Below are 80,994 nucleotides of genomic sequence, written 5' to 3'. Positions count from 1 at the left end.
CCCACCAGCCGGTAGCGGCTGTAGAGGTTGCGCTCGATCCAGTCTTCGGGGCAATTCTTGCCGTAGATGCGCAGGGTTTCCGGGTTCTGCGCTTCTTCGCGGTACAGCTCGGCACCTTTGCGCAGGACGGTGGACAGACCCTTGACGACCGGACTGTGCGGGTCGTCTTCGGTTTCGCATTTGGCGTGGTGCTTGCGGTGGATGGCGGTCCACTCGCGGGTGTTCTGCGCTGTGGTCAGCCACAGCCAGAAACGGAAGAAATGCTTAAGGCCGGCATTCAGCTCCAGGGAGCGATGGGCCGAGTAGCGGTGCAAGTAGACCGTGACGGCAACGATCGTCACGTGGGTCATCACCAGGGTGACGGCGACCAGTGACCAGGCCGACAAGCCAAGAAAACCTTCGTACCACATAGGCTATAGGGCCCTCGATAAAGAAAAAACAGCCGTTGCATTATCACCAAGCACACAGATAAAACCAGTCGCCCTTTCAGATAAGAGATGGCTGGATGTTTCTTGACCTATAATCCCGACATTTTTGTAGGGACATGGACGGCCGAATGTCTGCCACATACCGCGATGCTTTGCGTGCAGCGCTGCTTTACCTGGTCCTTGCCGTTGTCTGGCTGCAAGGCACTGGCTATTTATTGAACAGTTTCTTCGATAACTCTGACGAACTGCTGCGCTGGCAACTGATCAACGGCTACGTGTTCGTAGCGCTCAGCGCCGGGTTGATCTTCCTGGCCCGGGCGCGCTTGTTCGAATGCCTGGGCATCGGTGCCCGATTGCGTGAGCGCCAGGCGGATCGCGAACGCCTGCGTCAGGCCGCTGCGGTATTCGATTGCACCCGCGAGGGCGTGCTGGTCACGGACCGGCAGGGGCTGATCGTGCACGTCAATCGCGCCTTCATGGAAATCACCGGTTATCAGCGCGAAGAAGTGATCGGCCAGCAGCCCAGCCTGTTCAAGTCCGGGCACCATCCGCCGGGGTTCTATCAGGCGATGTTCGCCACCTTGCAGGCGAAGGACGAGTGGAGCGGCGAGATCTGGAACCGCCGCAAAAGCGGCGAGATATACCCGCAATGGCAAACGATCCGGGTGATCCGCGACGAAGACGGTCGGCTCAGCCACTACGTCGCGGTGTTTTCCGACATCAGCGCGATCAAGGATTCCGAACACGAGCTCAAGCACCTGGCCCACCACGATCCGCTGACTGACCTGCCCAACCGCCTGCTGTTCAGCGACCGCGCCGAACAGGCGCTGGCATCGGCGCAGACCCACAAGCGCGGTTGCGCGCTGCTGATGATCGATCTGGACCACTTCAAACTGATCAACGACAGCCTCGGCCACAACATCGGTGACCGTTTGCTCAAGGCGGTCGCCGCGCGGTTGCAGGCGCTGTTCGGGCCGGGCATCACCCTGGCGCGGCTGGGCGGCGACGAGTTCGCGGTCCTGCTGGAAAGTTGTCCACAGCCGGCGCAGGCGGCGGCACTGGCTCAGCGCATTCTCGATGCGCTCAAGGAGCCGTTCTGCCTCGACGGCCATGAACTGTTCATCAACGCCAGCCTCGGCATCAGCCTGTTTCCCAGCGATGCGTTGAGTGCCGAACAGCTGTTGCGCAACGCCGATGCGGCGCTGTTCAAGGCCAAGAGCAGCGGCCGCAACGGCTACGCGCTGTACACTGAAGAACTCACGGCCCACGCCCAGCAGCGGGTCGAAATCGCCTTCGAGTTGCGCCGCGCACTGGAGCAGCAGGAGCTGCGTGTCTACTACCAACCGGTGCACGACCTGAAAACCAGTCGCTTGATCGGCGTCGAAGCGCTGGTGCGCTGGGAGCATCCGCAGCGGGGGCTGGTGTCGCCGGCGGAGTTCATCCCGATTGCCGAGCGCACCGGGCTGATCTCGGAAATCGACGCCTGGGTCATGCAGCAGGCCTGCCGGCAGATGTGCCAATGGCAGCAGGCCGGGGTGGTGCTGTCGTTTGTCGCGGTGAACGTGTCGTCACGGTTGTTCGCCCGTCGCGAGTTGTACGAGCAGGTTGCGCAGGTGCTGCACGAGACCGGCCTGGATCCGGCCTATCTGGAACTGGAGGTCACCGAAAGCGCGGTGATGGACGATCCGGAAGTCGCGCTGGAACAGATGCACCGTCTGCGCGAGCTGGGCATTCGTCTGGCCATCGATGACTTCGGCACCGGATATTCGTCGTTGCTGCGACTCAAGCGCCTGCCGGTGCAGAAGCTCAAGATCGATCAGGGTTTCGTCGCCGGCCTGCCGTGGGACGAGGACGATGCGGCGATCGTCCGGGTGATCATCGCCCTGGCCCGCAGCATGGGCATGCAGGTGCATGCCGAGGGTATTGAGCAGGCCGAGCAGGCGGCGTTCCTGCTTGAGCAGGCCTGTGATCTGGGGCAGGGCTACTGGTTCGGGCGGCCGGTGCCCGAAGCTCAAATCGACTGGACCCGAGCGCCGGCAATCGGCTGACGGACGTGCACAGCGGGTTTGCGATAGGGCAAATCCGCCGCAAACCCTTGCTGCATCACATAATGTTTTCCAGTTATATAAACATTCTTAAATAGTCTTTTTAAGAATATCCAAAGCTCTCTTATATTGCTCCCACGCCGAACGCAGTGCCGCCCACTGCCAGGCATATCCCATACAAAGGAGCAGCACCATGAGCGCATCCCTGCGTAGCGTTGACGGTCAGGACGAAAGCACCATCTTGCGCGAAATCCAGAGCGCCTTGCGCGACCTGCGTTTCGGCGCGGTGGAAATCACTGTGCATAACGCCCAGGTGGTCCAGATCGAACGCAAAGAGAAATTCCGTCTGCAGCAACCGGGTAACAAACCGGCCTGATTCGTAGTCTGCGGCAGCTCCTGCGGGGAGCTGTTGGCAGAAGCTGCCACAGGCTGCGGTCGTTGAATGAGCAACCCGATTCTAGCAATCCATAAGAAAAAGCCACCACCAAGAATTCCAGGAGCTTTCACCATGTCGTCGATTCGCCGTTACGCTTTGGCCGCCCTGGCCAGTGCTGTGTTTGCCGGTTCCGCGGTTGCCAAGGATTACGAACTGCTCAACGTGTCGTATGACCCGACGCGCGAGCTGTATCAGGATTACAACGCCGAGTTCGTTAAGTACTGGCAGTCGGAGCACGCCGGCGACACCGTGAAAATCCAGCAATCCCACGGCGGTTCGGGCAAGCAGGGCCGTGCGGTGATCGACGGTCTGCGCGCCGACGTCGTAACCCTGGCCCTGGCCGGCGACATCGACGAAATCGCCAAGCTCGGCAAGACCCTGCCGGCTGACTGGCAGAAGCGTCTGCCGGAAGCCAGCACTCCCTACACCTCGACCATCGTGTTCCTGGTGCGCAAGGGCAACCCGAAAGGCATCAAGGACTGGGGCGACCTGGTCAAGAACGACGTCTCGGTGATCACTCCGAACCCGAAAACCTCCGGCGGTGCGCGCTGGAACTTCCTCGCGGCGTGGGCCTACGGCCTGAAAGCCAACGGTGGCAACGAAGCCAAGGCCAAGGAATACGTACAGACCCTGTTCAAGCACGTTCCGGTCCTGGACACCGGCGCCCGTGGCTCGACCATCACCTTCGTCAACAACGGTCAGGGTGACGTGTTGCTGGCCTGGGAAAACGAAGCCTTCCTGGCGCTGAAAGAAGACGGCGGCAAGGACAAGTTCGACATCGTCGTGCCTTCGCTGTCGATCCTCGCCGAACCACCGGTGGCCGTGGTCGACAAGAACGCCGAGAAGAAGGGCAACGAGCAGATCGCCGAAGCCTACCTCAAGCACCTGTATAGCCCGGCCGGTCAGGAAATCGCGGCGAAGAACTTCTACCGCCCGCGTGACAAGGACGTGGCAGCCAAGTACGCCCAGCAGTTCCCGAAACTGGAACTGGTGACCATCGACAAGGACTTCGGCGGCTGGAAAACCGCACAGCCGAAATTCTTCAACGACGGTGGCGTGTTCGACCAGATCTATCAGGCGCAGTAAGTTTCAATAGCCTAAAACGAGCCCCGGATTTATGTTCGGGGCTTTGCGCGTTCTCAAACCAAGGACTTTTATGTCGCGTCGTATCTCCCCCGTCATACCCGGCTTCGGGCTGACGCTGGGCTACACCTTGGTGTACCTCAGCCTGATTGTGCTAATCCCGCTGGCGGCGATGTTCGTCCACGCCGCCCAACTCACCTGGGACCAGTTCTGGACGATCATCTCCGCGCCCCGCGTTCTCGCCGCATTGAAGCTGAGCTTCGGCACCGCACTGTGCGCCGCGATCATCAACGGCATCATCGGCACGTTGCTGGCCTGGGTGCTGGTGCGCTACACGTTCCCGGGACGCAAGGTGATCGACGCGATGATCGATCTGCCGTTCGCCCTGCCGACCGCCGTGGCCGGTATTGCGCTGACGGCGCTGTACACGCCGACCGGACTGGTCGGGCAGTTCGCCGCCGACCTCGGTTTCAAGATCGCCTACACCCCGCTCGGGATTACCCTGGCGCTGACCTTCGTGACCTTGCCGTTCGTGGTGCGCACGGTGCAGCCGGTGCTGGCCGACATCCCGCGTGAAGTCGAAGAAGCGGCCGCGTGCCTCGGTGCCAAACCGTTGCAGGTGTTCCGTCACATCCTGCTGCCGGCGCTGTTGCCGGCCTGGCTGACCGGTTTTGCCCTGGCGTTTGCCCGTGGCGTCGGTGAGTACGGTTCGGTGATTTTCATCGCCGGCAACATGCCGATGAAAACCGAGATCCTGCCGCTGCTGATCATGGTCAAGCTCGACCAGTACGATTACACCGGCGCTACCTCCATCGGCGTGTTGATGCTGGTGGTTTCCTTCGTCCTGTTGCTGCTGATCAACTTGCTGCAGCGCCGCATCGAAACCCCATAAGGAGGCGCGAACCATGTCCCAATCGTCTATTGCGGCCGCTTCCTCGGCCAACGCCGCCCGCCGTGGCAGTGCCACTTCGCGGCGGATCCTGATCGGCCTCGGCTGGCTGATTTTCTTCCTGTTTCTGGTGCTGCCGCTGTTCATCGTGGTGTCGCAGGGTTTGAAGAACGGCCTTGGCGCGTTCTTCACCGCGATCTTTGAACCGGATGCCTTGTCGGCCCTGAAACTCACCGTGATTGCGGTGCTGATTTCGGTGCCGCTGAATCTGGTGTTCGGTGTTAGCGCCGCGTGGTGCGTGAGCAAATACTCGTTCCGCGGCAAGAGTATGCTGGTGACGCTGATCGACCTGCCGTTCTCGGTGTCGCCGGTGATCGCGGGTCTGGTCTACGTGTTGATGTTCGGCGCCCAGGGCCTGTTCGGGCCGTGGCTGCAGGATCACGATATCCAGATCGTCTTCGCTCTGCCGGGCATCGTACTGGCGACGATCTTCGTCACCGTGCCGTTCGTGGCCCGTGAGCTGATCCCGCTGATGCAGGAGCAAGGCACTCAGGAAGAGGAAGCCGCGCGTCTGCTCGGTGCCAATGGCTGGCAGATGTTCTGGCACGTGACCGTCCCCAACATCAAATGGGGCCTGATCTATGGCGTGGTGCTGTGTACCGCGCGGGCCATGGGTGAGTTCGGTGCGGTGTCGGTGGTTTCCGGGCACATTCGCGGGGTGACCAACACCTTGCCGCTGCACGTCGAGATCCTCTACAACGAATACAACCACGTGGCCGCGTTCGCCGTGGCGAGCCTGTTGCTGATCCTGGCGCTCTTCATCCTGCTGCTCAAGCAGTGGAGCGAAAACCGTATCAACCGCCTGCGCGCCAGCGCCGCGGAGGAATAATTCATGTCGATCGAAGTGCGTAACGTCAGCAAGAATTTCAATGCGTTCAAGGCGCTGGACAACATCAGCCTGGACATCCACAGCGGTGAACTGGTGGCGCTGCTCGGCCCGTCCGGCTGCGGCAAGACCACCCTGCTGCGCATTATTGCCGGTCTGGAAACCCCGGATAACGGCAACATCGTGTTCCACGGCGAGGACGTTTCCGGCCACGACGTGCGGGATCGCAACGTCGGTTTCGTGTTCCAGCACTACGCTTTGTTCCGCCACATGACGGTGTTCGACAACGTCGCGTTCGGCCTGCGCATGAAGCCGAAAAACCAGCGCCCGACTGAAAGCCAGATCGCGACCAAGGTTCACGAGCTGCTGAACATGGTGCAACTGGACTGGCTGTCGGATCGTTATCCGGAGCAACTGTCCGGCGGCCAGCGTCAGCGTATCGCCCTGGCCCGCGCCTTGGCGGTAGAGCCGAAAGTGCTGCTGCTCGACGAGCCGTTCGGCGCCCTCGACGCCAAGGTGCGTAAGGAGCTGCGCCGCTGGCTGGCGCGCCTGCACGAAGACATCAACCTGACCTCGGTGTTCGTGACCCACGACCAGGAAGAGGCGATGGAAGTGGCCGACCGCATCGTGGTGATGAACAAGGGTGTGATCGAGCAGATCGGTTCACCGGGCGACGTCTACGAAAACCCGGCCAGCGATTTCGTCTATCACTTCCTCGGCGATTCGAACCGTCTGCATCTGGGCGATGACAACCACGTGTTGTTCCGCCCGCACGAAGTGTCGCTGTCGCGGCATGAGCTGGAGGATCACCACGCCGCTGAAGTTCGCGATATCCGGCCGCTGGGCGCGACCACGCGGGTGACGTTAAAAGTTGAAGGCCAGACGGATCTGATCGAGGCGGAAGTGGTGAAAGACCACGACAGCCTGACCGGGTTGGCGAAGGGTGAGACGTTGTTCTTCAAGCCGAAGGTCTGGCAGAAAGTCGCCAACCTTTAAAGCAAAAGCATCGCCAGCAGGCTGGCTCCCACAGTGAATTTGTGGGAGCCAGCCTACTGGCGATTGCGGTCTAGACAGCCGCGCGATTCGGATTCACCCGCACCACACCCGCCCGCGCCTCGATCTGCTCTTTCAGCTCATGCCGCATCCCGAGCATGAACGCCAGTTCGGCCACCACAAACAGCGGCCCGACAATCAACCCGCTCAAGTCATCGACGAACGCCGGTTTGCGCCCTTCATAGTGGTGCCCGACAAACTGGATCGCCCAACCAATCACAAACATCGCCAGACCTGCACTCAGCCAGACCATGGTGCTCTGCTGCGCCAGGACGTGCCCGGCCCAGACCGACAACCCCATCAACACGGTCATCAGAACCCCGAGCTTCAGTTCCAGACGCAGGTAAAACCACGCCGAAGCAAGGGCGGCAATCACCGCCGGGGAAATCCACAATCCGCCCACCGCCCATTCCGGCCGCGACAACAGCACGGCCACCGCCACCACAATCAGCGGAATCCCGATAAAGTGGCTGGCGATGTTGCGCGGGTCACGGTGGTAAGCGGCGTATTGACTCAAATGATCGACGAGGCTTTTCATTGTTGTTCCTCCTGTAGGGTGATCGAATCATGCCCCGGGTTCACGGCTCGCTCTGTCAGGCAGGCGACAATCTTTAGGAGAACGCATGGATAAGGTCTGGCGCGAGCGCCTGTTGACCGGGCAATGGTTCAGTCATCTGCCTTCGTCCTTTCAGGATAGTCTGCTGGCGGCGGCCCGGGAGCGGCGGCTGGCGGCGGGGCAGCGGCTGTTTCAGCGCGGCGACGCGCCGTGCGGGCTGTACGCGGTGCTCGATGGTGCGGTGCGCATCGGCGCGGTCAGCGAGCAGGGCAAGGAGGCGTTGCTGAGCCTGGTGGAAGCGCCGCACTGGTTCGGCGAAATCTGCCTGTTCGACGGCCAGCCCCGCACCCATGACGCTTACGCGGTCGGGCCTTGCACCCTGCTGAACATTCCCCAGGCCACGCTGCTTAAACTGCTCGACGAACATCCCGTCTACTGGCGACATCTGGCCTTGCTGATGAGCCACAAACTGCGCCTGACCTTCATCAATCTCGAACAGCTGAGCCTGCTGCCGGCCCCGGCGCGTCTGGCTCATCGCCTGCTGATGATCGCCGAAGGCTACGGCGAACTGGATCCGCCACGCCGGGTGCTGCAACTGCCCCAGGAACAGCTGGCGTCGATGCTGTCGCTGTCGCGGCAGACCACCAACCAGATCCTCAAGGAGTTGCAGGGGCAGGGGATTATCGGCTTGAGTTATGGCGAGATCGAAATCCTCGACGCCGCGCGGTTGCGCGCACTGGCGACCCTCTGATCTCCACCTGCCAGTGGCTTACGAACCGCGATAAGTGGAGAAGCCATACGGGCTCAGCAGCAACGGAATGTGATAGTGCTGATCCGTCTGCTTCACTTTAAAGATCACCGGAATCTCCGGAAAAAACGTCTCGTGCTTGGTCTTCTCGAAGTACTCGCCGGTCTTGAATACCACCCGATATTCACCCGCCTCGAACGGTTTGTTCGCCGGGAACAGCTCGGCGATCCGCCCCTGTTCATTGGTGGTGCCCTGCGCCAGCGGCTGCCAGTCCTGGCCGACATGGCGTTCCAGCGTCACGTTTATGCCCGGCGATGGCAGGCCGTTTTCCAGATTGAGTACGTGCACGCTCAGCGGGTTGCCGGCGGCCAGCGCCAGGCTCGAAAAAGCGCTCAGGCCGAGCGCGGCGAAAGTCATGCGCAGTGGGGTCATGGTGATGCTCCTGGGTTCAAATACGGTTGATGGACAGGCCGACGATGTCGGCAGCCTTGATCGCGCAGTTTTCGTCCTGCTCGCCGCCACCGGAACCGGCCACGCCCATGGCGCCAACCAGTTCCTTGCCAGCGAACAGCGGGATGCCGCCGCCGAGTAACAGCAATTCATCGAGGGTGTTGAGGTTGGCGGTTTCCGGGTTGCTGCGGGCGCGCTCGGCGAACAACCGGGTCGGGGTCTTCGTCGATAGCGCGGTGTAGGCCTTGCGTTGGCTGGCGGCGGTGTTGTGCGGGCCAATACCGTCGCCGCGCAAGGTCACCAACAGGTTGCCGCCTCGGTCGAGCACCGACACCGTGCCGGTGCAGTTTTCCAGCGCTGTGTCGGCCAGCAGCCGTGCGGTTTTCAGATCGAGATCGGCGTGACGGGGCAGGTCGGGCGCAGCAAACGCAGCGCTGCTTAGGCCGATTGTCAGGCTGGCAATCAAGTATTTGACGGTCATGGGTAGGCTCCAAAAGCGAAGGCCACCACCTTATCCGCCGGTCCCCGTCGAAACCTCGTCAGTCGGATTACAAGTTTGTAATGGGCAACGGCGCCGAAGGGGCCTAGCCTGTGCCTCTGATCAATCGAGGTGTGCCATGCGTTTGCTGGTCGTAGAAGATGAAGCCAAAACCGCGAATTTCCTCGCCAAAGGGCTGGGCGAGTCGGGTTTCGCCGTGGACGTGGCGCTGAATGGCCTCGACGGGCGTTATTTCATCGAGCAGCAGGCATATGACCTGATTATCCTCGACGTGATGTTGCCGGGCCTCAACGGCTGGCAACTGCTGCAGCTGATCCGTCAGCGCGGCGCCACGCCGGTGCTGTTCCTGACAGCGAAGGACGCTATCGAAGACCGCGTGCGTGGCCTCGAACTGGGGGCCGATGACTATTTGCTCAAGCCGTTCGCCTTCGCCGAATTGCTGGCGCGGGTGCGCACGTTGTTGCGGCGCGGGCCGATGCGCGAAGCCGAGTCATACAGCATCGCCGATCTGGAGATCGACGTGCTGCGCCGTCGGGTCAGCCGTGGCGGTCAGCGCATCGCTCTGACCAACAAGGAATTCGCCCTGCTGCATTTGCTCGCCAGCCGACAGGGTGAAGTGCTGTCGCGCACGCTGATTGCTTCGCAGGTGTGGAACCTGAATTTCGACAGCGACACCAACATGGTCGAAGTCGCGGTGCGTCGGCTGCGTTCGAAAGTCGATGATCCGTACATGCCCAAACTGATCCACACCGTGCGCGGGGTCGGCTATCAACTCGAAGCGCCCGACGATGCGCGCTAGATCCATAGCCTGGCGCCTGGCCCTGGCGTTCGCCGCCGTCTGTGCGTTGGTGCTCAGCGCGATCGGCGTGTTCCTGTATCGCTCGCTGGCCTCGGAAATCGCCTGGCGCGACGACATGGCGTTGCTCGGTCGTCTGGAGCAGGTGCGCGCGCTGCTCGCCGACAGCGACAGCCTCGACGCCTTGCAGGCGCGGCCACGGCTGTACCAGAACATGCTCGGCAACCTCGACAGTCTGCTGCTGGTGCAACGCGCTGACGGCTCGAATGTGATCACGATCAACCCTCGCCAACGCGCTCTGCCGTCCGTGCAGGCCATCCCCCGGGATCAACCGCCGCAACGTAGCGATGTGCTGACCTGGCAGGCGGCGGACGGTGTCGAGCTGGCCCTGTTGTCAGGTCAGGCCCAAGGGCCGAACGGCGAATCGTTGACCGTGATCGCCGGCAAGGTCTTGAGCGAGCGCGAGCAGATGCTCGGCAGCTATCGCCTGCGCTTGTATCTGGCCGTCGGACTTGGTGCCGTACTCGCTTTCACGTTGGGTCTGATGCTGTTGCGCCGAGGTTTGCTGCCTCTGCGCAAACTGAGTGAAGCGCTGCGCGGCATCGACCTGCGCAGCCTCGACCAACGCGTCCCCACCGCCGGCACGCCAGCGGAATTACTGGAACCGGTGCTCGCGTTGAACGGCATGCTCGTGCGGCTGGACGACGGCTTCCAGCGCCTCTCACAGTTTTCCGCCGACCTTGCCCACGAAATCCGCACGCCCCTGCACACCTTGCTCGCGAGCAACGGCCAGGCACTGAACTATCCGCGCAGCAGCACCGAGTATCAGGAAGTGCTGGCCTCGAACATGGAAGAGTTCGAACGGCTCAAGCGCATGGCCGAAAACCTGATGTTTCTCGCCCGCGCAGAGCAGGCTGAGCGGGCGCTCGATCTGCGCACGCTGGAACTGCACGAAATCGGCGAAGAGCTGTGCGACTACTTCGAGGCCCTGGCCGATGACCGGGAAATCCGCCTCGAAAACACGCTCAGCGGAGAATTGCTGGCGGATCAGCAACTGCTGCAACGCGCCTTGGGCAACCTGTTGGCCAACGCCGTACGCCATGCTGACGCCGGTTCAGTCATCAGCCTGTGCCGTCGCGATGAGCCAGGCATGTGCTGGCTGCAAGTCCACAACCTCGGCCCGACTATCGCGGATGAACATCTGGGCAAACTGTTCGACCGCTTCTACCGCGTCGACCCGTCCCGCGCGGAACCGGGAGATTCCGGCGGATTGGGACTGGCGATCGTGCAGTCGATCATGCAGTTGCATGGTGGGCGGGTGCGGGTGAGTAGTGAAGTTAAGGGAACAGTTTTTGAGCTTGGTTTCCCTCTTGAGGCACCGAGGAGGGTGAATTCTCATGATTGATTTGATTCGGGGTTTGGAAATCACCGTCGCTGATAGCTCCGTAGGGACACTCGTTCGTGGGCAGTCCGGCATGGAGAGCGTGTTCAGATACTGTGAGGGCGTGAACGCTGAGAATGCTGTTTCGCTAACGATGTCAGCTCGGATGGAAAACTACGGCTGGGAGCGAGGTGTTCATCCGATTTTCGAGATGAATTTGCCAGAAGGGGCATTGCGCGATGAATTGATTCGACGCTTCGGCGAAGCAGTTCGTGACTTCGATGCTTTTGCGTTGCTGGCAATAGTGGGTTCAAGTCAGCTAGGACGGCTGGCAGTAGCCTGCGAATCGGTCACAGGTCATCAGCCCGAAACGTTATTGTCCGATCTTTTGATACATGACGGCGTTCATGGCTTGTTTGACGATCTGTTGCACAAACATGGCCAGTATTCCGGTGTTTCAGGCGTGCAGCCTAAGGTGCTGGTACGCGATGGTGTGACAGCCGCTCTTTACCCGACTCACCGAGGCTCCACACATCTGGTCAAAGCCTTCCGTCCCGAAGAGTTTCCCGAGCTGGCGACCAACGAGTACTTCTGTATGCGCGCCGCAGCGCTTAGCGGTCTCGAAGTACCGAAGTTTGAATTGAGCGAACAGGGCAAGTTTTTAGTGGTTGAGCGTTTCGACCTCAGTGAGCATGGCTATCTGGGTTTCGAGGACTTTTGCGTACTCAACGGCTGGCCTTCCAGAGCCAAATACGATGGTTCTTACGAAGGCGCTGCCCGACAGATCAAGGCCTTTGTTTCGCCTGCGCTGTTGAGTCAGGCGCTGGAGGTTTTTTTCAAGATCGTGGCGCTGTCCGCGGGACTGAAAAACGGCGATGCGCACCTGAAGAACTTCGGTGTGCTGTATGACCATTGCGGCGCGCAGGCCTCGATCCGGCTGGCCCCGGCTTACGACATCATCACCACATCGGTTTACATCAGGAACGACAGCCTGGCCTTGCTGTTGGGCGGGTCGAAGGCATGGCCCAAGCACAAGGCGCTCATCCGCTTCGGTCGTACGGCATGCAATCTCACTGAAGGTCGCTGCAATGAACTACTGCAGCAGGTTGTTCATGGCATGCAGAAGGCGATGGAGGAAATGCTAGAGCATTGCCGAACCCATCAGTCATTCGCCGAGGTGGGTACGGCAATGATCGAGCAGTGGGAGTCCGGGATTGAACGCAGTCTGACCAAGGGTTGAATGCCCCATGTGCGCTCAGCGCAACTGATCCCGAAACTGCCCCGGCGTCATCCCCGTCCAGCGTTTGAACGCGCGACTGAAGCTGCTGGTGTCGGCAAATCCCAACAGATAACTCACCTCGCTCAGCGAGCATTGCGGATCGCGCAGGTGCAGCAGCGCGAGGTTCTCGCGGCTTTCATTCAGCAGGGTGTCGAAGCGACAACCCTCGTCCGCCAGATGCCGCTGCAGGCTGCGCAGGCTCAGGTGCAGGGCCTGGGCGATGCGTTCGGCGCTGGGTTCGCCTTCGGGCAGTTGTTCTTCGATGGCGTCGCGCACCTTGCGCTCCCAGGTCAGCGGCTTGAGTTGGGCGAGGGTGCGCTTGAGCACCGCTTCGTTGTGCTCGGCCAGTTCCGGGTTGGCGTCGTCGAGGTGACTGTCGAAGTCGGTGAGGGCGAATTCGATCCGGTCTTCTTCGGCGGAAAAATGCACCGGCGAGCGGAACACCTTGTGCCATTGATGCGCATCGGCCGGTTCCGGGCGACGCAGGTACACCGCCAGTGGTGCGTAGTCGCGGCCCAGGCGATTGCGGCAGGTGCGTACGTAGATCGCGGCGAAGGCGTCGATGGCTTCGAAGGCCGGAGCGGGGTTGTCGGTCGGGATTTTCAGGCGAAACCGATAGCGGTCTTCGGTGCGGGTCAGCTCCAGTTCCAGCGCGTCGCTGACCACCTGGTGATAACGCACGATCCGCTCGAACACTTCCCGCAGGCTGCCGCTGGCCACCAACGCATAGCCCAACGCGTGAAATGTCGTAGGGCTGACGAACCGCGACACTCGCAAACCAATCGCCGGATCGCCGCTGACCTGCACCGCGATTTCCCACAGGCGGGTGGTGGCGGACAACGGATAGCGGGCGTTCGGGTCGTCCATCAGTTGCGGATCGAGCCCGGCCTGCTGGCACAGGGCAGTGCTGTCCAGCCCCAGCGCGTCGAGTTGCTTGCGCAGGGCACGGGTCCAGCTGGCGAGAGAAGTCGGTTCCTTCATGCTGATTGGCGCTTCCGGTCAACAGGTTGGCGTTCTCGGCTACCGCGTTCGGAACCCGCGCGGGGCAGGATGCGAACATCAATAACCAGAGGATGGAAGCATGGACCGTACTTCTGCAAGTCCCCAGCGACACAATGCTGCCCAGCGATCAGCGCATATTCGCGAAGTGGTGCTGGCCAAGGGCGTCGAGCTGCGCGAGCGCTACCCGATTCTCAAGCATCAGGACACCCTCGGCGCGGGGATTCTGGCGTTTGCCCTTGCCGGGATGATCGGTTCGGCGGCGCTCTACATCAACGGGTACATGGCGTGGTGGGCGTGCCTGCTGCTCAACGCGTTTTTCGCCTCGCTGACCCATGAGCTCGAACACGACCTGATTCACAGCATGTATTTCCGCAAACAGCGGGTGCCGCACAACCTGATGATGGGCCTGGTGTGGCTGGCGCGGCCGAGCACGATCAACCCGTGGATCCGTCGTCATCTGCACCTCAATCATCACAAGGTGTCCGGCACTGAAACCGACATGGAAGAACGGGCGATCACCAACGGCGAGCCGTGGGGTTTCGCGCGGTTGCTGATGGTCGGCGACAACGTGATGTCAGCGTTCATCCGCATGCTGCGGGCCAAGACCTGGGCGCATAAATTCAGCATCATCAAACGCACTTTGAAGGTCTACGCACCGCTGGCGCTGGTGCATTGGGGGGCTTGGTATGTGTTTCTCGGGTTCCATGCCACCAATGGAATCACTTACTTGATGGGCTCGCCGATTGAATGGTCAGCGACCACGTTGTCGGTGATGCAAGTGATCGACATCGCCGCCGTGGTGATCATTGGCCCGAATGTATTGCGCACCTTCTGCCTGCACTTCATCAGTTCGAACATGCATTACTACGGGGATGTGGAGCCGGGTAATGTGCTTCAGCAGTGTCAGGTGCTGAATCCTTGGTGGCTGTGGCCGTTGCAGGCGTTCTGCTTCAACTTCGGCAGCAGTCACGGGATTCATCATTTTGTGGTGAAGGAGCCGTTTTATATTCGCCAGCTGACGGTGCCGGTGGCGCACAAGGTGATGCGGGAGATGGGGGTTCGGTTTAATGATTTCGGGACGTTTGGGCGGGCGAACCGGTTTGTTCGCAAGGAAGAAGTCCTGCAGAAAAAAGTGCAGACGGCTCAGGCTTGAAGGTATCCGAAGCTATCGCCGGCTAACCGGCGATAGCCCTGCATCAGCCACCCCTCAATCCGGCTGAAACGGCGATTCACTCAAAATCACGCCGGTCTCCTCCACATACCGCTGCCAATGCTCGATCAGCGCCTCAAGCTTCTGCGGCTGACTCGACGCCAGGTCATGAATCTCCCCCGGATCACTGCCCAGATCGTAAAGCTGCCAGGTCGCCGGCCCCACCGGCCCAGGGATCCACACCGCCTTCCACTGACCCTGCCGAATCGCCCGGCGTCCGAACAACTCCCAACCGGTGACGGTGTGTTCGTCATGCACCTGCGCTGTTTCGCCGGACAAGAACCCCAGCCACGATTTGCCACGCAACGGCGCCACCGGTTTGCCGTGCCACTGCTTGCCCGGGTGGCGCACGCCAGCCAGATCGAGGATGGTCGGCGTGATGTCCATCACCGTACCGAAACCGTGGCTGATCTGCCCCTTCAGCGGCAGCTGCGGATAATGCAGCAGTGCCGGAACGCGAATTCCGCCCTCGGTGGTGAAGGCCTTGAACAAGCGTGACGGCGCGGTCGCCACCTGCGCCCAGTTCGGCCCATACCAGACGTAGGAGTTGGCGCGGCCGATGTTGTCGAGGCTGTTGTCGTAATGCTGGCTCAGGTAGGTCACCAGCTCCGGACCGAATTTCGGGAAGGCTTCCAGCAGCGCGCCTTCGGCACCGTTGTCGGACATGAACAGGATGAAAGTGTTGTCGAGCTGGCCCTGCTGGCGCAGGTAATCGACGACGCGGCCGATGTTCCAGTCCATGCGCTCGACCATCGCGGCGTAGACCTCCATCGCCCGGGCGGAAATGCGTTTTTGTTCATCGCTCAGCGCGTCCCATTGCGCGGTCAGCTGGATCAGCGGATGCGGCTCGACATCCGGCTCGATCAGCCCCAGCGACTTGAGTTTTTCCAGACGCTCGAGGCGCAGCACTTCCGGCCCCGTGTCGTAGCGACCACGGTATTTTTCGACGATGTCGGCGGGCGCCTGCAACGGCCAGTGCGGCGCGGAAAACGGCAGGTAAGCGAAGAACGGCCGGCTCTGATCGCGCTCCTTGAGGTACTGCAAGAGCTTGTCGCCGAAGGCGTCGGAGGAATAGAAATCCTTGGGCAATTCGTCGATGAACGTGTCGTCCTCGATGTACAGCGCCGGGGTGGATTTCAGCAGGCCGGGCGTGTGTTCATCGTAGGTTGGTTCGAATCCGTAGTGGTTGGCCGCGCCGGGCAGCAGCGAGAACGAACGCTCGAAACCTCGGGCGTGGGGCGCCAGTTCGGCGGTCAGGCCCAGGTGCCATTTGCCGCTCATCAACGTCTGGTAACCGGCCTCGCGCAACAACTCCGGCAACGCGACGACACGGTCGTTGAGATAGCCTTCGTAACCCGGTTTGCCGATCAGCTCCGGGGTCAGGGTTTCGGCCATGGTGCCGATGCCGGCGATGTGGTGATCGGTGCCGGTAAGCAGCATCGAGCGGGTCGGCGAGCAGGTCGGTGCGGTGTGAAAATCGGTCAGGCGCAAGCCATTGTTGGCCAGGGCATCAAGGTTCGGCGTGGCGATTTCGCCGCCGAAGGCTCCAATGTCGGAGAAGCCGAGGTCATCGGCCAGAATCACCAGAAAGTTGGGACGTTGCGGCATCAACAGGCTCCTGTTCAGCAGGCAATGAACGACAGCGGCAGATCGCGGATCTGCACCGGTGCGCTCGGTTGGTAATGGTCGTCACTGGTCAGTTCGTGCAGCAGTTCTTCGCGCAACTGATGGAAGTCGAAACTGCTGCGCTGGCGCGGATGGGGCAGGGCGATGTCCACCACCTGTTTGATCCGGCCGGGGCGCGGTTCCATGACCACCACGCGGTCGGCGAGGAAGATCGCTTCCTCGACATCGTGGGTGACCAGAATCGTGGTGATCTTTGCCCGCTCGCGAATCGCCAGCAGCTCGTCCTGCATCTGCTGGCGAGTCAGCGCGTCGAGGGCACCGAAGGGTTCGTCGAGCAACAGGATCCGTGGGCTCGCCACCAGTCCGCGAGCAATCGCCACGCGCTGGGCCATGCCGCCGGAGAGTTGATGCGGGTAGGCGCGGGTGAAGTCGCGCAGGCCCACCAGCTCGATGAAATCGTTGATGCGTTGCTGCTTTTCAGCGGCGCTCAGCGGCTCGTTCACCAGGCCCAGGCCGATGTTGTCGGCCACCGTCAGCCACGGGAACAAACGGTGTTCCTGAAACACGATGCCGCGCTCGCCGCCGATGCCGCTGACGGCTTTGCCATCGACTGTGATCTGCCCGCGAAACTGCGTATCGAGGCCCACCAGCAAGCGCAGCAAGGTGGATTTGCCGCAACCGCTGGAGCCGACGATGGCGACGAATTCGCCCTCGGCGATGTCGAGGTTGAATTCGCGAATCGCCTCCAGTTCGAAACCGTCGACGTCGAAGGATTTGCCTACATGGTTGAAGCTGACAATCGGTGCGTTCATGCGTGTCTCCAGCGGGTGGCGCGGATTTCCAGGCGTTGGCCAATGAGGTTGAGCAGGGCGCCGGTGAGGCCGACCAGCAGCATCCCGGCCATGATCAGGTCCATGCGCAGCAGTTGTTGGGCGCCGATCATCTGGCTGCCGATGCCGCCGTTGGACGGCATGAAATATTCGGCGCCGATGGTGCCGAGCCAGGCGTAGATCAGGCTCAGGCGCAGGCCGGCGAAAATCCCCGGCGCGGCGCCCGGCAATACCAGTCGCCGCAGACGCTGGCCGAGGCTCAGGCGAAGGACCTGAGCGGCTTCGTTGAGTTGTGGCGAGAGGTTGGCGACGCTGCGTTGAGTCGCGACGAACAACGGAAAGAATGCGGCGAGGGCGACGAACACCCACTTCGCCAGTTCGCCCAGACCGAACCAGGCGGTGAGCAGCGGCACCCAGGCGAAAATCGCGATCTGGCGCAGGGCGGCGAGGGTCGGGCCGAGCAAGCGTTCGCTGGTGCGCGACAGACCCAGCAACAAACCCAGCACGAGGCCGAGACCGCCGCCAATCAAAAGGCCGCCTAGTGTGCGGCCCAGGCTCAGGGCCATGCCCGAGATCAACGTGCCGTCGAGCAATCCGTTTTTCGTCGCCTCAAGCACCACCCACGGGCTGACCAGAATGTTGGCATCGATCCATTGCTGATCGACCGCCAGTTGCCACAATGCAAACAGCGCCAGCGGCAGCAGCCATGGCTGTACGCGCTGCCAGCCTTCATAACGCGGGCCGCGACGAATTTCCGCCGTGGCCGGGTGAGGCCAGTGCACCAGTTTTTTGTCCAGCAGGCCGATGCCGCGATCCATCGCAACGCCGATCAGGCCGATCACCACGATGCACACGAAGACGATGTCGAGCATGAACAACTGACGCGCCCAGACCATCAGGTAACCGATGCCTTCGCTGGAGGCCAGCAGCTCGACGGCGAGCAACGAAGTCCAGCCAGCGGCCAGTGCCAGACGCACGCCGGCCATGAACGCTGGCAGCGCGGCGGGCAGCACCAGTCGGCGGATCAACAGGCGTGGCGGCAGACGTAAAACCGCGGCGGCTTCACGCAGTTTGGGTTGCGCATCGCGTACGCCGACCAGGGTGTGCAGGGTGACCGGCACCACGATGGCCTTGATCAGCACCACCAGTTTCAGCACTTCGCCGATGCCGAAAAAAACCATGAACAACGGAATCCACGCCAGCGTCGGCACCTGGGCCAGGCCGGCGAACGTCGGGAAGATCAGGCGTTCGAGACGACGGCTGAAACCCAGCGCCGCACCGAGTACCGCGCCGGCGGTAACGCCTGCCAGCAGGCCCCAGAACAGCCGTTGCAGGCTGATCCACAAATGACTCCACAACTCGCCCTGGGACAGCTCGATGGCGCTGTTCCACACCAGCGATGGCGCCGGCAGTATCTGTTCGCTCATCCATTGATTGCGCGCCGCCAGCCACCACAGGGCGAACAGTCCGAGCGGTAATATCCAGGGTAAAACGCGGTGGCTCAGGCTCGGCCAGGTGCGCCGGCTTTTCAACGGCGGTGCGGCCAGTGGCAGGCTGAGCAGGGATTCACGGGCCATGGTGACCTCCGTTGTCGGGTTGGATCGAGTCAGCGGAATTAGCTAAAAACCAATTGTTATAAGCGAGTTGGAAAATAATCATTTTGGAGATAAGCAGCGCCATTTAAGGCCTCCAGCCTTACGCGCATCCAATGCATTCGAAGAATATTTTCGATGCTCTCCATGCATACGGCTCTGCATGTCCCGACTTTGCTGGCTTAGCTTGAAAAGCTATAAAAATGTGCTTTTTAAGTATTTAAGCGCTGATGCGGATTGCGCCTACTTTCGGCTCCTCAATGCCCGCCGTGATCAGGAGCCGCACCCATGAACCTTCCCTTCAAACGTGTCATCAGTCTGTTTGCCGCGCCGGCGCTGGCGGGTCTGCTGGCGTTCAGCGTCCACGCCGACGAGCTCAAGGAAATCAGGATCGCTGTACCTGATCTGAGTGCGGGTACTCAACACAGTGGCGGGGGCATCGTGGACGTGCTGCGCGATCAGCAGATCTTCGAAAAGGCCTTCGCCGAGCAAGGCATCAAGATTCAGTGGAGTTTCTTCAAGGGCGCCGGGCCTGTGATCAACGAGGCGTTCGCCAACGGCCAAGTGGACCTGGCCTATCTCGGCGATCTGGCGGCCATCATCGGCAAGTCCAACGGTCTGGATACGCGCCTGCTCAGCGCCAGCGCCCGGGGCGTGAAGCAATACCTGGGCGTGGTTCCCGGCTCGGGCATCAAGACGTTGCAGGATCTCAAAGGCAAGCGCGTGGCGATCTTCCGCGGCACCGCGACCCAGTTGTCGTTCGATGCGGCGCTGGCCAGCGTGGGCCTGAGCGAGAAGGACGTGAAGGTGATCAACCTCGATTTCAACGCAGCGGTTGCGGCGCTGGCGGCGAAGCAGATCGATGCGTCGTGGGGCAGCTCCGGGCTGACTGCATTGCAGGCCAAAGGCCTGGCCGAGTTGCCGCTTAACACCAAAGACCTCGGTGGCGCCGGCAGCGTGCAGTCGGTGCTGGTGGGCACTGGCAAATTTGTCGACGGGCATCCGGAAGCCGTGGCGAAGCTGCTCAAGGCGCAGCAACAGGCGGTGGAGTGGCTGACGCAGGACAGCAACAAGGACGCTTACGTGCAGCTTGTGTCGGGACTGGCTAGTTATCCGCCAGTGATCCTGACCCAGGATCTGAAGGATCAGAACCTGAGTGAAGTATTCCCTTCGACACTGGACCCGCTGTTCCTCGAAAACCTGCAGGGCAAGGTGGATCTGGCGGCGCAGCAGAAGCTGATCCGCAAGCCGTTCAAGGTGAACGAGTGGGTGGCGCCCGAGCTGGCGGCCGCGAAGCTCTGAGTCATGTGGTCATTCCCGCGCAGAGCGTGGGAATGACCCTCAAACCGCGACGCTGATCTCCTGTTTATCCACCGCTACCAAAGTCTCGATCATCGCCCGCGCCGCTGGCGACAGCCGGTATCCCGTGCGGCTCACAATCCCGCACCGTGCATTCATGCTCTCCAGGTTCTGCGGCAGATTGCGCCAGTGCAGCAGCGCCAGCGAGCCTTGGGCGATGTCCTCGACAAACGCCTCTTCAGTGCCGACGCCAATCGCGTTGGATTGCAGCACCACTTTCACCAGCGCCGGAAAATGCTCGGTCTCGATGGTCGGTGAGAAATCGATCCGTCCGCTGAGATTCGCCAGCAGTTTGCGGATGCCCGGCGGGATCAACGTTGTCGCCAGCGGGTAGTCGAACATGTCGTTGGTCGACAGGCTTTCCTTGGCCAGCAGCGGATGCCCCGGCCGGCAGAAAAACACCCCGCGCTTGGGCGTCAGCGGCTGGGTCTGGAAGTTCGGGTCGGACTCGAAATGGCGGATGTCGGCGATGAAGAATTCGATCTCTTCGCGGCTCAGGGCGCGGCTGAGTTTTTCCCAGTTATCCACCTGAAAACAGGTGCGCACTTTCGGGTGCGCATTGATGAATTGCGCCACCGCGTCCGGCACCAGTTTCACCGCCGGCGCCGGGCCGCAACCGAAGTGCAGTTCGCCGGCGTCGAGCTTGGTCATCTGCGTCACTTCGGCGCTGAGTAATGCGGCGCCCTGCACCAGCGTCAGGGCGTGTTGCAGCACCACCTGGCCTTCGGGTGTCGGGCGCAGATCCTTGTTGCCGCGATCCACCAGCACGCAGCCGAACTCCTGCTCCAGCCCCTGAATACTGCGGCTGAACGCCGGTTGAGTGATGCCCATGGCGTCAGCCGCACGGACAAAACTGCGGTGTTCGTTGAGGGCGATGAAGTAGCGCAACTGGCGAAGATCCATATGCTTTTCCGGCATCCTAAAAATAGCTCGAAGGCATTTGCGACGAGGTTGCTTGAGGTTTTAAATGCAAGCTCTTATTCCGTCAACGAAGCATGCGAATATCTATTAGATGTAAATGGAATATAGATAGAGCGTTGTTTCGCTGCCGTCCAACCGCAAGCAGTCGATGAGGGTCTACCCATGAGCAATGCCGCACTCGCTGTAAAACCCGCTGTCCACGCGCTGGACATTCATCCGGTGGCCGGCCGTATCGGCGCCGAAATCCGTGGCGTGCACCTGTCCGGTGAGCTGGATGCCGCGACGGTTGAAGCCATTCAACAGGCGCTGATCCAGTACAAGGTCGTGTTCTTCCGCGAGCAGACCCAGCTCGACGATCAACGTCAGGAAGCCTTCGCGCACCTGCTCGGCGAGCCCGTAGCGCACCCGACCGTACCGTCCCGCGAGGGCACCCGTTACCTGCTGGAACTGGACGGCGCCGAAGGGCAGCGCGCCAACTCCTGGCACACCGACGTGACCTTCGTCGATGCCTACCCGAAAGCCTCGATCCTGCGCTCGGTGGTGGCTCCGGCGTTCGGTGGCGACACGCTGTGGGCGAACACCGCGACCGCGTACAACGAACTGCCGACTGAATTGCGTGAGCTGGCAGACAAACTGGTGGCCGTGCACAGCAACGAGTACGACTACGCCGCCGTGAAGCCGGACGTGTCGGCGGAGAAGCTTGAGCGTTATCGCAAGATCTTCACCTCGACCGTCTACGAGACCGAGCATCCGGTGGTGCGCGTGCACCCGATCAGCGGCGAAAAAAGCTTGCTGCTGGGGCATTTCGTCAAGCGCATCAAGGGCTATTCCCAGGCCGATTCGGCGCACCTGTTCGGCTTGCTGCAGAGCCATGTGATTCGCCAGGAGAACGTCGTGCGCTGGCGCTGGAAGGCCGGTGACGTGGCGATCTGGGATAACCGCTCGACGCAGCATTATGCGATTGATGATTACGGCACTCAGGATCGGGTGGTGCGTCGGGTGACGCTCAAAGGGGAAGTGCCGGTCGGGGCGAATGGGCAGCGTAGTCAGACCATCAAAGGCGCAGAAATCGTCGGTGTCTGACTGATCGTTCCCACGTCGAGGCGTCGAACCGTCTGCGTGGGAATGCCTCAATGGACGCTCTGCGTCCGCTTTGGGACGCGGAGCGTCCCGGGCTGCGTTCCCACGCAGAGCGTGGGAACGATCAACAACAATCTCAATCACCAGACGCCAATCTGAACGAGCTTCTCGGTCTCCGGCTCCCCATAACGAAACCGCTGCCCACGCAAATCAATCTCCTGATGACTGATGGTCGTGCGCCGCTTCAACCCGCGCACCCACTCGAACAGATACCCCGCATGCTCCTCGCGCACTGCCGCATACGCCGGATCAGCGCCCAGATCCTGCAGCTCCTGCGGGTCATTCAACAGATCGAAAAGCTGCGGCCGGAAGCCGTCGTACGCCAGGTATTTCCAGCGCTCGCTGCGCACCATGGTCATGCGGCAGCGGTCGATCGGCTGGCCCAGTCGCTCACGTGCCGGGGCCTGGAAGGCATAGTCGTATTCGCTGATCGCATAGCGGCGCCAGTCAGGACTTTCACCGTGCAGCAGCGGAATCAGCGAGCGACCCTCCAGTCGATGCTCGGCGCCCCTCACACCCAGCGCTTCGAGAAAGGTCGGCACGCCGTCGATGGTTTCCGCCAGGCGTTCGTCCACCGTGCCCCGCGTGACATCCGCCGCCGCACGCGGGTCGCGCACGATCAGGGGGACGCCCACCGCCTGCTCCAGCAAAAACTCCTTCTCGCCCAGCCAGTGATCGCCCAGAAAGTCGCCGTGATCGCTGGTGAACACGATCAGCGTGTCCTCCCAGCGACCGTTGCTTTGCAGGAAATCGAACAGCCGCCCCAACTGATCATCGACCTGTTTGACCAGGCCCATGTACGTCGGGATTACGTTCAGTCGTACCGGATCTTTGGAGAAATTCAGGCTTTCCTCATGCTGGCGAAAGGCCTGATAGACCGGGTGGTCGCTTGGAGAGGCATTACGTACCGGTTCGAGAATCGATTTCGTACTGTACAAGGTGTGGTATGGCGCCGGTACGATGTAGGGCCAGTGGGGTTTGATATAGGACAGGTGTAAAAACCACGGTTTTTCACCTTGCTCACCGATGAAGTCGATGGCTCGATTTGTAGTGTAGACAGTCTCTGAATGTTGCTCGGGAATTCGCGCTGGCAAATGGGCATTGCGCATTTTCCAGCCGCTGAGGATTTCGCCGTTGTCGCCTTCGGCCGCGTTGGCCCAGTCGTGCCAGGGGTTACGCCCTTCGAAACCCTGTTCCCGCAGGTAATGGGTGTAAGGCGCGGATTCGCGTTTGTCATCGAACAGTGGATCGTCCGGGAAGATGCCGTCGTGTCGAAAGTACGGCTCGAAGCCGACTTCGTTGAGCACTTCGGCCTGGGCGCTTTCGGGGTTGATCGCCAACCGCTGCAAGGCATCCACGTTGGCCGTGGCGTGGGTCTTGCCGACCAGCGCAGTACGAATGCCGTGGGGCCGCAGGTAATCGCCGATGGTCAGTTCTTCCAGCGGCAGCGGCACCGCGTTCCACGCTACTTGATGGCTGCTGACATAGCGCCCGGTGTAGGCCGACATCCGCGACGGCCCGCAGATCGTGCCCTGTGTATAGGCGCGGCTGAAACGCACGCCGGCGGCGGCCAGGCGATCGATGTTCGGGGTGTGCAGGTGTGGGTGGCCGTAGCAGGACAGGTAATCGCGGCGCAGCTGATCGCACATGATGTACAGCACGTTGCGCACGGGGTTTTGCGGGTTGGACATGGGATTCACCAGTCAGAAAGACAGGCGAGGTTTTTCGCTTTCGGCGAGGGTGTTCGGCAAGTGCATTCGGGGAATGCTTGCGATGCATGAAACGCATGGGCTCAGACGGCGAGGTTCGCCAGTGAACACACCTCTTCTTCCACCGCATCGATCGCCTTGATCTGCTCGATCATCGCCTCGGCCAACGGTGACAAGCGATACCCGGCGCGGCTGACAATTCCGTAACGGGTGTAAAGCTCCTCTAGATCATCCGCCAACCCTTCGACCTTCAAGCACACCAGTTCACCCCGGGCCTGATGCAGTGCATCCGAATAGGCGCCGACGATGCCGATCGCATCCGAACGCAACACCACGCCGAGCAGGCTGGCGCTGTTCTCGCACTCCACGTTCGGAACGAAATCCGGGCGACCACTGAGGTCGACGATGACCTTGCGCAGATTCGGCGGCCGAATGCTGACGGCCAGTGGATAACCCATCAATTGCTCGGCCGTGACCCGATCCGATGCGGCCAGCGGATGCCCGGCGCGGCAACAGAAATGCCATTTGCGCGGTCGCAAGCGGTGGGTCAGATAGTCCGGGTCCGCCTCGAAGTGGCGGGTGTCGGCAACGAAGAATTCGAACTCTTCGCTCAGCAGCCGTTTGCTCAGGCTTTGCCAGTCATCGACCTGGTAATGCACCCGCGCTTTCGGGTATCGGCCGATGAAGCTGCCGATCGCTCGCGGGATCAATCCTGCCGCTGGCGCCGGGCCGCAACCGAAGCGCAATTCCCCTGCCTCAAGCCCGTTGAACTGGCTGATCTCGTTGGCCATCTGCTGCGCACCGCTGACCAGTCGCCGCGCGTGTTCAAGCAGCACCTGGCCCTGTTTGGTCGGCGGCAATTCCTTGCGTCCGCGATCCACCAACTGGCAACCGACGCTGTGCTCCAGCGCCTGAATACTGCGGCTGAACGCCGACTGCGACAGGTTCACCGCCTGCGCGCCGGCGACGAAGCTGCGTTGTTCGGCGAGGGCGATGAAGTGTCTGAGTTGGCGCAAGTCGATATGCATTTTTCACATAAAAAATATCCGGGAAATGCATTGGATATGCATTAGGTCGACTCCTTATAAAGGCAATCTCTTATGCAGTAAATCTTTGTAAAAACATAAATAAATAACTTAAAAGAATATGCGGCACGGAAGATGTCTGCGTGTTTTTTGACCAGGAGCAGCCCCATGAGTCCGTTGAACCTCGCTTCACCGCCGCCGCCACGACGGCTCAAAAGTCTGCCTCTGGCCCTGTTGCTGGCGGGGAGTGCCAGCTGGACCCACGGCTACGCTGCGGAAACGGAAACTCCTGTGCCGGCACCGGCCGGCAAGACCGCGACCGCCACTTCGCAACTGGAAACCGTGACCGTCACCACCCGCCGTCGCGAAGAAAGTTCTCAGGACGTGCCGACGCCAATGAGCGTGGTCAGCGGCCAGACTCTGGAGACGCAACGGGTCTACCGGATTCAGGATCTGCAGCAACTGGTGCCCAGCGTCAACGTCGCCTACATGCATGCGCGCCAGTCCAGCGTGTCGATCCGGGGCCTGGGCAACAACCCGGCCAGCGATGGTCTCGAAGGCAGCGTCGGCCTGTACATCGACAACGTTTACCTGGGGCGCCCGGGGATGGCGGTGTTCGACCTGATGGACATAGAACAACTCGAAGTCCTGCGCGGGCCGCAAGGGACGTTGTTCGGCAAGAACACCACCGCCGGCGTGATCAACATCAGCACCCGCGCGCCGAGTTTCACCCCGGAACGCAGCATCGAAACCTCGGTCGGCGAGGACGGTTATTTCCAGACCAAGGGCACGATTTCCGGGCCGCTCAACGATGTGCTGGCCGGGCGTTTGTCGGCCTATCGCACCCGCAGCGACGGCGACATCAAGAACGAATTCAACGGCCATGATCTGAACGGCGGTTCCCGCGACGGCTTCCGTGCGCAGTTGCTGTTCAAGCCCAACGAAAACTTCAATCTGCGCTGGATCGGTGACTACAACGAAGAGGATTCCAGCGCCGGCACCCGCGTGCTGTACAACACCGGGCCGACCATCAACGGCGTCAATCTCTACTCGGCCCGCGCCGCCGCTGCCGGTGCGACGCTGGTCAACGGCTCGCACCGCAAGGTCAATCTGGACAATGACCAGCACGTCACCGTGCATCAGGGCGGCACGTCGGTGGAGGCCAACTGGACCCTGCCGAGCGACTTCACCCTGACCTCGGTCAGCTCCTACCGCTTCTGGAATTTCACCCCGCGCAACGATGATGGCCTCAATGTGCCGGCGACCTACAACGCCGGGGTGTCGGTGGAGGACAAACAGTATTCCCAGGAATTTCGCCTCGCATCGCCAAAAGGCGAGTTCTTCGATTACGTCCTCGGCGCCTACTATTTCGGCTCGGACCTGGACAACAAATCCTTCGCCTATTACGGCCCGCAGGCAGATATCTGGAACGGCACGCCACGGGGTGCGCTGGCCAACGTCAACAGTGTCGGCCGTGGCCATATCAAGACGGACAGTTTTGCACTGTTCGCCCAAGGCACCTGGCACCTGACTCCGCGTCTGGATTTCACCGCCGGGGTGCGTGGCACCTATGAAGAGAAGAACGCCTGGGTCAATCGTGATGCGCCGGTCGGTGGTGCTGCTGTCACGGGTGCCGCCGCTACCGCGCGACGCGGCCGGACTGGCGCCTACGATTCCGGCGACCTGAACCAGTACAGTTCCAGCCCATCCGGATTGCTCAACCTCAGCTATCGCTTCACCGATGATCTGCTCGGCTACGCCACCTTGTCTCACGGCGAAAAATCCGGCGGGGTCAACCTTGTGGTCGGCTCGGCCCCGACCGCTGGCGCAGACTCGTTGCTGATCGGCACCGAGCGCGCCAACAACGCCGAACTCGGCTTCAAGAGCACGCTGTGGGATCGGCGTTTGCAGCTCAACGCCAACGTGTTCTGGACTCAGGTCAACGCTTACCAGACCAACGCCTACGACGACGTCAACCGGGTGCAATACCTGACCAACGCCGGTTCAGTGCGCTCGCGCGGGGTCGAGTTCGAAACGACGGTTATCCCGTTGCGTGGCCTGACGCTGAACTTCAACGGCTCCTACAACGACGTCAGCTATCTCTCGTACAAGGACGCGCCGTGCCCGCCGGAAGTCAGCCAGGCACCGGGTGCTCCGGCCTCTTGCGACCTCAGCGGTCATCAGGTGGTCGGCGCCTCGAAATGGATCGGCAACGCCAACGGCAAGTACGAATGGAATCTGGATAACGGCCTGCAACCTTACGTCACCGGCAGCTACGCGTTCCGCTCCAAAGCGGTGGGCACGGTCGAAGATTCCGACTACGGCCAGATCCCGAGTTACGCGGTGGTCAATCTCTCCACCGGCCTGCGCGGCGATTTCAATCAGGGTCAGTGGGACGTCTCGCTGTGGCTGAAAAACGCCTTCGACAAAACCTACTACACGACCCTGTGGGCCGGCGGCAACGGCGGCTATGAAGGCCTGCTCGGTACGCCGCGCACCCTCGGCGTCACCGGTCGCTACGACTTCTGATCGATCCTTCAAGGAGCTGCATCATGTTGCGCATCAAAACCGCTTTACCGGTGTTGTTGTCCGGCGCAGTGCTTAGTGCCGGGGCGCTCGCCGCGCCCAGCGTCTACCCCACCGGCGTTACCCGTTACGACCCGGTCAAGGCCTTCAATCAATATGTGATCTTCAGCGGTGCCGACAAGCAGACGCACCTGATCGACATGAACGGCAACGAGGTCAAGAACTGGCCGCAGTCTGGTTTCCCGTCGGCGATCATCGACCCGCAACTGGTCGGGGGCGAGCGCGGTCATGTGTTGCTGCAACTGAGCGACAAGGATCCGGGCAAGCTCGGTTCCGCCGGCAATGGCCTGGGCAATCAGAGTGTCGGCGAGCTGGACTGGAACGGCAAAGTCGTCTGGCAGTGGGGCGACAAGGCGCCCGGTGGTGCGGCGCAACAGCATCACGATCAGCGTCGCCTGAGCAACGGCAACACCGTGGTGCTGGCGAACAAGGTGCACAAGGTCAAAGGCTTCAAGGTGCCCGAGGTGATCGACGATGCAATCTACGAAGTCAGCCCCTCCGGCGAGGTGAAATGGCAGTGGCTGGCGTCGGATCACTTGAACGAATTCGGCTTCACCACCGAGCAGTTGAAGCTGGTTCGCGCCAGTGAAAATCCCGATTACCTGCACATCAACAACCTTAGCCTGGTCGGGCCGAACAAGTGGTTCGATGCCGGCGACAAGCGCTTCAATCCGGACAACCTGCTGATCGATTCGCGCAACGCCAACTTCATCGCGATCATCGACAAGCACAGCGGCAAAGTGGTCTGGCGCCTGGGGCCGAATCTGCCGTTGGCCAATCCGAAAACCGCGCAGAAAATCCCGCGCCCGGTGGACCAGTTCGTCGGCCAGCATGACGCGCACATTATCCCGGCCGGACTGCCCGGCGCGGGCAATCTGCTGGTGTTCGACAACCAGGGTTCGGCGGGTTACCCGAACGTTACGCTGGGGCTGATTTCCGGTTCGCGGGTGCTGGAGATCGACCCGGCGAAAAATGAAATCGTCTGGCAGTACAGCGCCGCCAATTCGAAGCAGCCGGGGTGGGCGTTCTACAGCTCGTTCATCAGCAGCGCGCGGCGTCTGCCCAACGGCAATACGCTGATTGATGAGGGCATGAACGGGCGGTTTTTCCAGGTGACAGCCAGCGGTGAAAACGTCTGGGAATACGTCAGCCCTTATCTGGGCAAGGCACCGGGCAGCGACGCGATCAGCAACTGGGTCTATCGGGCCCTTCCTGTGAGTTATGACTGGGTGCCGGCAGGTACGCCGCGTTCGGAGACGGCAGTGATTGCGCCGGCCATTGGTGTGCAACAAACCAACGCCAGTCGTTAGTTATTAAGAGTCTTCCGAATCGAAATAAGTTATGAGCGACATGAATAGTGCATATAGCAATTTCGTTGAAAAGTCGCGTGGACAATAAATGAATGTCCAACCATCCTGAGTGTCGTGAGTTTCCAGGAGGAAACTTGCTCTCATCGGAAGACACTTATCCAACGATAAAGGAAATCTCGTTATGTCGAGCATTAATGGCAACTATGTAAACGCTAACGCTGGCGCCAAACTGACGATCACCGATGGCAACGACTCCAACGGCACCTTCAGCGGCAAGTTCAGCCAGAACGGCGTGAACTACGACATCGCGTACGGTCACTATCACTTTCAGAACAGCACCGGGCAGCCTACGATCATTACTTTCGCGGCTCTGAATGACGGCACCGGCTATCAGTCCTGGACGCTGTTCTCGCCGGATCACAACTACTCGAAAGTTCGCGCGGTGGGTTCGCGTACCAACTTTGACGGTGATGTAGTCGGTCTGGCCGGGGAGTTTGTGAAGCAATAAGAAATTCTGTAAATCGAAGGCCGATGCATTAAACATGCATCGGCCTTTTTATTTGCCTTTTGAAAAGTTCGTCAACTATCACCTTGGCATTAGTTGTCACTGAATCCCGGGTCACCGATAACCCGATGCCTTGGATGAATACTTTTTATGCCGGGAAAGCATGTCGATTCCGGCGAATCGCTGGAAGCCTTGCAGGCCGTGGCTTTGGCGGAAATGACTGTTTCATATATTCCATAAACGTCTATTCATAACATGAAAGATTACTTTCGGAGATAAGCGTCTAGCTCAATGATTGACCCATCGATCACGCCGTGGGGGATTCAACAAGCGGCGAATCGGCTACGCGAAAAAACGCAAAGAGACCGCAGGGAGTAAATCAATGGGCAATGTCCAGACCGCCGCCAGTGCACAGGAGGTGCTGTGGCGCCAGGCGCCGAGCGGCGAGTTGGTCGATCTCGGCCGGCCCCATCGCGTGCCGTTGGGGCAGCTGCGTTTGCAGCGCGCGCCCAAGGGCATTCTGAGCCGCCGCGAAACGATTCTGCTCGGCGTTCTGGCGCTGGTGGTGCATGGCGCGGTGATCTACTGGATCACCCAGCATCCGACACCGGCGCTGCCGATCGTGCCGCCGGAAATTCCACCGATGACCATCGAGTTTTCGCGCCCGGCGCCACCGGCACCACCTGTGGTTGTACCGCCACCACCGGCACCGGTGGTCGAGCCTCCGCCACCGGTGGAGGACGAACTGGCAACCAAGCCACCACCGAAACCGAAGCCGATTCCCAAACCGAAACCGGTCGCCAAACCTGTACCGAAACCAGCGCCAAAAGCGGTCGAGCAACCACCGGCTCCGCCACAACCGGCCGCTCCGGTCGCCGCGCCAGCGCCACCTGCACCACCGGCGCCTGCTCCGGTGACGCCGGCCTCGGCCAACGCGGCGTACCTGAAGAACCCGGCGCCGGAGTATCCGTCGCTGGCCCAGCGTCGCGGTTGGGAAGGCACGGTGTTGCTGCGGGTGCATGTGTTGGCCAGCGGCAAACCGGGCGAGATCCAGATTCAGAAAAGCAGTGGTCGGCAACAGCTCGACGACGCGGCGCTGGACGCCGTGAAGCGCTGGAGCTTCGTGCCGGCCAAGCAGGGTGATGTCGCCCAGGACGGCTGGGTCAGCGTACCCATCGATTTCAAGATTCATTAAACCGAAACCAATTTCGCGCTAAACGTTTACACGAGGGAACACATCATGACGTTACTGGCATCTCCACTGGAATCCATCGAAAGCGCGGTGATCTGGCTGCTGGTGGTCTTCTCTGTCGCCACCTGGGGCCTGGCATTGCTCAAGGCGCTGCAGTTCGGCCGGTTGAAGGCGCAGGACCGCAAATTTCACAAGCGCTTCTGGGCGGCGTCGAGTCTGGACTCCGCCGCCGAGTTGAGCGAAACCCAGCCCGGCGCGGCAGCGCGGGTGGCACAGGCCGGTTATGCGGCGATCCAGGTGGGCGAGGCGCCGCAGGCCAATGACCTGAGCCAGGCGATCAACCATCAGGATCGCCTCGAACGTGCCTTGCGTCAGCAGATCGTCCGCGAGCGCCGTTCGCTGGAAACCGGTCTGGCAGTGGTCGCGAGTATTGGCAGCACCTCGCCGTTTATTGGTCTGTTCGGTACGGTGTGGGGGATCATGGAAGCGTTGAAAGGCATCAGCGCGGCAGGCTCGGCGAGCCTGGAAACGGTCGCAGGGCCCATCGGTGCAGCGCTGGTCGCCACCGGTGTGGGGATCGCGGTCGCGGTGCCGGCGGTGCTGGTTTACAACTACTTTTTGCGTCGTCTGAAACTGACGGCGGCGGATCTGGACGACTTTGCCCACGACTTCTACAGCCTGGCGCAAAAGAGCTCGTTCCGCGTGTTGATCCACCCGACCGCGCACAAGGCTGCGGCTCAGGGCAACGCAACAAAAGTGAAGGAGGCGTCCTGATATGGCCTTCTCCACGCAAGACAGCGACGAGGTGCTGAGCGAGATCAACGTGACGCCGCTGGTGGACGTGATGCTGGTGCTGCTGGTGGTGTTCATCGTCACCGCGCCACTGCTGACCAACGCGATACCGATCAACCTGCCGAAGACCGAAGCGGTGGCGCCGGTCGAGCAGAAAGACCCGTTGGTGGTAAGTATCGACGGTGCTGGAAAACTGTTTATCAACAAGGACGAAATCCAGCCGGATCTGCTGGAGTTCAACCTCAAATCGGCCAAGGCCAAGGACCCGGAAGTGCGCGTGCAATTGCAGGCCGACGACGGGGTGAATTACGGCGAAGTGGCGCGAGCCATGGCTTCGATTGAGCGGGCAGGCATCACCAAGCTGTCGGTGATCACTGCACGATAAGGGTTTCACGTTTTTCCGGGGCCGTCTCCTTGGCAGGGTGCGGCCCCTTTTTTTGCCCAATACTTAATATTCTTTTCAGGTCTTAATAAATAGCTTCTTATTCCTTAACGAATATAAATCCCGTCCCTATACTCGTTCAGGAACAGACACGACGCAGGAGAGCTCCCCCATGCGCAACGAATCAATCCGTTATCTGATTGTGCCGGGCTGGCAAGGATCGCCAGAAGATCATTGGCAAACCCACTGGCAAAACAGCCTGCCCAACAGCGCGCGGGTGGAGCAGGCCGACTGGCTGACGCCGCGTCGTGAAGACTGGGTCGCGGCGCTGGCCGAGGCGATTGCCGCCGACAGCTCGCCGGTGATTCTGATCGCGCACAGCCTGGGCTGCATCACCGTGGCTCATTGGGCGGCCACCGCGCCACTGCATCATTTGCGTCAGGTGCGCGGGGCGCTGCTGGTCGCACCGGCGGATGTCGAGCGTCCGGCGTGCGTGCCGGCACTGCGTAATTTCGCACCGATCCCGACCGATCTGCTGCCCTTCCCGAGCCAAGTCGTCAGCTCCGACAACGACGCCGCCGTCAGTGCGCCGCGTGCGCTGGAACTGGCGCGCAACTGGGGCGCCGAGGCGGGTATTCTCGCAGGCGCTGGCCATATCAACGTGAAGTCCGGGCATCAACGCTGGGAGCAGGGATTCGCTTATCTGTATCGCCTGCAAAACCGCATGGAACACCACGCCCGGCGCCGTGCCTGAACACTTTTATTTTTTCAACGCCCCCGTCTCCCGGCGATTTGGGGCGGGAGTCTGCCATGAGTTTTGAAACCTTCGGTCAGCCGTTGCTGACCTTTCCCGATGCGGAAAAAAGTCCCCTGAGCATTCGCGCCAAGGCGCTGGTGTTTGTCGATCCACGCTCGCGCCAGTTGCGCGAGGAAATGGCCCAGCTCGCACCGCGCTCGATCTCCGTGTTGATTCGCGGCGAGACCGGTACCGGCAAGGAATTGCTCGCCCGCCACATCCACCGTGCCAGTGATCGCAGCGGGTTGTTTGTCTCGGTCAATTGCGGGGCGATCAGCCCGACCTACGCCGATGCCGAATTGTTCGGCTACGCCGCCGGCAGCTACAGCGGCTCGGCCAGCAGTCGCGCCGGCTGGTTCGGCTCGGCCAACGGCGGCACCTTGTACCTGGACGAGATCGGCGACCTGCCGCTGCCGATCCAGATCAAGTTGCTTTCCGCCCTGGAAAACCACGAAGTCACCCGTGTCGGTGCACATCAGCCGAGCCCCGTGGACGTGCGCCTGGTCGCTGCGACCAGCATCGATCTGGCGCAAGCGGTGGCGGCGGGGAAATTCCACGAGCGGCTTTATCACTATCTCAGCGAGGGGCATCTGGAACTGCCGGCATTGCGCGCACGGATCGGCGACATTCTGTCGTTGGCCGAGTACTTCCTCGGCATCTACAGCCAGCGCCTGGATCTGCCGGTGCCGCTGATCAGCGAAGCGGCGCAGCAGGTGCTCGAACAGCACAGCTGGCCGGGCAACACCCGGGAGCTGGAAAACGTCATTCATTTTGCGCTGCTGGTGAGCACCGGCGACGAAATCCAGCCGGAGCACCTGAACCTGCCCGAGGTGTCTGGGCCGCAGGTTCAGATCGAACGTCAGGTGGCGAGCGTGAGCCTCAACGGCACCGTCGACGAACGTAAGGCATTGAAAGAATTGCTGTTGAGCCTGAGCGAGGCGTTGTAACCATTTTGTTCAACATGAACAAAATGGAATATGAAGCTGAATAAACGTTATTGTCCGGGAATAAAAAATCCCGGTATTGTCCGCTTCACGCCAGCAGTAGCACATCGCTGGCACACGTATTAATGCCGTCGTCGATGACGACCGATTTTCGATAAGGACACTGCATGAAAAAGGTTCTGTTGTTTACCGCATTGGCGGCTGCTCTGACTGCTTCCCTGGCCCAGGCCGGCGAGAAACTGGTGGTTGCTGCGACGCCGGTGCCGCACGCCGAAATCCTCGAGCTGATCAAGCCGACCCTCGCCAAAGAAGGCGTGGATCTGGAAATCAAGGTCTTCACCGACTACGTACAGCCGAACGTACAGGTGGGCGAGAAGCGTCTGGACGCCAACTACTTCCAGACCCTGCCGTACCTGAACAGCTTCAACCAGGGCAAATACAAGGACGACAAGGCCAAGTACCTGGTGACCGTGCAAGGCGTTCACGTTGAACCGTTCGGTGGCTACTCGAGCAAGTACAAGACCCTGGCCGAACTGCCGGACGGCGCCACCATCGCCATTCCGAACGAAGGCAGCAACAGCGGTCGCGCACTGATCCTGCTGCAGAAGGCCGGCCTGATCGAACTGAAAGATCCGAAGAACGCCCTGGCCACGCCGAAAGACATCGCCAAGAACCCGCACAACTTCAAGTTCAAGGAACTGGAGTCGGCCCTGCTGCCGCGCGTTCTGAAAGAAGTCGATCTGGACATGATCAACACCAACTACGCGCTGGAAGCCAAGTTGAACCCGACCAAGGACGCCCTGGTGATCGAAGGTGCTGATTCGCCTTACGTGAACTTCCTGGTTGCCCGTGAAGACAACAAGAACAGCGACGCCATCAAGAAACTGGCCGCTGCCCTGACCAGCCCTGAAGTCAAAGCGTTCATCGAGAAGAAGTACAACGGCGCGGTACTGCCGGCGTTCTGATCCGACGCAACAGCAACCCCCTTCAAGGTTGAAAAAAACGCCGATGACCAGTGATGGTCATCGGCGTTTTTTCTTGCGTGTGGATAACTCAGGCAGCACTGGTTTTCAGCGCCCTGCGCAAGGCCACCAGCCATTTCACGAAATCCTGCGGGTCCGGTCGCTGCGGCACTTTTACGTCCATGTTCTCTTCCTTGTTATGGGGTTGGCCGGGGGAGTCTGGCCAAAAGCTGTTCGTCCTTGGAGGGCTTTTACGAAAAAAAGATCCGTCCTACAGCGAAAGGAAAAATAGCCTTCTTATTCTGTAGGAGCAAACCCGCAGGATAGTTTTTTGCGTGATATCAATATGCTTTAACGGTATTTAAATTCTTTTTCTTATACCTTTAAAGTCGGTGCCTGCCGGACAGTTACCCGCTGTCCATGGACTGCACCACCGTCGCTTACCGAGCGGCGTCAGGATGTTTCATGACCTTCGATTACGCATTTATCCTCAGCACCCTGCCGGCGTTTCTCAAGGCCGTGGGCGTGACGCTGCAGGTCGGTTTGATCGCCATTGGCACCTCGCTGCTGGTGGCGTTGCTCAATGCGACGATTCTGGTGTTCCGCACGCCTTACCTGCAAAAACTGGTCGGGCTGTATGTGGAGCTGGCGCGCAACACGCCGCTGCTGATCCAGTTGTTCTTCGTCTACTTCGCGCTGCCGGCGCTGGGGATCAAGGTTTCCGGTTTCACTGCGGCGATCATCACCATGACTTTTCTCGGCGGCGCCTACCTCACTGAAGTGCTGCGCGCCGGCGTCGATGCGGTGCCTCAGGCGCAACTGGAATCCGGTCGCTCCATCGGCTTGTCCCACGGCCAGTTGCTGCGCTACGTGATCCTGCCGCAAGCCGGAATCCTCAGCCTGCCGTCGCTGTTCGCCAACTTCATTTTCCTGCTCAAGGAGACCACCGTGGTCTCGGCCGTGGCGGTGCCGGAGATTCTCTACACCACCAAAAGCTACATCGCGCTCTACTACAAAACCTACGAAATGCTCGCCGTGCTGACGCTGATCTGCGTGCTGCTGTTCCTGCCGCTGTCGCTGCTGTTGAGCCGTCTGGAAAGGAGGCTCCAGCATGGCCAGTTCGGGTCTTGAACTGCTCTGGGTGTCGTTGCCGCAGTTGGCAAAAGGCGCCGGGCAAACCCTGTCGATCTCGTTTCTGAGCATCGCCATCAGCACCGTCGGCGGTGTGCTCTACGGCGTGCTGCGCACGCTCAACGTGACGTGGCTGAACGCGCTGCTGCGAATCTATCTGGAGCTGTTCCGGGCGATCCCGGTGCTGGTCTGGTTATACCTACTGTTTTTCGGCCTGCCGATTTTCTTCGGCCTGAGCCTGCCGAGCTTCTGGTGCGCGGTGCTGGTGCTGTCGCTGTGGGGCGCCAGCGAGGTGGGCGAAGTGGCGCGCGGTGCGCTGCATTCGTTGCCGCGCGGGCAGCGTGAGGCGGGGCTGTCGATCGGCCTGAACGCGGCGCAGCTCTACGGCTACGTGCTGTTGCCCCAGGCGCTGAAACGCATGACGCCGCCGACCATCAACGTCTACACGCGGATCATCAAGACCAGTTCGCTGGCGGTGCTGATCGGCGTTGTCGATGTGATCAAGGTCGGCCAGCAGATCATCGAACGGACCTACGAATCAGTGCTGATCTACGGCGCGCTGTTCCTGTTTTTCTTTTTCATCTGCTACCCGCTGTCGGCCGCCTCGCGCGTGCTGGAGCGGCGCTGGACGCAAGCATGAGCGCATTGATCGAGTTTCAGGGCTTCAACAAATTCTTCGGCGAACAGCAGGTGCTCAAGGGCATCGACCTGCAAGTGACATCCGGCGAAGTCATCGTCATCCTCGGCCCCAGCGGCTGCGGCAAAAGCACCCTGCTGCGTTGCCTCAACGGTCTGGAAACCGCCCACAGTGGCTCTCTGAAATTCGCCGGTCGCGAATTGCTGGACAAGGCCACCGACTGGCGCGAAGTGCGTCAGCAGATCGGCATGGTGTTCCAGAGTTATCACCTGTTTCCGCACATGAGCGTGCTCGACAACTTGCTGCTCGGCCCGCTCAAGGTGCAGAAGCGCGAACGCCGCGAAGCACAGCAGCAAGCTGAAGTGTTGCTTGAACGCGTGGGCCTGTCGGACAAGCGCGACGCCTACCCGCGCCAGCTCTCCGGTGGCCAGCAGCAACGCATCGCCATCGTCCGTTCGTTGTGCATGAGCCCGCGGGTCATGCTCTTCGACGAAGTCACCGCCGCCCTTGATCCGGAGATGGTCAAGGAGGTGCTGGAAGTGATTCAGGGCCTGGCCCGCGAAGGCATGACCCTGCTTATCGTCACCCACGAAATGGCCTTCGCCCGCGCGGTGGCCGATCGCATCGTGTTCATGGATGCCGGGCGCATCCTTGAACAGAACCCGCCCGAGCTTTTCTTTACGAACCCGCAAACCGCACGCGCGCAGCAGTTCCTGGAGAAGTTCTCCTACGTTGAAGCACTGCCTTCAACGACTTCGCCCAAAACGACTCAACCCAAGGAACTGGAACTGCCATGAAAACTGCCAAAGCCCTATTTGCTTTACCGCTGATCAGCCTCGCGCTGCTGGCCGGCTGCAACAAGACCGAAGAACCGGCCAAGCCGAAAGTCGCCAGCGAAAGCACCGCGCCGGCCGGTTACCTGGACAAGATCAAGGCCCGCGACAAACTGATCGTCGGCGTCTTCACCGACAAGCCGCCGTTCGGTTTCGTCAACGAAGCGGGGCGCTACGTCGGCTTCGATACCGACATCGGTCGTCAATTCGCCAAGGATCTGCTGGGCGATGAAAACAAGGTCGAGTTCGTGGCCGTCGAGCCGGCGAGCCGCATTCCGTTCCTGCAAAGTGACAAGGTCGACCTGATCCTCGCCAACATGACCGTGACCCCGGAGCGCAAGGAAGCGGTGGAATTCACCAACCCGAACCTGAAGGTCGCGGTGCAGGCGCTGGTGCCTCAGGGCAGTGAAGTGAAGAAACTGGATGACCTGGCGACCCGCACCACCATCGTCACCACCGGCACCACCGCCGATATATGGCTGACCAAGAACCACCCGGACTGGAAACTGCTGAAGTTCGAGAAAAACTCCGAGTCCCTGCAAGCCCTGGCCAACGGCCGTGGCGATGCCTACGCGCAGGACAATCTGGTGCTGTTCAGCTGGGCCAAGCAGAACCCGGGCTACCGTGTGCTGGACGAAAAACTTGGCGCCGAAGCGCCGATTGCACCGGCGGTGAAGAAGGGCAATATCGAACTGCGCGATTGGGTGAATACCGAGCTGGCCAAGCTGGGCGAAGAGAAATACCTGCTCAAGCTGTATGACCAATATGTGCGCAAAGAGCTGAGTGATGACACCAAGCCTGAGAGCGTGATTGTTGAAGGCGGGAAGTGGCAGGGTTAATCAGGCCAGTTCCACGCCGGCTCATCCAGAACCCTCTGCCCGACGATCCCTGTCTGGCCGAGGGTTTTTTCCAGCACGATGCAATTGCATTCCGGGTCTTCCTGCAACGCCGAAATCAATCGCCGGGCATGGGACACCACCCACACCTGACACTGCTCCGACACGCGGATGATCAAGCGCGCCAGCGCCGGCAGCAGGTCCGGATGCAGGCTGGTTTCCGGCTCGTTCAGCACCATCAGCGACGGCGGGCGTGGCGTCAGCAGCGCGGCGACCAGCAGCAGATAGCGCAACGTGCCATCCGACAGTTCCGCCGCCGACAGCGGCCGCAGCAATCCTTCCTGAAAAAACTCGATAGCGAAGCGTCCGCCCGCCAGCGGCGCGATGTTCAGCCGTGCGCCGGGAAACGCATCACTGATCGCCGCCTGCAGCGCTTCGGGATCGCCGATCTCGCAGATGGTCTGCAACGCCGCTGCCAGATCGCGCCCGTCGTGGTGCAGCACCGGCGTGCGCGTGCCCAGTTGCGGCTGGCGTACCGGGGCGTCGGCGTCGCTGCGAAAGTGATCGTAGAAGCGCCAGCGGCGGATGAACTCGCGCATCTGGAACACTTCCGGCGAGGTACGCAGGCTGCCGACCTGATCGAACAGACTGTCGAAGTTCGGCGTGTATTGCGCGAGAACATCCCAGCCACGACCTTCACGGGCACGGATCATCGGCCCGTCGCGATCCACCAGCAGACTGGCCGGACGATAGAGCGGCCCGGCCCAGATGCATTCCTTTTTGATTTCCGGGTCGAGGGAAAAGAACGAGAGGCTTGGCTCCGGCAAACCCAGGGAGATCGAATAGCTGAAATCTTCCCCGGCAAAGCCCAGACGCAGGCGTTTGACACCCTGGCGCACCGTGGACTGGATCGGCACTTCACCGTTGCGTATGCGACGGCTGATGGTTTCTGGCCCGGCCCAGAAGGTCGAGTCGAGCCCACCCTCCCGGGCCAACGCATTGACCACGCCGCCCTGAGCGGTTTCCGCCAGCAACCGCAGCGCCCGGTACAGATTGGACTTGCCGCTGCCGTTGGGGCCGGTGATCAGGTTCAGACGGCCCAGCGGAATCACCAATTTATTGATCGAGCGGTAATTGGCTACCGCGAGGGTCTTGAGCATGAAAATCCTTCTTGAGTGCCCCGAAATCCGGGTCAGGATACTCGCTGCACAGAAATGCATATATCGCCCGGACGAAGGTTGAACCCTGTTCTAAGCTCACAGTCGTATCGTCACTTGCACGTTCGTACACAGGAAGGAGTCTGCATGGCGAGTCCCGGATTGAAAACAGCGGTCATGCTGAGTCTGTTCGCTTTGTTGAGCGCGTGCGGCGAGAAAAAGGCCCCCGCCGAATACCTGCCCCGGGTCTTCGTGCAGGAGGTCAACCCCGCCAATTACGCCGCCGCCGTGACCCTCACCGGCGACGTTCAGGCGCGTGTGCAGACCGAGCTGTCGTTCCGGGTCGGCGGCAAGATCATCCAGCGCATGGTCGATGTCGGTGACCGTGTCTCGGCCAAACAAGTGCTGGCCAAGCTTGATCCGAAGGATTTGCAGACCAACGTCGATTCCGCCCAGGCCCAGGTGCTCGCCGAGCAGGCGAGGGTCAAACAGAGCGCCGCCGCGTTCGTCCGCCAGCAGAAACTGTTGCCCAAGGGCTACACCAGCCAGAGCGAATACGATTCCGCGCAGGCCGCCTTGCGCAGCAGCCAGAGTGCCTTGAGCGCGGCCCAGGCGCAGTTGGCCAATGCCAAGGATCAATTGAGCTATACCTCGCTGATTGCCGATGCGCCGGGCGTCATCACCGAGCGTCAGGCCGAAGTCGGTCAGGTGGTTCAGGCCACAGCGCCGATTTTCAGCCTGGCCCGTGACGGTGACCGCGACGCCGTGTTCAATGTTTACGAATCCCTGCTGGCCGAGCGGCCGGCGGAGCGTTCGATTGTCGTCAGCCTGCTCGACAACCCCGCCATCAAGACCACCGGCACCGTGCGTGAAATCACCCCGGCGGTGTCCGCGCAGTCCGGCACGGTGCAGGTCAAGGTCAGCCTCGACAGCCTGCCGCAAGGAATGCAACTGGGCTCGGTGGTGAGCGCCACGGCCAAGGGCACCGGCAAGTCGGCCGTTGAGTTACCGTGGTCGGCGCTGACCAAGAACGTCAGCGATCCGGCCGTGTGGATGGTCGACGATAAAGGCGAAGCGCAGTTGCACAACGTTACCGTCAGCCGCTACCTGATCGGCAAGGTCATCATCAGCGAGGGCCTCAAGGGCGGGGAAAAAGTCATTGTTGCGGGTGGGCAGTTGCTGCATCCGGGCATGAAGGTCGAAATTGCCGAAAACACCTACAAGGATCTGCAACCGGGAGCACAGCCATGAAGCGTCTGGGGCTGTTATCCATTGGCGTGTTGCTGGCCGCCTGTTCGAAAAGCGAGCCACCGCCGGAGCCGGTACGGCCGGTGTTGTCGGTCAAGGTTGAAGCGTTGAGCGAGGAAAACCTCGGGCGTTTCGCCGGCAGCATTCAGGCGCGCTATGAAAGCAACACCGGTTTTCGTGTCGGCGGGCGCATTGCCAGCCGCAACGTCGACGTCGGTACCGAGGTGCAGAAGGGCACGCTGCTCGCCACCCTCGATCCGTCCGATCAGCAGAACCAGCTGCGTTCGGCTCAGGGCGATCTGGCCAAGGTTCAGGCACAACTGATCAACGCCCAGGCCAATGCCCGCCGTCAGCAAGCGCTGTTTGACCGGGGCGTCGGGGCGCAGGCGCAACTGGACATTGCGATGACGGACCTGAAAACCACCCAGGCTTCACTGGATCAGGCACGTGCGGCGGTCAATCAAAGCAAGGATCAACTCGACTACACCGAGCTGCGTTCCGATCACAAAGCCGTGGTGACCGCGTGGAACGCCGAGGCCGGGCAAGTGGTGACGGCGGGCCAGCAAGTGGTGACCCTGGCGCAACCGGACATCAAGGAAGCGGTGATCGATCTGCCGGACACACTGGTCGATGAGATCCCGTCCGACGTGGTGTTTCTGGTGGCCGGGCAGCTCGATCCGAGCATCAACACCACGGCCACCCTGCGCGAGATTGAACCGCAGGCACAAAGCGCGACGCGCACTCGACGCGCACGGCTGACTTTGGCCAACACGCCCGACGGCTTCCGCCTCGGCACGGCGATCAGCGTCACCCTCAGCTCGGCGATCAAGCCGCGTATCGAATTGCCCGTCACTGCGTTGCAGGAGGTCGATGGCAAACCGCGAATCTGGGTCATCGACACCCAGAGCAAAACCGTCAACCCGCGCGACGTCAGCGTGATCAGCCGCACCGACAGCAGCGTGGTGCTCGCAGGGGGCGTGAAGAACGGCGAGCGCGTGGTCAGCGCCGGCGTCAACAGTCTCAAACCCGGACAATCCGTGAAACTTGACGAGGACAGTCAATGAAAGGCTCTTTCAATCTCTCCGAATGGGCCCTCAAGCATCAGTCTTTCGTCTGGTATCTGATGTTCGTCGGATTGCTCATGGGGGTGTTCTCCTACTTCAATCTGGGGCGCGAGGAAGACCCGTCGTTCACCATCAAGACCATGGTGATCCAGACCAAATGGCCGGGCGCGACCCAGGAAGAAACCCTCAAGCAGGTCACCGACCGCATCGAGAAAAAACTCGAAGAGCTCGACTCCCTCGATTACGTGAAAAGCTACACGCGCCCCGGCGAATCGACGGTGTACGTGTACCTGCGCGACACCACCAGCGCCAAGGACATTCCGGAAATCTGGTATCAGGTGCGCAAGAAGATCAACGACATTCGCGGGCAGTTTCCGCAAGGCATTCAGGGGCCGGGATTCAACGACGAATTCGGTGACGTGTTCGGCTCGGTGTATGCCTTCACCGCCGACGGCCTGACCATGCGCCAGTTGCGCGATTACGTGGAACAGGCGCGGGCCGAGATCCGCAATGTGCCGGGGCTGGGCAAGATCGAGATGATCGGTCAGCAGGACGAAGTGCTGTACCTGAATTTCTCGACCCGCAAACTCGCGGCGCTGGGCATCGATCAGCGTCAGGTGGTGCAGAGCCTGCAATCGCAGAACGCCGTGACCCCGGCCGGTGTCATCGAGGCGGGGCCCGAGCGGATTTCCGTGCGGACTTCGGGGCAGTTCGCTTCGGAGAAAGACCTGGCCGAGGTCAATCTCAAACTCAACGACCGTTTCTATCGTCTGGCCGACGTGGCCGACATCACCCGTGGTTACGTCGACCCGGCCACACCTGAGTTCCGTTTCGACGGCAAGCCGGCGATCGGTCTGGCGATTGCCATGCAGAAGGGCGGCAACGTCCAGGAGTTCGGCAAGGCCCTGCATAAACGCATCGATGAGCTGACCGCGGATCTGCCGGTTGGCGTGGGTGTGCACACGGTGTCCGATCAGGCGGTGGTGGTGGAGGAGGCTGTTGGCGGCTTCACCAGCGCGTTGTTCGAAGCGGTGGTGATCGTGCTGGTGGTCAGCTTCATCAGCCTTGGCGTGCGCGCCGGGCTGGTGGTGGCGTGCTCGATCCCGCTGGTGCTGGCGATGGTGTTCGTGTTCATGGAATACAGCGGCATCACCATGCAGCGGATTTCCCTCGGCGCGCTGATCATTGCCCTCGGCCTGTTGGTGGACGACGCGATGATCACCGTGGAAATGATGGTCACGCGCCTGGAAATGGGCGAAAGCAAGGAGGAGGCGGCGACGTTCGCCTACACCTCGACGGCGTTCCCGATGCTCACCGGTACGCTGGTGACGGTCGCCGGTTTCGTCCCCATCGGTCTCAACGCCAGTTCTGCCGGCGAGTACACCTACACCCTGTTCGCAGTGATTGCCGTGGCGATGATCGTGTCCTGGATTGTGGCGGTGTTCTTCGCCCCGGTGATCGGCGTGCACATTCTCAGCACCAACGTGAAACCCCATGAAGCTGAACCGGGTCGCGTTGGCCGCGCATTCAACGGCGGTTTGCTGTGGTGCATGCGCAACCGCTGGTGGGCCATCGGCATCACCGTGCTGTTGTTTGTGCTGGCGGTGTTCTGCATGCGGTTTGTGCAGAATCAGTTTTTCCCGTCCTCGGATCGACCGGAAATCCTGGTCGACCTCAACCTGCCGCAAAACGCCTCGATCGACGAGACCCGCAAGGCCGTCGACAAACTCGAGGCCACGCTCAAGGGCGACCCGGACATCGTGCGCTGGAGCACTTACATCGGTCAGGGTGCGATCCGTTTCTACCTGCCACTCGACCAGCAATTGCAGAACCCGTACTACGCGCAACTGGTGATCGTCAGCAAAGACTTCGAAGCCCGCGAGGCCTTGAGTCAGCGCCTGCGCGAACGCTTGCACAAGGACTTCGTCGGTATCGGCAGTTACGTGCAGGCGCTGGAAATGGGCCCGCCGGTGGGGCGTCCGATCCAGTACCGGATCAGCGGCAAGGACATTGACCAGGTGCGCAAGCATGCCATCGACCTGGCGACTGAACTGGACAAGAACGAGCACATCGGCGAGATCATTTACGACTGGAACGAGCCGGGCAAAGTCCTGCGTATCGACATCGCCCAGGACAAGGCGCGCCAGCTCGGGCTGTCGTCAGAAGACGTGGCGAACCTGATGAACAGCATCGTCAGTGGCGCGCCGCTGACCCAGGTCAACGACGACATCTACCTGATCAACGTGGTCGGCCGCGCGGTGAGTTCGGAACGCGGTACGCCGGAAACCCTGCAGAACCTGCAGATCGTCACACCCAACGGCACGTCGATTCCGCTGCTGGCCTTCGCCACGGTTCGTTATGAGCTGGAGCAGCCGCTGGTGTGGCGTCGCGACCGCCTGCCGACCATCACCATCAAGGCGTCGGTGCGTGACGAGATTCAGCCGACCGATCTGGTGAAAATCCTCAAGCCGTCCATTGATGACTTTGCGGCCAAATTACCCGTGGGCTACAAGGTCGCCACCGGCGGTACGGTCGAGGAGAGTGGCAAGGCGCAGGGGCCGATTGCCAAGGTGTTGCCGCTGATGCTGTTCCTGATGGCGACCTTCCTGATGATCCAGTTGCACAGCGTGCAGAAGCTGTTCCTGGTGGCCAGTGTTGCGCCGCTGGGGCTGATCGGCGTGGTGCTGGCGCTGGTGCCGACCGGCACGCCAATGGGCTTCGTGGCGATCCTCGGGATTTTGGCGTTGATCGGCATCATCATCCGCAACTCGGTGATTCTCGTGACCCAGATCGACGAGTTCGAGCGCAAAGGTTATGCGCCGTGGGATGCGGTGGTGGAAGCCACCGAACACCGGCGTCGTCCGATCCTGCTGACCGCCGCCGCGGCGAGCATGGGCATGATCCCGATCGCCCGGGAAGTGTTCTGGGGGCCGATGGCCTACGCGATGATCGGCGGGATCGTGATCGCGACCCTGCTGACGCTGCTGTTTCTGCCGGCGCTGTACGTGGCCTGGTACAAGATTCGCGAGCCGAAGAAAGAGGCGCAGTAAGGCGAGCGCCTCGCGCTCATCGCCTACTACACGGCTTTGCGCCAGACACTCGCCAACCAAGGCTGCTGCTCACGCGGCAGCCCCGCCGGCCGGTAGTAATGCTCAAGCTCCACGAACCCGGCAGCGGTCAACAACCCGCGCCACGCTTCCAGATCGTGATACGAGCCATAACGCGGCCCGTTCCAGCCCTCACGGTTATCCCCGCGCGGATTGGAGCTGAACAACACACCGCCCGGTTTCAATGTCCCGTGCAACTGCTTCAAGACCCGGGGCAATTCCTGCAACGGCACATGAAACAACACCGCATTGGCGAAGATCCCGTCGAAGCGTTCTGCCGGCAGATCCAGCTTCAGAAAGTCCTGGCACCACACTTCACAGCCACTGTCGTCCCGAGCCATCTGCGCGAATTTCTCCGCGCCGTCGAGGCCGACGGCGACGTGTCCCATCCGTGTGAACGTCTGCAAATCCCGCCCCGGCCCGCAGCCGAAATCGAGGATGGAAAACGGCGCGTCACCCTGGATGTGCCGCAACAGGGCGTCGATGTTCTGACTGACATCGTGATCGCGGGTGCCTTCACGAAAATCCTCGGCCACCGAGTTGTAATGGCCGAGGGTGGTGGCGGTGATCTGTTCGAGGTCGGTAGAGGTCTGCTTCATGGTCGTCATGGGCTGAAAGGAAGATCGGCAGACTATAAGCGCTTTCGCGGTTCAGAGGATCCAGATCCGGACAAAGCACAAAACGCCGGCTCAAGTGCAATACATATTTACCGCACCTGACCGTTCCCGATCGGTTGCAATAGCGCCCACGCGATAGACGACTAGCGCGATGTCTGCCCGATTTTTTCAGGGAGATTTACTCAACAAGGATTTTTTCATGGGCAATACTCGAAAAACCTCCACCACGTCCTCCAGCCATAGCCTGGCAGACGCCATTGCACTGCGTAAAAGATCCGATGCTGACTTTCCCGAGTACGAACCTGCGCACAAGAGTTTTCGGGACATGGATCAAACGGATGTGGAGGCCGTTCGCCAACCGGATATGCCAGACGCCGCAGTCATTGTTTCATCCCTGCCGACCGCCGAGATCCTGTCGGGTCGTTTCGGGGACGGGGCGCTTGCGGACTATCGCCTGAAAGCGCCGGCCACCCTGCCTGCGCCTGATGCACTGGGGTTGAGGGTTATCAAGGGACGCACGTTCGTCGATGTCGCCCCCGGCGAGATTGTCCAGGTTCGGCAAACCGCAGCAGGCGGTGAATATCGCGCGACCTTGATGTCCGAGTGGACGGCTTCGGGACCGGTCCTGTTCTTCGATCCGCACAGCAAGAAATGGTCGCCGGAACGGGCTCGGTCATCCGGCGACGCAGGCAATGTCATCGATATCGACATCGATGAGCTCATCCGCAATATCAGGAAAGATTCGGAAAAGCACAGTCGGGTTCACACCGGTATTGATGACGAGATCGAGCACGAGACTGCAAAGGAAGCCACGCTGATTGCTCGGGGGCTGAAGCAGTTTCCACCGGAGCAGGCCGCATTGATTCGCACGGAGTTGCGAGTGGTCGAAAGCGTTTTCGCTGATGCCGTTCACGCCATTGGCTTGAAATACGACGGTGCCAGCGCGGTTTACGAAAGTTTTTTTGGCGCAGGGCACCAGGCCGTGGCGCAGCAGTTCTCTGACTCGGTGGCGCGAGGTCTTGCGCTTTCCAGGGAGTACCAAGGGACCTGGGGCGAGGAGAAATTCTTCGCAGTGGAAACTGAAAACAACAGTGCCGCATGGATGTACAAGAAGGATTTCCATGGCCGCTTCTTCCTCAACCGCAAGTACATGCAGCAAGAGATTCTAGGCATGTCCCTGGGCCATGAAATGCTGCATACCAACCGCATCGATCGCTTCAGGACCATCGGTCCCAACGCCGCGGATTTCTTCTATCTGGGTGACAGCCAGCGTGGCTTGCTGAGTCTGGAGCCGCTGACCGTCTACGACATTCCGGAGCGCAGTGTTTCCGAAGTGATCATGCGCGGTGGATTGACAGTCGAGTACGTGAACGCTTTTACGGACGATCACGACAACCTGCTGTTCGGGATCAGTGATTATCTGGGGATCGGCGACGATCTGGATCTTCAGACGGCGGTCGGCCTGTTCAATGCAAATCCGGCGCTGCGCGCGCATTTGGCCGCGAACAACGCCGACAGCATTGTTTACGCGGCAAAAAGCATGCAGGCGCTGCATCGAAGCAAAACTGAATACGCGTGGCTCGACAGTCTGATCGATGATTGATGCCGGGGAGGGCAGCGCTCATCGATTGTTCTAGCGCTTGTTCAGCCCCCGCGCCAGGCGATCGCCGCCCAGTTGAATCAGCGCCACGAGTGCGACCAGCAACACGATCACGGTCAGCATGATCTGGCTGTCGAAGCGCTGATAGCCGTAGCGATAGGCGATGTCGCCCAGACCGCCGGCGCCAATCGCTCCGGCCATGGCCGAGGAGTTGATCATCGTCACCAGGGTGATGGTGAAACCGCCGACGATCCCCGGCAGCGCCTCGGGCAACAGCACATGCCAGACGATGTGCCAGCGCCGGCAGCCCATGGCCTGAGCGGCTTCGATCAGGCCGTAGTCGACTTCACGCAGGCTCACCTCGGCGATCCGCGCAAAGAACGGCGTGGCTGCGATGGTCAACGGCACGACTGCCGCCCACACGCCGTACGTGGTGCCGACGATCAGCCGGGTAAACGGAATCAGCGCCACCATCAGAATCAGAAACGGAATCGAGCGAAACAGGTTCACGAACGCACCCAGCGCGCGATTGAGCACCGGTGCTTCGTAGATCCCGCCCTTGTCGCTGGTGACCAGAATCACTGCCATCGGTATACCCGCCAGCAGTGCGATCAGCGACGAAACGCCGACCATCAGAAACGTGTCGATAAAACCCTGCAGCAAGCGATCAAACCACATAACCCAGCACCTCCGTGCGTTGTGCCCACTGGCTGGCACGCTGACGCAATTCCTCGGCGCTCAGCTTTGATCCCGCCACTGCCAGCAGCAGTTGTCCGAGCGCGTGGCCCTGAATCCGTTCCACACCGCCCTGGAGCAATTTCACCCGGCCACCGAGCGCCGCGAACATCGCGGCCAGATCCGGTTCGTCCTGCTGGCTGCCGGTGAACTGCAAACGCAGCACCACGGCCGCGTCCGCCGACAAAGGCTGTGCCTGCAAACGGTTCTGCAATTCTTCGGGCAAAGCGTGCTGCAACGGTGCGAGCAAGGTCTGGCTGACCTCGTGCTGCGGGTTGCCGAACACTTCCCAGACCGGGCCTTGCTCGACAATGCGTCCGTGCTCCAGTACGACGACGCGGTCGCAGATTTCCCGGATCACCGCCATCTCGTGAGTGATCAGCACGATGGTCAGGCCCAGGCGTTTGTTGATCTCGCGCAGCAGGCCGAGGATCGACTGGGTGGTTTCCGGATCGAGGGCCGAAGTGGCTTCGTCGCAGAGCAGAATGTCCGGGTCGTGCACCAGCGCGCGGGCGATGCCGACACGTTGTTTCTGCCCGCCGGACAGCTGCGCCGGATACGCCTTGTGCTTGGCTTGCAGGCCCACCAGCTCCAGCAGTTCGCGAACCTTTTTCTCCCGTTGCTCCTTCGGGACGCCTGCGACTTTCAGTGGCAGCTCGACGTTCTGCCACACCGTTTTCGCCGACATCAGATTGAAGTGCTGGAAGATCATGCCGATCCGCCGGCGCAGGGCGACGAGGCGATCCTCGTCGTACTCGCCGATGTCCACTTGATCGATCAGCACCCGGCCCGAGGTCGGTTGTTCGAGTCGGTTGATGGTGCGGATCAGCGACGACTTGCCGGCGCCGCTGCGGCCGATGATGCCGAACACTTCACCGCGCTGGATCGCCAGGTCGATGCCTTGCAGGGCGGCGACCGGGCCTTGTTTGCCGTCGTAGGTTTTGCCGAGCCCGACGAAACGCACATGGGCGCGGTTCAGCTCGGGATGCAGTTCGGTGCGCTGTGCCAGCGCGGGTGGCTCTGGAAGATCCAGTCGCCGTTGAATGGCTGCCGTCATCCTCAGCTTTCCCAACCGGCCTGGTACAGCTTGCCGTGGGCCTTATCCAGTGCGGCGCGAACGGCCGGCGAATGCTGGTAGATGTCGACGAACTTGATCAGGCGCGGGTCGGTTTTGCTCTTCGGCTGGATCACGAACTGGATCACGTATTCCTTGTGGTCGAGGCCGTCGAACAGCAGCGCGGAGCCGGCATCGAAAGTCTTCGCCAGACGGATGTAGGCCGGGTAGCCCTGGACCAGATCGGCATCATCGTAGGCGCGCACCAGCTGCACGGCTTCGACTTGCAGGATCTTGATCTTCTTCGGATTGGCGACGATGTCGTCTTCGGTAGCCTTGTAACCGACGCCCGGTTTGAGGGTGATCAGACCGGCCTTGGCCAGCAGTTGCAGACCGCGTCCGCTGTTGATCGGGTCGTTGGCGATGGCGACGCTGGCGCCCTCAGGCAGCTCGTCGAAGCTTTTGTATTTCTTCGAGTACAGGCCGACGTTGTTGATGATGCCCGGGGCGAACGGCACCAGGTCGAAACCGGAAGCCGCCTTGGCGTTTTCCAGGAACGGGATGTGCTGGAAGTAGTTCACGTCGATGTCACCGGCGGCGAGGCTGACGTTTGGCGCGATCCAGTCGGTGAACTCCACCAGCTCGACTTTCAGGCCTTGTTTGGAGGCCTCTTCGACGGCGGCTTCCAGCGGAATCGCGAAGGCGGCGGTAGTGCCGATTTTCAACGGAGCATCGGCGGCGAACACCGCCGAGCTGAACAGGCCGAAGGCCAGGGCCAGTGCTTTGACTGGGTGGGACAGGAGCTTCTTGGTCATGGTGGTTTTCCAGTCAGTGCGAGGAGGAGTGTCGGTAGTGAGCGCCGGTGTGTTGCTGCGGCAAATGCGCTTCGCCGTGAAACAGTTTTTCCCGCAGGCTGCCGGTGTCGTACGCGGTCTTGTACGAGCCGCGCCGTTGCAGTTCCGGAATCACCAGATCGATGAAATCCACATAGCTTTCCGGGGTGACGATGCGGGTCAGGTTGAAGCCGTCGAGGCCGGTTTCGGCGATCCACGATTCCAGTTCATCCGCCACTTGCTGCGGCGAGCCAACCACGGTGATGTAGCGTCCGCCGAGGGCGTGCTGGTCGAGCAACTTGCGTCGGGTCCAGTCGTTGTTCTGCAGGTTTTTGGTGGCGGACTGGATCGCGTTGCTTTTGACGTACTGGATCGGTTCGTCGATTTCGTACTGGGAAAAATCGATCCCGGTGGACGCCGAAAAATGCGCCACGCCCGCTTCGGCGCTGGCGTAGCTCAGGTATTCCGCGTGCTTGGCCCAGGCCGCTTCCTCGGTCTCGCCGACGATCACGTTGAGGCCCATGAACACCTTGATGTCCTCGGGGTTGCGCCCGGCTTCGACGGCGCTGGCGCGGACCTTGTCCACCTGCACCTTGGTCGACGGCTTGTTCTGGCCGCTGATGAACACGCACTCGGCATGACGTCCGGCGAACAGCAGACCGCGATCCGAACTGCCGGCCTGGAACAGCACCGGCGTGCGCTGCGGCGACGGCTCGCACAGGTGATAACCCTCGACCTGATAGAACTCGCCCTTGTGTTCGACCTTGTGCACCTTGTCCGGCTGCGCGTAGATCCGCTGCTGTGGATCGTTGAGCACCGCGCCGTTTTCCCAGCTGCCTTCCCAGAGTTTGTAGAGCACTTCGAGGTATTCGTCGGCCTGGTCGTAACGCCGGTCGTGCTCGACCTGTTCGCTCAGGCCCATGGCCTTGGCGGCGCTGTCCAGATAACCGGTGACGATGTTCCAGCCCACCCGCCCACGGCTCAGATGATCGAGCGTCGACATGCGTCGGGCGAACAGATACGGCGGCTCGTAGGTGAGGTTGGCGGTCAGGCCGAATCCGAGGTTTTTGGTCACCGCGGACATCGCCGATACCAGCAGCAGCGGATCGTTGACCGGCAGCTGGATCGACTCTTTCAGGGTGACGTCCACCGAGTTCTGATAGACGTCGTACACGCCGACGATGTCAGCGATGAACAGCCCGTCGAACAGCCCGCGCTCCAGCAGTTGCGCCAGTTCGGTCCAGTACTCGATGGTCTTGTACCGGGTCGAGGTGTCGCGGGGATGCGTCCACAACCCGTGGTTGATGTGGCCGATGCAATTCATGTTGAACGCATTGAGCAGGATCTTTTTCTTGCTCATCAGATGGTCCCTCGCAGCGGAGGGTTTGCATCGTTGAGGTAGTAATTGCCGACCGCGTGATACTTCCAGCGCACCGGGTCATGCAGGGTGTGCACCCGGGCGTTGCGCCAGTGGCGGTCGAGGCCATGCTCGATCAGGGTGGCCTGGCTGCCGGCCAGTTCGAACAGGGTGCTGCCGGCGGCCAGAGAGATTTCGGTGCTGATCGCCCGTGCTTCGGCGACGGCAATCGAGGCTGCTGCAACCGTCTCGGCGTTGGTATCTGCCTGGGCTGCGTCGAGGAATTCGCCGGCGCGTTCGAGCAGCGCTTCGGTGGCGTGCAGGCGAATGCTCAAGTGGCCGAAACTCTTGAGGGTCAGCGGGTCTTCGGTGGCCTTGTCGTTACCCGAATCGATCCATGGCCGGGTCTTGCTGCGCACGAAGTGCAGCGCATCTTCGTAAGCGGCGCGGGCGATGCCGGTGTCGATGGCGGCGTGAAGGATCTGCGCCAGCGGGCCGACCGGGGTCGGGCGTTCGAAGGCGCTCTGGAACGGGATGACATCTTCGGCGGCGACGTACACGTCTTCGAACACCACCGAACCGCTGCCGGTGGTGCGCTGGCCGAAGCCGCTCCAGTCGTCGATCACGGTCAGGCCTTTGCTGTCGCGCGGGACGAAGGCCAGTTGCTGCACACCGTTTTCATCGACTACCGACGTTGGAATGCGTTGGGCGTAAATGGCGCCGGTCGCATAGAACTTGCGACCGCTGATGCGATAACCGTTGCCGTCGCGCTTGAGGCGGGTGACACGGTCATGGGCGGTCTTGGTGCCCAGTTCCGCTAGGGCATTGCCGAAGCGCTGGCCGGCGAGGACTTCGGCGTACAAACGTTTTTTCTGCTCGTGGCTGCCGTTCACCCGAAGCACTTCGAGGGCATAAAAATGGTTCTGCGGAATCTGCCCGAGTGAGCCATCGGCCCGGGCGATCAGGGCGATGACTTTGGCCAGGGTCACGTTGGACACGCCGGCGCCGCCGTATTCCTTGGGCACGCTGATGCCCCACAGGCCGGAGCGGGAAAACACGTCGAGTTCCGGCAGCGGCAGGCGGCGTTCGCGGTCGCGCAGGTTACTGTCGCGCTGGAAGTCTTCGGCCAGGTCGCTGGCGACGATCAGGGCTTGCTCGTCGCTGGTGATGACCGCGACGGGATGGGAAAAGGTCATAGGTTTTCTCCAGATGTCTGGTCGTCAGATCCAGGAATGGCGAGCCGGCAACTTGCCGTTGAGGCGATAGGCGCCGACCGCGTGATACTTCCAGCGCACCGGGTCGTGCAGGGTGTGCACCCGGGCGTTGCGCCAGTGACGGTCGAGGTTGAATTCGGCGAGGGTGGCGCGGCTGCCGGCCAGTTCGAAGAGCTTTTCGCTGGCCAGCAGCGAGATTTCGGTGGTCAGCACTTTGGCTTCGGCCACGGCAATTGAGGCACGGGCGGCGGACTCGGCGGTGAGTGGTGCGGCGTGCACCTGATCCAGCACTTGCCCGGCCTTGCGCAGCAGCGCTTCGGCAGCGTGCAGTTCGATTTTTAGTTTGCCGATGTCGGCGATCACGTAGAGGTCATCGCTGGCCCGTTCGACGTTGGCGTCGACCCACGGCCTGGCGCGTGTCTTGACGAATTCGATGGCGTCATCGATGGCGCCACGGGCGATGCCGGCGTCGATCGCCGCTTGAATCAGCTGCGACACTGCGCCTTGGGTGTTGGGCTTTTCGTTGATCTTCCAGTTGTCCACCACGAGGCCGGCATCGACCCGCACGTTGTTCAACAGGATCGTGCCGCTGGCGGTGGTGCGCTGGCCGAAACCCGACCAGTCATCGACGATGCGCAGACCAGGCGTGCCGCGACGGACGAAAGCCAGGACTTGCTTGCCGTCATCGTTGAGCGCCTTGACCGCCACCCAGTGGGCGAACAGGGCGCCGGTGGAATAGAACTTCTGGCCGTTGATCACGTAGTCATCGCCGTCAGCGGTGATGCGCGCCTTCAGTTCCAGAGTGTCCTTGGTGCCGCGTTCGGGCCCGGCATTACCGATGCGCCAGCCTTCGAGCACGCTCTGCAACAGCTGTTTTTTCTGCTGTTCGGTGGCGCTGCCGAGGATCAGGTTGATGATGCCGAACTGGTTCTGCGGAATCTGTCCCAGTGCTGGGTCGGCCGCGGAAATGATCGCGAACACCTCGGCCAGGGTGACGAAGGAAACCTGCGGGCCGCCGTACTCGCGCGGAATCGCGATGCTGCCGAGGCCGCTGCGGGTGAACTGTTCGATTTCCGACCACGGCAGCTTGCGCTGACGGTCACGTTTGGCGGCCTGCACGCGGGCGACCTGCGCCAGCTCGTGGGCGGCCTTAATGGCTTGAGCGTCGTTGCGCAGCACTTGCGCGGGCAACAACAACGGGGCGATGTCCAGGTCACTCTGGACGTTTGCGTCTGCCAGACTGGACATCAGTGCCGCTCCTTGGCTGCACGCAATGCCCTGGCGATCTGCACTGGGGTGATTGTGTTCCGGACCATGTTACCTACCTCACATCTCATGAAAAACGCCGCAAAAGTGCGGCGAACGAAAGAATGTCCGGTGGTCCGGTTCATATACCCTAAGCGCGTATAAAATTTAAATAAACTAACTTTTAGGAATATGTATAGAAGGGGGCGTGGTCCGTCTGGTTAAGCGAGCGGTGGCGAAGGAATTCGTCCCTCGCCGACCGTCGATGCTCATTTTTTTCGCGGCTCTGCTGCCTTCAGCGTTTCCTTGAGCGGCACCTTGAGATAGGGATTCACGCAACCGATCTTCAGCGTTCGCGGCGGCGCCCAGCGCGAGTTGTTGCCCACCCGGTCGAGGATGCAATAAGTCACGTCCAGCCGCAGGTCCTCGCCGGCCTCGGTGATGATCGCCGGCGGCACCCAGACCTGAATCGGCTTGCCGATATCGGCCGGGGTGATGCGCGCCAGGTCCATCCGCACATCGCCCCAGCGCAGGGTGATGGCGTCGCCTTCGGCCATGTTCAGATAGGGCTCGATGGTCAGCGGCACGCCGCGTCTGATCTGGTTCGCGTTGACTCCCTGACGGCGAATGGTGTCGGGCAGGGTCACGGGGGCGAGTTGCTGGTTTTCGTCGCCACACAGCGCTGGAGGCTGCCCACCGGGGCAGTCGAGTTTGACCGTGACCCGCGCGGCTGCCGACAGCGATGGCCCGTGACCCACCCGCATGACCCGATAGTGGATGCGTGACGATCCGCTGGCGATGAAGCTTTCCGGCACTCGCAGGCTGACTGGGGTTGCGACGTCCTGTGCTGTCAGCACGTGAGAGGCGACGTAGCAGTTGTCCCAGAACAATTCGATCAGATCGCCGGTGTCCATGTCCGGGTAGGGCGGAACATCGACCAGCAGATGAGCCGCTGCCGCAAGGTTGATGCCGTTGTGTTGGGATGGCGCCAGGCTCGGCGCGACCAGTTCGGGGATGTGCGAAGTGCGGGTCATGAAGTCCTCTCCTTGAAGCCTTGCAGCGAAATCCGTTTCTGAAAGTTCAAATGGCGTGAATTGCCCGGTAATAAAAACAGGGTCGTTCGGCCATTCGTTATCGGGTCTAGGTAATGTTGTGGGGCGCGATGAGTGACTAGATAAAAGTTCGCTGAATGGCGTGTCAACGGAGAGGATTAGTTAATTGAAGAATTACGGATTTATCAGAAGCTTCCTACGCGGATAAGGCACTCTACCTATTCTGCATAGCGAATCGGGCCACAGCTTTTGCCGGATTTTATTGTTCTGTCGTCGGTCGTTTTGTACAGCTGGAAATTTGCAGGGGGCGAACTTTAATCGCGGCGAGACTGTTGCAGGACATATATATGTAATGCAGTCGCTGGATTAAGTTTTTTAGTGGGGAGGGTGTAAGCGAAACTTCCATCCATGGAAGTTTATATTCAGGAAAGTTTACGGGTTAGCCGTTGTTTCTGAACTTGCTGAGGAACTGTCGAGTGCGTTCTTCTTTCGGATTGGCAAACAACGCTTTCGCTTCACCTTGTTCGACGATCACGCCCTTGTCGAAAAACACCACGCGGTTGGCCACATCACGGGCGAACGCCATTTCGTGGGTGACGATCACCATGGTGCGTTTCTCCTCGGCGAGGCCGCGGATGGTCGCCAGCACTTCACCCACCAGCTCCGGGTCGAGGGCCGAGGTCGGCTCGTCGAACAGGATCACTTCCGGCTCCATCGCCAGCGCCCGGGCAATCGCCACGCGCTGTTGCTGGCCACCGGACAGGCGCCGTGGGTAGGCGTCTTCCTTGCCCGCCAGGCCGACCTTGGCCAGCAGCTTCTTGCCCAGGGCAATGGCTGCATCGCGGGGCGTCTTCTTGACCACGATCGGGCCTTCGATGACGTTTTCCAGGGCGGTGCGGTGCGGGAACAGGTTGAAGTTCTGGAACACGAAACCCACGTGCTGGCGCAGGTTGCGCACCAGGCTCTGCTGCTGGTTCAGCGGGCGGCTGGTATCGATTTCGATATCGCCGACCTTGATACGGCCGCTGGTGGGTTGCTCGAGGAAGTTCAGGCAGCGCAGGAACGTGGTCTTGCCCGAGCCGCTGGGGCCGATGATTGCCACGACCTCACCTTCCTTCACCTCCAGATCAATGCCGTTGAGCACGACTTGACCCTTGAACTGCTTTGTCAGTTTTTCCACGACAATCATGGGGTCAGGACTCCTGGTCGTGCCGATTGACCCGCTCTTCCAACTTGTTCTGGAAGTGCGACAGCACCGTGGCCAGAATCCAGTAGATCAGCGCGGCGGCAAGATACATGGTGAAGACTTCGAAAGTCCGGGCGGTAATCAGCTGTGCCTGACGGAACAGCTCCGGCACCTGAATGGTGGCGGCCAGTGCGGTGTCCTTGACCAGCGAAATGAAGCTGTTGCCCAGCGGCGGCAAGGCCGTGCGCATCGCCTGCGGCAGGATGGCCCGGCGCAGGGTCTGCGCGCGGGTCATGCCGATGCTCGCAGCGGCTTCCCACTGGCCGCGTTCGATCGAACCGATCGCGGACCGCAGGATTTCACAGGCGTAGGCGGCCATGTTCAGCGAGAAGCCGATCAGTGCCGCCGGCAGCGGGTCGAGTTCCATGCCCAATTGCGGCAAGCCGTAATAGATCACGAACAGTTGCACCAGCAACGGCGTGCCGCGAAAGAACGACACGTAGATGCGGGCCAGCCAGCTGACCGACTTGAAACGCGACAGGCGCATCAACGCCAGGCCAAAGCCCAGCAGCAGGCCGAAGAACATGCCGCCCAAGCTGAGGATTACCGTGTAGTACGCGCCCTTCAACAGGAAGGGCGCGGAGTCCAGAGCGAGTTGGAAAGCTTCTTCCATTATTTGGTGACGTCAGCGTTGAAGTATTTCGTGGACAGCTTCTCAAGGGTGCCGTCGGCACGCAGTTCGTCGAGGGCCTTGTTCACGGCGGCCAGCAGTTCAGGCTCGCCTTTGCGCAGGGCTACACCGGCTTCCTGACGCGAGAAGGCTTCACCCGCAGCGACGGTTTTCGGCGCTTTCTTGGCGTATTCCAGTGCCGCCAGACGGTCGATCAGGATCGCGTCGGTACGGCCGTTGTTCAGGTCGGCGAACTTGGTCGGATCATCGTCGTAGGTGCGAACGTCGGCACCCGGCACGTTGGCGCGGACCCATTGTTCGTAGTTGGTGCCCAGACCCACGCCGACTTTCTTGCCGGACAGGTCAGCGGCGGATTTGATGTTCAGCGCGGCTGCCTTGTCTTTCAGCACCAGCGCCTGAATCCCGGAAACGGTGTACGGCTCGGAGAAGTCATACTTCTTCTTGCGCTCTTCGGAGATGGTCACTTGGTTAACCACGACGTCCAGACGCTTGGATTCCAGTGCCGCGAGGATGCCGTCCCATTTGGTCGGCTGGATCTTGGCCTTCACGCCCAGCTTCTTGGCCAGGGCTTCGGACAGCTCGACTTCAAAACCCGACAGCTTGCCGTCGGCATCGACGAAGCTGAACGGTGGGTAAGTGCCTTCCAGGCCGACGTTGATAACGCCTTTGTCCTTGATCTGTTGCAGTTGCTCACCGGCAACGGCGTTGCTGATCAGACCGGCGCTCAGTGCCAGGCCCAGCGAACCTACCAGCAGATTTCGACGTAGTGCGGAAAGAATCATGACAAGCCCCTGTGTTTTCTTATGGAAGACGCTTAAGGAAAGTTGGCGAATCCGGGAATTGGACGACAGCGCTATCCTGCCTTAAAGCAGCTTATGCGTCTCTCGCGAAATTCGCCTGCGGCGAGACTATATGACGGTTGTTTTAGAATGGAAAATAATGAATTTTCCGTTTGTTATTCTTTTAATGAATATGTATTCGAGCTGACGCTGAGCGTTCCCACGTCTGGCGCGGGAACGCGCTCAGGCCTACAGAAAGTCCTTGTACGCGAACAACGCCGGGGCGCCGCCGGTGTGCAGGAAGATGATCGGGCCGTCGTCGAAACGCCCGCGACCGATGCCGTCGAGCAGCCCGGCCATGGCCTTGCCGGTGTAGACCGGATCGAGCAGCACGGCGTCCTGGCTGGCCAGCAGTTTCACTGCCGCCAGGGTTCCGGCATTCGGCTCGCCGTAACGCGGGCCGAAGTATTCGTCCCACAACTCGACCTTGAAACTGTCCGGCAGCGCCACACCCAGCAGGTCGGCGGTGCGTTCGGCCAGGCCCTGTACTTTCGGGCGCTGATCTTCTTCGCTGCGCGAGACGGTCACGCCGATTACCGGCAGTTGCGGCAGGGCTTCGCTCAAGGCCAGCGCCAGACCGCTATGAGTGCCGGCGCTGCCCGAGGCCAAAACGACGGCGGAGAATTGCAGCCCGGTGTCCTTGATCTGTTCCGCCAGTTCCAGGCCGGCGCGCACGTAACCCAGTGCGCCGAGGGCGTTGGAGCCACCGATCGGCACCAGATACGGCTTCTTGCCGTTGCTGCGCAGGCGCACGGCGAGGGCGGCCAGTTGTTCGTCGGCGTTGTCGAGGTTGTCGACCAGCTCGACCTTGGTGTCGAACAGGTCCAGCAGCAGGCGATTGCCGTTGCCGGTGTAGTTGCTGTCATCGGTGCCCAGCGGGTTTTCCAGCAGGGCCACGCAGCCCAGGCCCAGTTTCGCGGCCAGCGCGGCGGTCTGGCGAACGTGGTTCGATTGCAGTGCGCCAGCGGTGATAAGGGTATCGGCGCCTTGGGCGAGGGCATCGGCGGCGAGGTATTCGAGCTTGCGCAACTTGTTACCGCCCATGGCCAGAGGCGTCAGGTCATCGCGCTTGATGTAGACATCGCGGCCGAGCCAGGTGGACAGGCGCTCGAGCTTTTCCAGTGGGGTCGGCTGGCCGAGCAGGTCGAGGCGGTTAAAGCGATCCAGCTGTTGTTTGATCGGTTGTGTGGACATGGTTCCGTACTGATGCAAGGAGATGTCAGGACTATAGGCACGCCGATTTACCGGGGCAACCGCCAATCGCTTATAGCCAAATGTGCTTAAGCCAGCACTATCGGTTCTTAATTCGCCCCGGTGGGGTTGCCGTAAAGTAGTCGCCGTTGACGCGGCCAGACAGTCCGGCCGCCCGTGAGGAGTCTTTACCGTGAGCGAGCGTTCCAGCCATTGGCAATTGCAGACCATCGTCAGCCAGCTGCGTACCGCGCGGGATCAGTGGCGGGCCCAAAATGGCCGTGCTTCCGGAGAGCAGGGCGGGCGCGAGTTGCCGTCCCGTGATGCGATGGCGCAGATCCTGGAAGCCCTGTGCGGCGCACTGTTTCCGATGCGGCTGGGTCCGGTGGATCTGCGTGAGGAAAGCGAGGATTTCTACGTCGGCCACACCCTCGACGTTGCCTTGAATGCATTGCTGGCCCAGGCACGACTCGAACTGCGTTACGTCGCCCGCCACAGCGCCCAGGCCGATACCGAAGTCGAGGCGCAGGCGATCAGGATCATCCAGGATTTCGCCCTCGCGTTGCCGGGCTTGCGCAGCCTGCTCGACACCGATGTGCTGGCCGCCTACCACGGCGATCCGGCGGCGCGCAGCGTGGATGAAGTGCTGCTGTGCTATCCGGGGATTCTGGCGGTGATTCACCATCGTCTGGCTCACCATTTGTATCGCGCAGGTCTGCCGCTGCTGGCGCGGATCAGTTCGGAAATCGCCCACTCGGCGACCGGCATCGATATTCACCCGGGCGCGCAGATCGGCCGCAGTTTTTTTATCGACCACGGGACCGGCGTGGTGATCGGCGAGACCGCGATCATCGGCGAGCGCGTCAGGATTTATCAGGCGGTGACCCTCGGCGCCAAACGCTTCCCGGCGGACGAGGACGGCCAGCTGCAGAAAGGTCATCCACGGCATCCGATCGTCGAGGACGACGTGGTGATTTACGCCGGGGCGACGATTCTCGGCCGGATCACCATTGGCAAGGGCTCGACCATCGGCGGCAACGTGTGGCTGACCCGCAGCGTACCGGCCGGGTGCAACCTGACACAGGCCAACCTGCAGCATGATGACGGGACGCAGAAGTAATTTTTCTGTCTGATCGTTCCCGCGCAACGCGGGAACGATCGTCCTCGCCACAGCGTCATACCCCCTCTTGAGCTAGCGTACGAAAGGTACCGCTGAGCCCTGCGATTAGTCCTGAGCGTACTATCCATGTTTAACTTGAACGTTCATTCAAGTTAAACCGGCGGCTCGCTGCCCGCTCACAACAGGAGGCTTGCCTTTGCTGAGTCCGATCATTTCAGCCATTTTCCAATCTCTTGAGGTGCACCGTTCATGAGTGCATCGTCCACCCCCGCCAGCGGTCTGGTGCGCATGAATCCGCCGGTGTTCTGGTTCGCCGCGACGGTGATCCTGCTGTTCGGCCTGACAGTCATCGCCATGCCGGAACAGGCCGGCGCCTGGCTTCTCGAAGCGCAAAACTGGGCGGCCAACACGGTCGGCTGGTACTACATGCTCGCGATGACTCTGTATCTGGTCTTCGTGGTGGTCACCGCGTTATCGGGCTACGGCAAGATCAAACTCGGTGCCGACCACGACGAACCCGAATTCAGTTACCTGTCCTGGGCCGGCATGCTGTTCGCCGCCGGGATCAGCATCACGCTGTTCTTCTTCTGCGTGTCCGAACCGCTGACCCACATGCTCCAACCGCCCCAAGGCGAGGCCGGCACCGCGGAGGCGGCGCGTCAGGCGATGCAGATTCTGTTTCTGCACTGGGGCCTGCACGGCTGGGGCGTGTTCGCCTTTGTCGGTATGGCGCTGGCGTATTTCGCCTACCGGCATAACCTGCCGCTGGCCTTGCGTTCGGCGCTGTACCCGCTGATCGGCAAGCGCATCAACGGGCCCATCGGCTACGCGGTGGACGGCTTCGGCATCATCGCCACGGTGTTCGGCCTCGGTGCGGACATGGGCTTCGGCGTGCTCCATCTCAACTCCGGTCTGGATTATCTGTTCGGCATTGCCCATACCCAGTGGATTCAGGTCGGCCTGATCACGCTGATGATGGGCGCGGCGATCATCGTCGCCGTCTCGGGTGTGGATAAAGGCGTGCGGGTCATGTCCGACATCAACATGCTGCTGGCCTGTGCGCTGCTGCTGTTCGTGTTGTTCGCCGGCCCCACCCAGCATTTGCTCAACACCCTGATCCAGAATCTGGGCGACTACCTCGGCGCGTTGCCGATGAAGAGTTTCGACCTCTACGCCTACGACAAACCGAGCGACTGGCTCGGCGGCTGGACGGTGTTCTACTGGGCATGGTGGATCGCATGGTCGCCGTTTGTGGGACTGTTTATCGCACGGATTTCCCGAGGCCGGACCATCCGCGAATTCGTCTTCGGCGTGCTGCTGATTCCACTCGGTTTCACCCTGGCGTGGATGTCGATCTTCGGCAACAGCGCCATCGACCAGGTGCTCAATCACGGTATGTCGGCACTGGGCATGTCGGCCCTCGACAACCCGTCGATGACGCTTTACCTGCTGCTGGAAACCTATCCGTGGAGCAAAACCGTCATCGCGGTAACGGTGTTCATCAGCTTCGTGTTCTTCGTCACCTCCGCCGACTCCGGCACCGTGGTGCTCTCGACTTTGTCGGCCAAGGGCGGCAACCCGGATGAAGACGGGCCGAAATGGCTGCGAGTGTTCTGGGGTGCGATGACCGCGCTGGTGACCAGTGCGCTGCTGTTCTCCGGCAGCATCGATGCGCTGAAGTCGGCCGTGGTGCTGACCTCGTTGCCGTTCTCGCTGATTCTGCTGCTGATGATGTGGGGCCTGCACAAGGCGTTCTATCTGGAGTCGCAGAAGCAGATCGCGCAACTGCATTCGCTGGCGCCGGTCTCCGGTTCACGGCGTGGCAAGGGCGGCTGGCGCCAGCGCCTGAGCCAGGCCGTGCACTTCCCGTCGCGCGACGAGGTGTACCGCTTCATGGACACCACGGTGAAACCGGCCATCGAAGAAGTGACGGCCGTGTTCGCCGAGAAAGGCCTGAACGTTGTCACCCAACCCGATCCGGCCCATGACAGCGTCAGCCTGGAAATCGGTCACGGCGAGCAGCACCCGTTCATCTATCAGGTGCAGATGCGCGGCTACTTCACGCCGTCGTTCGCCCGTGGCGGCATGGGCTCCAAGCAACTCAACAATCGCCGCTACTACCGCGCTGAAGTGCACTTGAGCGAGGGCAGTCAGGACTACGATCTGGTCGGTTACACGAAAGAGCAGATCATCAACGACATCCTCGACCAGTACGAACGGCACATGCAGTTCCTGCATCTGGTGCGTTGATCGGGGCAGGGCGCCGGGACGCTTTCAGGTCTCGGCGCTCAGCACCATGAACAACACCATCGCCGCCAGCGGTACGCCATACACGGCGCTGCCGATCGCAATCTCCGACCCCAGAGGCTGACCGGCGTGCACCACGCCGACCGCACCATTGATCACCGTCAACGCCAGCCACAACGCCGCGAAACCATAGGCCAGCGTCTGCCGACTGAAGCCGATGCGCTCGCCGATGTAAAACATCAGCGCCAGCAGGATCAGGCCGAAGAAGATGATGATTGCGGTGTGCATGGTGGGTTTCGCCTGGTGGGTTCGTTTACCTGTGATTCGTCCAGCTCGGTGTTCTTTAGAGCATAGCCAAACCGGCCCATTCTTTTCGTATCTCTCCGCTAGCTGACCATGACGTTCTGTCTATGCCATCCAGACTGCGAGCTGCATCAGATCTTCACGTAACGATCGATTTCAAGATGTGTAATTTAGCTTTCTGATTGCAGGTTATACCTATAGTGCGCTGCATCTACGGGTGTACAGGAAGGGCACTAATGAAATTTCCGGTCGTTCTGCATAAGGATTCCGACTCAGACTACGGAGTGATCGTCCCCGACATTCCGGGTTGTTACTCGGCAGGCGGTACAGCCGCTGAAGCTGTCAGCAACATTCAAGAAGCACTGGCATTGCACTTTGCGGGACTGGTCGCGGATCGCGAGTTGTTGCCGCGGGTGCGGGACATTGGTGTTCATCTCGACAACCCGGAATACGCCGGGGGCGTTTGGGATGTAGTCGAGTTTGATATCACCCCATATTTTTCGATCTGACTCACGTACTGCTAGAGCGAGTCTCTGGGTCAGGTACTTTCCCGCTCTATGACCGTGCACTGCAGCAGATTAAGCCGCTGCACCTCATCGCTCGGCAGCACGCCAAGGCTTTCTAGCACTCGCGTTGCCGCCAGCACGCCGATCTCCAGCGCCGGTGGTTTGATCGTGCTCAGGCTCGGCAGCAGCATCTCGGCGAACGGGTAGTCCCCGAAGCCGAGGACGGCGCAGTCTTTGGGGATCTTGAGGCCGGCGCGTTGTCCGGCGAGCAGGCCGCCGGCGGCGAGGTTGTCGTTGGCGAAGATGATCGCGTCCGGGCGGGGTGAGGCGTTCATCAGCGCTTGCATCGCTTGCTTGCCGGCCTCGAACGGGGCGCGATCGGCGTCCGGTGCAAATACCCAGGGCTCAAGTCCTAGCTCACGCACGGTCGCCGCATAGCCGTCGCGGCGTTCCAGTGCGCTGAAGTCGCCGGGGGCGCTGTTCTGCACGAAGGCGATTCGCCGATAGCCTTTGTCGTGCAGATAGCGAGCGGCGCTGACACCCACTTCGAAGTGAGAAAAACCGATCTGCATCGGCTCGCGATCCGGCTGGTAATCCCAGGTTTCGATCACCGGGATATCCGCTTCGGCGAGCATCTTTTCCGTACCCGCGCTGTGGAAGTGACTGGTGACCACCAGCGCCGCCGGCGACCAGCCGAGGAACGCCCGCACGGCGCTTTCCTCCTGTTCAGTGCTGAAGTAACTCGAGGCCAAAAGTAGCTGGTAGCCGTGACGGCTAAGGGTGTCGCTGAAGCCCTGAATGGTGTTGGCGAAGATCGGCCCTGAGATGTTCGGGATCACCATGCCGACGATTTTCCCCCGCGCCGAGGCGAGCCCGCCGGCCACCAGATTCGGCACGTAACCCAGTTCGGCGACCACCGCCGCAATCCGTTCGCGGCGTTCGGGCGAGACCTGTTCCGGCTGGTTGAAATACCGTGACACGGTGATTGCCGAAACACCGGCCTGGCGCGCCACCGCGTTGAGGGTCACGCGACCGGCGCCACGGCGTTTGCGGGGCTTTTCTTCGCTCAAGGCTCGATCCTTCTTAAAAACCAAAACGCATATAAAAGTAATTTTTCAGTATTGGACGGTCTATGTCCGACTTGCCAATACTGGCGATGTTAGCGCTAACAAAGCGCGTTGTCTGCTACTCGCTCGAGCGAATGCCCAAGACACCGAGACAGGCGCTGTCGTCGCAGAACGGCAGCGGTTCAGGGCAACTTTTCGAGCGGGCAAACATGCACAACATTCCTGGGGCGACACACAAACTGGCGCAATCGATCCGCGCTGCGGGCTGGCTACTCACCGGGCTGGCCGCGCTGCCGCTGCCTGCCGCGTTCGCCGCCGACAGCACCGATCAGGAGCCGACACTCAAGTCCGTCACGGTCACCGCCACCCGCCGCGAAGAGTCGCTGCAAAAGGTGCCGGTGGCGGTGTCGGTGATCGACGGCGAGCAGCTGGAACGCGATAACCGCAACAGCGTGGCGAGCATCGTCCAGCAAGTGCCGTCGCTGAATTTCCGCACCGGCGCATCGAACAAGGACACCTCGTTGTTCGTGCGTGGCGTGGGGACGATTTCCACCTCGCCGGGCGTCGAGCCGACCGTGGCCACGGTGATTGATGGCGTGGTCTACGCCCGTCCCGGCCAATCCACTCTCGATCTGCTGGACCTGGAACGCGTCGAAGTCCTGCGCGGCCCGCAAGGCACGCTGTTCGGCAAGAACGCCTCGGCCGGCGTGTTGAACATCACCAGCAAGGCACCGACCGCCGAGACCCACGGCTACATCGATCAGTCGTACTACAGCGGCAACGAAAGCCGCACCCGTTTCGGTATCGGCGGCAGCCTGATTCCGGACACGCTCAAGGGTTCGATCAGCACCTTGTTCGGCACTTACGACGGCAACGTCGACAACAAGCACAACGGTCAGGAGGTCAACGGCTACAACCATCGCGGCGTGCGCGGCAAACTGGAATTCACCCCGAACGACGACATCACCTTCACCCTGATCGCCGACTACATGCAGTCCCACGATGACGGCCCCAACGGTGTCGTGACCAAGGCGCTGACCCCGGCCTTCGCCAATGCGTTGAGCCCGGTCGGCGCGACCAGCCACAACCGCGACATCAACACCGACACCCGCACCCACGTCGAGGACACCAACAAGGGCCTGTCCGGCCAGCTCGACTGGCAACTGGGCGATTACACCCTGACCTCGATCACCGCGTGGCGCGGCTGGGACAACACCCAGTATCAGGACGGCGACCGCCTCGGCACGGTGACGGCCGCGTTCCCTGGCACAGCGGACAAGGGCGATTTGGCCTTCGACCAGTACTCGCAGGAGCTGCGTCTGGCGTCGCCGAAAGGCGAGTTCCTCGAATACGTCGGCGGCCTGTTCTACATGCACGGGAAGGACGAGGAAACCTATCAGCGCACGCTGACCACCACCACGCGCACCGATCGCGGCGTCGCCGATTACAGCACCACCAGCGACAGCTACGCGGTGTTTGGCGAAAGCACGTTGAATTTCACCTCGGACTTCCGTGGCATCGCCGGCCTGCGCTACACCCACGACGACCTCGAATACGATCATCGTCGCGTCTCCACTTCCGCCACCACCGTCAGCGGCATTCAACCGGCCACCCGCAGTTCTGGCTCGGTGGATGAGGACGGCTGGTCCGGCCGGCTCGGTTTGCAGTACGACCTGAGCGATACCGTCACCACTTACCTGACCTACTCGCGCGGTTACAAAGGCCCGGCCTACAACGTGTTCTTCAACATGCAGCCGCGCGATACCGAAGCCTTGAAACCGGAAACGTCCAACACCTGGGAGGCGGGGATCAAAGCTTCCTCGTGGAACAATCGCCTGACCACCAACCTCGCGGTTTTCCACAGCGACTACGACAACTATCAAGCGAACTTTTTCGACACCGTCGCCGGGCAAGTCGTAACGCGCCTGATCAACGCCGGCAGCGTCAGCACCGAGGGTGTGGAACTTGATTTCGCTCTGCAGGCGACCCAGCAACTGAAATTCTCGGGTGCGCTGGCCTACACCCGCGCTCGTATCGACGAGTTCGCCTGCCCGGCGGGTGCGGCGGCTTCGTGCAACGTCAACGGCAAACCGCTGCCGTTCAGCCCGGACTGGAAAAGCTATGTGCGGGCCGACTACACGATCCCGCTGGATAACGGCCTGGATATCGAGCTCGGCACCGATTACAGCTGGCAGAGCGAAGTGCAGTACGACATCAGCCAGAACGCCGACACCAAGCAAGGCGCCTACGGTCTCTGGAATGCCAGCGTGGCCCTGGCCGATTACACCAACGGCTGGCGCGTGGCGTTGCTCGGCAAGAACCTCACCGACAAGTCGTATTCGCCGTTGCTCGCCAGCGGTGGCAACTACATCTACCGCGCCGTGCCCCGCGATGACGAGCGCTACTTCGGCGTGCAACTGCGCAAGGATTTCTGAGATGAGCAGACAGCTGAAACTCGGCGCGTTCCTCATGGCCACCGGGCACCACGTTGCCGCGTGGCGTCACCCGGAAGTGCCGGCCAACGCCGGGCTGGATTTCGCCCATTTCAAACGCCTGGCGCAGATTGCCGAGGCGGCGAAATTCGACACATTGTTCGTCGCCGACAGCGTCGCCGCGCCGACCCAGGACATCGCCAGCCGCATGGCCCGTTCGGATCACTTCGAGCCGCTGACGCTGCTCTCGGCGTTGAGCGCAGTGACCGAGCACATCGGCCTGATCGCCACCGCCACCACCAGCTACAACGAGCCGTACCACGTGGCGCGCAAGTTCGCTTCGCTCGATCACCTGTCGGGCGGGCGAGCGGGGTGGAATCTGGTGACCTCGGACAACGCCGCCGAAGCGCAGAATTTCGGTCGCGACGAACACATCGGCCATGCCGAACGCTACAGCCGCGCCCGGGAATTTCATCAGGTGGTCACCGGGCTTTGGGACAGTTGGCAGGACGACGCCTTCATCCGCGACAAGGCCAGCGGCACGTATTACCACCCGGAAAAGCTGCACGTGCTGAATCACGTCGGCGAGCACTTCAAGGTCAAAGGCCCGCTGAATGTCGCGCGTTCGCCACAGGGTCAGCCGGTGATCGTGCAGGCCGGCTCGTCGGAAACTGGGCGTGAACTGGCGGCGCAGACGGCCGAAGTGGTGTTCACCGCGCAGACCTCACTGGCTAGTGCCCAGGCGTTTTACGCCGACCTCAAGGGACGCTTGCCGAAGTACGGACGCAGCGCCAATTCGCTGAAAATCATGCCCGGCGTGTTCGTCGTGGTCGGGCAGACGGAAGCCGAAGCGCAGGAAAAATGTGAAACGTTTCAGCAATTGGTCGAACCCGAGGTTGGCGTCGCCCTTCTTGGGCGTATGCTGGGCAACTTCGATCTGTCGAAGTACCCGCTGGACGGGCCGCTGCCGGAGTTGCCGCTGACTGAAAGCGGCCAGCAAAGCCGGCAGAAACTGCTGACCGAACTGGGCGGCCGGGAGCATCTGACCCTGGCCGAACTGGGTCGCAGAATCGCTGGTGGTCGCGGGCATTACAGCATCGTCGGCACACCGTCGCAGATTGCCGACCGTTTGCAGGAATGGTTCGAGCAGGGCGCGGCGGACGGCTTCAACGTGCTGGTGCCGCACCTGCCCGGCGGGCTCGAAGACTTCGCCAATGGCGTGGTCCCGGAACTGCAACGGCGCGGGCTGTTCAGAACCGAATACGAGGGCCGGACCTTGCGCCAGAACCTTGGCCTCGCCCGGCCCGGCAATAGATTTGCGTAGCAATCGACACCCGATTCAAGACCGACAAGAGAGGATTCGATGACTTACACCGCTGCCAAGAATCGCTACAACTCCATCCCTTACCGCCGCGTCGGACGCAGCGGTCTGGTGCTGCCGGCACTGTCCCTTGGCCTGTGGCACAACTTCGGCGACAGCACGCCGATCGACACTCAGCGCGCCTTGCTGCGCACGGCGTTCGATCTGGGGATCAACCACTTCGACCTGGCCAACAACTACGGCCCGCCCTACGGCAGTGCCGAGACCAATTTTGGCCGTTTGCTGCGTGAAGACTTCAAGCAGTATCGCGATGAACTGATCATCTCCAGCAAGGCCGGCTGGGACATGTGGCCCGGCCCTTACGGCCAGGGCGGCGGATCGCGCAAATACGTGCTGGCCAGCCTCGACCAGAGCCTGCAACGCTTGGGCCTGGACTATGTGGATATCTTCTACTCGCACCGCTTCGACCCGGACACCCCGCTGGAAGAAACCGCCAGCGCCCTCGCCACGGCGGTGCAGCAGGGCAAGGCGTTGTACATCGGTATCTCGTCGTACTCCGGGGTGAAAACCCGCGAAATCGCCGCGTTGCTCAAAGAGTGGAAAGTGCCGCTGCTGATTCACCAACCGGCGTACAACCTGCTCAACCGCTGGGTGGAGAAGGACCTGCTCGACACCACCGACGAACTCGGCACCGGCGTGATTGCATTCACCCCGCTGGCGCAAGGATTGCTGACCGACAAATACCTCAACGGCGTGCCGGCGGATGCGCGGGTCAATCGTCCGGGTGGTGGTTCGTTGCTGTCCTCGCACTTGTCCGAGGCGAATATTGCTCACGTTCGGGCGCTGAATGAAATCGCCAAACGTCGTGGGCAGAGCCTGGCGCAACTGGCGTTGGCGTGGACGCTGCGCGATCCGCGAGTGACCTCGGCGCTGATCGGCGCGAGCCGGCCGGAGCAGATTATCGAGAACGTCGGGGCTTTGAAGAATTTGAGCTTCAGTGCGGAAGAGCTGGCGGAGATTGACCGGTTTGCCCTGGAGGGCGGGATCAATCTTTGGGAGAAACCTTCTACGGCGGAATAACGACACACTGATCGTTCCCACGCAGAGCGTGGGAACGATCAATTGTTCAGCGAAAAAACGGCACATCCCCCAACACCGTAGCCCGCTGCATCACCCGCCGCGCCGGACGGTAATCATCCACCGCGTAATGCTGCGTCACGCGGTTGTCCCAGAACGCAATGTCATCCTTCTGCCAGCGCCAGCGAATGGTGAATTCCGGCCGCGTCGCATGCGCAAACAAGAACTTCAATACCGCTTCACTCTCGGTCTCCGACAGCTCATTGATCTTCGACGTGAAACCTTCGTTGACGAACAACGAACGCCGTCCGCTCACCGGATGCGTACGAATCACCGGATGCGACAGCGGTGGATTCTTGCGCCGTGCCGCTTCCCACTGCGTCAATGCTTCCGGCGTGTTGCCGTAGCGCTCCAGTGGGAACGAGCGGGTGAAATCGTGAGTCGCGGTCAGCCCTTCAAGCATGGCTTTCATCGGCGCCGACAGCGCTTCATACGCGGCAATCCCGCTGGCCCACAATGTGTCGCCACCAAACTCCGGCAACAGCTTGGCGCTGAGCACCGCGCCCATGGCCGGGGTCGGCAGGAAGGTCACGTCGGTGTGCCAGATCGCGTTGTCGCGCACGTCGGTGACGGCGGTGTCGAGGATCAGCACTTCCGGCTGTTCCGGCACGTTCGGGTAGATCGGGTGAATGTGCAGGTCGCCGAAATAGGCGGCAAAACGCGCCTGCTGCGAAGGCTCGATCGGTTGATTGCGGAAGAACAGCACCTGGTATTTGAGCAGTGCCTGCTCGATGGCGTCGCGCTGTTCCAGGTTCAGCGGCTGGCTGATGTCGACGCCGCTGATCTGTGCGCCGAGGGCCGAGCTTAAAGGGGTGATGTTCAGGCTGCTCATGGTGGTTCTCTTCAATTCCGGGGCCCCGAAACTGTCGGGGTAGTCAGTGCGGAAAAATCAGTGGGCCTGGCCGTGCCACGGCACCAGTTTGCGCTGCAGGGCGCGCAGGCCCATTTCCATGGCGAAAGCGATCAGGGCGATAACCAGAATCCCCAGCACCACCACATCGGTGACCAGAAATTGCGCGGCCGACTGCACCATGAAGCCCAGGCCGCTGGTGGCCGCGATCAATTCGGCGGCGACCAGAGTCGACCAGCCGACACCCAGACCAATACGCACACCGGTCAGAATGTCTGGCAACGCGCTCGGCAAAATCACGTGGCGAATCAGTTGTGCGCGAGTCGCCCCCAGCGATTGCGCAGCGCGCAGTTTGGCCGGGTCGACGGTGCGCACGCCGGTGGCGGTAGCAATCGCGATCGGAGCGAAAATCGCCAGGTAGATCAGCAGCACTTTCGACAACTCGCCGATACCGCACCAGATCACGATCAGCGGCAGATAAGCCAGTGGCGGAATCGGCCGGTAGAACTCGATCAGCGGATCCAGCACGCCACGGGCGATGCGGTTGGCACCGATGGCAATGCCCACCGGCACCGCAGTCAGAATCGCAAAACCAAGGCCCAGGCCGATGCGGCTGAGGCTCGCGCCCAGGTGCTGCCACAACGTCGAATCCATGTAGCCCGTGGTCGCCAGCAACCAGCCTTTTTGCAGCACGGCGGACGGTGGCGGCAGGAACAGCGGTTCGATCAGGCCGGTGGCCGTGACGGCCCACCAGATCACCAGCAACGCGAACAGGGTCAGCAGGCTGATCCAGCGAGTGCTGAGGCTGCGGCGCACGGGAATCACCACCGACGTGGCGGTGGGTTTCACTGCGGTGGCGGAAACGTCGTAACTGCTCATGCGCGCTCCTGCCGCTGAACGGCGCTGCGTTGCGAGAACACTTTGGCCAGCACGTGTTCGCGGGTTTCGATGAAGCGCGGATCGGACTTGATCGACCGCGCCGATTCGCCGGCGGCGTAGCGCTGGCCGAAGTCGAGGTGCAGACGCTCGACGATCTGCCCCGGATTCGGCGCGAGCAAAATCAGGTCAGTGGCGAGGAACACCGCTTCTTCAATGTCGTGGGTAATCAGGAACACCGGTTTGGCGGTGCGTTGCCAGACTTGCAGCAACAACTCCTGCATCTGTTCGCGGGTGAAGGCGTCGAGGGCGCCGAAGGGCTCGTCCATCAGCAACACACGCGGGTCGGCCGCGAGGGCGCGGGCCAGGCCAACACGCTGCTTCTGACCGCCGGAAAGCTGCCAGATGCGACGGTGTTCAAAACCGGAAAGGTCGACCAGCGCGAGCATTTCCCGGGCGCGCTGTTCGCGTTTGTCCTTGGCCACACCGGCCAGTTCCAGACCGAAAGCCACGTTGGCCAGCACATCCTGCCAGGGCAGCAGGGCGTCGTCCTGGAACACCACGCCGCGCTCGGCGCTCGGGCCTTTGACCGGCACGTTGTCGAGGGTGATACGGCCGGCGCTCGGTTCGACGAAGCCGGCAATCAGGTTCAACAGCGAAGTCTTGCCACTGCCGGACGGGCCGAGGGCCACCAGCAATTGCTGAGGGCCGAGGGTCAGGGAAATGTCGGACAGTACCGGTTCCGGGCTGCCGGGGTACTGTGCGCTGATGCGCTCCAGCTGTAGCAAGGCCATCGTAATGAACTCCCGATCAGTTGGTGATGTACTTGGCGCTGACGTACGGCGCGTAGTCCGGCAGTACCGCTTCGACCTTGCCTTGCTCCTTGAGGAACGCAGCGGTGTCGGTGATGGCTTTGGTGGTCGGCGCGCCGAGGTCACTGACCTGATCCGCTGCCAGCGGGTAGACGTTGCCTTGCAGCAGCAATGGGATGTCGCTGGCCTTGGCGCCCGAGAGTTTCACCAGCTTGTCGACGTTGCTCTGATTGGCCAGCCAGGCTTTCGGATCCTTGCGGTAGTCGGCGTAGGCGTCGAGGGTGACCTTGGCGAACGCGGTGACGATTTCCGGGTGCTTCTCGGCGAAGTCCTTGCGCACGATCCAGGCGTCGAAGGTCGGCGCGCCGAACTTGGCCAGCTCACCGGAAGTGATCAGCACTTTGCCGTTCTCCTTGGCCACACCCAGCGCCGGATCCCAAACGTAGGTGGCGTCGATGTCACCGCGTTTCCAGGCGGCAATGATCGCTGGCGGGGCGAGGTTGAGGACGGTGACTTTCGACGGGTCGATGTTCCAGTGCTTCAGTGCGGCCAACAGGCTGTAGTGACCGGTGGACACGAACGGCACGGCGATTTTCTTGCCGACCAGATCCTGCGGGGTCTTGATGCCGGAGCCATCGCGGGCGACCAGTGCTTCGGCGGCGCCGATCTGGGTGGCGATGAGGAAGGTTTCCACCGGGACTTTGCGAGTGATCGCGGCGGTCAGCGGGCTGGAACCGAGGTAGCCGATCTGCACGTCGCCGGAGGCGATGGCGGCAATGATGTCGGCACCGTTATCGAACTTGCGCCAGTTGATGTCGGCCTTGGTGGCTTTCTCGTAGGCACCGTCGGCCTGGGCGACTTTCGCCGGGTCAACGGTGGTCTGGTAGGCGACGGTGAGGTCGGCGGCCTGAGCCAGGAAACTCGCAGCAGCCAGAGAGGCCACGGCCAGCAGGCGAAGCGGGAAATTCAGTTTCATTGAAGAGCTCCATATCAGGCGACCGAGCGTCGGCGTGAAAGGAGACTAAATGATCTAAGAATCTAAAAATAAATAACTTTTTAGAATGAGCTTATGAGCGGAAAAATCTAAGCCGGGGGTATTTGATAGTTCCCACGCTCTGCGTGGGAATTCAGCTTGTGACGCTCCGCGTCACTGGGACGCAGAGCGTTCCTTGAGGCATTCCCACGCAGAGCGTGGGAACGATCAATCCAATGACAAACGATCAGTTGCTGATCGCCAAAATGCTCGCCTGATACGACCCGACAAACACGTCGAAATCGCCCACCTCGTTCTGCTCCAGCTCAGCCTGTTGCGCGAGCGAAGACCGCGCCAGTTCTTCGAACTTCGCCTGTTCCTCAGCCGCCAACGGCTCGCTGCGGAAGAACTCGGCGTGAGCCTGGCTCTGGCGCAGGGAGAATTGCGCGAAGCTTTCCTTGTGCGCTGCCATCGCCGCCAGCACCTGGGCCGAAGGCGTCAGGGACGAATCCTTGACCTTGGCCAGCTGCGCATCGAGTGCCTTGCTGTGGGCATCGCCGCCGTGGCTTTGATCCAGCAGCGCCGCCAGCGGAGCGATTTTTTCCAGCAGTTCGGCGGCCCATTCCTTCAGCTCGACCGGTTGGCCGTCGCGCTGCAATTGCAGGCCCGGACGGCGACCTTCCTTGACCACGCTGAGGAAGTTGGAGGTGGCATTGCCGCAGGAGTTGTTGGTCAGCAGCGGGCTTTCGTTCAGCGCGCAGTACAGCAGGAACGCGTCGAGGAAGCGCGATTCGGTGAGGTCGATGCCCATCGGCAGGAACGGGTTGATGTCCAGGCAGCGCACTTCGACGTACTGAATGCCACGGGCCATCAAGGCCTGGATCGGCCGCTCGCCGGTATAGGTCACGCGTTTCGGGCGGATGTTCGAGTAGTACTCGTTTTCGATCTGCAGGATATTGGTGTTCAGTTGCACCCACTCGCCATCCTGGTGCGTGCCGACTTCGACGTACGGCGCGTACGGTGTGGCCACCGCTTTGCGTAGGCTGTCGGTGTAGCTCGCCAGGTCGTTGTAGCACGGCGTCAGGCCGGCCTGGGCATTGCTCTGGTAACCGAGGTCGCTCATGCGCAGGCTGGTGGCGTAGGGCAGGTACAGGGTGTCCGGATCCAGCTGTTCCAACTGGTGCGCACGACCGCGCAGGAAACCGGCGTCCAGCGCCGGCGAAGCACCGAACAGGTACATCAGCAGCCAGCTGTAGCGGCGGAAGTTGCGGATCAGCGCGATATAGGACGACGACTGGAAATCCCGGTCGGTGCCGACGAAGCCTTCGGCCTCTTTCAGCAACGGCCAGAGCTTTTCCGGCAGGGAGAAGTTGTAGTGAATCCCGGCGATGCACTGCATGGTCTTGCCGTAACGCAGGGCCAGACCCTTGCGGTAGACGTACTTGAGCTGACCGATGTTGGAGGTGCCGTAATAGGCGATCGGGATGTCTTCCTCGGCCGGCAACGGGCACGGCATCGATGGACTCCACAGGTACTCGTTGCCGAGCTTGCTGTAGGCAAAGCGATGAATCTTGTCCAGGCTCGCCAGGGTGTCGGCCGGGTCTGGCAGGGCGGGCGTGATGAACTCCAGCAGCGACTCGGAATAGTCGGTCGTGATCTGTTCGTTGGTCAGCGCGGAACCCAGGGCTTCAGGGTGCGGCGTTTGGGCCAGGCGGCCTTCGCCGGTCACGCGCAGGCATTCACGTTCGATACCGTGAAGGCACTGCTCAAGCAGAGAGAGGTTAGCGCGCTCGCCGAGCAGAGCCAGGCGGCGGTTGAGAAGTTCGCTCAATTTGGATTCCTTCACGCGTCAGTCGCCCCAATATGGGGGTGGGCAGGACGGTCTACAAGGGTGAAGTTGAAACTGGCGTTTTCGCCTGGTTTTCGGGCCATGAAAGCCCCATTGGAAACGCCAACTTCAGTCCCTGAATCTGGCAGACGCGGGCGAGGAAAACTCCGACGCTGCGATCACAGCGCCGAAATTAACTCAAAATGATGAACAACATCTACAGGACAGCGAACGTGCCTTGCGCTTTTGCGACCAGTTTGTCGCCCTGCATCACGTCGGCTTCGACCACCAGCGTGCGCCGGCCCGGGTGGATCACCCGCGCCGTGCACATCACCTCGCCTTCAGAGACGGCGCGGATGTAGTTGATCTTGCACTCGATGGTCGCGCTCTGCTGGTCGAAGCCATGGGTGCTGGAACAGGCCAGCCCCATGGCAATATCCACCAGACTGAACAGTGCGCCGCCGTGCAGCTTGCCGCCGCGATTGCGCAGTTCGGGTTCCAGCGCGAGGGCGACTTGCGCCACCCCGGTTTCCAGACTGTGCAGACGGCAGCCCAACAGCTTGAAAAACGCGCTCTCGACGAGCCCGGCCGGAATGTCCATCAGCGTTTCTTCAACTGCTTGGCGTTGGCAAACAGCGACGCCATCGCGTTATTGGCTGGAGCCGCCGGGGTGCTTTCCTTGCGCGGCGCCGAACCCTGCGACTGGCGTGGCGCCGAGCCCGGACGCGAGCCACGGGCACCGTCGATTTTCTCGCCCGGGGTGTCGCTCATGCGCATCGACAGGCCGACGCGTTTGCGCGGGATGTCGACTTCCATGACCTTCACTTTCACCACGTCACCGGCCTTCACCGCTTCGCGCGGATCCTTGATGAATTTCTCCGACAGCGCCGAAATGTGCACCAGACCGTCCTGATGCACGCCGATGTCGACGAACGCACCGAACGCGGTCACGTTGGTCACCACGCCTTCGAGGATCATCCCCAGTTGCAGGTCCTTCAGGTCTTCGACGCCTTCCTGGAACTCGGCGGTCTTGAACTCCGGACGCGGGTCGCGGCCCGGCTTTTCCAGCTCTTGCAGAATGTCGGTGACGGTTGGCAGACCGAAGGTCTCGTCGGTGAATTTCTTCGGATCCAGACGCTTGAGGAACGAGGCGTCGCCGATCAGCGAGCGAATGTCGCGGTCGGTTTCAGCGGCGATGCGTTGCACCAGCGGATACGCTTCCGGGTGAACGGCCGAGGAGTCCAGCGGGTTGTCGCCGTTCATCACACGCAGGAAGCCGGCGGCCTGTTCGAAGGTTTTCTCGCCCAGACGTGCGACTTTCTTCAAGGCAGCGCGGGTCTTGAACGCGCCGTGTTCGTCACGGTGAGTCACGATGTTCTGCGCCAGGGTTGCGTTGAGGCCGGAGATCCGCGCCAGCAGTGCCACGGAGGCGGTGTTGACGTCCACGCCCACGGCGTTCACGCAGTCCTCGACTACGGCGTCCAGACCACGCGCCAGTTTCAGCTGCGACACGTCGTGCTGGTACTGGCCGACACCGATGGATTTCGGATCGATTTTCACCAGTTCGGCCAGTGGATCCTGCAGGCGACGGGCAATCGATACCGCGCCACGGATCGACACGTCCAGATCCGGGAATTCCTTGGCTGCCAGTTCCGATGCCGAGTACACCGATGCGCCGGCTTCGGAGACCATGACCTTGGTCATTTTCATCGCTGGGTATTTTTTGATCAGCTCGATGGCCAGTTTGTCGGTTTCACGGCTGGCGGTGCCGTTGCCGATGGCGATCAGGTCGACCGAGTGCTTGGCGCACAGAGCGGCCAGAATGGCGATGGTCTGATCCCATTTGTTGTGCGGCACGTGCGGGTAAACCGTGGCGTGATCCAGCAGTTTGCCGGTGGAGTCGACCACCGCAACCTTGCAACCGGTACGCAGGCCCGGGTCGAGGCCCAGGGTGGCGCGCGGGCCGGCCGGAGCGGCCAGCAGCAAGTCGTGCAGGTTGTGGGCGAACACATTGATCGCTTCGGTTTCGGCGCCGTCGCGCAGCTCGCCGAGCAGGTCGGTTTCCAGGTGTGTGTAGAGCTTGACCTTCCAGGTCCAGCGCACCACTTCGCCGAGCCATTTGTCGGCCGGACGGTTCTGGTTCTGGATGCCGACGTGCTGGCCGATCATGCCTTCGCACGGGTGCAGGGTGCCCGGCAGCTCTTCGCCGACTTTCAGCGCGGAGCTGAGAATGCCTTCGTTGCGGCCACGGAAAATCGCCAGCGCGCGGTGCGACGGCATGCTTTTCAGCGGTTCGTCGTGTTCGAAGTAATCGCGGAATTTCGCGCCTTCCTCTTCCTTGCCGGCGATCACGCGGGCACTGAGAGTGGCTTCCTGTTTCAGGTAGGTGCGCAGTTTTTTCAGCAGGTTGGCGTCTTCGGCGAAGCGCTCCATGAGGATGTACTTGGCGCCTTCCAGCGCTGCCTTGGCGTCGGCCACGCCTTTTTCGGCGTCGATGAAGCGCGCGGCTTCGGCTTCAGGGGCCAGCGACGGGTCGTTGAACAGACCGTCGGCCAGTTCGCCGAGGCCGGCTTCCAGGGCGATCTGGCCCTTGGTGCGGCGCTTCTGCTTGTACGGCAGGTACAAGTCTTCGAGGCGGGTCTTGGTGTCAGCGAGTTTGATTTCGCGCTCCAGCTCAGGGGTGAGTTTGCCCTGCTCCTGGATGCTGGAAAGAATGCTGATGCGCCGTTCGTCGAGTTCTCGCAGGTAGCGCAGACGCTCTTCCAGATGACGCAATTGGGTGTCATCGAGGCTGCCGGTCACTTCTTTCCGGTAACGGGCGATGAAGGGAACGGTAGAGCCTTCATCGAGTAGCGCGACGGCCGCTTCGACCTGTTGTGGGCGTACGCCGAGTTCCTCGGCGATGCGGCTGTTGATGCTGTCCATAAAACCACCTGACAAATTGTGAAAGCAGGCTCGCAGGCGCGTAAATGAAGGCCCGGAGTCTGGTGGGGCGGCTTGATGCTGGCCGCTGCCTGGGTCAAAAGGCATCCCGTTGACCCGTGAAATCGAACAATTACTGCGGCGCCCATGAAAATAAAGGACGGCCACCTGCGGTAACGATTCAGACGTTGCCTGACACAAAAGGCCGCGCATTATAACCAGCGTTCTGTCATTCGGGGGCGACGCAGTCTGTAGGCACAAACCCCGGTTTTCTGGCAGTGAAGGAAAAATCTGCTAACAATGCACACGGTGCGTATAACGGCAGCTACGCCATAATGCGCGCCGAGCTAAAAGGAGCATCCAATGAGCAGCACTGCACAAACTGCTGAAGGCGAAAAAATTCTCATCGTTGACGACGATCCGGGGCTGAGCAGCCTGCTGGAACGCTTTTTCGTCAGCAAGGGCTACCGTGCCCGCGCCGTACCGAATACCGAGCAGATGGACCGTCTGCTGTCGCGTGAAGTGTTCAACCTGGTCGTCCTCGACCTGATGCTGCCGGGCGAAGACGGCCTGACCGCTTGCCGCCGCCTGCGTGGCGCGAACAATCAGATTCCGATCATCATGCTCACCGCCAAGGGCGACGAGCTGAGCCGTATCAAGGGCCTGGAACTGGGCGCCGACGATTACCTGGCCAAGCCGTTCAACCCGGACGAGCTGATGGCTCGCGTCAAAGCCGTGCTGCGCCGTCAGGCCGCGCCGGTGCCGGGCGCGCCGGGCAGTGAAGAAGAAAACGTCACGTTCGGCGACTACGTGCTGTCCCTGGCCACCCGCGAACTCAAACGCGGCGACGAAGTGCACATGCTCACCACCGGTGAGTTTGCGGTGCTCAAGGCCCTGGTGATGAACGCCCGTCAGCCGCTGACCCGCGACAAGCTGATGAACCTGGCCCGTGGCCGTGAGTGGGATGCCCTGGAGCGTTCCATCGACGTGCAGATTTCCCGTCTGCGCCGGATGATCGAACCCGATCCGTCCAAGCCGCGCTACATCCAGACTGTCTGGGGTGTCGGCTACGTGTTCGTGCCGGATGGCAACTCCACCAAGTGATGGGTGATTTGTAGGAGCGGGTCTGCGGGAAACGGTCGGAAACGCCGTCCGCGCAGACTCGCAATCCGCAATATGCGAGCATTGCTCGCTCCTGCAAGTGTGTAGCGGTTATCCATGAAAACCCCCGTCTGGTTCCCCCAAAGTTTCTTCTCCCGCACCCTGTGGCTGGTGCTCATCGTCGTATTGTTTTCCAAGGCATTGACCCTGGTTTATCTGTTGATGAACGAGGACGTGCTGGTGGATCGGCAATACAGCCACGGCGTCGCCCTGACGCTGCGCGCCTATTGGGCCGCCGACGAAGAGAACCGCGCGAAAATCGCCGATGCCGCGACCCTGATCCGGGTGGTCGGGGCCGGTGTGCCGGAAGGCGAACAGCACTGGCCGTACAGCGAAATCTACCAGCGGCAGATGCAGGCGGAACTGGGTGCCGACACCGAAGTGCGCTTGCGCATGCACTCGCCGCCGGCCTTGTGGGTTCGCGCGCCGAGCCTCGGTGATGGCTGGTTGAAAGTGCCGTTGTACCCGCACCCGTTGCGCGGTCAGAAAATCTGGAACGTGCTCGGCTGGTTCCTTGCGATCGGTCTGCTGTCCACGGCGTCTGCGTGGATTTTCGTCAGCCAGCTCAACCAACCACTGAAGCGTTTGGTCTACGCCGCCCGGCAACTCGGCCAGGGCCGCAGCGTGCGCCTGCCGATCAGCGACACCCCCAGCGAGATGGCCGAGGTTTATCGTGCCTTCAACCAGATGGCCGAAGACGTCGAGCAGGCCGGTCGCGAGCGTGAGCTGATGCTCGCCGGGGTATCCCATGACTTGCGCACGCCGCTGACCCGTTTGCGGCTGTCACTGGAGTTGATGGGCGACCGCACCGATCTGACCGACGACATGGTGCGCGACATCGAAGACATGGACGCGATCCTCGACCAGTTCCTCGCCTTCATTCGTGATGGTCGGGACGAGTCGGTGGAGGAGGTGGACCTCAGCGATCTGGTGCGCGAAGTGGCGGCGCCCTATAACCAGACCGAAGAGAAAGTGCGCCTGCGCCTGGAACCGATCCAGCCGTTCCCGCTGCGTCGGGTGTCGATGAAACGCTTGCTGAACAACCTGATTGGCAACGCGTTGAATCATGCCGGTGGCAGCGTGGACGTCGCGGCCTATGTGTCCGGTGACACCAGCGCGCCGTACGTGGTGCTGAGCGTGATGGACCGTGGGGCGGGAATCGATCCTTCCGAACTTGAGGCGATCTTCAACCCGTTCACCCGGGGCGATCGTGCGCGTGGCGGGAAGGGCACCGGGCTGGGACTGGCGATTGTGAAGCGGATTGCTTCGATGCACGGCGGCAATGTCGAACTGCGCAACCGCTCCGGTGGCGGACTGGAAGCACGGGTCCGGTTACCGCTGGGATTGATGCTGCCGCGAGACGCGGTTTAAGTTTCAGGCGGCCTTGCGGCCGCCTGATTCAAGGTTCAACCCTTGCCTTTTGTGCGGGTCATGTTCGGCCCGCCATTCTTCTCGAGATGCTCGATGATGATCCCCGCCACGTTCTTGCCCGTGGTGGTTTCGATGCCTTCCAGACCCGGTGACGAGTTCACTTCCATCACCAGCGGCCCGTGGTTGGAGCGCAGGATATCCACACCCGCCACCGACAGCCCCATGACCTTGGCTGCACGCAGCGCAGTCATGCGTTCTTCCGGGGTGATCTTGATCAGGCTGGCGCTGCCGCCCCGGTGCAGGTTGGAGCGGAACTCGCCGGGCTTGGCCTGACGCTTCATAGCGGCGATCACCTTGTCGCCGACCACGAAGCAACGGATATCGGCGCCGCCGGCCTCCTTGATGTATTCCTGCACCATGATGTTCTGCTTCAGGCCCATGAACGCCTCGATCACCGACTCAGCCGCCGTCGCGGTTTCACACAACACCACGCCGATGCCCTGAGTGCCTTCCAGCACCTTGATCACCAGCGGTGCGCCGTTGACCATGTCGATCAGGTCGGGAATATCGTCCGGCGAGTGGGCAAAGCCGGTCACCGGCAAACCGATGCCCCGGCGCGACAGCAATTGCAGCGAACGCAGCTTGTCCCGCGAGCGGGCGATGGCCACCGATTCGTTGAGCGGAAACACGCCCATCATTTCAAACTGGCGCAACACTGCGCAGCCATAAAACGTCACCGACGCGCCGATCCGCGGGATCACTGCATCGAAACCCTCCAGCGGCTTGCCGCGGTAGTGGATCTGCGGCTTGTGGCTGGCAATGTTCATATAGGCGCGCAAGGTGTCGATCACCACCATTTCATGCCCGCGTTCGGTTCCGGCTTCGACCAGACGGCGGGTGGAATACAGACGCGGGTTCCGCGACAGCACAGCGATCTTCATGCAACACCTGTGGAGGAGGTAGATACCGGGAACACCGGCTTGTCTTGTACATATTTGATGCCCGGATTGACCACCAGCTGGCCGTCGATCAGGGCTTTGGAACCGAGCAACAGGCGATAGCGCATGGACTTGCGGCAAGCAAGGGTGAACTCGATCGGCCAGACCCGGTCACCCAGGGCCAGGGTGGTGCTGATCACGTAGCGCACCTGGGCCTGACCGTTCGAACTCTTGATGGTCTTGCGGGCGACCAGCGGCGCTTCACATCGCCGATGACGCAACTGCACGACAGTGCCCAGGTGCGCAGTGAAGCGCACCCACTTCTCGCCGTCACGTTCGAACGGCTCGATGTCGGTGGCATGCAGGCTGGAGGTGCTGGCGCCGGTGTCGATTTTTGCCCGAAGGCCAGCGACTCCCAGATCCGGAAGCGCCACCCACTCGCGCAGACCGATAACGGTCAAATGGTCAAATGTCTTCAATGGAAAAAACCAACGATTAACGCGTCCACGCTTCAGGGGACACCTGGGCTAACGCTTTGAATGCGGGTCTGGCGAACCAGTAACCCTGCATCAGAAATATTCCGCAGTCCGCCAGGAAATCCCGTTCACCCGCACTCTCTATGCCTTCGGCGATGACTGTAACGTCCAACTCCGCACAGATTGTGACAATCCCCCGAACGATAGCCTGACGAACACGGTCACGGTCGATATCGCGGATCAGCGCCATATCGAGCTTGATCAGGTCCGGTTGGAAATCGGCCAGCAGATTGAGCCCCGAATAGCCGGCACCGAAATCGTCGATGGCCGTCTTGAAGCCGAATTCGCGGTATTCACGCAGAATATTGGTCAAATGGCGATAGTTATCTACGTGCTCGCTTTCCAGTGTTTCGAAAATCAGCCGGTCGATCGGGAAATTGTGTTTTCTGGCGGCCTCCAGGGTGCTGCGAATGCATAACTCTGGACGATAGACGGCGTTGGGCATGAAGTTGATCGACAAGTGTGTCTGCATATTAAGCTCGGCTGCACCTTCGATGGCGCGAGTCCGGCAGAGCTGGTCGAAACGGTAGCGGTTATCTTCTGTAACCTGATCCA

The 80,994-nt window shown here is 61.2% G+C and carries 72 protein-coding genes and 2 pseudogenes (1 of these 74 running past the window's edge); 38 read left to right on the top strand and 36 right to left on the bottom strand.

What is annotated here, in order from left to right:
- Positions 1-410 (bottom strand): annotated as a pseudogene (desA, locus tag PMI24_RS08490) (delta-9 fatty acid desaturase DesA); the annotation flags it as partial.
- A 146-nt stretch (positions 411-556) separates the two neighbouring features.
- Here desA and dibA point away from each other — a divergent pair.
- The 6 genes from dibA (at position 557) to PMI24_RS08460 (ending at position 6,763) form a co-directional block, all read left to right on the top strand.
- Complete coding sequence (gene dibA, locus PMI24_RS08485) at positions 557-2,476, top strand: phosphodiesterase DibA (RefSeq protein WP_007952825.1); 1,920 nt, start codon at positions 557-559, stop codon at positions 2,474-2,476.
- Positions 2,477-2,666: 190 nt separating this feature from the next.
- Positions 2,667-2,849: a sulfur starvation response protein OscA gene (gene oscA / locus PMI24_RS08480; protein ID WP_007952821.1), complete on the top strand. Its 183-nt coding sequence runs from the start codon at positions 2,667-2,669 to the stop codon at positions 2,847-2,849.
- Between the two features lie 132 nt (positions 2,850-2,981).
- The gene (locus tag PMI24_RS08475; RefSeq protein WP_007952819.1) at positions 2,982-3,995 is read left to right on the top strand and encodes a sulfate ABC transporter substrate-binding protein; all 1,014 of its coding nucleotides are present in this window, start codon (positions 2,982-2,984) and stop codon (positions 3,993-3,995) included.
- Between the two features lie 70 nt (positions 3,996-4,065).
- Positions 4,066-4,884 carry a sulfate ABC transporter permease subunit CysT gene (gene cysT, locus PMI24_RS08470; RefSeq protein ID WP_007952818.1) on the top strand — a complete coding sequence of 273 codons (819 nt, stop codon included), beginning with the start codon at positions 4,066-4,068 and terminating at the stop codon, positions 4,882-4,884.
- A 13-nt stretch (positions 4,885-4,897) separates the two neighbouring features.
- Complete coding sequence (gene cysW, locus PMI24_RS08465) at positions 4,898-5,770, top strand: sulfate ABC transporter permease subunit CysW (protein WP_007952817.1); 873 nt, start codon at positions 4,898-4,900, stop codon at positions 5,768-5,770.
- Between the two features lie 3 nt (positions 5,771-5,773).
- On the top strand, positions 5,774-6,763 hold the full coding sequence (locus PMI24_RS08460) for a sulfate/molybdate ABC transporter ATP-binding protein (RefSeq protein ID WP_007952816.1): 990 nt from the start codon (positions 5,774-5,776) through the stop codon (positions 6,761-6,763).
- A 70-nt stretch (positions 6,764-6,833) separates the two neighbouring features.
- Here the strand turns inward: PMI24_RS08460 and PMI24_RS08455 are convergent, their stop codons facing one another.
- Complete coding sequence (locus tag PMI24_RS08455) at positions 6,834-7,358, bottom strand: Mpo1 family 2-hydroxy fatty acid dioxygenase (RefSeq protein WP_007952815.1); 525 nt, start codon at positions 7,356-7,358, stop codon at positions 6,834-6,836.
- A gap of 85 nt (positions 7,359-7,443) precedes the next feature.
- On the opposite strand from PMI24_RS08455, the gene PMI24_RS08450 reads away from it, so the two are divergent.
- Positions 7,444-8,127 (top strand): Crp/Fnr family transcriptional regulator, encoded by a 684-nt coding sequence (locus PMI24_RS08450; RefSeq protein ID WP_007952814.1) that lies wholly within the window; start codon positions 7,444-7,446, stop codon positions 8,125-8,127.
- An 18-nt stretch (positions 8,128-8,145) separates the two neighbouring features.
- Here PMI24_RS08450 and uraH read toward each other — a convergent pair whose 3' ends face one another.
- A complete protein-coding gene (gene uraH / locus PMI24_RS08445; RefSeq protein ID WP_007952813.1) occupies positions 8,146-8,556 on the bottom strand; it encodes a hydroxyisourate hydrolase in 411 nt (136 codons plus the stop codon).
- A gap of 16 nt (positions 8,557-8,572) precedes the next feature.
- Positions 8,573-9,055: a GlcG/HbpS family heme-binding protein gene (locus PMI24_RS08440; protein WP_007952812.1), complete on the bottom strand. Its 483-nt coding sequence runs from the start codon at positions 9,053-9,055 to the stop codon at positions 8,573-8,575.
- 136 nt (positions 9,056-9,191) lie between these two features.
- Here PMI24_RS08440 and PMI24_RS08435 point away from each other — a divergent pair, with 136 nt between their 5' ends.
- Genes PMI24_RS08435 through PMI24_RS08425 form a run of 3 tightly spaced genes read left to right on the top strand, consistent with a single transcriptional unit; the run spans position 9,192 to position 12,490 of the window.
- Positions 9,192-9,872, top strand: a complete 681-nt coding sequence (locus PMI24_RS08435; RefSeq protein ID WP_007952810.1) for a heavy metal response regulator transcription factor — start codon at positions 9,192-9,194, stop codon at positions 9,870-9,872.
- Positions 9,862-11,274 carry a heavy metal sensor histidine kinase gene (locus tag PMI24_RS08430; RefSeq protein ID WP_007952807.1) on the top strand — a complete coding sequence of 471 codons (1,413 nt, stop codon included), beginning with the start codon at positions 9,862-9,864 and terminating at the stop codon, positions 11,272-11,274. The genes PMI24_RS08435 and PMI24_RS08430 overlap by 11 nt, the downstream gene beginning before the upstream one ends.
- Complete coding sequence (locus PMI24_RS08425) at positions 11,267-12,490, top strand: type II toxin-antitoxin system HipA family toxin (protein WP_007952805.1); 1,224 nt, start codon at positions 11,267-11,269, stop codon at positions 12,488-12,490. Before PMI24_RS08430 ends, PMI24_RS08425 begins: the two co-directional genes overlap by 8 nt.
- Positions 12,491-12,505: 15 nt before the next feature.
- On the opposite strand, the gene PMI24_RS08420 is transcribed toward PMI24_RS08425, so the two are convergent.
- The gene (locus tag PMI24_RS08420) at positions 12,506-13,510 is read right to left on the bottom strand and encodes an AraC family transcriptional regulator (RefSeq protein ID WP_007952803.1); all 1,005 of its coding nucleotides are present in this window, start codon (positions 13,508-13,510) and stop codon (positions 12,506-12,508) included.
- Positions 13,511-13,610: 100 nt separating this feature from the next.
- Between PMI24_RS08420 and PMI24_RS08415 the strand changes: the two genes are divergently transcribed.
- Entirely contained in the window at positions 13,611-14,684 is a 1,074-nt protein-coding gene (locus tag PMI24_RS08415; RefSeq protein WP_007952802.1) for a fatty acid desaturase, read from the top strand.
- 54 nt (positions 14,685-14,738) lie between these two features.
- Here the strand turns inward: PMI24_RS08415 and PMI24_RS08410 are convergent, their stop codons facing one another.
- The 3 genes from PMI24_RS08410 to PMI24_RS08400 are packed head-to-tail and all read right to left on the bottom strand — an operon-like array spanning position 14,739 to position 18,774.
- Positions 14,739-16,349: an arylsulfatase gene (locus PMI24_RS08410; RefSeq protein ID WP_007952800.1), complete on the bottom strand. Its 1,611-nt coding sequence runs from the start codon at positions 16,347-16,349 to the stop codon at positions 14,739-14,741.
- Positions 16,350-16,363: 14 nt separating this feature from the next.
- On the bottom strand, positions 16,364-17,179 hold the full coding sequence (locus PMI24_RS08405) for an ABC transporter ATP-binding protein (protein ID WP_007952799.1): 816 nt from the start codon (positions 17,177-17,179) through the stop codon (positions 16,364-16,366).
- Positions 17,176-18,774, bottom strand: coding sequence for an ABC transporter permease (locus tag PMI24_RS08400; protein WP_007952798.1), 1,599 nt, complete (start codon positions 18,772-18,774; stop codon positions 17,176-17,178). The genes PMI24_RS08405 and PMI24_RS08400 overlap by 4 nt, the downstream gene beginning before the upstream one ends.
- A 303-nt stretch (positions 18,775-19,077) precedes the next feature.
- Between PMI24_RS08400 and PMI24_RS08395 the strand changes: the two genes are divergently transcribed.
- A complete protein-coding gene (locus PMI24_RS08395) occupies positions 19,078-20,091 on the top strand; it encodes an ABC transporter substrate-binding protein (protein ID WP_007952795.1) in 1,014 nt (337 codons plus the stop codon).
- 39 nt (positions 20,092-20,130) lie between these two features.
- Here PMI24_RS08395 and PMI24_RS08390 read toward each other — a convergent pair whose 3' ends face one another.
- Positions 20,131-21,051, bottom strand: a complete 921-nt coding sequence (locus PMI24_RS08390; RefSeq protein ID WP_007952793.1) for a LysR family transcriptional regulator — start codon at positions 21,049-21,051, stop codon at positions 20,131-20,133.
- Positions 21,052-21,231: 180 nt separating this feature from the next.
- Between PMI24_RS08390 and PMI24_RS08385 the strand changes: the two genes are divergently transcribed.
- Positions 21,232-22,152 (top strand): TauD/TfdA dioxygenase family protein, encoded by a 921-nt coding sequence (locus tag PMI24_RS08385; RefSeq protein WP_007952791.1) that lies wholly within the window; start codon positions 21,232-21,234, stop codon positions 22,150-22,152.
- 137 nt (positions 22,153-22,289) lie between these two features.
- Here PMI24_RS08385 and PMI24_RS08380 read toward each other — a convergent pair whose 3' ends face one another.
- Both PMI24_RS08380 and PMI24_RS08375 read right to left on the bottom strand, forming a co-directional pair.
- Positions 22,290-23,900, bottom strand: coding sequence for an alkaline phosphatase family protein (locus tag PMI24_RS08380; RefSeq protein ID WP_007952789.1), 1,611 nt, complete (start codon positions 23,898-23,900; stop codon positions 22,290-22,292).
- Between the two features lie 101 nt (positions 23,901-24,001).
- Positions 24,002-24,946, bottom strand: a complete 945-nt coding sequence (locus PMI24_RS08375) for a LysR family transcriptional regulator (protein ID WP_007952786.1) — start codon at positions 24,944-24,946, stop codon at positions 24,002-24,004.
- Positions 24,947-25,111: 165 nt separating this feature from the next.
- On the opposite strand from PMI24_RS08375, the gene PMI24_RS08370 reads away from it, so the two are divergent.
- From PMI24_RS08370 to PMI24_RS08310, 13 genes are all read left to right on the top strand, one after another.
- Positions 25,112-27,472 (top strand): TonB-dependent receptor, encoded by a 2,361-nt coding sequence (locus PMI24_RS08370; RefSeq protein WP_007952784.1) that lies wholly within the window; start codon positions 25,112-25,114, stop codon positions 27,470-27,472.
- Positions 27,473-27,495: 23 nt separating this feature from the next.
- Positions 27,496-28,839, top strand: a complete 1,344-nt coding sequence (locus PMI24_RS08365; protein ID WP_007952781.1) for an aryl-sulfate sulfotransferase — start codon at positions 27,496-27,498, stop codon at positions 28,837-28,839.
- A 181-nt stretch (positions 28,840-29,020) separates the two neighbouring features.
- On the top strand, positions 29,021-29,347 hold the full coding sequence (locus PMI24_RS08360) for a hypothetical protein (protein WP_007952780.1): 327 nt from the start codon (positions 29,021-29,023) through the stop codon (positions 29,345-29,347).
- Positions 29,348-29,726: 379 nt separating this feature from the next.
- Positions 29,727-30,539 carry an energy transducer TonB gene (locus PMI24_RS08355; protein ID WP_007952777.1) on the top strand — a complete coding sequence of 271 codons (813 nt, stop codon included), beginning with the start codon at positions 29,727-29,729 and terminating at the stop codon, positions 30,537-30,539.
- A 45-nt stretch (positions 30,540-30,584) separates the two neighbouring features.
- The gene (locus PMI24_RS08350; protein WP_007952775.1) at positions 30,585-31,310 is read left to right on the top strand and encodes a MotA/TolQ/ExbB proton channel family protein; all 726 of its coding nucleotides are present in this window, start codon (positions 30,585-30,587) and stop codon (positions 31,308-31,310) included.
- Between the two features lies 1 nt (position 31,311).
- On the top strand, positions 31,312-31,713 hold the full coding sequence (locus PMI24_RS08345) for an ExbD/TolR family protein (protein WP_003220570.1): 402 nt from the start codon (positions 31,312-31,314) through the stop codon (positions 31,711-31,713).
- A gap of 169 nt (positions 31,714-31,882) precedes the next feature.
- Complete coding sequence (locus PMI24_RS08340) at positions 31,883-32,464, top strand: alpha/beta hydrolase (protein WP_007952774.1); 582 nt, start codon at positions 31,883-31,885, stop codon at positions 32,462-32,464.
- 56 nt (positions 32,465-32,520) lie between these two features.
- Complete coding sequence (locus PMI24_RS08335; RefSeq protein WP_007952773.1) at positions 32,521-33,453, top strand: sigma 54-interacting transcriptional regulator; 933 nt, start codon at positions 32,521-32,523, stop codon at positions 33,451-33,453.
- Positions 33,454-33,617: 164 nt separating this feature from the next.
- Positions 33,618-34,415, top strand: coding sequence for a MetQ/NlpA family ABC transporter substrate-binding protein (locus PMI24_RS08330; RefSeq protein WP_007952772.1), 798 nt, complete (start codon positions 33,618-33,620; stop codon positions 34,413-34,415).
- 462 nt (positions 34,416-34,877) lie between these two features.
- The gene (locus PMI24_RS08325; RefSeq protein WP_007918712.1) at positions 34,878-35,543 is read left to right on the top strand and encodes an amino acid ABC transporter permease; all 666 of its coding nucleotides are present in this window, start codon (positions 34,878-34,880) and stop codon (positions 35,541-35,543) included.
- Positions 35,524-36,183, top strand: coding sequence for an amino acid ABC transporter permease (locus PMI24_RS08320; protein WP_007952770.1), 660 nt, complete (start codon positions 35,524-35,526; stop codon positions 36,181-36,183). Before PMI24_RS08325 ends, PMI24_RS08320 begins: the two co-directional genes overlap by 20 nt.
- Complete coding sequence (locus tag PMI24_RS08315; RefSeq protein WP_007952767.1) at positions 36,180-36,977, top strand: amino acid ABC transporter ATP-binding protein; 798 nt, start codon at positions 36,180-36,182, stop codon at positions 36,975-36,977. The genes PMI24_RS08320 and PMI24_RS08315 overlap by 4 nt, the downstream gene beginning before the upstream one ends.
- Complete coding sequence (locus PMI24_RS08310; protein WP_007952765.1) at positions 36,974-37,852, top strand: transporter substrate-binding domain-containing protein; 879 nt, start codon at positions 36,974-36,976, stop codon at positions 37,850-37,852. Before PMI24_RS08315 ends, PMI24_RS08310 begins: the two co-directional genes overlap by 4 nt.
- Here PMI24_RS08310 and PMI24_RS08305 read toward each other — a convergent pair.
- A complete protein-coding gene (locus PMI24_RS08305; protein WP_007952763.1) occupies positions 37,849-39,009 on the bottom strand; it encodes an AAA family ATPase in 1,161 nt (386 codons plus the stop codon). The two genes, PMI24_RS08310 and PMI24_RS08305, sit on opposite strands and share 4 nt — an antisense overlap.
- A gap of 144 nt (positions 39,010-39,153) precedes the next feature.
- Between PMI24_RS08305 and PMI24_RS08300 the strand changes: the two genes are divergently transcribed.
- Genes PMI24_RS08300 through PMI24_RS08290 form a run of 3 tightly spaced genes read left to right on the top strand, consistent with a single transcriptional unit; the run spans position 39,154 to position 44,368 of the window.
- Positions 39,154-40,257 (top strand): efflux RND transporter periplasmic adaptor subunit, encoded by a 1,104-nt coding sequence (locus PMI24_RS08300; protein WP_007952761.1) that lies wholly within the window; start codon positions 39,154-39,156, stop codon positions 40,255-40,257.
- Positions 40,254-41,318, top strand: a complete 1,065-nt coding sequence (locus PMI24_RS08295; protein ID WP_007952759.1) for an efflux RND transporter periplasmic adaptor subunit — start codon at positions 40,254-40,256, stop codon at positions 41,316-41,318. The genes PMI24_RS08300 and PMI24_RS08295 overlap by 4 nt, the downstream gene beginning before the upstream one ends.
- Positions 41,315-44,368, top strand: a complete 3,054-nt coding sequence (locus PMI24_RS08290; RefSeq protein ID WP_007952757.1) for an efflux RND transporter permease subunit — start codon at positions 41,315-41,317, stop codon at positions 44,366-44,368. The genes PMI24_RS08295 and PMI24_RS08290 overlap by 4 nt, the downstream gene beginning before the upstream one ends.
- A 26-nt stretch (positions 44,369-44,394) precedes the next feature.
- On the opposite strand, the gene PMI24_RS08285 is transcribed toward PMI24_RS08290, so the two are convergent.
- Positions 44,395-45,024 carry a class I SAM-dependent methyltransferase gene (locus tag PMI24_RS08285; RefSeq protein ID WP_007952755.1) on the bottom strand — a complete coding sequence of 210 codons (630 nt, stop codon included), beginning with the start codon at positions 45,022-45,024 and terminating at the stop codon, positions 44,395-44,397.
- A gap of 169 nt (positions 45,025-45,193) precedes the next feature.
- On the opposite strand from PMI24_RS08285, the gene PMI24_RS08280 reads away from it, so the two are divergent.
- Positions 45,194-46,645 (top strand): hypothetical protein, encoded by a 1,452-nt coding sequence (locus PMI24_RS08280; protein WP_238553812.1) that lies wholly within the window; start codon positions 45,194-45,196, stop codon positions 46,643-46,645.
- A gap of 30 nt (positions 46,646-46,675) precedes the next feature.
- On the opposite strand, the gene PMI24_RS08275 is transcribed toward PMI24_RS08280, so the two are convergent.
- The 11 genes from PMI24_RS08275 to PMI24_RS08225 form a co-directional block, all read right to left on the bottom strand.
- A complete protein-coding gene (locus PMI24_RS08275) occupies positions 46,676-47,320 on the bottom strand; it encodes a methionine ABC transporter permease (protein WP_007952752.1) in 645 nt (214 codons plus the stop codon).
- Positions 47,310-48,434 (bottom strand): methionine ABC transporter ATP-binding protein, encoded by a 1,125-nt coding sequence (locus PMI24_RS08270; protein ID WP_007952750.1) that lies wholly within the window; start codon positions 48,432-48,434, stop codon positions 47,310-47,312. The genes PMI24_RS08275 and PMI24_RS08270 overlap by 11 nt, the downstream gene beginning before the upstream one ends.
- 2 nt (positions 48,435-48,436) lie before the next feature.
- Positions 48,437-49,246 (bottom strand): MetQ/NlpA family ABC transporter substrate-binding protein, encoded by an 810-nt coding sequence (locus tag PMI24_RS08265; RefSeq protein WP_007952748.1) that lies wholly within the window; start codon positions 49,244-49,246, stop codon positions 48,437-48,439.
- 13 nt (positions 49,247-49,259) lie between these two features.
- A complete protein-coding gene (locus PMI24_RS08260) occupies positions 49,260-50,624 on the bottom strand; it encodes an LLM class flavin-dependent oxidoreductase (RefSeq protein WP_007952746.1) in 1,365 nt (454 codons plus the stop codon).
- The gene (locus PMI24_RS08255) at positions 50,624-51,817 is read right to left on the bottom strand and encodes an SfnB family sulfur acquisition oxidoreductase (protein WP_007952744.1); all 1,194 of its coding nucleotides are present in this window, start codon (positions 51,815-51,817) and stop codon (positions 50,624-50,626) included. The genes PMI24_RS08260 and PMI24_RS08255 overlap by 1 nt, the downstream gene beginning before the upstream one ends.
- 24 nt (positions 51,818-51,841) lie before the next feature.
- Positions 51,842-53,083 carry an SfnB family sulfur acquisition oxidoreductase gene (locus PMI24_RS08250; RefSeq protein WP_007952742.1) on the bottom strand — a complete coding sequence of 414 codons (1,242 nt, stop codon included), beginning with the start codon at positions 53,081-53,083 and terminating at the stop codon, positions 51,842-51,844.
- 266 nt (positions 53,084-53,349) lie between these two features.
- Positions 53,350-54,114, bottom strand: a complete 765-nt coding sequence (locus PMI24_RS08245) for a hypothetical protein (RefSeq protein ID WP_007952739.1) — start codon at positions 54,112-54,114, stop codon at positions 53,350-53,352.
- Positions 54,115-54,571: 457 nt separating this feature from the next.
- A complete protein-coding gene (gene tcyN, locus PMI24_RS08240; protein ID WP_007952738.1) occupies positions 54,572-55,321 on the bottom strand; it encodes an L-cystine ABC transporter ATP-binding protein TcyN in 750 nt (249 codons plus the stop codon).
- 4 nt (positions 55,322-55,325) lie between these two features.
- The gene (gene tcyL / locus PMI24_RS08235; RefSeq protein ID WP_007952735.1) at positions 55,326-55,991 is read right to left on the bottom strand and encodes a cystine ABC transporter permease; all 666 of its coding nucleotides are present in this window, start codon (positions 55,989-55,991) and stop codon (positions 55,326-55,328) included.
- Positions 55,991-56,791 (bottom strand): cystine ABC transporter substrate-binding protein, encoded by an 801-nt coding sequence (gene tcyJ / locus PMI24_RS08230; RefSeq protein ID WP_007952734.1) that lies wholly within the window; start codon positions 56,789-56,791, stop codon positions 55,991-55,993. Before tcyJ ends, tcyL begins: the two co-directional genes overlap by 1 nt.
- Before the next feature lie 246 nt (positions 56,792-57,037).
- Positions 57,038-58,042, bottom strand: a complete 1,005-nt coding sequence (locus PMI24_RS08225; RefSeq protein ID WP_007952732.1) for a D-cysteine desulfhydrase — start codon at positions 58,040-58,042, stop codon at positions 57,038-57,040.
- A 190-nt stretch (positions 58,043-58,232) separates the two neighbouring features.
- Here PMI24_RS08225 and epsC point away from each other — a divergent pair, with 190 nt between their 5' ends.
- Both epsC and betT read left to right on the top strand, forming a co-directional pair.
- A complete protein-coding gene (epsC, locus tag PMI24_RS08220) occupies positions 58,233-59,159 on the top strand; it encodes a serine O-acetyltransferase EpsC (protein ID WP_007952730.1) in 927 nt (308 codons plus the stop codon).
- A gap of 288 nt (positions 59,160-59,447) precedes the next feature.
- Complete coding sequence (gene betT, locus PMI24_RS08215; RefSeq protein WP_162831787.1) at positions 59,448-61,409, top strand: choline transporter BetT; 1,962 nt, start codon at positions 59,448-59,450, stop codon at positions 61,407-61,409.
- A 24-nt stretch (positions 61,410-61,433) separates the two neighbouring features.
- Here betT and PMI24_RS08210 read toward each other — a convergent pair whose 3' ends face one another.
- Positions 61,434-61,694 (bottom strand): hypothetical protein, encoded by a 261-nt coding sequence (locus PMI24_RS08210; protein ID WP_007952727.1) that lies wholly within the window; start codon positions 61,692-61,694, stop codon positions 61,434-61,436.
- 251 nt (positions 61,695-61,945) lie between these two features.
- Between PMI24_RS08210 and PMI24_RS08205 the strand changes: the two are divergent.
- Positions 61,946-62,209: pseudogene (locus PMI24_RS08205) on the top strand (type II toxin-antitoxin system HicB family antitoxin); the annotation flags it as partial.
- A 38-nt stretch (positions 62,210-62,247) separates the two neighbouring features.
- Here the strand turns inward: PMI24_RS08205 and PMI24_RS08200 are convergent.
- Complete coding sequence (locus PMI24_RS08200) at positions 62,248-63,285, bottom strand: LacI family DNA-binding transcriptional regulator (RefSeq protein ID WP_007952723.1); 1,038 nt, start codon at positions 63,283-63,285, stop codon at positions 62,248-62,250.
- 206 nt (positions 63,286-63,491) lie between these two features.
- Between PMI24_RS08200 and PMI24_RS08195 the strand changes: the two genes are divergently transcribed.
- From PMI24_RS08195 to mgrA, 3 genes are read left to right on the top strand one after another with little or no spacing between them, the layout of a single operon-like run.
- Positions 63,492-65,717 carry a TonB-dependent receptor gene (locus tag PMI24_RS08195; RefSeq protein WP_045121694.1) on the top strand — a complete coding sequence of 742 codons (2,226 nt, stop codon included), beginning with the start codon at positions 63,492-63,494 and terminating at the stop codon, positions 65,715-65,717.
- A gap of 1 nt (position 65,718) precedes the next feature.
- Complete coding sequence (locus PMI24_RS08190; RefSeq protein ID WP_007952719.1) at positions 65,719-67,038, top strand: LLM class flavin-dependent oxidoreductase; 1,320 nt, start codon at positions 65,719-65,721, stop codon at positions 67,036-67,038.
- Positions 67,039-67,077: 39 nt separating this feature from the next.
- Positions 67,078-68,115, top strand: a complete 1,038-nt coding sequence (gene mgrA, locus PMI24_RS08185; RefSeq protein WP_007952717.1) for an L-glyceraldehyde 3-phosphate reductase — start codon at positions 67,078-67,080, stop codon at positions 68,113-68,115.
- A 46-nt stretch (positions 68,116-68,161) separates the two neighbouring features.
- On the opposite strand, the gene tauD is transcribed toward mgrA, so the two are convergent.
- From tauD to PMI24_RS08150, 7 genes are all read right to left on the bottom strand, one after another.
- Entirely contained in the window at positions 68,162-69,004 is an 843-nt protein-coding gene (gene tauD, locus PMI24_RS08180; RefSeq protein ID WP_007952715.1) for a taurine dioxygenase, read from the bottom strand.
- Between the two features lie 57 nt (positions 69,005-69,061).
- A complete protein-coding gene (tauC, locus tag PMI24_RS08175) occupies positions 69,062-69,901 on the bottom strand; it encodes a taurine ABC transporter permease TauC (RefSeq protein ID WP_007952706.1) in 840 nt (279 codons plus the stop codon).
- Entirely contained in the window at positions 69,898-70,692 is a 795-nt protein-coding gene (gene tauB, locus PMI24_RS08170) for a taurine ABC transporter ATP-binding subunit (protein WP_007952704.1), read from the bottom strand. Before tauB ends, tauC begins: the two co-directional genes overlap by 4 nt.
- A gap of 16 nt (positions 70,693-70,708) precedes the next feature.
- Positions 70,709-71,686 (bottom strand): taurine ABC transporter substrate-binding protein, encoded by a 978-nt coding sequence (gene tauA, locus PMI24_RS08165; protein WP_007952702.1) that lies wholly within the window; start codon positions 71,684-71,686, stop codon positions 70,709-70,711.
- Positions 71,687-71,930: 244 nt separating this feature from the next.
- Entirely contained in the window at positions 71,931-73,514 is a 1,584-nt protein-coding gene (gene gshA, locus PMI24_RS08160) for a glutamate--cysteine ligase (RefSeq protein ID WP_007952700.1), read from the bottom strand.
- Positions 73,515-73,728: 214 nt separating this feature from the next.
- Positions 73,729-74,112, bottom strand: coding sequence for a PaaI family thioesterase (locus PMI24_RS08155; protein ID WP_007952699.1), 384 nt, complete (start codon positions 74,110-74,112; stop codon positions 73,729-73,731).
- Positions 74,112-76,436, bottom strand: a complete 2,325-nt coding sequence (locus tag PMI24_RS08150) for a Tex family protein (protein WP_007952696.1) — start codon at positions 76,434-76,436, stop codon at positions 74,112-74,114. Before PMI24_RS08150 ends, PMI24_RS08155 begins: the two co-directional genes overlap by 1 nt.
- Positions 76,437-76,796: 360 nt before the next feature.
- Between PMI24_RS08150 and ompR the strand changes: the two genes are divergently transcribed.
- Together ompR and PMI24_RS08140 are read left to right on the top strand one after the other, a co-directional pair.
- The gene (gene ompR / locus PMI24_RS08145) at positions 76,797-77,537 is read left to right on the top strand and encodes an osmolarity response regulator transcription factor OmpR (RefSeq protein ID WP_007952694.1); all 741 of its coding nucleotides are present in this window, start codon (positions 76,797-76,799) and stop codon (positions 77,535-77,537) included.
- A gap of 114 nt (positions 77,538-77,651) precedes the next feature.
- A complete protein-coding gene (locus PMI24_RS08140; RefSeq protein WP_007952691.1) occupies positions 77,652-78,965 on the top strand; it encodes an ATP-binding protein in 1,314 nt (437 codons plus the stop codon).
- Between the two features lie 35 nt (positions 78,966-79,000).
- Here PMI24_RS08140 and rimK read toward each other — a convergent pair whose 3' ends face one another.
- The 3 genes in view from rimK to rimA are tightly spaced (at most 16 nt apart) and all read right to left on the bottom strand, a layout consistent with a single transcriptional unit that may run on beyond the window.
- Complete coding sequence (rimK, locus tag PMI24_RS08135; protein WP_007952690.1) at positions 79,001-79,906, bottom strand: 30S ribosomal protein S6--L-glutamate ligase; 906 nt, start codon at positions 79,904-79,906, stop codon at positions 79,001-79,003.
- Entirely contained in the window at positions 79,903-80,382 is a 480-nt protein-coding gene (gene rimB, locus PMI24_RS08130; protein WP_011331964.1) for a retropepsin-like aspartic endopeptidase RimB, read from the bottom strand. Before rimB ends, rimK begins: the two co-directional genes overlap by 4 nt.
- 16 nt (positions 80,383-80,398) lie before the next feature.
- Positions 80,399-80,994, bottom strand: partial view of a S6 modification regulatory phosphodiesterase RimA gene (gene rimA, locus PMI24_RS08125; protein ID WP_007952688.1) — the 3' portion only. The gene runs 184 nt beyond the window's last position; the window shows 596 of its 780 coding nt (coding positions 185-780); its start codon lies off the right edge, out of view — the gene reads right to left on this strand; it ends in the stop codon at positions 80,399-80,401.

It is taken from the genome of Pseudomonas sp. GM25 (assembly GCF_000282255.1).
Classification (GTDB): Bacteria; Pseudomonadota; Gammaproteobacteria; order Pseudomonadales; family Pseudomonadaceae; genus Aquipseudomonas; species Aquipseudomonas aphyarum.
Note: the sequence above shows the minus strand (reverse complement) of the source record. Positions and strands in the feature narration are given on the sequence as shown.

What these genes read in the sequence shown, in the direction of transcription:
- PMI24_RS08390 (WP_007952793.1), bottom strand. Translation starts at nt 21,051, where the DNA reads ATGGATCTTCGCCAGTTGCGCTACTTCATCGCCCTCAACGAACACCGC.
- PMI24_RS08310 (WP_007952765.1), top strand. Translation starts at nt 36,974, where the DNA reads ATGAAAACTGCCAAAGCCCTATTTGCTTTACCGCTGATCAGCCTCGCG.
- PMI24_RS08225 (WP_007952732.1), bottom strand. Translation starts at nt 58,042, where the DNA reads ATGTCCACACAACCGATCAAACAACAGCTGGATCGCTTTAACCGCCTC.
- PMI24_RS08195 (WP_045121694.1), top strand. Translation starts at nt 63,492, where the DNA reads ATGCACAACATTCCTGGGGCGACACACAAACTGGCGCAATCGATCCGC.
- PMI24_RS08400 (WP_007952798.1), bottom strand. Translation starts at nt 18,774, where the DNA reads ATGGCCCGTGAATCCCTGCTCAGCCTGCCACTGGCCGCACCGCCGTTG.
- oscA (WP_007952821.1), top strand. Translation starts at nt 2,667, where the DNA reads ATGAGCGCATCCCTGCGTAGCGTTGACGGTCAGGACGAAAGCACCATC.
- PMI24_RS08365 (WP_007952781.1), top strand. Translation starts at nt 27,496, where the DNA reads ATGTTGCGCATCAAAACCGCTTTACCGGTGTTGTTGTCCGGCGCAGTG.
- PMI24_RS08245 (WP_007952739.1), bottom strand. Translation starts at nt 54,114, where the DNA reads ATGACCCGCACTTCGCACATCCCCGAACTGGTCGCGCCGAGCCTGGCG.
- uraH (WP_007952813.1), bottom strand. Translation starts at nt 8,556, where the DNA reads ATGACCCCACTGCGCATGACTTTCGCCGCGCTCGGCCTGAGCGCTTTT.
- PMI24_RS08300 (WP_007952761.1), top strand. Translation starts at nt 39,154, where the DNA reads ATGGCGAGTCCCGGATTGAAAACAGCGGTCATGCTGAGTCTGTTCGCT.
- PMI24_RS08155 (WP_007952699.1), bottom strand. Translation starts at nt 74,112, where the DNA reads ATGGACATTCCGGCCGGGCTCGTCGAGAGCGCGTTTTTCAAGCTGTTG.
- PMI24_RS08355 (WP_007952777.1), top strand. Translation starts at nt 29,727, where the DNA reads ATGGGCAATGTCCAGACCGCCGCCAGTGCACAGGAGGTGCTGTGGCGC.
- PMI24_RS08410 (WP_007952800.1), bottom strand. Translation starts at nt 16,349, where the DNA reads ATGCCGCAACGTCCCAACTTTCTGGTGATTCTGGCCGATGACCTCGGC.
- PMI24_RS08405 (WP_007952799.1), bottom strand. Translation starts at nt 17,179, where the DNA reads ATGAACGCACCGATTGTCAGCTTCAACCATGTAGGCAAATCCTTCGAC.
- PMI24_RS08280 (WP_238553812.1), top strand. Translation starts at nt 45,194, where the DNA reads ATGTCTGCCCGATTTTTTCAGGGAGATTTACTCAACAAGGATTTTTTC.
- cysT (WP_007952818.1), top strand. Translation starts at nt 4,066, where the DNA reads ATGTCGCGTCGTATCTCCCCCGTCATACCCGGCTTCGGGCTGACGCTG.
- dibA (WP_007952825.1), top strand. Translation starts at nt 557, where the DNA reads ATGTCTGCCACATACCGCGATGCTTTGCGTGCAGCGCTGCTTTACCTG.
- PMI24_RS08275 (WP_007952752.1), bottom strand. Translation starts at nt 47,320, where the DNA reads ATGTGGTTTGATCGCTTGCTGCAGGGTTTTATCGACACGTTTCTGATG.
- tcyJ (WP_007952734.1), bottom strand. Translation starts at nt 56,791, where the DNA reads ATGATTCTTTCCGCACTACGTCGAAATCTGCTGGTAGGTTCGCTGGGC.
- PMI24_RS08435 (WP_007952810.1), top strand. Translation starts at nt 9,192, where the DNA reads ATGCGTTTGCTGGTCGTAGAAGATGAAGCCAAAACCGCGAATTTCCTC.
- PMI24_RS08330 (WP_007952772.1), top strand. Translation starts at nt 33,618, where the DNA reads ATGAAAAAGGTTCTGTTGTTTACCGCATTGGCGGCTGCTCTGACTGCT.
- PMI24_RS08370 (WP_007952784.1), top strand. Translation starts at nt 25,112, where the DNA reads ATGAGTCCGTTGAACCTCGCTTCACCGCCGCCGCCACGACGGCTCAAA.
- PMI24_RS08265 (WP_007952748.1), bottom strand. Translation starts at nt 49,246, where the DNA reads ATGACCAAGAAGCTCCTGTCCCACCCAGTCAAAGCACTGGCCCTGGCC.
- tcyN (WP_007952738.1), bottom strand. Translation starts at nt 55,321, where the DNA reads ATGATTGTCGTGGAAAAACTGACAAAGCAGTTCAAGGGTCAAGTCGTG.
- PMI24_RS08150 (WP_007952696.1), bottom strand. Translation starts at nt 76,436, where the DNA reads ATGGACAGCATCAACAGCCGCATCGCCGAGGAACTCGGCGTACGCCCA.
- tauA (WP_007952702.1), bottom strand. Translation starts at nt 71,686, where the DNA reads ATGAAACTGAATTTCCCGCTTCGCCTGCTGGCCGTGGCCTCTCTGGCT.
- PMI24_RS08325 (WP_007918712.1), top strand. Translation starts at nt 34,878, where the DNA reads ATGACCTTCGATTACGCATTTATCCTCAGCACCCTGCCGGCGTTTCTC.
- PMI24_RS08320 (WP_007952770.1), top strand. Translation starts at nt 35,524, where the DNA reads ATGGCCAGTTCGGGTCTTGAACTGCTCTGGGTGTCGTTGCCGCAGTTG.
- tauB (WP_007952704.1), bottom strand. Translation starts at nt 70,692, where the DNA reads ATGGCCTTGCTACAGCTGGAGCGCATCAGCGCACAGTACCCCGGCAGC.
- PMI24_RS08415 (WP_007952802.1), top strand. Translation starts at nt 13,611, where the DNA reads ATGGACCGTACTTCTGCAAGTCCCCAGCGACACAATGCTGCCCAGCGA.
- PMI24_RS08395 (WP_007952795.1), top strand. Translation starts at nt 19,078, where the DNA reads ATGAACCTTCCCTTCAAACGTGTCATCAGTCTGTTTGCCGCGCCGGCG.
- mgrA (WP_007952717.1), top strand. Translation starts at nt 67,078, where the DNA reads ATGACTTACACCGCTGCCAAGAATCGCTACAACTCCATCCCTTACCGC.
- PMI24_RS08375 (WP_007952786.1), bottom strand. Translation starts at nt 24,946, where the DNA reads ATGCATATCGACTTGCGCCAACTCAGACACTTCATCGCCCTCGCCGAA.
- PMI24_RS08450 (WP_007952814.1), top strand. Translation starts at nt 7,444, where the DNA reads ATGGATAAGGTCTGGCGCGAGCGCCTGTTGACCGGGCAATGGTTCAGT.
- PMI24_RS08260 (WP_007952746.1), bottom strand. Translation starts at nt 50,624, where the DNA reads ATGAGCAAGAAAAAGATCCTGCTCAATGCGTTCAACATGAATTGCATC.
- PMI24_RS08190 (WP_007952719.1), top strand. Translation starts at nt 65,719, where the DNA reads ATGAGCAGACAGCTGAAACTCGGCGCGTTCCTCATGGCCACCGGGCAC.
- PMI24_RS08315 (WP_007952767.1), top strand. Translation starts at nt 36,180, where the DNA reads ATGAGCGCATTGATCGAGTTTCAGGGCTTCAACAAATTCTTCGGCGAA.
- PMI24_RS08210 (WP_007952727.1), bottom strand. Translation starts at nt 61,694, where the DNA reads ATGCACACCGCAATCATCATCTTCTTCGGCCTGATCCTGCTGGCGCTG.
- PMI24_RS08380 (WP_007952789.1), bottom strand. Translation starts at nt 23,900, where the DNA reads ATGTCCAACCCGCAAAACCCCGTGCGCAACGTGCTGTACATCATGTGC.
- PMI24_RS08425 (WP_007952805.1), top strand. Translation starts at nt 11,267, where the DNA reads ATGATTGATTTGATTCGGGGTTTGGAAATCACCGTCGCTGATAGCTCC.
- PMI24_RS08430 (WP_007952807.1), top strand. Translation starts at nt 9,862, where the DNA reads ATGCGCGCTAGATCCATAGCCTGGCGCCTGGCCCTGGCGTTCGCCGCC.
- PMI24_RS08475 (WP_007952819.1), top strand. Translation starts at nt 2,982, where the DNA reads ATGTCGTCGATTCGCCGTTACGCTTTGGCCGCCCTGGCCAGTGCTGTG.
- PMI24_RS08290 (WP_007952757.1), top strand. Translation starts at nt 41,315, where the DNA reads ATGAAAGGCTCTTTCAATCTCTCCGAATGGGCCCTCAAGCATCAGTCT.
- PMI24_RS08305 (WP_007952763.1), bottom strand. Translation starts at nt 39,009, where the DNA reads ATGCTCAAGACCCTCGCGGTAGCCAATTACCGCTCGATCAATAAATTG.
- PMI24_RS08340 (WP_007952774.1), top strand. Translation starts at nt 31,883, where the DNA reads ATGCGCAACGAATCAATCCGTTATCTGATTGTGCCGGGCTGGCAAGGA.
- PMI24_RS08285 (WP_007952755.1), bottom strand. Translation starts at nt 45,024, where the DNA reads ATGAAGCAGACCTCTACCGACCTCGAACAGATCACCGCCACCACCCTC.
- PMI24_RS08350 (WP_007952775.1), top strand. Translation starts at nt 30,585, where the DNA reads ATGACGTTACTGGCATCTCCACTGGAATCCATCGAAAGCGCGGTGATC.
- PMI24_RS08360 (WP_007952780.1), top strand. Translation starts at nt 29,021, where the DNA reads ATGTCGAGCATTAATGGCAACTATGTAAACGCTAACGCTGGCGCCAAA.
- PMI24_RS08295 (WP_007952759.1), top strand. Translation starts at nt 40,254, where the DNA reads ATGAAGCGTCTGGGGCTGTTATCCATTGGCGTGTTGCTGGCCGCCTGT.
- PMI24_RS08420 (WP_007952803.1), bottom strand. Translation starts at nt 13,510, where the DNA reads ATGAAGGAACCGACTTCTCTCGCCAGCTGGACCCGTGCCCTGCGCAAG.
- PMI24_RS08140 (WP_007952691.1), top strand. Translation starts at nt 77,652, where the DNA reads ATGAAAACCCCCGTCTGGTTCCCCCAAAGTTTCTTCTCCCGCACCCTG.
- PMI24_RS08385 (WP_007952791.1), top strand. Translation starts at nt 21,232, where the DNA reads ATGAGCAATGCCGCACTCGCTGTAAAACCCGCTGTCCACGCGCTGGAC.
- PMI24_RS08335 (WP_007952773.1), top strand. Translation starts at nt 32,521, where the DNA reads ATGAGTTTTGAAACCTTCGGTCAGCCGTTGCTGACCTTTCCCGATGCG.
- PMI24_RS08250 (WP_007952742.1), bottom strand. Translation starts at nt 53,083, where the DNA reads ATGTCCAGTCTGGCAGACGCAAACGTCCAGAGTGACCTGGACATCGCC.
- cysW (WP_007952817.1), top strand. Translation starts at nt 4,898, where the DNA reads ATGTCCCAATCGTCTATTGCGGCCGCTTCCTCGGCCAACGCCGCCCGC.
- tauC (WP_007952706.1), bottom strand. Translation starts at nt 69,901, where the DNA reads ATGAGCAGTTACGACGTTTCCGCCACCGCAGTGAAACCCACCGCCACG.
- tcyL (WP_007952735.1), bottom strand. Translation starts at nt 55,991, where the DNA reads ATGGAAGAAGCTTTCCAACTCGCTCTGGACTCCGCGCCCTTCCTGTTG.
- rimK (WP_007952690.1), bottom strand. Translation starts at nt 79,906, where the DNA reads ATGAAGATCGCTGTGCTGTCGCGGAACCCGCGTCTGTATTCCACCCGC.
- ompR (WP_007952694.1), top strand. Translation starts at nt 76,797, where the DNA reads ATGAGCAGCACTGCACAAACTGCTGAAGGCGAAAAAATTCTCATCGTT.
- PMI24_RS08255 (WP_007952744.1), bottom strand. Translation starts at nt 51,817, where the DNA reads ATGACCTTTTCCCATCCCGTCGCGGTCATCACCAGCGACGAGCAAGCC.
- PMI24_RS08455 (WP_007952815.1), bottom strand. Translation starts at nt 7,358, where the DNA reads ATGAAAAGCCTCGTCGATCATTTGAGTCAATACGCCGCTTACCACCGT.
- PMI24_RS08460 (WP_007952816.1), top strand. Translation starts at nt 5,774, where the DNA reads ATGTCGATCGAAGTGCGTAACGTCAGCAAGAATTTCAATGCGTTCAAG.
- betT (WP_162831787.1), top strand. Translation starts at nt 59,448, where the DNA reads ATGAATCCGCCGGTGTTCTGGTTCGCCGCGACGGTGATCCTGCTGTTC.
- PMI24_RS08440 (WP_007952812.1), bottom strand. Translation starts at nt 9,055, where the DNA reads ATGACCGTCAAATACTTGATTGCCAGCCTGACAATCGGCCTAAGCAGC.
- PMI24_RS08270 (WP_007952750.1), bottom strand. Translation starts at nt 48,434, where the DNA reads ATGACGGCAGCCATTCAACGGCGACTGGATCTTCCAGAGCCACCCGCG.
- tauD (WP_007952715.1), bottom strand. Translation starts at nt 69,004, where the DNA reads ATGAGCAGCCTGAACATCACCCCTTTAAGCTCGGCCCTCGGCGCACAG.
- PMI24_RS08345 (WP_003220570.1), top strand. Translation starts at nt 31,312, where the DNA reads ATGGCCTTCTCCACGCAAGACAGCGACGAGGTGCTGAGCGAGATCAAC.